Genomic DNA, 112,941 nt, shown 5'->3' on the forward strand with positions numbered 1-112,941 from the left:
GAGCCTTGATCCACCGGATGCGGGGATATCGTCGAAAGGTGACGAGTCTTCCCGGAGGCAGTGACGGCCGCGACTCCGAGCCGGAGTCGCGCTGGCTCGAATGCGCCCGCTGCGGCAGATCGGCCGAGGGCCCGCGGCCCACCTGGACCTGCTCCGTGGAGAACGGCCGGCGGCGGTACTTCTGTGACGCCTGTTCCCGCGACAACCTCAGAGCGATCGAGGGGCGGCTGGACTCGGCCTGGTGGTGACGGAGCGCGTCGCCCCCCGGGCTCAGGCCTCCGCGGCCGACTCCCCGGCCTCCGCCGGATCCGGCAGGAATCCCGGCAGCCACTCCTCCAGTTCCTGGCGCAGACGCACGGTCGAGCCCAGCTGGCACAGGACACCGATGGTGCTGAGGGTCACCCGGTGTATCAGCAGGTAGGACGGAGGAAGGTTGAGCCGCTTGCCGAGCTGGTAGGCGGGGGAGCGGGGGTCGGCGACGCGGGCCGCCTGGCCGCGCATCCAGCCGCGGGTGAAGGTGAACGCCTCGATCCGGGCGGGCTCGATGATGGGCAGGAGATAGTCGAGGACGGCGTCGGGGTCGAGTTCGATGGAGTCCTTGACGAACCCTTCCGCGCACAGGAGTTCGTAGACGGCATCGGCCCGGCCGTCGAGGGTCATCCGGAGCGAGTGGCCGATGGGTGCCGGCAGTCCACCCGGGAGCCGGTCGACCGTGCCGAAGTCCAGGACGCCCAGACGCCAGTCGTCGTCCGAGTCCCCGGGCAGCAGACGGAAGTTGCCCGGGTGCGGGTCGGCGTGCAGCAGCCCGGTGCGGGCCGGCCCGGAGAAGAGGAAGCGGGCCAGCAGCTGCCCGGCGCGGTCGCGCTGGGCCCGGGTGCCGTCGGCGATCACCTCGGACAGCGGGACGCCGTCGATCCACTCGGTGACCAGGACCTGGTCGCTCTGGTGGACCACGGCCGGCACCACCACGTCCGGGTCGTCCGCGAACTCCTGCGCGTGCTGCCGCTGGGCCTGCGCCTCCAGCCCGTAGTCGAGCTCCTCGGAGACCCGGTCCCGCAGCTCGGTGATCAGCGGCTTGATGTCCATACCCGGAACGAGGGGACCCAACAGTCGTGCGAACCGGCTGAGTTGATTCAGGTCGGAGAGAAGCGCCTCGCCCGCTCCGGGGTACTGCACCTTGACCGCGACCACGCGGCCGTCGTGCCACACCGCCCGGTGCACCTGGCCGATCGAGGCCGCCGCGGCCGGCTTGTCCTCGAACTCCCTGAACAGGCCGCGCCAGTCCTCGCCGAGCCGCTCCCGCAGCACGGTGTGCACCGTCCGCGTGGGCATCGGCGGCGCCGCTTCCTGGAGCTTGGTCAACGCGGCCCGGTAGGGGCCGGCGACCTCCTCGGGCAGCGCCGACTCGAAGACGGACAGGGCCTGCCCGAATTTCATCGCCCCGCCCTTCAGCTCGCCGAGGACCTTGAACAGCTGCTCCGCCGTGCGCTGTTGCAGCTCGCGGCCGACGAGCTCGGCGGACTCGCCCACGATCCTTTTCCCGAGCCCCCACGTCGCCCTCCCGGCGAAGCCGAGCGGGAGCGCGGCGAGCTTGGCGGTCCGGGTGACCGCGTTGCGGGGAAGATCAGACATGCGCCCTCCAAGTCCCAGCCGGTCGCGGTGTGCCTGCGGTACGGCATGGCTCCGTCGACGACCGTAGCCCGGTCATTGTCTCGTGCGACTCCCCGTCGTTGGAGGTGTGTTCTCCCTTACCTTTCTCCGCGGCTCCGCACGGACATGCGGAATGCGGCCAGACCGGACGTGCGTGCCACTGGAGCGTGGGCAGCGAAGTCTCCCAGCGGGCCCCCGCGGTGGAGGGGAGCCCGCCGTCCAGGAACGCGAGCGCATGCGCCGCGGCCAGTCCGGCGACGGTCGTGGCCAGCGCCAGGTCGCAGGCGCGTACCTGGCGCGGCCTTCCGGACTGCCACTGGGCCACCAGCCGGGGCCAGACCGGATCCCGTTCCCGGCGCCCCTCGTGCAGACAGCCGGCGCAGCCCGTCTCGCCGGGCAGGACCAAGGGCCCCACGACACCGGTCGCCTCCACGACTCCGGCGTGGAGATGGGGTGTGCCGGAGGCGATGAGGGGTTCGGCGACGGACGGGGCGGGGGCGTGGACGGCCACGTCGTCCCGCGGCGCGAGGACCACCAGGGAGAACCCCGGCTCGCCCGCGCCCCCGGGCGGGACCGCTCTCCCGGACGACTCCGCACCCCGGGATGCGCCGACGGCACGTCGGGGCGGGCGCTCCGGGGCCGCCCGGCGGGCGGCGCGACGGGCCGTCGCGTCCCGGCGCTCCCCGACGGCGTCGGCGGGCAGTCCGCCCGGTGACACATCACCCGGCTCGACGCGGCCGTCGTCGCGCACGTCGACCTCGCCGATTCCCGCGCCCGAGAGCAGTGCCGCCAGCAGGGCGCCGACCCGCCCGGCACCCCTGACCTGGACCCGCAGGCAACGGCGGGCGGCCAGCCGGCCCATCGCGTCGCCCGGACCGGAGGTCGTCAGGGACAGCGAGGCCAGATCGGGGCCGAGCCGGGCCAGTGCCTCCTTCCTGGACCGCAACGCGTCGGCGGGCGGCCCGCCGCCTCTCGCGTCGTCCAGGAGTCCGGCCCGCGCCAGCCGGGTGACCAGCGTGTCGACATGCCCGTCGGGCAGGTCCATACGGCGGCCCTCCTCGCGCAGCAGCGCGAGGCCGCGGGTGCCGTCGAGCAGATCGAGGAAACTGCCGGTCGCCGTGTCCACGGGACCGAGCGTCAGCGCGTGCGCGGGAGTCATCCCGAACTGCACGGTGTTGAGGTCGCGCCAGCCGCGCCGCAGCGCGGGTTTCACCATCGGATGCATGACAGGCCCCCGTAGCCGAGATGAAGTCGCAGGGACGAGAGGGAAGTCACAGAACGTTATGGATCGTCCCTCTTCGCCGATGGAGTCCGGTCCATGCTCCGCCGGCGAATGCCAGGATGCCCGTCCCGGCCGGGCGGTGCCGAAAGTTGTCCACAGGCAGGGGATGTTCGTCGTACGAATCGGACGCGGGGCGGGGGATCGCAAACCGAACCGTCCCGGAGTCGGGACTTCCCCCATGTGCAGCGGGTAACGTCGGGGCGTGCCCGCCGACCCACTGCACAGTGCCGGAACTCCACAGCGCAGCACGACGAGCCAGCCGCCGAGCGGCTCGGTGGCGAGCGCGATCGAGGTGCGCAGGAGCTCCCGTCGCCGCAGGACGGTCTCCGCCTACCGCGAGGGCGATCGCACCGTCGTGCTCATCCCCGCCCGGATGTCCGAGGCGGAGGAGCAGCGCTGGGTGACGGTCATGCTCGACAAGCTCGCGGCCCAGGAGAGCAAGCGGGTGCTCGGTGACGCCGAACTGGCCGAGCGCGCCGAGCGGCTGTCGGACCAGTACTTCGGCGGACGCGCCCGGCCCGCCTCGGTGCGCTGGGTCACCAACCAGAACACGCGCTGGGGCTCGTGCACCCCGGCCGAGGGCAGCATCCGGCTGTCGCACCGGCTCCAGGGCATGCCCGAGTACGTCATCGACTACGTGCTCCTGCACGAGCTGGCGCATCTGCTCGTGCCCGGTCACGGGCCGCGCTTCTGGCGGCTGCTGGAGGCGTACCCGCGTACCGAACGGGCACGGGGCTATCTGGAGGGAGTGGTCGCAGCCGACCGGCTGCCCCATTTGCCCGGTGCGCGCAGTGAGTGACTCCGCGCCGCGCCGGCGCGGACGTCGAGGCTGAGCACTGGTTGTGTACCGGGACGGTACCGACTGCCTGCGTTGTCGGAGTTTGCGGTTAGCCTGGCGCGACGCACTCGTATTCGGGATGGGGGACGGTCGTTACGCATGGCCAGGGAATTCCAACGCGGCCACAAGGCCAAGATCAGTGACCTCACGGCAGGCACGGATCTGTACGTAGGCGTGCAGATCACCGGCCCGGGACTGGGCTTCGACATCAGCTGCTTCGGCCTCGACGCGGACGAACGGCTCTCGGACGACCGGTACTTCGTCTTCTTCAATCAGCCGAAGTCCCCCGAGGAGTCCATTCAGCTCCTGGGCGCGCAGGCGGGCGACACGGAGTCCTTCCGGGTGACGCTCGACCGGATCCCGGCGCAGATCCAGAAGCTGTCCTTCACCGCGACCATCGACGGCGCCGGGCAGATGTCGCAGGTCGGCCCGGGATATCTCCGAATCGTCGCCGGCGGCGAGGAAGTGGCGCGGTACTCCTTCACCGGCGCCGAGTTCTCCACCGAGCGCGCCGTGATGCTGGGCGACTTCTACCTGAAGGACGTGTGGCGCTTCGCGGCCGTGGGACAGGGCTTCGACGGCGGCCTGGAGGCGCTGCTGAAGAACTTCGGCGGTGAGGTCATGGAGGAGGGGGCACCCGCGGCCCCGCAGCAGGCCCAGCAGCCGCAGACCGGTGCCGCTCCGGGCTTCGCCCCGCCCGCGTTCGGCGCGCCTGCGGCTCCCGCGGCCCCCGCGCCGGCTCCGGCCCCGCAGCACCCCGGAACCGTCGCGCAGGGCTTCCCGCCGCCGCCCGGCGCCACCCCGCCGCACCCGGCCCCCGCTCCCTCGGTGCACGGCGCGCCGACCCTCATCGCGCCTCTGGCCCCGCCCGGCGGCGGCACCGTACCGCCGCCGTCGCCCGCGCCGGCCCCCTTCGGCCAGCCGCCGCAGCCCCCGAGCGCGCCCATGCCCCCCGGCTACGCGCAGCCCCAGGGCCCGCCGCCCGGCTACGGGCAGCCGCCCGCGCCTCCCGGGTACGGGCAGCAGCCGCCGTACGGTCAGGTCCCGGGCCAGCAGGCCGCCCCCTACGGGATGCCGCAGGGCGCGCCCCAGGGCGGCGCCGGGGTGACGTCCGCGCTCCAGCAGTTCAAGGAGACGCCCACCGGGCAGCGCTGGACGCAGCAGAACAAGAAGCTCATCCGCGTCGACCTCGGCATCGGCGGCCAGCCCGTGCTGGCGCGCCAGGGCAGCATGGTGCTCTACCAGGGCAAGGTCGACTTCAGCTACAAGGGCGCCGGGTTCGCCGGCCGGATCGTGGGCAACGCGACCGGCCAGGAGATGCAGCTGATGCGCTGCACCGGCCAGGGACAGGTGTTCCTCGCCGAGAACGCCACCCATCTGCACCCGGTGGAACTCCAGGGCGACGCGATCTGCGTCTCCGCCGAGAACGTCCTCGCCTTCGACGAGAGCCTCCAGTACGAGGTCCGCCGCGTCGAGGGGCACGGCATCCCCGGCGGCGCCCTGTTCACGATGCAGTTTCAGGGCACCGGCACGATCGTAGTCAAGACGCACGGCACGCCCGTCGTGCTGCCGGTCACCCCCACCACGTTCGCCGACTGCAACGCGGTGGTCGCCTGGTCGGCCGCCTCCCAGGTGATCGTCTCCAGCCAGGTCCGGATGCGGCGCAACGCCTACCCGGGCGACACCGGCGAGAGCGTCAACCTCCAGTTCCGGGGCGCTCCCGGCAACTTCATCGTCGTCCAGCCGTACGAGGTCTGAGGGAGCCCGTCATGAACCAGCCACTCGCGGGCTATGCCCCCGCACCCGTCACGGCCCGCATGGAGAACCACGGCAACCACATGCTGAAGGTCGCCATGCAGACCGGGAACGACCTCCTCGCGCGCGTGGGGTCGATGGTCGCCTACGAAGGCTTCGTCCAGTACGAGCCCAACCCGCCGGCCGTGCGCCAGATCGCCCGCGACTGGATGACCGGCGAGGGCGCGCCCTTGATGAAGGCCTCCGGCGACGGACTGCTCTACCTCGCCGACTACGGCGCGGACGTCGTCGTGATCAACCTCAACGGCGACGGCATCTCCGTCAACGCCACCAACCTGCTCGCCTTCGACGCCCATCTGACCTGGGGTGTCGAGCGGGTCAAGGGGATGGCGAAGTTCGCCGGACAGGGCCTGTGGAACACCAAGATCTCCGGGCAGGGCTGGGTCGCGCTGACCTCCCGGGGCAAGCCGATCGTCGTGGACTGCGGCGGCGGCGAGGACGAGACGTACGTCGACCCCGACGCGCTCGTCGCCTGGTCCCCGAACCTCAAGGTGAAGGGCAAGCGCAGCTTCAAGGCGCAGTCACTGATCGGCCGCGGCAGCGGCGAGGCGTACCAGATGGCCTTCTCCGGCCAGGGCATCGTCGTCGTCCAGCCCAGCGAGGACAGCACCGACCGCCTGCGGTTCCGGGGCTGAGGGGGAGCCAGAGTCACCATGCAGAGCCCGCTTTTCGCCTTCAACGACCAGCAGACCCAGGAACGCTGGAGCCTGCAGAGCAAGCAGATGCTGCGGGTCGTCCTGGAGGGCCACGACGACATCCTGGCCCGCAAGGGCACGATGGTCGCCTACCAGGGACTCGTCGAGTTCGACGCCGAGTACCAGAGCAACAACCAGTCACGCTCGCGTGCGTACACCGGCGAGGGCCTGGACCTGATGCGCTGCCACGGGCAGGGCACGGTGTTCTTCGCCAACCTCGCCCAGCACGTCCACCTGGTGGACGTGGAGCAGGACGGGCTGACCGTCGACAGCAGCTATGTGCTCGCGATGGACTCGTCGCTGCACCACGAGGTCATCGCCGTGGACAGCCTGTACGGCATCTCCGGCTCGGGGAAGTACCAGCTCAACATCACCGGCCGTGGCAAGGTCGCCCTGATGACCTCGGGCGCGCCGCTGATGATGCAGGTCACCCCCGACAAGTACGTCAACTGTGACGCCGACGCGATCGTCGCCTGGTCCACCGGTCTGCGGGTGCAGATGCAGGCCCAGACGCATTCGTCCGGGGTGTGGCGGCGCCGGGGCAGCACCGGCGAGGGCTGGGAGCTCAGCTTCATGGGCACCGGCTTCGCGCTGGTCCAGCCGAGTGAGCTGCTGCCGCCGCAGAACGCCCAGATCGGGCAGGGCCTGGCCGCCCAGTTCGGCATGGGCCAGCACGGCGCGCGGGCCCAGAACCAGGGCAACGTCTGGAGCTGACCGCACATGTGAACGAGGGGTGACCGCGACGTCGGTCACCCCTCGGTCGTTCACAACCGGGCGCGGGTCGCCTCCAGCAGCCGTACGACGGAGTCGTCCGCCACGCCGGCCACCTCGTCGTAGGCGAACCAGCGCACGTCGAGCGACTCCTCGCTGATCGCGGCCTGCGCGCCGGGGGGCGCCACGACCGCGTACTGCACGTCGAAGTGCCAGTGGCACGGCGCCGGGATCGGGTGCTTGTCCAGCCGCACGGGACCGCCCGCGAGCAGCCTCAGCCCGGCGATGCCCGACTCCTCGGCCGCCTCGCGCAGTGCCGCGTCCGCCAGCGTGGCGTCACCCGGCTCGCAGTGACCGCCCGTCTGGAGCCACATGCGCAGTTTCCTGTGCAGGGTCAGCAGGACCCGGTCGTGCTCGGGGTCGATCACCAGGGCGCTCGCGGTGACATGGCCCGCGTGACAGGCCTTCCACACGCCGTCCGGGTGCGCCGCCAGATGGTCCAGGTAGGCCGCGCGCAGCGCTTCCTGGTCCGCGTCCCGGTCCGCGTGATCCCTCAGGACCAGGACCGCGTCCTCGTACAGGCTCACTCGGTGCCGTCGCCCTTGGTCTCGTCGCCCTCGGTCCCGCCGCCCTCGGCCTTGTCGCCCTCGGTCTCGCCGCCCTTCCTCAGGTCGGGCTTCTCGGCCGAGCGGCCGCTGGCCGCCTCGCCCAGCATCTTGTCCAGCTCGGAGAAGTCCAGGTGCTCGCGGTGCACGAAGCCGTCCGGGTCGTCCAGGTCGGTGGCCGTCGGCAGCATGTCCGGGTGCGCCCACAGCGCGTCACGGCCGTCGACGCCCCGCGCGTCCGTGAGGGACGCCCACAGCCGGGAGGCGTCACGCAGCCGGCGCGGACGCAGTTCGAGGCCGATCAGCGTGGCGAACGTCTGCTCGGCCGGACCGCCGGTGGCGCGACGGCGGCGCAGGGTCTCCCGCAGTGCGTCGGCGGACGTCAGACGGGGCTTCGCGGCCGCGTGGACCACCGCGTCCACCCAGCCCTCCACGAGCGCCAGAGCCGTCTCCAGACGGGCCAGGGCGACCTTCTGCTCGGGCGTGTCCTCGGGCTGGAACATGCCCTGCTGAAGGGCGTCCTGAAGCTGCTCCGGGTTCTGCGGGTCGAACTGGCCGACCACGTCCTCCAGCTTGGCCGTGTCGACCTTGATCCCGCGCGCGTACCCCTCGACCGCGCCGAACAGGTGCGAGCGCAGCCACGGCACGTGGGCGAACAGACGCTGGTGGGCGGCCTCGCGCAGGGCGAGGTACAGCCGCACCTCGTCCTTCGGCACGCCCAGGTCCTTGCCGAACGACTCGATGTTCACCGGCAGCAGCGCGGCCTTGCCGGCCGGGCTGAGCGGCAGGCCGATGTCGGACGAGCCGACGACCTCGCCCGCGAGCACACCGACGGCCTGCCCGATCTGGGTGCCGAACATGGCACCGCCCATCGAGCGCATCATGCCGATCAGCGGGCCGGCCATGGCCTGCATCTCCTCCGGCAGGACATCGCCCATGGCCGTGCCGACGCGCTCGGCCACCGGGTCGACGAGTTCCTGCCACGCGGGCAGGGTCGCCTCGACCCACTCCGCGCGCGACCACGCCACGGCGGAGCCGGCACCGGAGGGCAGGGACGTGGCGTCGTCCAGCCACAGGTCGGCCAGGCGCACGGCCTCCTCGACCGCGGTCCGCTCGGAGGGGCCGACGCTCGCGTCCTTGACCCCGTCGGCGGTGCCCTGGGCGACCGTCTGGCGGGCGATCTGCTTGGCCATGTCCCAGTTCACCGGGCCGCCCTCGTACGAGAGCATCTGGCCGAGCTGCTGGAACGCGGCGCCCAGGTCGTTGGGACTCAGCGAACCGAACATGGCAGCGAGCGGATTGTCCGCACCGGGGCCGCCCGGGCCACCGGGCCCGAAACCGAACGGGTTGGCCGGTCCCTGACCACCACCGCTCTGCTGGTCCTTCTTCTTGCCCTCGTCGCCGTTCTCCGGCTCCTCCGGCGGAAGGCCGAATCCGAATGGGGTGTCACTCACGGGATTCCTCGGCTGGTAAGGCCACCGGTTCTTTCCGGCGGCACGACTGCCCGACAACACCACCCAGCCTAGACACCGCGGACGGATCGGGCCTCGGTGCTTCGCCGACGGAGGGCCTGCGGCAGGATGGATGCCACCTGGTACGTACGCGTCGCTCGCGCCCGTACAGAAGACAACCGCTGGAGACACCTGGTGAGTTCCCCAGATCCGCAGGTTCGCGCAGCGCGAAACCACTCGGGCCCGCCCACCGCCCGCGGGCCCGTCGTCGCCGTCACCGGCGCCGCGTCCGGTGTGGGCGCGCTGCTGACCGCGCGGCTCGCCGCGTCGGAGGAGATCAAGCAGGTCATCGCCATCGACGAGCGCCGGGGGGAGTGTGCCGAGGCGCAGTGGCAGATCCTCGACGTGCGCGACCCGGCGATCGCGGACAAGCTGCGCGGCGCCGACGCCGTGGTGCATCTGGCGCTCGACCTGGACCTGGGCAGCGACGCGGCCGCGCGCACCGCTTACAACGTCCGGGGGACGCAGACCGTGCTGACCGCGGCCGCGGCGGCCGGTGTGCACCGCGTGGTGCTGTGCACGTCCGCGATGGTCTACGGGGCGCTGCCGGACAACGAGCTGCCGCTGTCGGAGGACGCCGAGCTGCGCGCGACCGCCGAGGCCACGGGGGTCGGCGACCTGCTGGAGATCGAGCGGCTCGCCCGGCGCGCGCCGCGCGCGCACCCGGGGCTCAACGTCACGGTGGTGCGGCCCGCGGTGCTCGTCGGAGAGACGGACACCGCGCTGACCAGGTACTTCGAGTCGCCTCGGCTGCTCGTCGTCGCCGGGTCGCGGCCCGCGTGGCAGTTCTGCCACGTCGAGGACCTGTGCAGCGCGCTGGAGTACGCCGTCCTGGAGAAGGTCGACGGTGAGCTCGCCGTCGGCTGCGACGGATGGCTGGAGCAGGAGGAGGTCGAGGAGCTCAGCGGGATCCGTCGGATGGAGCTGCCGTCTGCGGTCGCGCTCGGCGCGGCGGCCCGGCTGCACCGGATCGGGCTCACCCCGTCCCCGGCGGGGGACCTCGCCTACACGATGTACCCCTGGGTGGTCAGCGGGAGCCGTCTGCACGACGCGGGGTGGCGGCCGCGATGGACCAACGAGGAGGTGCTCGCGGAGCTGCTGGAGGAGGTCTCCGGCAGGCACACCGTGGCCGGGCGGCGGCTGGGGCGCAAGGACGCCACGGCCGCGGGCGCGGCGGGCGCGACGGTCGCGCTGCTGGGCGCGGCGGCCGTCGTACGGCGGGCCCGGAAGGCGCGACGGCGGATCTGACGGCCCCGGGGCACCGGGCGCGCGCCGACGGGTGCGCGCCGGGGCGCGAGCTCCGGGGTGCGAGCCCCGAGCCACAGGCCCCGAGGCGCGCGGGCTGACGATGGGCCATCCGTGTTCCCTGGGCCGCGACCCGCCACCCGCGAGCCGCGGCCCGTGACCCATGGGCCCCGGACCCGTGGCGCGGTCGCGCGTCGGCCCGGTGGCCCGAAGCGCTGTTTCCCGTGGTCCCGGGCGTGCGGCACGATGGGGGTATGGCAGCCACGAACGATCATCCGGGTGAGCGGGCGGCGTCGGACCCCGTCAAGCTGATCGCCGTCCGCGACACCGCGCTCAGCCTCGACGAGGTCTTCCGGGCCGTCGGGGACGACGCGGCCGGCGGGACCGCGCTGTTCGTGGGGACGGTGCGCAACCACGACGGCGGCAACGACGTCGACGGGCTCGGGTACTCGTGCCACCCCAGTGCCGAGTCCGAGATGCGGCGGATCGCGGAGAAGGTCGTCGCCGAGTACCCGGTGCGGGCGCTGGCCGCGGTGCACCGGGTCGGGGACCTGGCGATCGGTGACCTCGCGGTCGTCGTCGCCGTCTCCTGCCCGCACCGGGGCGAGGCGTTCGAGGCCTGCCGGAAGCTGATCGACGATCTCAAGCACGAGGTGCCGATCTGGAAGCACCAGAGGTTCTCCGACGGCACCGAGGAATGGGTCGGCGCCTGCTGAGTCTCCCGTCCTCCGTCCGGTTATTTCCGCTACCCCGTCCGGTTGCGTAACCGGCCCCCTGGCGTGAGCGTTGTCAGTGCGGATGGTTAATCTGCTGATCAGTCAGTAGCGATCGCTCGATAGGGGTTGGGAGGTCGGCATGGGGGCACTCGCCTGGTTGCTGATTCCGCTTGTGGCTGCGATCGGAGCCGGCCTGTGGGGCACCTGGGCCAACCGGACGAGAAAGACCCGCGGCGACGGTCCTGAACTGGACGGGTACGCCCGGTTCCGGGCCGCGATGGAGAAGCCGCACGTCGGCGTGATGGAGAAGACGCCCGTCGGCGTGATGGAGGAGACGCACAGCGGTACATGACGGGGTGGCCCTGACGGTGCGCTGACAGACGCGTCCCGTACTGTCGACTCATGCCACGCCGCACTGCGACGATGCTCGCCTCCACCCTGATGCTGATCGCGCTCCTGTGTGCGGGAGTGTTCATCCCCGTGCCGTACTCGGAGCTGTCACCGGGGCCGACGGTGAACACCCTCGGCGATCACGGCGGTGAGCCGGTGTTGCAGATCTCCGGGCGCAAGACGTATCCGACCAGCGGCAACCTGAACATGACCACGGTGCGGGTCACCAGCGCCGACTACCGGATGAACCTCGTCGAGGCCGTCTACGGGTGGCTGGCGCACGACAACAAGATCGTGCCGCACGACACGCTCTACCCGAACGGCAAGACCGAGGAGCAGTCCACCCAGGAGAACGCCGAGGAGTTCAGCCAGTCCCAGGAGAGCGCCAAGGTCGCCGCCCTGACGGAGCTCGGCATTCCGGTCAAGGCGTGGGTGATCGTCTCGACGGTCGGCAAGGACTCCCCGGCCGAGGGCCGGCTGCACGCCGGGGACGTGATCAAGGCGGTCGACGGCACGGCGGTCAAGGAGACCACCGACGTGGCGAAGCTCGTGACCAAGCACAAGCCCGGCGAGGACGTCGTCTTCACGATCGTGCCCGCCAAGGAGCAGGCCGCCGCCGAGAAGGAGAACCGGACGGCCACCACGACCGAGAAGGTCACGATCACCACCACCACGTCCGACGACGACAACCCGAAGCGGGCCATCGTCGGCATCTCCGCCGGTACCGACCACACGTTCCCGTTCAGCATCGACATCAAGCTCGCCGACGTCGGCGGCCCGAGCGCCGGACTGATGTTCGCGCTCGGCATCTACGACAAGCTCACCCCGGGCAGCCTGACCGGCGGCAAGTTCGTGGCCGGCACCGGGACCATCGACGACGAGGGCACGGTCGGGCCCATCGGCGGCATCGAGATGAAGACCGTCGGCGCCCGCGACAAGGGCGCCCAGTACTTCCTGACGCCCGCCGACAACTGCGCGGCCGCCGCCAAGGACACCCCCGAGGGGCTGCGCCTGGTCAAGGTGAAGACCATCGGCGACGCCCTCGACGCCCTCGACGACATCCGTACCGGCGACACGGCCGACCTGCCGAAGTGCACCACCAAGGGCTGAGACTCCACCCCGGTACGACACCGGCTCCCGTACGGCACCGGGGGCGCCCCTCGCTCGGAGGGGCGCCCCCGGTGCCGTACCGCCGGAGGGAGCCCCGGTCCGGGCGGGGCCTCAGTCCTCGAACGTCGCCGTCAGGGCCTCCGCCAGACCCGGGACCAGGTCGGCGCCCGTGAGGACCTCCGTCGGGGAGTCCTTCTCGCGCAGGCGCACAGCCGACTCGCGCGCGCCGTCGCGCAGCACCGCGACCGTCATACGGACCTCCTGGCGCTGCGGGTGCTCGGACACCCACTTCGCCAGCTTCGCGTCGCTCAGGCCCTGCGGGACCTGCGCCTCGGCGGACGGCGGCAGCATCAGACGCTCCACGGTGAGCGCGCACCCGACCACCGCGTCGGGCCAGGCGATCGTGGCAAGGAACTCGTCGAGCGCCTTGTCCGTTGGAATCTCGTCCTGCTCGATCGGGGTGAGACCGGTGGTGGTCTGCTCTTCCTCACCCAGACCGAGCTGGGCCGCGAGTGAGGGTTCCTGAGCCCGCAGCCGTGCGGTGTCGACGAGGGCGAAGAGGCGGGCGGGCTGGTCCCAGCCGAGGCCGGAGGCGTACTCGTCGATCTCGAGTACGGCCCGGGTGAGCGGGCTCGCCGCCATGGGAGTGTTGGACATGGTCACAATCCTGCCTCGTTCCTGGCCGGAATCGGGAACCGAGTAAAGCGTGAGTAAGTTGCATAGGTGTGGGTCTGCGATCGCGAGGCCCCGGGGAGGGCCCGCAAAAATGCGGCCCTGACGTATCGACAGCGAACTTCGAGGTGCACACCTTGGCTTTCCAGATGCCGGACCGCGGCGGAGGCCCGACAGGGCCGCGGATCAGAGTGGGCCGCCCGTCCCGGCGTGTCCGGACCCTGCTCATGACGCTGGGCGTCCTCGCCGTTCTCGGCATGGCGTTCACCATGTTCTCGGGCTTCTGGACGAACTGGCTCTGGTACCGGTCGGTGAAGTACTCGTCCGTGTTCACGACGACGCTGTTCACCAAGACCGGACTCTTCTTCGTCTTCGGCCTGCTGATGGCCGTCGCGGTCGGGTTCAACATCTGGATCGCCCACCGGATGCGCCCGCCGCTGAGCGCGATGTCGATGGAGCAGCAGAACCTCGACCGCTACCGGATGGGCATCGCGCCGTACAAGAAGTGGCTGCTGTTCGGCATCACCGCGCTGGTCGGCCTGGTGGCGGGCGCGTCCGCGTCGAGCCAGTGGCGGACCTGGCTGATGTGGGTCAACGGCGTGCCCTTCCACCAGAAGGACCCGCAGTTCCACCTCGACGTCTCCTTCTACGCCTTCGACCTGCCCTGGTACCGGTTCCTGCTCGGCTTCGGCTTCGCCGCCACGATCCTGTCCCTGATCGCCGCCGCGCTCACCCACTACCTGTACGGCGGGCTGCGCATCACCAGCCCGGGCGCGCGGGCCACGGCGGCGGCCACCGGGCATCTGTCGGTGCTCCTCGGCGTCTTCGTCGCCCTGAAGGCGGTCGCGTACTGGCTCGACCGGTACGGCCTCGCGGTCAAGTCCAGCGACTTCAAGGCGACCGACAACTGGACGGGCCTCAGGTACGTCGACGCGAACGCCTACCTGCCCGCGAAGACGATCCTGTTCTGCATCGCCGTCATCTGCGCCCTGCTGTTCTTCGCCACCCTGTGGCGGCGCACCTGGCAGCTGCCGATGATCGGCTTCGGCCTGATGGTGCTCTCCGCGATCCTCATCGGCGGCCTGTACCCGGCGATCGTCCAGAAGTTCCAGGTCGAACCGAACGAGCAGGCCAAGGAAGCGCCGTACGTCGACAAGAACCTCAAGGCGACGCGTGAGGCGTACGGCATCGACGGCACGCAGGTCACCGAGTACTCCGGCAAGAGCAGCACCACGGACAAGACCAAGCTGCGCGACGACGTCGACGACACGGCGAGCATCCGCATCATGGACCCCAACATCGTCTCGCCCACGTTCCAGCAGCTCCAGCAGATCAGGAACTACTACGCCTTCCCGACCAACCTGGACGTCGACCGCTACACCAAGGACGGCAAGGAACAGGACACCGTCATCGGTCTGCGCGAGCTGAACCTCAACGGCATTCCGAAGAACAACTGGATCAACGACCACTTCCGCTACACCCACGGCTACGGCGTGGTCGCCGCCAAGGGCACGGAGGCGGACTCCGAGGGCCGCCCGGTCTTCACCGAGTCCGACCTGCCGTCCACCGGCGACCTCGGGACGTACCAGCAGCGGGTCTACTACGGCGAGAAGACCACCACCTACTCGATCGTCGGCGGTCCCCAGAAGGAGATCGACTACTCCGACGACAACGGTGAGAAGACCACCAGCTACCGGGGCGACAGCGGGGTGAGCCTCTCCAACCCGGTCAACCGGGCCGCGTACGCGGTCGCGTTCGGGGAGCCGCAGATCCTGTACTCCGGTGCCATCGGCGACGGTTCGCGGATCCTGTACAACCGCACGCCCAAGGAGCGGGTCGAGGCGGTCGCCCCGTGGCTGACCATCGACGGCGACGCCTACCCGGCGGTCGTGGACGGCAAGATCCAGTGGATCGTGGACGCCTACACCACCACCAACGGATATCCGTACGCCTCCCGTACGACCCTCGGCGACACCACGGCGGACTCGCTGACCGCGACGAACAACTCGCGTGCGGTGGTGGCCCAGCAGAACCAGGTCAACTACATCCGCAACTCGGTGAAGGCGACCGTCGACGCGTACACCGGCGACGTCACGCTCTACCAGTGGGACACCAAGGACCCGGTCCTGAAGACCTGGATGAAGGCGTTCCCGGGCACGGTGAAGGCCAGGACGGCCATCCCGGCCGCCCTGATGGACCATCTGCGGTACCCGCAGGACCTGTTCAAGGTCCAGCGCGAGCTGCTCACCCGCTACCACGTGAAGGACGCGCAGACGTTCCTCAGCGGCAGCGAGGTGTGGCAGGTGCCGGACGAGCCGACCAACAAGTCGGGCGACGCGGTGCCGCCGTACTACCTGAGCATGAAGATGCCCGACCAGGCGGACCAGGCGTTCTCGCTGACGACGACGTTCACGCCCAACGGCCGGGACAACCTCAGCGCGTTCATGGCGGTCGACTCGGAACCGGGCACCTCCGACTACGGCAAGATCAGAATCCTGAAACTGCCGACCAACACCACGGTCAACGGGCCCAAACAGGTCCAGAGCCAGTTCAACTCCGAGCAGGAGATCGCCGCGTCGATCAAGCTGCTGAAGGGCGGCGACTCCGATGTCGAGTACGGCAATCTGCTGACCGTGCCGTTGGACGGCGGACTGCTCTACGTGGAGCCGGTCTACGTACGCGGTGGCGGACTCAAGTACCCCCTGCTGCGCAAGGTGTTGGTGACCTACGGAGGTGCCACCGCGTTCGAGGACACCCTCGACCAGGCCCTCAACAAGGTCTTCGGGGCGGAGGCCTCGACCACGCCACCGCCGGACGAGGGCACGACCAACCCGCCGACGTCCGCCAACCCGACCGTGCAGGAGGCCCTGAGCGACGCCCAGAAGGCCTTCGACGCCGGCCAGGAGGCACTGAAGAAGGGTGACTGGCAGGCGTACGGCGAGGCGCAGAAGGATCTCCAGGACGCGCTGAAGCGTGCCGAGGACGCGCAGGCCAAGGCCGGCGGGACCGGTGGGAGCGGCGGCAGTCCCGGCGCGAGCCCGAGCGCCGGTCCGAGCCCGAGTGGCACGCCGAGTGCCACCCCGAGCGCCGGTCCGAGCAGTGGCTGAGTGAGCTGAGCTGCGGCTGAGCCGCAAATGAGTGAAGATCTCCCCTCGCGCCGTGATACGGTTGAGAAACAACGGCGCGGGGTGGAGCAGCTCGGTAGCTCGCTGGGCTCATAACCCAGAGGTCGCAGGTTCAAATCCTGTCCCCGCTACTGATCGCGAAGGCCCGGATCCTCCAAGGATCCGGGCCTTCGCGCTGTGCGAACGCATGTGCCGATCCTCGCGACGGCCGCGCCGCCAGGGGGAGTTGAGCGATCCGTGTTTGACTTGTCTCTCTGTGGGCATGTCGACAAAACGCTGAAGTGACCTTCACTGACTGCGGTATACCGGATGTACCCAGGTTGCGGGTGGTGCGACGATGGACGTTATGGGGGACAAGGCAACTCTGTTGGAGACAGGGCGGTTTGTGCAGTCTGCTGACTTCGCGCAGCCGGCTGACCTTGTGCAGCCTTCCGACCGGGACGAGACCGGCGAGGCTGCGGAAGAGGCGCGCCTGCGCCTCGCCGTGGAGGCCGGTGAGGTCGAGGCGATGAGCGTGCTCGGGGCCATGCTGCTGCGCCGCGGCGACCTCGACGCCGCCGAGCCGTACCTGCGCGGCGCCACCACCGCGGGCGACCGCGCCGCCGCCAACAACCTGGGTGTCCTTCTCTATCAGCGCGGCTACGCCGACGACGCCGCGGGATGGTGGCGGATCGCCGCCGTCGCGGGATCCGCGGCCGCCGCCCACGCCCTCGGCCGGCACCACCGGGAACGCGGGGACGAACCCGCCGCCGAGTACTGGCTGCGCCAGTCCGCCGAGCAGGGACACGCCCTCGGCGCGTACGCCCTCGCCGACCTGCTGGAGCACCGTGGGGACGGCGGGGCCGAGCAGTGGATGCGGGCGGCCGCCGAGCGGGGCCACCGCGAGGCGGCGTACCGGCTGGCCAGGGCACTGGACCGGCGGCACGGACGGGAGGCCGACGGCGACGGAGGTGTCGCGTCGGTCGGGGCGGAGGCCGAGGCCGAGGCCGGGGCGGAGGCCGAGGCCGAGCAGTGGTACCGGCAGGCCGCCGCCCGCGGCCACCGCCGGGCGGCCCTGCAGCTCGGGGCGATCCTGGAGAAGCGCGGTGAGCTCAAGGAGGCGGGCCGCTGGTACCTGACGTCCGCCAAGGACGGGGAGGCGCGGGCCGCCTGCGCTCTCGGTTTCCTGCTGCGGGACGCCGGGGACAGCGAGAGCGCCGCCGTGTGGTGGCTGCGGGCCGCCCAGGACGGCGACGGCAACGCGGCGAACGCGCTGGGCGCGCTGCACGCCGAGCGCGGCGAGACCCAGACCGCCGAGCGCTGGTACCGGGCCGCGATGGACGCCGGCGACGACAACGGCGCCTACAACCTCGGCCTGCTCTGCGCCGAACAGGGGCGGACCGCGCAGGCCGAACAGTGGTACCGGCGCGCCGCCTACGCCGGGCACCGGGAGGCCGCGAACGCGCTGGCGATCCTGCTGCTCCAGGGCGGCGACACGACCGGCGCCGAGCCGTGGTTCTCCAAGGCGGCGGAGGCCGGCAGCGTCGACGCCGCGTTCAACCTGGGCATCCTGTACGCCGGCCGGGGCACGGAGAGCGAGGACGAGGCCGCGCTGCGGTGGTACGAGCGGGCGGCGGCGGCCGGGCACACCGAGGCGGCGCTCCAGGTCGGGATCGCCCGGCTGCGGGACGGGGACGAGCGGGAGGCGGAGCGGCATCTGCGCTGCGCGGCGGGCGGCGGCAGCGCGGAGGCCGCGTACCGGCTGGCCGCCGTGCTGGACGCGCGGCGGCCCGCGCCGTCCACGCACGAACTCGGCGAGCACGTGCACGAGAAAACCGAGTGCGAGGAGTGGTACGAGCGGGCGGCCACCCAGGGGCACCGGCGCGCACAGGTGCGGGTCGGGATGCTCGCGGCCGACCGGGGCGATGTGGTGGAGGCGGACCGCTGGTACCGGGCGGCCGCCGAGGCGGGGTCGCGCAACGGCGCGTTCAATCTCGGGCTGCTGCTGGCCCGGGAGGGCAGCGAGCCCGAGGCGGCCGTGTGGTGGACCCGCGCCGCCGACGCCGGGCACGGACGGGCGGCGCTCCGGCTCGCCCTGGTCTACGCGCGTCGTGGCGAGCTGGCGGAGGGGCAGCGGTGGGCCGACCGGGCCGTCTCCCTGGGGCCGACGGAGGTCTCGGAACGGGCGGCCCGACTGAGGGACGCCCTGCGACAGGAACTCTCGGCCTGACCCGGCCGGCGCGCACACACGAGCCCGCCCGCCCCGGCCGCGTCGGCCCTGCCGGGCCGCGCTTGCCCGGGCCGTCGCTTGTCCCGGCGGCCCGCGCCCGTCCCGGTCGCGCCCGCTCGGCCCGCGCCCACCCCGGATCCATGGGCCTGCGTAGCCCGGATCGCCAAGTGATTTGCTTCTGCCTGCGGCCTTGACGTAGTGTTCCATTCATCGACGCGGGGTGGAGCAGCTCGGTAGCTCGCTGGGCTCATAACCCAGAGGTCGCAGGTTCAAATCCTGTCCCCGCTACTGAAGGCCGAGGGCCGGAATCCGAAAGGGTTCCGGCCCTCGGTTCTTTGCCGTACGGCACAGTGCGTGCCGCCGCCGCGCTCAGGCGGGGACGTGCTGTGCGGGCTGCCGGGCGGGTGCCCAGCACCGGATGACGTCGCGGACGGAGACGATGCCGGCCGGCTCGCCGCCGTCGAGCACGATCAGATGCCGGAAGCCGCCGTGCGCCATGGCGCCGGCGGCCTCCTCCACGGTCCAGGTCGGCGCGGCGAACACGACGTCGTTGGTGGTGTGGGCGTGGGTGCGCTCGGTGTCCGGATTCTGGCCCAGGCCGACGGAGTTGAGGATGTCACGCTCGGTGAGGATGCCGATGCCGCCGGCGTCCGGGTCGAGGACCAGGGCGGCGCCCACTCGGCGCGCGGACATCAGGGCTGCGGCCTGGCGGAGGGTGTGGTCGGGGCCGATGGTGAGGACCACCGTGCTCATGGCGTCGCGGACGAGCATGGGATGGAGCCACCTCCTAGGAAACCCCCGATGGTTCGGGCCCGGCGCCTGAGGCGCCCATGGTGATGCACAAGTTCACAAGTGGGGGGTGCTCACAGACTGACAGGTAAAGCAGAGGTCAACAAGGGGGCGTGCGCGGCCAATTGAGGGCGCGCACGCTCATCTGTGCCGTTCAGTGGCGCTGGTTGAGATACCCCAGCAGTTCGTCGTGCAGCAACCCGTTCGACGCGGCCGCGTTGCCGCTGTGCGGGCCGGGCCGGCCGTCGAGGCCGGTGAAGGTGCCGCCCGCCTCCGTCACCACGATCGCGGTGGCCGCCATGTCCCAGAGGGAGAGCTCGGGTTCCGCGCACAGGTCGACCGATCCCTCGGCGACCATCATGTACGGCCAGAAGTCGCCGTACGCGCGCGTGCGCCACACCTCGCGGGTGAGGTCCAGGAAGCCGTTCAGCCGGCCCTGCTCCTCCCAGCCGCTCAGCGACGAGTACGCGAAGGAGGCGTCGCTCAGCTCCGAGACCCGCGACACGTGCAGCCGAGACGCCGAGGACAGGCTGCGGCCGGTGAAGGCGCCATGGCCCTGCGCGGCCCACCAGCGGCGGCCCAGGGCGGGTGCGGACACCACGCCGACGACGGGCCGGTAGCCGCCCTCCGCCGCCTCCATCAGGGAGATGAGGGTGGCCCAGACGGGAACACCGCGCACGTAGTTCTTGGTGCCGTCGATCGGGTCGATGACCCAGCGGCGCGGGCCGGTGCCCTCGATGCCGTACTCCTCGCCGAGGATGGCGTCGCGGGGGCGGGCGCGCTGGAGCTGACCGCGGATGAGCTCCTCGGCCGCCTTGTCCGCCTCGGACACCGGAGTCATGTCCGGCTTCGTCTCGACCTTGAGATCGAGAGCCTTGAAGCGGTCCATCGTCACGGCGTCGGCCGCGTCGGCGAGGACGTGGGCGAGGCGGAGGTCGTCCAGGTAGTCCGGCATGTAACGAACCGTATCTGCCGAGGTGGGTGCGGGGCCACCGGGGTCGGCGGGCAGGCCGCCGGGAGGTGCGGCGCGGGGCCGCCCGCGCACGGGGACCGGCGGGCGCCCCGCGGTGCCTTCGCGAACCCTTGACAGTGCTCCCGTGCGCGTCAAATCTGGGCGCAGAGCCCCTCGCCCCGGGAGGCGAAGATGCCCGCAGCACGGGAATCCCTGCTGGACGCCGCGTACACGGCGTTGGCACGCCTGCCGTGGTCCGCCGTGCGGATGGTGGACGTCGCCGCGGCGGCCGGGGTGTCCCGGCAGACGCTGTACAACGAGTTCGGCAGCAAGGACGGCCTGGCCCGGGCACTGGTCAGACGGGAGGCGGACGGCTACCTCGCCGGGATCGAGCGCGCGCTCGCCGCGTACGCCGACGCCCGTGAGCGGCTCGCCGCCACCGCGGAGTGGACCGCCTCGGCCGCCCGCGAGAACGCGCTCGTACGGGCCATGCTCACCGGCTGCTGGGGCGAGGGGCTGCCCGCCCCGACACTGCGGGCGGTGCCGTCCTCCTCGGTGGTGCCCGCGCAGCGGCGGGCGGACGGCCCGCTGCCCTCGCCCGGCGACTTCGTGGCGATCGTCCGCGACCGGGCCGTGGCCGCCCTGTCCGCTCCGGGCGCCGACCGGCAGGACACCGTGGAACTGACGCGCTCCTGTGAACTCGCCGTCCGGGTCGGCCTGTCCTGTGTCTCCGCGCCGCCGGGGGAGGGCGGGGTCGGGGAGCTGTTACGGGTCGCGTTCCCCCGCCCGTCGACCGTGTGACGCGCCGCCCGCCGGGCGTCGGCCGGGGCGAGGTGTCAGTGGGCCGAGCCGGACAGCTGGAGGCCGATCACACCGGCGATCACCAGGCTGATCGAGATGATCTTCAGCGTGGAGACCAGGTCGCCCAGGAAGACCATGCCGTAGATCGCCGTGCCCGCCGCGCCGATGCCCGTCCACACGGCGTAGGCCGGGCCCACGTCGAGCTTCTTCAGCGACAGGGTGAGCAGACCGAAGCTGCCCAGCGCGAAGCAGCTGAAGGCGACGGTCGGCCAGAGTCTGGTGAAGCCGTGCGACAGCTTCAGACACACCGCGAAGCCGGTCTCGAGCAGGCCTGCCACGACTACCAGCAGCCACGCCATGTGCTGTCCTCCCGGGTGTCAGCGCCTGCCTGCGCTTCGCGGCCGCTTGGTCGGGCTCGTCGGGCTTGGATCCGACTCGGTGCGATTATGCACTTACCGGCCCCGGGCCCGAACAAACAACGCGAAGGTCAGGGATCCTTCCGTGACGGAGGATCAGGCCCTGCTCGGGGAGCGGGCTTTCGCCGTCCGTCCGGACCGGGATCTCGGCTGTCCGTCCGCGAGGGGCGTCGGCCGCCCCTCGCGCGGCGCTGGATCAGTCGCCCTCCGTGCGCTCCCGTGTCGCCAGCAGCCGGCGCAGCGAGTACAGCCGCGCCGGGTCGGCGTGCCCGTCGGCCACCCACGCGTCCAGCGCGCAGTCCGGCTCGTCGTGGCTGCACGCGCGCGGGCAGCCCTCCGTGCCCGGCTCCAGGTCGGGGAAGGCGTGGATCACGCGGGACGGATCCACATGGTGCAGGCCGAACGACCGTACGCCCGGGGTGTCGACCACCCAGCCGTCGTCGCTGTCCGCCAGCGGCAGCGCCAGCGCCGAGGTCGTGGTGTGCCGGCCGCGGCCCGTCACCGCGTTGACATGTCCGGTCGTACGCCGCTGCTCCAGCGGCACCAGCGCGTTCACCAGCGTCGTCTTGCCGACGCCGGAGTGCCCGACGAACGCGGTCACCTTCCCGTCGAGCTGTTCGCGGACCCGGGCGACGGCGGTGCCGTTCTCCAGTTCCTCGCGGCTGGTGACGACGTACGGGATGTCGAGGTCGCCGTACAGCTCCAGGAGCTTGGCCGGCGGGGCCAGGTCGGACTTGGTGAGCACGAGCAGCGGGGTCAGCCCGCCGTCGAAGGCCGCCACCAGGCAGCGGTCGATCAGCCGCGGGCGGGGCTCGGGGTCGGCCAGGGCCGTGACGATGGCGAGCTGGTCGGCGTTGGCGACGACCACGCGCTCGTACGGGTCGTCGTCGTCCGCGGTGCGGCGCAGCACCGAGGTCCGCCCCTCGATGCGCACGATGCGCGCGAGCGTGTCCTTCTTGCCGGAGAGATCGCCGACCAGGGCCACCCGGTCGCCGACCACGGCGGCCTTGCGACCCAGCTCGCGGGCCTTCATGGCCATCACGACCCGGTCCTCGACCAGGACGGTCAGCCGGCCCCGGTCGACGGTGAGGACCATGCCCTCGGCGGCGTCCTCGTGCTTGGGGCGGATGTGCGTACGGGGCCGGTTGCCCTTGCGGTTCGGCCGGGAGCGGATGTCGTCCTCGTCGGTGTGCTTGCCGTAGCGGCGCATGACCTGATCGCCCCTATGCCCCGAGCATCCCGGTCCACAGCTCCGGGAAGTCCGGGAGGGTCTTCGCCGTCGTCGCCACGTTCTCGATCTGCACGCCCTCCACCGCCAGCCCGAGGATCGCGCCGGCCGTCGCCATCCGATGGTCCTCGTACGTGTGGAAGATCCCGCCGTGCAGGGGGCGGGGCCGGATGCGCAGTCCGTCGGCGGTCTCGGTGACATCGCCGCCGAGCTCGTTGATCTCCTTGGTGAGCGCGGCCAGCCGGTCCGTCTCGTGCAGCCGCAGATGGGCCACGCCCCGCAGGTACGACGGGGAGTCCGCGAGGGCTGCGACGGCCGCGATGCCCGGCGTGAGCTCGCCGACCTCGCCCAGGTCCACGTCGATGCCGTGGACGGCGCCCGATCCGGTGAACACCAGCCCGTACTCGGTCAGCTCGCAGCTGCCGCCCATCTCGGTGAAGATCTCGCGCAGCCGGTCGCCGGGCTGGGTGGTCCGGGACGGCCAGTCCGGGACGACGACCCGCCCGCCGGTGACCAGCGCCGCCGCCAGGAACGGCTGCGCGTTGGACAGGTCGGGCTCGACGGTCAGGTCGCGGCCGAGCAGCGCGCCGGGGGTGACCCGCCAGACGTCCGGCTCGCCGCCCGACTCCGGGGTGTCGACCTGGGCGCCGACCGCGCGCAGCATGTCCACGGTCATCCGGATGTGCGGCATGGACGGCAGCGTGCTGCCGGTGTGACGGACCTCCACGCCCTGGTTGAAGCGCGGACCGGACAGCAGCAGGGCGCTGACGAACTGGGACGAGGAGGAGGCGTCGACGGCGACCGGACCGCCGTCCAGCGCACCGCCGCCGTGCACGGTCAGCGGCAGCGCGCCCCGGCCGTCGTCGTCGATCCGGGCGCCGAGGGCGCGCAGGGCGTCGATCACGCCGTGCAGCGGACGCTCGTACGACCGCGGGTCGCCGTCGAAGCGGACGGGACCGTCGGCGAGCGCGGCGACCGGTGGCAGGAAGCGCATGACCGTGCCCGCGTTGCCGACGTCGACCGTGGCCGGGCCGTGCAGCCCGGCGGGGATCACCCGCCACGCCTCGCCCGTGCCGCCCGCGACGGTGGAGCTGGAGGACACCGTCTCCTCGATGCCGACGCCCATCGCGCGCAGCGCCCCGGCCATCAGCAGGGTGTCGCGGGAGCGCAGCGGGCGGCGCAGCCAGCCCGGCTCGGAGGCGAGGGCGGCGAGCACCAGGGCCCGGTTGGTGACCGACTTGGACCCGGGCACGTGGACCGTCGCGTCGACGGCTCCGGTCGCGTGCGGGGCGGGCCAGAGGGCGGTGTCTGCGGGGTTCACGGTCATGCGCCCACTTTAGTGGCTGTCGGTGACCGGAGATCTTGATCAAATGAGGCGAAAGCGGAGCGAAAGCGTGGCGTGGACAGTGCCGCGCATATATGCGCAGGCGAGGCATGGCCACGGCATGACCGGAGCGCGCCCCGGACCCGGGGCACGGCATGACGGAAGCGCGCGCCGCCCCCGGCGCTCACAGCCCCAGCAGCCACCGGCCCCCGCCGAGCAGCGAGCACAGGGACACCGCGTGGAACAGGAACAGCCACAGCCACGCCGGTACGTGCGTCAGCCGCGACAACTGGTCCGCGTCCGAGTCCCCCGCGCCCCCGTGCGACCGCTTGGCCTGGAGCTCGAAGGCCGGACGCACCCCGCCGAACAGCAGGAACCACACCACCGCGTACGCGAACGCCGCCTGCACCTGCGGCCCGGCCAGCCAGGACACCAGCAGGAAGGTGCCGCCGGTGAGCACCACGGTCAGCACCCCGTAGGCGTTGCGGATCATCACCAGCATGGCGACCAGCAGCGCGGTGGCCAGCCAGAGCAGCAGCGTGATGTGACCGGCGCCGAGCAGCGCCGCGCCGCCCAGGCCGAGCAGCGGGGGAGCGGTGTAGCCGGCGGCCGCGGTGAGGATCATGCCCAGGCCGTACGGCTTGCCCCGGCTGAGGGTCAGACCGCTGGTGTCGGAGTGCAGCCTGATGCCGGTGAGGGTGCGGCCGGTCACCAGCGCCACCAGGCCGTGGCCGCCCTCGTGCGCGATGGTGATCGCGTTGCGCGAGATGCGCCACAGCGGGTGGGGCACGACTATCGCGAGGCCCGCGGCCAGGGTGGCGAGCACCACCCACAGATCAGGGTCCGGCTGGGTGCCGAAGACCTCGTCCCACAGGGAGCTCAGCGAGGCCAGCGAGGTGGATGCGGTGCTGTCCATTGTCGGCGGTGGCTCCCTTTCACGGCGCGGAATCTGGCAGTGTTGCACGTATGTGCGGACGGTTTGCAGCCAGTCGTGGGCCCGAGGATCTCGCAGCAACCTTTGAGGTCGAGCAGTGGGATCCGGAAGAGACGCCGGCGCCCGACTACAACGTGGCCCCGACCAAGGAGGTCTACGTCGTCCTCGACCGCCCTGTGAAGGACGCGGACAGCCCGAGGCCGGTTCGCCAGCTCCGCAAGCTCAAATGGGGACTCGTCCCGTCCTGGGCCAAGACGCCCGAGGGCGCCGCCCGGATGATCAACGCCCGCGCCGAGACCGTGCACGAGAAGCCCTCCTACCGCCGCGCCTTCGCCGCCCGGCGCTGTGTCGTCCCCGCCGACGGCTACTACGAGTGGGTCACCGGCACCCAGGAGCGGGACCTGGAGGTCGAGGGGAAGAAGAAGCGGCCGCGCAAGCAGCCGTACTTCGTGACGCCCGCGGACGGCTCGGTCTTCGCGATGGCGGGCCTCTACGAGTTCTGGCGGGACCGCACGCTGCCGGACGAGCACCCGCTCGCCTGGTGGGTGACCTGCTCGGTCATCACCACCGAGGCGGAGACCGCGCCGCTCGCGGGCGCCCCCGCCGAGGGCCCGCGCGCCCTGGCGGACATCCACCCCCGGATGCCCCTGATGCTCACCCCCGACCGCTGGGACGACTGGCTCGACCCGGCCCGCACGGACGCCGACGAGCTCCGTGGCCTGCTCACGCCGCCGCCGACCGGGCTGCTGCGCGCCTACCCCGTCTCCACCGCGGTCAGCAACGTCCGCAACAACGGAGCGGAGCTGCTGAAGGAACTGGAGGGGCCCGAGGAGGGCACACTCTTCTGACGTGACGAAGATCAGCGACGTGAGCGAGACCAGCGTGAGCGAGACTGTCGAGACCGACGCCGGCACCGCCCGGGTCACCTGGCACCGGGCCGCCGACGCGCGGCTCGTCCTCGCCGTGAGCCACGGCGCGGGCGGCGGGATCGACGCCCCGGACCTGAGGGCGCTCGCCGCGGTGCTGCCCGCGCACGGGGTGAGCGTGGCGCTGGTCGAGCAGCCCTGGCGGGTGGCCGGGAAGAAGGTCGCGCCCGCCCCGAAGGCGCTGGACGTGGGCTGGCGCGGGATCTGGCCCGCGGTGGCGGAGCCGGGGCTGCCGGTGATCTCGGGCGGCCGCAGCGCGGGCGCCCGGGTGGCCTGCCGTACGGCCCTGGAACTGGGCGCCGCCGCCGTGCTCGCGCTCAGTTTCCCGCTGCACCCGCCCGGCCGCCCGGAGAAGTCGCGGGCCGGCGAACTGCTCGGCGCCGGGGTGCCCACCCTCGTCGTCCAGGGCGGGAACGACCCGTTCGGCAGGCCCGGCGAATTCCCCGAAGGGGGGTACCGGCTCGTCGAGGTGCCTTCGGGTGATCACGGCCTCGCCGTGCCCAAGCGCGCGCGGATCACGCAGGAGCAGGCCCTGGAGGTGATCACGGACGCGGTCGTGGAGTGGGCGGTCTCACTCGGGTGACGGACGGGAATGTTGTGCGGCCGGCCACGGTTGAGGCGGACAGAAGTGCTGGTGCACCAGCGCCGACGTCGAAGGAGAGGAAGTCCGCCGCATGGGTTCGACCATCTGCCCGCTCGTCACCCGCGAGCACCCCGTGGACGGGCTGCACCCGGCGGATTCCGATCCGGGCCGTGGCAGCCGCGCCGACCTCGACTGGACGGTGCTGCACGCGGCCAAGATCGCTCCTATTCGAGCGGCGGCGAGCACGTCTCGTCGTCTATCCTCCGATTCGAGTGGGATCGGCATCGATCCCACCCGGGAACTTGAGGAGGTGGGTCCGGTCACTGGGACCGACGCAGGGACCGACAACGGCCAGGCGGAGCAGCCCGAGGGCCAGGGCATGAGTGCGGAGTCCGCCACGGAGCGCACGGCGCGCTTCGAGCGGGACGCGCTCGAATTCCTCGACCAGATGTACTCGGCCGCCCTGCGCATGACGCGCAACCCGGCCGACGCCGAGGACCTGGTGCAGGAGACGTACGCCAAGGCGTACGCGTCCTTCCACCAGTTCCGTGAGGGCACCAACCTCAAGGCGTGGCTGTACCGCATCCTCACCAACACGTTCATCAACTCGTACCGCAAGAAGCAGCGCGAACCCCAGCGCAGCGCGGCCGAGGAGATCGAGGACTGGCAGCTCGCGCGCGCCGAGTCGCACATGTCGACCGGTCTGCGCTCCGCGGAGTCGCAGGCGCTCGACCACCTGCCCGATTCGGACGTGAAGGAAGCGCTGCAGGCGATCCCCGAGGAGTTCCGCATCGCCGTCTATCTCGCGGATGTAGAGGGCTTTGCGTACAAGGAGATCGCGGACATCATGGGGACACCCATCGGTACGGTGATGTCCCGGCTGCACCGGGGCCGCCGTCAACTGCGCGGCATGCTCGAGGACTACGCCCGCGAACGCGGACTGGTCCCGGCCGGCGCCGGAGAGTCGAACGAAGCGAAAGGTTCGGGCTCATGAGCTGCGGAGAGCCGCACGAGACGGACTGCAGTGAGGTACTCGACCATCTGTACGAGTTCCTCGACAGCGAGATGCCGGAACTGGACCGCGACAAGTTCCGGCACCACTTCGAGGAATGCTCGCCGTGCCTGGAGAAGTACGGTCTGGAGCAGGCCGTGAAGAAGCTGGTCAAGCGGTGCTGCGGGCATGACGACGTGCCCAGCGACCTGCGGGCCAAGGTCATGGGGCGACTGGACCTGATCCGGTCCGGGCAGGCCGTGCCCGAGCATGACGTGGCCACCTCCCCGGTCACCCCGCAGGAGTCCTGAACCACCGCGAGCTCTGTCGGTGATCCGACCCGCTTTCACTCGAACGTGCTAATGCGGAGCACTTTTGCCCGCAAACTCCCCCGGCCGCCCTAGGCTCCGGAGCCTGGATAGGCATGGTCATGGCCAAAAACGGTCGTGGCCGGGGGAGGGGTGGGCGTCATGGAGGCGGCGGTACCGGCGCGGGCACGTGCGTACGTCGTCTGCACCGCCCTCGGCGCCGGGCTCTGTCTTCAGCCGCTGCCGCCCGCAGCCTCCGCGCGGTGGGCCGTCGTCCTGCTCGCCGCGCTGTACGCGGGGGGCGAGCGGATCGCCCGTCGACGCCTCGCCGGAACGTTCCACCCCCTGCTGCTCGCCGGGGCCTTCCTGCTGCCCCCGTCGGCCGCGGCACTCGTCGCGCTGCCGGGGGCACTGCTCTCCCCGGCCGACCGGCCCGTGCTGCTGCGGCGCGTCTGGCGTGCCGCCCAGCTGACGCTCGGAGTGTGGGCCGCGGCCCGGGTGCACGGGGCGCTCGGCGGCCGCGAGGCGGTGGCCGCCGCCGACTTCCCCCGGGTACTGGTGCCGGCCGGCGCGGCCGTCCTGGTCTTCTGCCTGGTGCTCGGCGCGCTCGACGGGGGGATCCTGGTGCTGGCCGAGCGGGTCTCGGTCCGCCGGGCCTGGCGCGGACCGTTCCCGCGCTCGCTGGCGCCGGCCGCCGTGCACGGGCTGGCCGGACTGATGATGGCGGTGCTGTGGCGCAGCCCGTACGGTCCGGTCGCCGCGCTGCTCGTGCTGCTGCCGATGTGCGTGTCGGGGTGGGTGTTCGCCCAGTACCACCGGGAACGGGCCGCCCACCAGGCGACCATCCGGGCCCTCGTGCAGGCCGTGGACATCAAGGACGCGTACACCCGCGGCCACAGCGAGCGGGTCGGACAGGCGTCGATGATGATCGCCCGCGAGCTGGGCATGGACGACGAGCGGGCCGAGGTGCTGCGCTTCGCCGGGATCCTGCACGACGTGGGCAAGCTGGGGGTGCCCACCAGGCTGCTGCGCAAGGACGGGCCGCTCACGCCCGAGGAGCGGCGGGTGATCGAACTGCACCCGGAGTACGGGCACGAGATGGTGCGCGGCATCGGCTTCCTGGGGGAGGCCCGGTCGGCGATCCTGCACCACCACGAACGGCTGGACGGGAGCGGGTATCCGTACGGGCTGGTCGGCGGCCAGATCCCGGAGTTCGCCCGGGTCGTGGCGGTCGCCGACGCGTTCGACGCCATGACGTCCACCCGGTCCTACAGCAGGGCACGGCCGGTGCCGGCGGCACTGGAGGAACTGCGGCGCTGCGCGGGGACCCAGTTCGACCCGGCGATGGTCGGGGCGCTGGTGCGCGCGCTGGAACGCCGGGGATGGCATCCGGCGGTGACGGCCGACGAGACACCCACCTCCGGGACCCACGCGCCCGCCCCGGGGATCCACCCACCCGCCACCCTTGCGCCCCGGACGTCTCCCGTGCCTCAGACGCCTCCTGAGCTCCGGACGCCTCAGACGCCCCCCGCGCCCCAGGAGCCTTCCGTGCCTCAGGCGTCCCGTGCACCCCAAAACCCTTCTGTGCCCCAGGCGCCCCCTGTGCCTCTCGTCTCCCCCGCGCCCCAGGTTTCCCCCGCACCCGAGGCTTCTCCCGCGCCCCAGATTTCCCCCGCCCCCCACCACCCCGGAGCGCACCGATGAGCGCGCCCGGGGGTGCCCGTCGCCGTCCTCCGCGCGGTCACCGACCCCGGACCGGCCGCCGCCCGCGATTCCCCCTCCGGCCCCGACTCCGTGACCGTCATCGTGCCGAGCCCCACCCCACGCACCGCCACCAGCCCCCGGCCCGCCTCCGGGCGCTCGGCCTCACGCACGCCGGTGCCGCCGTGCTCGCCGGGCTCTGCCTCGCGGTCACCCTCTGGCGAGGCATCGACGACCGCCGGGCCGCCCTCGCCTTCGGGCTCCTCGTCGCCGTCGGGGAGCTGACCCGGTGGAGCGGGCCGGAGGGCAGGCAGGCCGCGCCGCTGGCCGCCGCCGGAGCACTGTCGTACGCCCTGCTCGGACCGGAGGCGGGGCACTTCGCCCTGCCGCGGGACCTCGGCCCCGTCCCGACCGCGGACACCGCCGTCGACGTCGCGCGGATCGTCGCCGTGGTCTTCGCCGCGTCGCTGCTGGGCAGCGTGCCGCACCTCGCGCGCGGGCCGGGTCCAGCGCTCGACCAGTTGGCGCGACGGGTGCTGACCGTCGGATTCGCCGCCCTGTGCTTCCGGCCCCTCTACGGCAGCGGCGTCCTCGCGGGCCGGCCCGGCTGCTCCTACGTGCTGCTGCTGGTCGCGCTGCTCGCGCTCACCGCGCTGTGCGACGCGGTGCTCGCGGCCGCCGCGGCCCGCTCCCGCACCGGCTGGCCGTTCGGGCCGCTGCTGCGCGACGAACTGCGGGCCCTGCTCGGGATCGGGTCCGCGGTGTGCGCGACCGGGGTGGTGATGGCGCTCGCGGTCGCCGTGGCGGGGCTGTGGGCACTGCCCGTGTTCTGCCTGCCCCTGTTGCTCGCCCAGGTGTCCCTGCGCCGGTACGCGGCCGTGCGCGCCACCTACCGGCAGACCATCGCCTCCCTCGCCCGCGCCACCGAGATAGCCGGCTGCACCCCCGCCGGGCACGCACGGCGCGTCGCCGCGCTCAGCCGCGCCGTCGGGCGGGACCTGGGACTGTCGGAGGCCGAACTGGACGTACTGGAGTACGCGGCCCTCATGCACGACATCGGACAGCTGAGCCTGGTGGACCCGGTGCCGGCGGGAGCCACCGCCGTGCTGCCCGCCGCCGAGCAGCGGCGGATCGCGCTGCTCGGCGGGGCCGTCGTACGGCAGACGGGGGTGGACGGGGCCGTCGCGGTGGTGGTGGAGCGGCAGGCCGACCCCTACCGGGAGCAGCCGCCGGCGGCCCGGATCGTGCGGGCCGTGAACGCGTACGAGGAGAAGGCGCGCGACGCGGGACCCGGCGGCCCGCTCACGGCGCTGGAGGAACTACGGCTCGGGACGGCCGGGGAGTACGCGCCCGAGGTCGTCGAGGCGCTGGCGCGAGTCCTGTCACGGGGCTGTCTGACCTTGCCCTCCATGGGGTAACCCATGGGTAATGAGCGCCTCTCCAGCCCTACGTGGTTGGATGCGAGGGAGAGGGTGTCCGGGGGCACTGGCCAGCCCACCCCACGGAACTGGACCGGCAGGCGGGAATCGTGAGGATCTTCGGAAAGGGACGGCACCGGCCCTCCGCCTCCTGGCGGCAGGCCACCGATCGGGCGTTCACGCTGATCGGTGACGGCCGGTACGAGGACGCGGGCGCCCTGCTGACGCGGGCCGCCGATCTGGAGCCGTGGCTGTCCGAGTCCTGGTTCAACCTCGCCCTGCTGCACAAGTTCCGGCACGACTGGGAGCAGGCCCGCACGGCCGGCCTCAGGGCCGTCGCCCTGCTGGAGCGGGAGACCGGGGCGCCGGACTGGTGGAACGTCGGCATCGCCGCCACCGCCCTCCAGGACTGGCCGCTGGCCCGCCGGGCCTGGCAGGCCTACGGGCTGCAGGTGCCCGGGGGCGCCACCGCGGCCGGGGAGCCCGTCGGCATGGAACTGGGCAGCGCGGCCGTACGGCTGTCGCCCGAGGGCGAGGCCGAGGTGGTGTGGGGGCGCAGGCTGGACCCCGCCCGGATCGAGGTGCTGTCCATTCCGCTGCCGTCCTCCGGGCGGCGCTGGGGCGAGGTCGTGCTGCACGACGGGGTGCCCCACGGGGAGCGGACCACGTCGGCCGGGCACTCCTATCCGGTGTTCGACGAGATCGAGCTGTGGGCGCCGTCGCCGGTGCCGACCTGGGTGGTCCTGCTGGAGGCGGCGACCGAGGCCGACCGGGACGCGCTGGAGCGGCTCGCGGCCGACGCCGGTTTCGCCGCGGAGGACTGGTCGTCGTCGGTCCGGCTGCTGTGCCGGATGTGCTCGGAGTCGCGGATGCCGTCCGACGAGGGCGACGGGGTGCACCTCGACCCGCACGACCACAGCGAACCCGGTCATCCCGGCCCGCTGGGCCACCGCACCGACGGGCAGCTCTGGATGCCCGAGCGCGAGTGCGGGGTGGCCGCGCCGGCCGCCCTGGTGCGCGGTCTGCTGGACGGCTGGGTCGCGGACAGCCCGGACTCGCGGGACTGGCGGGACCTGGAGGAGGTCTGCTGAGCCGTCCCGGGACGGACGCCCCCTTAGGCTGTACCCGCAGAAATCTCAGGCTTGCAGGAAGGCGTACGTCGGTCATGGCGCAGCAGGACACCGATCAGCAGCACGCGGGCGTGCTCCCCGTGGACGACGAGGGTTTCGTCATCGACACCGAGGAGGCGGAGGAGCGCGAGAGCGCCTGGCGCGAGCGCGGCACCTCACGGCCCATCACCGTGGTCGGCAACCCGGTGCTCCACAAGGAGTGCGGGGACGTCACCGACTTCGGCGCCGAACTCCAGCAGCTGGTCGCGGACATGTTCGCCAGTCAGCGCACCGCCGAGGGCGTGGGCCTGGCCGCGAACCAGATCGGCGTCGACCAGAAGGTCTTCGTCTACGACTGCCCCGACGACGAGGGCGTCCGGCACGTCGGCGTGATCTGCAACCCCAGGCTCGTCGAGCTGCCCGCCGACCGGCGCCGTCTGGACGACAGCAACGAGGGCTGCCTGTCGGTGCCGACGGCGTACATGCCGCTGGCGCGCCCCGACTACGCCGAGGTGACCGGACAGGACGAGCAGGGCAACCCGGTCAGGGTGCGGGGCACCGGCTACTTCGCGAGGTGTCTCCAGCACGAGACCGACCACCTGTACGGCTACCTGTACATCGACCGTCTCTCCAAGCGGGACCGCAAGGACGCGCTGCGGCAGATGGCCGAGAGCGAGCCGCGCTATCCGGTGGTGGCCAACGACTGAGCCGGTCGACGGCTTCCCAACGCCTGGCCGGGTTCTTCCCGGCCAGGCGTCGTGCGTCCGCCCTCCGCCCGGGCGGCGCCGTCCACCCAGGGAGTGATCCAGAACCAGTCATGCGGGAGAGGATTCTCGGCAGGTTGGGTAGGGGATTGAAGCAAATCCATTCCCAGAACGGTCAGTCGTGGTGCTGAATAGTAAGTGCGGGGATACGCAACAGCGCACGCCCGGCACGACGGGAGGGGTGCTGCGCCTACCGGCGGCTGAGAGGGGTAGTTCGTGCCCGCTTTCCCATACAGCACCACCCACGGCACCACACCGGCATCCGCGCCGAATGTGACCGTCGTCCCGCCCACGCTCTGTCTTCCGGTGATCGAGGACGAGTTTCCCCGGCAACTCCATGAGTATTGGCCAAAGCTTCAGGAGTGTACGCGCACCTGGCTGCTGGAAAAGCGGCTCATGTCGGCCGACAAGGTGTCTGAATATGCCGATGGTCTTTGCTATACCGACCTCATGGCGGGGTACTACCTGGGCGCACCCGACGACGTCCTCCAGGCCGTCGCCGACTACAGCGCGTGGTTCTTCGTCTGGGACGACCGTCATGACCGCGACATCGTGCACGCCCGGCCGGCCGCCTGGCGGCGGTTGAGATCCCGGTTGCACGCGGCCCTGGACTCCCCCGGGACCCATCTGGACCACGAGGATCCTCTGGTCGCGGGGTTCGCGGACAGCGTGGCCCGGCTGTACGCCTTCCTGTCCACCACCTGGAACACCCGGTTCGCCCGGCATTTCCACGAGGTGATCGAGGCGTACGACCGTGAATTCCGCAACCGCGCCCGCGGGATCGTCCCCACCGTCGACGACTATCTCGCGCTGCGCCGCCTCACCTTCGCACACCGGATATGGACGGATCTGCTGGAGCCGAGTGCCGGGTGCGAACTCCCGGACTTTGTGCGGAAGAATTCCGCGTATCGGCGGGCGGCCCTGCTGAGTCAGGAATTCGCCGCCTGGTACAACGACCTCTGTTCCCTCCCGAAGGAAATCGCGGGAGAAGAGCTGCACAATCTCGGGATCAGTCTCATCACCCATGAGAAGCTGACCCTCGAAGAGGCGGTAGAGGAACTCAGGCGACGCGTCGAGGAATGTGTATCGGAATTCCTGAAGGCCGAACAGGACGCCTTACGGTTCGCCGACGGACTCGCCGACGGCACGGTGCGCGGAAAAGAACTGAGCATCGCGGTGCGGGCCTGTCTCGGAAACATGCGGAACTGGTTCAGTTCCGTCTACTGGTTCCACCACGAGTCCGGCCGTTACATGGTCGACAGCTGGGACGACCGGTCCACGCCCCCGTACGTCAACAACGAAGCGGCAGGTGAGAAATGACCGTCGAGTCCGTGAAACCCGAGGGGATCCAGACGTCCGGGCTGCGCGAGCCACCCCTGGCGGGGGGCGGTGTCCCGTTCCTCGGCCACGGCTGGCGACTGGTGCGCGATCCGCTGGCGTTCATGGCGCGGCTGCGCGACCACGGCGACGTCGTACGCCTGAAACTCGGCCCGAAGACGGTGTACGCCGTCACCACCCCGGCCCTCACCGGCGCGCTGGCGCTCAGCCCCGACTACAAGATCGACGGGCCGCTGTGGGAATCGCTGGAAGGCCTGCTCGGCAAGGAGGGCGTCGCCACCGCCAACGGCCCCCGGCACCGGCGCCAGCGGCGCACCATCCAGCCGGCCTTCCGGCTCGACGCGATCCCCGCCTACGGGCCGGTCATGGAGGAGGAGGCGCACGCGCTGACCGTGCGCTGGCAGCCCGGCGACACCGTCGACTGCACCTCCGAGTCCTTCCGGGTCGCCGTGCGGATCGCCGCCCGGTGCCTGCTGCGCGGCGACTTCATGGACGAGCGCGCCGAGCGGCTGTGCGTCGCGCTCGCGACCGTCTTCCGCGGGATGTACCGCCGGATGGTGGTCCCGCTCGGACCGCTCTACCGGCTGCCGATTCCGGCCAACCGCGATTTCAACCGCGCACTGGCCGATCTGCATCTCCTCGTCGACGAGATCGTGGCCGAGCGCCGGGCGTCCGGTCAAAAGCCGGACGATTTGCTGACGGCATTGCTGGAGGCGAAGGACGAGAATGGCGACCCCATCGGGGAACAGGAGATCCACGACCAGGTCGTCGCGATCCTCACCCCGGGCAGCGAAACCGTCGCCTCCACGATCATGTGGCTGCTCCAGGTCCTCGCCGAACACCCCGAACACGCCGACAAGGTGCGGGCGGAGGTGGAATCCCTGACCGGAGGCCGCCCTGTCGGATTCGATGACGTCCGCAAACTCACGCACACCAACAATGTCGTCGTCGAGGCCATGCGGCTGCGTCCCGCGGTTTGGATTCTGACCCGGCGGGCGGTGACCGACACCGAACTCGGTGGCTATCGCATTCCGGCCGGTGCGGACATCGTCTACAGCCCCTACGCGATCCAGCGCGACGGCCGTTCCTACCGGGACAACCTGGAGTTCGACCCCGACCGCTGGCTGCCCGAGCGGGTCAAGGACGTGCCGAAGCACGCCATGAGCCCGTTCAGCGTGGGCAACCGCAAATGCCCGAGCGACCACTTCTCGATGGCGCAGCTGACCCTGATCACGGCGGCGGTGGCGACGAAGTACCGCCTGGAGCAGGTGTCCGGTTCCGACGACACCACCCGGGTGGGCATCACGCTGCGTCCGCACCGGCTGCTGCTGCGGCCGGTGACGCGGTGACGCGGTGACGCGGTGACGGTGGTGGGGGGACGGCGGCCGGCCGCGGTCAGGCGGCCACCGGGCCCCTGAACGTGCGCCGGTAGGACTGGGGCGTGATTCCCAGCGCACGGACGAACTGGTGGCGCAGTGCCGCCGCGGTGCCGAACCCGGTGCGCCAGGCGATCGCGTCCATCGTCTCGTCCGTCGCCTCCAGCAGCCGCTGGGCCAGCAGCACCCGCTGGCGCAGGATCCAGCGGTAGGGAGTGGTCCCGGTCTCCTGCTGGAAGCGGCGGGCGAAGGTGCGCGGCGACATGTGGGCGCGGGCGGCGAGCTGGTCGACGGTGACCTCCTCGTCGAGGTGCTGCTCCATCCACGCCAGCGTCTCGCCGACGGTGTCGCACGCGCTGCGCGGCAACGGCCGCTCGATGTACTGGGCCTGGCCGCCGTCCCGGTGCGGCGGCACCACCATCCGCCGGGCGATCTTGTTGGCGACCTCGGGCCCCTGCTCCTTGCGCACGATGTGCAGGCAGGCGTCGATCCCGGCGGCGGTGCCCGCCGAGGTGATCACCGGGTCCTCGTCGACGTAGAGCACGTCCGGCTCGACGATCGCCCGCGGGTACCGCCGGGAGAGCTCGGCCGCGTGCCGCCAGTGCGCGGTGCAGCGGCGCCCGTCCAGCAGCCCGGCGGCACCGAGCACGAAGACCCCGGAGCACACGCTGAGCACCCTGGCGCCCCGGTCGACGGCCCGGCGCAGCGCCGCCAGCAGCTCGGGCGGGTGCTCACGCAGGACGGTGGCGTCGGAGGCGGGCACCGCGATCAGGTCGGCCTCCTCCAGCCGCTCCAGGCCGTGCTCGGTCGACAGCGTGAACCCGGCGACATGGGTGCTGAGGGTCGGACCCTCGGCCGAGGCGACGGCGTAGTCGTACACCGGCAGCCCCTCGTCGCTGCGGTCGATGCCGAACACCTCGCAGACCACGCCGAGTTCGAAGGGGTGCGCGCCGTCGAGCAGAACGGTCACCACGTTCTTCAGCATGCCGTCAGTGTGCCGCAGATTCCGCCCGGGCGCTGGCAGGAATTCGCAGTTGTGCGGCAGTCCTGCCACTGTCAGGGGTGTTCGCGGCGTACGACGGTTACCTCATGAACACACTCACCGGATACGCCGCCCTCCTGGTCGCCCTCGTCCTCCTCGCCGGTCCGGCGCTCGCGTGGCTGCTGCGCGAGCGCCGGATCGACCGGGAGCTGAGGCCGCGGCCGCCTCAGAAGTCCTCGTCCAGGTCGACGGTGCCCTCCACCGCCACCTGGTACGCGGACGGGCGCCGCTCGAAGAAGTTGGTCAGCTCCTGAACCCCCTGGAGCTCCATGAAGGAGAAGGGGTTCTCCGAGCCGTACACCGGGGCGAAGCCGAGCCGGCTGAGCCGCTGGTCGGCGACGCACTCCAGGTACTGCCGCATCGACTCGGTGTTCATGCCCGGCAGGCCGTCACCGCACAGGTCGCGCGCGAACTGGAGCTCGGCCTCGACGGCCTCCCGGAGCATGTCGGTGACCTGCTGCCGCAGCTCGTCGTCGAAGAGCTCCGGCTCCTCCTTGCGGACGGTGTCGACCACGTCGAAGGCGAAGCTCATGTGCATCGTCTCGTCGCGGAACACCCAGTTGGTGCCGGTGGCCAGACCGTGCAGCAGACCCCGGCTGCGGAACCAGTAGACGTACGCGAAGGCGCCGTAGAAGAACAGGCCCTCGATGCACGCGGCGAAGCAGATCAGGTTGAGCAGGAAACGGCGGCGGTCGGCCTTGGTCTCCAGCCGGTCCAGCTTCTCGACCTCGTTGATCCACTTGAAGCAGAACTCGGCCTTCTCGCGGATGGAGGGGATGTTCTCCACGGCGTCGAACGCCGCCGCCCGGTCCTCCGGGTCGGGCAGGTAGGTGTCCAGCAGCGTCAGATAGAACTGGACGTGCACGGCCTCCTCGAACAGCTGGCGCGACAGATACAGGCGCGCCTCCGGGGAGTTGATGTGCTTGTAGAGGGTCAGTACCAGGTTGTTCGCCACGATCGAGTCGCCCGTCGCGAAGAACGCGACCAGACGGCCGATCAGGTGCTGCTCGGCCGGGGTCATCTTCGCGAGGTCGGACACGTCCGAGTGGAGGTCGACCTCCTCCACGGTCCAGGTGTTCTTGATGGCGTCCCGGTAGCGCTCGTAGAAGTCCGGGTAGCGCATCGGACGCAGTGTCAGCTCGAAGCCCGGGTCGAGGAGGTTCTGGTTACGGGTGGCACTCATTACTGGCAGGCCTCGCAGGACTCGGGGTTCTCAAGGGAGCAGGCGACGGCGTCGGGGTCGGCCGCCTGCTGGACGGGGACGGTGGCCTGCGCCTGGGCGGCCCGCGCGATCCGGGTCGCCGGGCGCGAGCGCAGGTAGTACGTCGTCTTCAGGCCCGACTTCCAGGCGTACGCGTACATCGAGGAGAGCTTGCCGATGGTCGGCGTCTCCAGGAACAGGTTCAGGGACTGGGCCTGGTCCAGGTACGGGGTGCGGGCCGCGGCCATGTCGATCAGGCCACGCTGCGGGATCTCCCACGCCGTGCGGTACAGCGCCCGTACGTCGGCCGGGATCCACGCGAAGTCCTGCACCGAGCCGCTGGAGTCGCGCAGCGCCTCCCGGGTGCGGGCGTCCCACACGCCGAGCTCCTTGAGGTCCTGCACCAGGTAGGAGTTGACCTGGAGGAACTCGCCGGACAGCGTCTCGCGCTTGAACAGGTTGGAGACCTGCGGCTCGATGCACTCGTACACGCCCGCGATGGACGCGATGGTGGCGGTCGGCGCGATCGCCAGGAGCAGCGAGTTGCGCATCCCGGTGGTGGCGACGCGTTCCCGCAGGGCCGCCCAGCGCTCCGGCCAGGTGAGCTCGACGTCGTAGTGGTCGGGGTGCAGTACGCCCCGGGCGGTACGGGTCTTCTCCCAGGCCGGCAGCGGGCCGTTGCGCTCGGCGAGGTCGGCGGAGGCCTCGTACGCGGCGAGCATGATCCGCTCGGCGAGACGGGTGGACAGCCGCCTGGCCTCCGGGGAGTCGAAGGGCAGGCGCAGCTTGAAGAAGACGTCCTGGAGACCCATCGCGCCGAGGCCGACGGGACGCCACTTCGCGTTGGAGCGGCCCGCCTGCTCGGTGGGGTAGAAGTTGATGTCCACCACGCGGTCGAGGAAGGTCACGGCGGTGCGGACGGTCTCGTCCAGCCGCTCCCAGTCGATGTCACCGTCGACGACGAAGGCGCCGAGGTTGACCGAGCCCAGGTTGCAGACCGCCGTCTCGCCGTCGTTCGTGACCTCCAGGATCTCCGTGCAGAGGTTGGAGGAGTGGACGACGTGCCCCGGCTCGGCCGTCTGGTTGGCGGTGCGGTTGGCGGCGTCCTTGAAGGTCATCCAGCCGTTGCCGGTCTGCGCGAGGGTGCGCATCATGCGGCCGTACAGATCGCGGGCGGGGATCGTCCTCTTCGCCAGGCCCGCCGCCTCCGCCGCGCGGTAGGCCGCGTCGAACTCCTCGCCCCACAGGTCGACCAGCTCGGGCACGTCGGAGGGGGAGAACAGGGACCACTGCGCGTCGGCGTTCACGCGGCGCATGAACTCGTCCGGGATCCAGTGCGCGAGGTTGAGGTTGTGCGTGCGGCGGGCGTCCTCGCCGGTGTTGTCGCGCAGCTCCAGGAACTCCTCGATGTCGGAGTGCCAGGTCTCCAGGTAGACCGCGGCCGCGCCCTTGCGCCGGCCGCCCTGGTTCACCGCGGCGACCGAGGCGTCGAGGGTCTTGAGGAACGGGACGATGCCGTTGGAGTGCCCGTTGGTGCCGCGGATCAGCGAACCGCGCGAACGGATCCGGGAGTACGACAGACCGATGCCGCCGGCGTGCTTGGAGAGCCGGGCGACCTGGTGGTAGCGGTCGTAGAGGGAGTCCAGCTCGTCCAGCGGGGAGTCGAGGAGGTAGCAGGACGACATCTGGGGGTGCCGCGTACCGGAGTTGAAGAGCGTGGGGGAGGAGGGGAGGTAGTCCAGACGGCTCATCAGCCGGTAGAGCGCGGCGACCTCGTCCACCGAGCGGACGGTGTCGTCCTCGGCGAGGCCGGCGGCGACCCGCAGCATGAAGTGCTGGGGCGTCTCGATCACCTGACGGGTGATCGGGTGCCTGAGCAGATAGCGGCTGTGCAGCGTGCGCAGGCCGAAGTAGCCGAACCGGTCGTCGCCCTCGGTGTCGACGAGCGCGTCGAGCCGGGCGGCGTGGATCCGGGTGAACTCCGCCGTGCGGTCGGCGATGAGGCCTTCCCGGTGTCCGACGGCGACGGACTCGGTGAACGTCGTCACGCCCTGCGAGGCGGCTTCCGCGGCGATGCTGATGGTCAACAGCCGGGCGGCCAGCCGCGAGTAGGCGGGATCGTCGGAGATGAGCCCGGCGGCCGCCTCCGTGGCCAGCTCGCGCAGCTCCGTCTCGTCCGCCCGCGCGGACCGGCCGCGCAGCGCGGCGGCGGCGACCCGGCCGGGGTCGGCGTCGGGGAGGTCGGAGGTCAGCTCGGTCAGGGTCCGCAGCAGCGCGGCACCGGGACCGTCGGTCTCCCTCGCCGGGGTGGCTGAAGCCGGATCGGCTGGCGCGATGGTCACTTGGGGCTCTCCCTCGCTCGGCAGGGGGCCTCGCGGAGGGCAGGGGGCGGCACACGAGCGCACGGGGCGTCGCGTCCACCGGTCCATTCCGCGAGACCCGGACGTCAAGGCACCCGGACCGGACGGCCGGGCGCGCGGTCGGCAGGTCCTCGGACTGGACGCGTGGATGCCCGCCGTGGGGCGGACAAGCACAGGTACACCGTTGCGGGACAGTTCCGGATTCGCACCGGATTCCCCTGCGGCGACAGCGAGCATGAGCATACATCTTGTGCCGGGCTGCGGTGCCACCCCCAGATGTTGTGTCACATCGACTTCGGAGCGTGTCAGTCGGACTCTCCGCGGACGGCGGCCGGAGGCCCGGACGCAGGCGCGGGCGGGCTCCTCGCGGGCCGCGGACGGGCCCGTGACGGGGCTTCCCCCGGGCACCGGCCGGGGACGCGAAGGGGCGGCGGGGCCTTGTCGCCCCGCCGCCCCTCGCCCCGCCGGTGAACCCGGCGGAGGGTGGTTCAGCGTCCTGCGCCGGTGCCGGCGCGCAGCTCTCGACGCGCCGGCGTCAGTGCGCCGATCCGGCCGTGGCAGGCGGCAGTTCCGCCTGTACGCCCGGGTCGCCGGCGTCCGCCGTGTAGTCCTGCGGGCTGGTCTCGTCGACGCCCTCGGGAGCCTTGGCGGCCTTCAGGACGAAGGTGAGGACCACCGTGACGGCCACGTTGAGCACGAACGCCGTCAGACCGATGTAGCCGATCTCGCCGATGCCGGGGATCTCCTTCGAGCTGCCGCCGAAGTGCTTCTGGGTCGGTGAGGCCACCCCGTACGCGGCGAGCGTGCCGTACACCATGCCCACGGCCCAGCCCGCCAGCAGCGCCCAGCGGTGGAACCAGCGGGTGAACAGGCCGCCGACCAGGGCCGGGAAGGTCTGCAGGATCCAGATGCCGCCGAGCAGCTGGAAGTTGATCGCGACCGTCTTGTCCATGGTGAGGACGAAGACCAGGGCACCCACCTTCACCAGCAGCGACACCAGCTTGGAGACCTGGGTCTCCTGCTTCGGGGTCGCGTCGGGCCTGATGAAGTCCTTGTAGATGTTGCGGGTGAAGAGGTTCGCGGCCGCGATCGACATGATGGCCGCGGGGACCAGGGCGCCGATGCCGATGGCGGCGAACGCCACGCCCGCGAACCAGTCCGGGAACATGTTCTCGAAGAGCTGGGGGATCGCCAGCTGGCCGTTGGTCACCTTCACCCCGGCCGCGATCGCCATGAAGCCGAGCAGGGCGAGCAGGCCCAGCATCAGCGAGTACAGCGGGAGGATCGTGGTGTTGCGGCGGATCACGTCGCGACTGCGACTGGACAGGGTCGCCGTGATCGAGTGCGGGTACATGAACAGCGCGAGCGCCGAACCGAGCGCCAGGGTGGCGTACGTCCACTGACCCGCCTCGGGGGGTACGAGCCCGCCCGCACCGGCCGCCGTGTACTTGTCTCCGGCCGCCTTGAAGATCTCGTCGAAGCCGCCGAGCTTGATCGGGATGTAGATGACGGCCACCGCGATCACGATGTAGATCAGGGTGTCCTTCACGAACGCGATCAGGGCGGGCGCGCGCAGCCCCGAGGAGTAGGTGTAGGCGGCCAGCACGGCGAACGCGATCAGCAGCGGCAGGTCCTTCACGAACCAGTTGCTGTTCTCGCCGCCGCCGACGCCCATCACGTCCAGCACGGCCTGGATGCCGACCAGCTGGAGCGCGATGTACGGCATGGTGGCCAGGATGCCGGTGACGGCCACGGCCAGGGACAGGCTCTTGGAGCCGAAGCGGCCGCGGACGAAGTCCGACGTGGTGACGTATCCGTGCTTGTGGGACACCGACCACAGCCGGGGCAGGAAGGTGAAGATCAGCGGATAGACCAGGATCGTGTACGGCACCGCGAAGAAGCCCGCGGCACCCGCCGCGTAGACCGCAGCCGGCACGGCGACGAAGGTGTACGCCGTGTACAGGTCGCCGCCGAGCAGGAACCAGGTGATCCAGGTGCCGAAGGAGCGGCCGCCCAGACCCCATTCGTCGAGGGTGTGCTCGTTGTCGGCCCTGCGCCAGCGCGCGGCCAGGAAGCCCAGGGCCGTGACGGCCAGGAAGAAGAAGATGAAGACGCCGAGCGCGACGCCGTTGACCCCGTCCTTCACCGCGACGCACCTTCCTTCCGGGCGGCGCGGGCGCGCTGGTCGCGCTGCCACAGTTGGTACGCGGTCATCGTCAGTGCCGTGGAGAGCAGTACCCACAGCATCTGGTACCAGTAGAAGAACGGGATCCCGATGAACGTCGGATCCGTCTTGGCGTAGGAACCGACCCACAGCATCGCCACGAAGGGCGCGACGAGGCAGAGGCCGATGACGGCGCGCACGGGCGTCATCATCGGCTCTCGGGTCACTTCTGGGGCTTCTGACATGTGGCGTTCCGTCCCCTCGTAGATCGCCTATGACGCGCAGGCAATCTAGATCACGGTGTCACGGGAACGGAACCCCTTGTTCGTACAACACGCTCACCGCGGAGGCGCGGTGGGTGCACGAAAGCCCCGGTGGCGCGATGCCCCGGGGCCTTCCTGGTCCGTCGGCCGGGTCAGTCCTGCGGGCGCTTCAGCCGCGCGACGAACTTGTACCGGTCCCCCCGGTAGACCGAGCGCACCCACTCCACCGGCCGGCCGTTCTTGTCCAGCGAGTGCCGGGACAGCATCAGCATGGGCAGGCCGACGTCGGTGCCGAGCAGGCCCGCCTCGCGCGGGGTGGCCAGCGAGGTCTCGATGGTCTCCTCGGCCTCCGCGAGGTGGACGTCGTAGACCTCGGCCAGGGCGGTGTAGAGGGAGGTGTACTTCACCAGCGACCTGCGCAGCGCGGGGAAGCGCTTGGCGGACAGGTGGGTGGTCTCGATGGCCATCGGCTCGGCGTTGGCCATGCGCAGCCGCTCGATGCGCAGCACGCGGCCGCCCGCGGTGATGTCGAGCAGGCCGGCGAGGCTGTCGTCGGCGGTGATGTACCCGATGTCCAGGAGCTGCGAGGTGGGTTCGAGGCCCTGGGCGCGCATGTCCTCGGTGTACGAGGTGAGTTGGAGCGCCTGCGAGACCTTCGGCTTGGCGACGAAGGTGCCCTTGCCCTGGATGCGTTCGAGGCGGCCCTCGACGACGAGTTCCTGGAGCGCCTGGCGGACGGTGGTGCGCGAGGTGTCGAACTCGGCCGCCAGGGTCCGCTCGGGCGGGACCGGGGTGCCGGGCGACTGGGTCTCCGTCATGTCCAGCAGGTGCTTCTTCAGGCGGTAGTACTTGGGCACGCGCGCGGTACGGACGGTCGCCCCACCCTCGTTCTCCGCACTGCTGACGTCGGTGCTCATGCTCCGCCTTCCCGGCTTCCGCTGCCGAAGCGACCGACATGTCCGTCGGCCACGGCTCACATCGTGGCACGGCTTCGTGTGCGTGGTGTCCCCTGTGGATGACCTCGCACGCTCCGTGATCCCTTCTGTATACCGTCGAGCCCCTGGTTGGTCTAGTCCAACGCCTCGACGAGGTGATCGCGGTCCACTGGAACAGGGGCGTCCGTTCTGGTGCCTTGCGAAATGAAAAGTCCCTGCATATCGCGGTCACGTAACGGACGACTCGACCCCGCTCGAACACCCTTGACAGCCCTATTGGTCTGGGCCAAGCTCCGCTTACTGGTCTACACCATTGGTCCAGTCCCGGCCCCACGGGCGGTACGGCGTTGACGGTCACCGCGGGGAGGCAGGGGGTTTGTGGCATCCCTGAGGAGGGTGGCGTGAAGCGCAAGCTGGTAGCCGCGATCGGTATCGCGGGCATGATCTTCTCCGTCGCGGCGTGCGGTGGCAAGGACGACGACAAGGCCGCAGCTGACGGCAACAAGGGCCAGACCCTCACCGTGTGGGTCATGGACGGCTCCGCGCCGGACCAGTGGCAGAAGGACGTGGCCGCCGCCTTCGAGAAGAAGACGCAGGCGAAGGTCAAGTTCGAGGTCCAGCAGTGGAACGGCATCCAGCAGAAGCTGACCACGGCGCTGTCGGAGGAGAACCCCCCGGACGTCTTCGAGATCGGCAACACCCAGACGCCCGCCTACGCCAAGACCGGCGGCCTGGCCGAGCTCGCCGACCTCAAGAGCTCCATCGGTGCCGACTGGACCGCGGCGCTGAACAACTCCTCGGTCTTCGAGAACAAGCAGTATGCGGCGCCCTGGTACTTCGCCAACCGCGTCGTGATCTACAACAAGAAGGTCTGGGCCGACGCCGGCATCAAGGACCTGCCCAAGACGCGTGACGAGTTCTACGCCGACCTCAAGCAGATCGGCTCCAAGACCAAGGCCGAGCCGATCTACCTGCCGGGCCAGAACTGGTACCACTTCGTCGGCCTGACCATCGGCGAGGGCGCCGAGCTGGTCAAGAAGGACGGCGACAAGTACGTCTCCAACCTGGCCGACCCGAAGGTCGCCGCCGCCATGGAGACCTACAAGAAGTTCCAGGCGCTGTCCAAGGCGCCCAAGGACAAGGACGAGGCCACCCCGCAGCAGGGCGAGGTCTTCGGCAAGGGCAACGTCGGCGCGATCATCGGCATGGGCTGGGAGGCCGGCACCGCGATCAAGGCCAACCCGGCCATCGAGAAGGAGATCGGCTACTTCACCATCCCCGGTGCCACGGCCGGCAAGCCCGAGGGCGTCTTCCTCGGCGGCTCCAACCTCGCCGTCGCGGCCGGCAGCAAGAAGCAGGAGCTCGCCAAGGAGTTCCTGAAGATCGCCCTGTCCGACCAGTACGAGGGCGAGCTGGCCAAGATCAACGGTGTCATCCCGAACAAGGAGTCGCTGCAGAGCAACCTGTCGGGCAACGCCGCCGCCGAGGCCGCCGCGCCGGCCGCCGCGGGCGGTGGCACCACGCCGCTGATCCCGGAGTGGGCCGCGGTCGAGAACGCGCCCAACCCGGTCAAGACCTTCATGACGGCCGTGCTGAACGGCAAGTCCCCGGCCGAGGCCGCCAAGCAGGTCGAGGGCGACTTCAACAAGCGCCTGGCGCAGCAGCAGTAACGCTCCGCAGGAGGCGGGGGCCGTCCTTCCGACGGCCCCCGCCCTGGCGTCGACCCGGTCGAGAGAAGAGATGGCGAGCATGACCGTGCAGACCGAACGGCCGCCCTCCGGTCCGGCGGACGTCCGCAAGTCGGACGACGGAGGACCCGGCAGGCCCCAACCACGAGCGGCCCGGCGCACCGGCGCGCTCGCCCCGTACCTCCTGCTGCTGCCGGCCTGCGCGGCCACCGTGCTGCTGCTCGGCTGGCCGCTGCTGAAGGACCTGCTGCTGTCGTTCCAGAACCTCAACATGGGACAGCTGATCCAGCACGTCACCGAGTGGAACGGCATCGACAACTACAAGCAAGCCCTCACCGGCGAGGACTTCTGGCGCGTCACCCTGCGCACCCTGCTGTTCACGGCCGTCAACATGGTCCTGATCATGCTGCTGGGCACCCTGGTCGGTCTGCTGCTCGCCCGCCTCGGCAAGCGGATGCGGGTGACCCTGATGATCGGCCTGGTGCTGGCCTGGGCGATGCCCGTGGTCGCCGCGACCACCGTCTACCAGTGGCTGTTCGCCCAGCGCTTCGGTGTCGTCAACTGGGTGCTGGACAAGCTCGGCTGGCACTCCATGGCCGACTACAGCTGGACCAGCGGCCAGTTCTCGACCTTCTTCGTGGTCACGCTGCTGATCGTCTGGCAGTCCATACCGTTCGTCGCGATCAACCTGTACGCGGCCACCACCACCATCCCCGGTGAGCTGTACGAGGCGGCGGCCCTCGACGGCGCCGGCGTGTGGAAGAGCTTCACCACGGTCACCCTGCCGTTCCTGCGGCCCTTCCTCTACGCGACCACGTTCCTGGAGATCATCTGGGTCTTCAAGGCGTTCGTGCAGGTCTTCACCATCAACGGCGGCGGCCCCGACCGGCTCACCGAGACCCTTCCCGTCTACGCCTACATCGAGGGCGTCGGCAACCAGCACTACGGCATGGGCGCGGCGATCGCCGTGCTGACCATCCTGATCCTGCTCGGCGTCACCGCCTACTACCTGCGGATCGTGCTCAAGCAAGAGGAGGACGAGCTGTGAAGCGCTCGCTCTTCGGCCGCCTGTGGCCCAACGTCACGGCCGCCGTCCTGTTCGTCGGCTTCGTCTTCCCCGTGTACTGGATGTTCGCCACGGCCTTCAAGCCGACCGGCGACATCATCGCGGAGGACCCGGTCTGGTTCCCGACCGACGTCACGTTCGAGCACTTCCAGAAGGCGACCGGCGTCGACCACTTCTGGACGTATGTCGGCAACTCCCTGGTCGTCACGGTCCTCGCGGTGGTGTTCTCGCTGGTCATCGCCCTCGTCGGTGCCTTCGCGCTGGCACGGATGCGGTTCCGCGGGCGGCGCGGCTTCATCGTCGGCTTCATGCTGGCGCAGATGGCCCCCTGGGAGGTCATGGTCATCGCGATGTACATGATCGTGCGCGACGCGTCGATGCTGAACAGCCTCGTCCCGCTGACGGTCTTCTACATGATGATGATCCTGCCGTTCACCGTCCTGACGCTGCGCGGCTTCGTCGCCGCGGTGCCCAGGGAGCTGGAGGAGGCGGCCATGGTCGACGGCTGCACCCGCGGCCAGGCCTTCCGCCGGGTCATCCTGCCGCTGCTCGCCCCGGGCCTGATGTCCACCTCGCTGTTCGGCTTCATCACCGCCTGGAACGAGTTCCCGCTCGTACTGGTCCTCAACAAGGAGGCCGAGTCCCAGACGCTCCCGCTGTGGCTGTCCAGCTTCCAGACCGCCTTCGGCGACGACTGGGGCGCCACCATGGCCGCGTCCTCGCTCTTCGCCGTCCCGATCCTGATCCTCTTCGTCTTCCTCCAGCGCAGGGCCGTCAGCGGCCTGACCGCCGGAGCCGTGAAGGGATAACCCCATCCGATGACGACATTCGCCAGCGGCACCGACACGCTGACCCGCGACGCGCTGACGGTCCTCCAGCCAGGCTTCACCGGCACCACGGCCCCCGACTGGCTGCTGCGCCGCCTCGGTGAGGGCCTCGCCTCCGTCGGCCTCTTCGGCCGCAACATCGCCTCGCCCGAGCAGCTCGCCGTCCTGACCGCGCAGCTGCGCGCCGAGCGCGACGACGTGCTCGTCGCGATCGACGAGGAGGGCGGCGACGTCACGCGCCTGGAGGTGCGCACCGGTTCCAGCTTCCCCGGCAACCACGCCCTCGGCGCGGTGGACGACGTCGAGCTGACCCGGGAGGTGGCCTTCGAGCTGGGCCGTCGGCTCGCGGACTGCGGCGTCAACCTGAACTGGGCACCCTCCGCGGACGTCAATTCCAACCCCGCGAACCCGGTGATCGGGGTCCGTTCGTTCGGCGCCGACACCGCGCTGACCGCCCGGCACACGGCCGCCTACGTCACCGGGCTCCAGTCGGCGGGCGTCGCCGCCTGCACCAAGCACTTCCCGGGCCACGGCGACACGGCCGTCGACTCCCACCACGCGCTGCCCCGCATCGACGTGGACGCCGAGGTGCTTGCCGAGCGCGAACTGGTCCCGTTCCGCGCGGCGATCGCCGCCGGCACCCGGGCGGTCATGAGCGCCCACATCCTGGTCCCCGCCCTGGACCCGGAGCACCCGGCGACGCTGTCCCGCCGCATCCTCACCGGCCTGCTGCGCGGTGAACTCGGCTACGACGGGCTGATCGTCACCGACGGCATGGAGATGCAGGCGATCGCCGCCACGTACGGCATCGAGCGCGGCAGCGTCCTCGCCGTCGCGGCCGGCGCCGACGCGATCTGCGTGGGCGGCGGCCTGGCCGACGACGAGACGGTACGACGTCTGCGCGACGCCCTCGTCGACGCCGTACGCTCGGGCGAGCTGCCCGAGGAGCGGCTGGCGGACGCGGCGCGCCGGGTGCGCGAGCTGGCCCGCTGGACCGCCACGACCGACGTGCGCACCCACGAGGTCCGCTCCGACGTGGGGCTCGTGGCCGCCCGGCGCGCCCTCACGGTGACCGGCGCCGCCTCCTACGAGCCGCCCGTCGAGGCCCCGTACGTGGCCGCCTTCACCCCGGTCGCGAACATCGCCGTCGGCGACGAGACCCCCTGGGGGGTGGCCGCCGAACTCGCCGGTCTGCTGCCGGGGACGCGGACGGGCAGCTTCACCGGCCCGGACGCGGGTCCCGCGGCGCTGGCTGCGGCGGGGGAGCGGCGGATCGTCGCCGTCGTCCGCGACGAGCACCGGCACCCGTGGATGGCGACGGCGCTCGACAGGCTGCTGGCGGCCCGCCCCGACACGATCGTGGTCGAGATGGGCGTACCCCAGTCCGCGCCCCGCGGCGCCCTGCACATCGCCACCCACGGCGCCGCCCGGGTGTGCGGACGGGCGGCGGCGGAGGTCGTCGCCGGCCGGTAGGCGGTCTTCGACACGACGAAGGCGCCGGGCCCCTTTCGAGGGGCCCGGCGCCTTCGTCGTGTCCGCGGGATCCGGTCAGATCCCCTGCCAGTGCGGCTTGTCGGCGTAGGTGTGCCGGAAGTAGGGCGCGAGCTTGAGCTTCGAGGCCGCGGCCTCGTCGACGACGACCGTGGCGTGCGGGTGGAGCTGGAGCGCCGAGGCCGGGCACACCGCCGCCACCGGTCCCTCCACGGTCGCGGCGACCGCGTCCGCCTTGCCCTCGCCGGTGGCGAGCAGCACCAGGTGCCGTGCCTCCAGGATGGTGCCGATGCCCTGGGTGATGACGTGGTGGGGCACCTGGTCGATGTCGCCGTCGAAGAAGCGCGCGTTGTCCACGCGGGTCTGCTGGGTCAGCGTCTTGATGCGGGTGCGCGAGGCGAGCGAGGAGCAGGGCTCGTTGAACCCGATGTGCCCGTCGGTCCCGATCCCGAGCAGCTGGAGGTCCACACCGCCGGCCTCGGCCAGCGACCGGTCGTACGCCTCGCAGGCCGCCGCCACGTCCTCGGCCGTGCCGTCGGGCCCCAGGAACGCGGGCATCCCGATGCCGAGCGGCTCCAGCACCTCGCGGCGCAGCACCGAGCGGTAGGACTCCGGGTGGTCGGCGGGCAGTCCCACGTACTCGTCGAGCTGGGCGATGCGCGCCCGTGCGACGTCCACGGCGCCGGAGCGCACCTTCGCCGTCAACGCCTGGTAGACGGGCAGCGGGGTGGAGCCGGTGGCCACGCCGAGCAGCGCGTCGGGCTTGCGCCGCAGCAGCCGCGCCATGGCCTCGGCGATGAGCTCGCCGCCCGACTCGGCGTCCGGAACGATGACAACTTCCACGCTGGGCCTGCCGTTCTGGAGAGAGCTGAAGAAGAGGCTGGAAGGACTATGTGGTTTAGACCAATCTAGCAGAGCGGGGTCCTGTCTCCCAGGCGACGAGGAGCGCGGCCATCGTCTCCTCGGCGGCGGGCGGACGCCGTTCGACGAGGCCGTGGCGCGGTTGTGGCGCGCGGTACGGATCCTTCGGCGAGCGCGCCCCGACCGAGGGGTCCACCGCCCGTCCGGGGCGGCTCCCGGCGGGTGCGGGACGGGGCGAGCCGGGAGGAACCGGAGGCGGTCGCGGAAATTGCCGTGAACATCTGGTCCCGCCGGTGACCCCGGCGGGCTAGGCTGCGTGCCGTCGGCTGTGAATCGCCGTCAACAAGCGGCCTCCGACGCATGGACAGGCCAAGTGGTCTAGTCCAGAATGCTAGGGACGGACGACAACACAACGAGCCTCCGTTCTCCCCGCACAGGAGAGCGGACCGAGGATCCGGTGCTCTCTGCCCTGACTGCCCCGGCTCCTCATCCTTCGGCCGAACGGGACCGCACACCCCGCGGCCGAATATTGCTCCGGGCTGCGGTGCCGACGGAGGGCTGAGGGTCCCTCCCAGGCGCCGCGGCCCGCGGGTGTTTTATGACCGGTACAAACCGGCGGGTACGCTCGCACACGTGCCCTCCATGAACGAACTCGTACGCCAGCACACGGCCCTCGACGACTCCGACCTCGAGTGGCTCCACCTGCTGGTCTCGGAGTGGCAGCTGCTCTCCGACCTCTCCTTCGCAGACCTGGTCCTGTGGGTGCCCACCCGCGACGGCGTCCGGTACGTCTCCGTCGCCCAGATGCGGCCCAACACCGGCCCCACCTCCTACCAGGACGACATGGTCGGCCACCTCGTCCCGCGCGGGCGCCGCCCCATGCTGGACGCGGCCCTGGACGAGGGCCGGATCGTGCGCGAGGGCGACCCGGAGTGGCGCGAGGAGGTCCCGGTCCGGGTCGAGTCGATCCCCGTGCGGCGCGAGGGGCGCGTCCTCGGCGTGATCGCCCGCAACACCAACCTGCTCACCGTGCGCACTCCGAGCCGCCTGGAGCTCACCTACCTCCAGAGCGCCTCCGACCTGGCGCAGATGATCGCCGCGGGATCCTTCCCGTTCCCCGGCCAGCAGGTCGACATGGACGCCTCGCCGCGCGTCGGCGACGGTCTGATCCGCCTCGACGCGGACGGCATCGTGCAGTACTCGTCCCCCAACGGGCTCTCCGCCTACCACCGGCTGGGCCTCGCCTCGGACCTCGTCGGCCAGCACCTCGGCCAGCTCACCGCCGAACTCGCCCCGACCCGGGGCCCGGTGGACGAGGCGCTGGCCAAGGTCGCCAGCGGCTGGGCGCCGCGCGAGTTCGAGATCGAGGCCAACGACGGGGTGATCCAGTTCCGTGCGATCCCGCTCAAGCCCAAGGGAACCCGCATCGGTTCGCTGGTGCTGTTGCGGGACGTCACCGAACTGCGCCGCCGCGAGCGGGAATTGATCACCAAGGACGCGACCATCCGGGAGATCCACCACCGGGTGAAGAACAACCTCCAGACGGTGGCCGCGCTGTTGCGGCTCCAGGCCCGGCGCATCGACTCCGAGCGCGGTCGCGAGGCGCTGGAGGAGGCCGTGCGCCGGGTGGGATCGATCGCGATCGTGCACGAGACGCTCTCCCAGAACCTCGACGAACGGGTGGAGTTCGACGAGATCGCCGACCGTGTCCTCGCGATGGTCGCGGAGATCTCCCCGGGCAAGGTCACCGGCCGGCGCACCGGCCGGTTCGGCATCCTGGACGCGGAGGTCGCCACCCCGCTGTCGATGGTGCTGACGGAAATCCTCCAGAACGCCCTCGAACACGGCTTCCGCGAGGGCGACACGGGCACGGTCGAGGTCTCCGCGGTCCGCGGCGGGACGACGAAGGAGGGCCGACTGCTCGTCACCGTCCAGGACGACGGCGTCGGTCTGCCCGAGGGCTTCGACCCGCACCGCTCGGGCAACCTCGGCCTCCAGATCGTACGGACGCTGGTGGAGGGGGAGTTGGGCGGCACCTTCGACATGGTCCGGGCGCCGGAGCGCGGAACCCAGGTGATCCTGGACATTCCGGTCCGCGCGCAGAAGTAGGCGCGGCCGCCCGGCCGCTGTCGGGGACTTCGCCCGGACGACCCCGAACGGCATCGAGCCCCGGACAGCATTGAGCCCCGGACAGCATTGAGCCCCGGACCACTGGGTGATCCGGGGCTGAAGCTCGTTGCTGCTTTTTACTGCTAAGCGCATCGGGGGTACTGCGCGCTGCGGCTCGGGGGCGGGAGTTGCGTACTCGCTGTACGCGCCGCCAAGCTCAGGCTGTTAGCGGGGTGGGTGTGGTCAGGCGGAGGCCTGACGAGCCCGGTTGCGGGCGGCGCGGCGCTTCATCGCGCGGCGCTCGTCCTCGCTGAGGCCACCCCAGACGCCGGAGTCCTGGCCGGACTCGAGCGCCCACTGCAGGCACTGCTCCATGACGGGGCAGCGACGGCAGACGGCCTTGGCTTCCTCGATCTGCAGCAGCGCAGGACCGGTGTTGCCGATGGGGAAGAAGAGCTCGGGGTCTTCCTCGCGGCAAACGGCGTTGTGACGCCAGTCCATGGCTGCTACCTCTCCTTGGTATTACGTGCAAGTTGCTTGTGAATGTGAACGCTTTCACGAATCCCTCAACAAGTGAAGGGCCACCCGCCAGCTTCCTGGCGTGGTCCTTGTGTAGAGGGGTTCCGGTGATCTGTGGAGGCCGGTGTTGCGGGCCGTCCCGATCGCCAGGAAGAGACTCGCAAACCTCGACGGCGGATACAACCCCTTCTGGAAAGTTTTTTTTGATTCCTCGGTGTCGACTAGGTCACAGCCGTACTTCCATGGGGTGGATCCTGGCCTAAACGTTCGAGTGAAAGGACTTTGGCCCGTTCCGCTCACACAATCACACGCAGTGCACGGCGAACGCCTGTGAACGTCACGCTCGTACGCAGTCCGAGGTGGTCGCCGTCCATCTGGAGGGGCAGTGGCACCTTCGAATGCAAGGTGAACTGGTCAAGGTCGTGCAGTGAGGTCGCATGCCTGCCATGGGGTCCCCGCTCCGGGGACGAAGTGAGCAACTGCGTGCCATACCGGGCAACCGCCGCCGTGGACAGTCGGCTGAGACCGAGTACGTCGAGACCTTTATCGAACGAGGCCTTAGGCGACGTGTACATCGGGCGATTGCCGAGATACGTCCAGGGGGACGTGTTCGAGACTATGGCGACCACCAGATCGGCGACCGTGTCCTCACCGGGCCGCTCCACCACGATCGTGCCGTGCCGCCGGTGCTGCTCACCGAGGAACTGCCGGACGACCTGACGCACGTACAGCGCGTGCGTCGACTTCCTGCCCCGCTCACGCTGCTGCTCGACCCGGCCGACCACGCCCGCGTCGAAACCCAGGCCCGCGTTGAAGGTGAACCAGCGGGACGGGACGGACTCGTCGTCCGTGCCGGGCGTACCGGAGGTGAGGCCGAGGCCGACCGTGCGCTCGCGGCCCTCGCGCAGGGCGTCCAGCAGGGCGCCGGTCGCCTCGACGGCGTCGTTCGGCAGCCCCAGGGCGCGGGCGAAGACATTGGTGGAGCCGCCGGGGACCACGGCGAGGCCGGGCAGCCGGTCCGGGTCGGGGCCGGAGTGCAGCAGGCCGTTGACGACCTCGTTGACCGTGCCGTCGCCGCCGAGCGCCACGACCAGCTCGACGTCGTCGCTCTCGGCCGCCTCGCGGCCCAGGTCGCGCGCGTGTCCCCGGTACTCGGTGGTGGCCACCTCGAGCTTCATCTCGCTCGCGAGCGCGTGGATCAGCACATCGCGCGTACGTGCGCTTGTGGTGGTTGCCGCCGGATTGACCACGAGAAGTGCACGCATGGGGTGCAGCGTACCTACTGGGTGGTACCCGGCCCAGACCGAGTTAGGGATCGGGTAAGAGATCGGGACGTGGGGCTCGGCCCGGACGGCCGGGCTGACCGGGGCTACCCTTCTCGGGTGAGCAGCCAGAGCCCCTCCAGTTTTGAGACCGAGATCACGCCGGAGAACGCCGGCCCCCGCCCGCGGCGGCTGACGTACGCCGCCGCGCTCGCCGCCCTCGAAGGGCTCGCCCTGCTCGTCGGAGGCGTGTGGATCCTGGTGCTCGGACTCACCGGCGACCCGGCCGGCCGGACGTCGGGGGTGACCGGCGGGGTGACGCTGATCGCGCTCTCCCTGCTGCCGCTGCTCGCCGCCCGCGGCCTGCTCGGCCGGCGCAGCTGGAGCCGGGGCCCCGCCCTCGTCACGCAGATCATGGCGCTGCCGGTGGCCTACACGCTGCTCCAGGCCGACAGCGCGGCGATCCCGGCCGGTATCGCGCTGGCGATCGCGGCCGTCGCCTCGCTCGTACTGCTCGTCAACGCGGAGACGACCCGGGCCCTCGGGATCCGGGGGCCCGGAAACGCGCGGCAGCAGGACGAGCCGAAGTAACCGCTACTCCTCCACCAGCAGCTTCTCCCGCAGCTGCGCCAGGGTGCGCGCCAGCAGACGGGAGACGTGCATCTGCGAGATGCCGACCTCCTGCGCGATCTGCGACTGGGTCATGTTGCCGAAGAACCGCAGCAGCAGGATCCGCTTCTCGCGCGGCGGGAGGTCCTCCAGCAGCGGCTTGAGGGACTCCCGGTACTCCACGCCCTCCAGCGCCTCGTCCTCCGCGCCGAGGGTGTCGGCGACCGCCGGGGACTCGTCGTCGGTGTCGGGGACGTCCAGGGACAGCGTCGAGTACGCGTTCGCGGACTCCAGGCCCTCCAGGACCTCTTCCTCCGAGATGGCCAGCTTCTCGGCGAGCTCGTGCACCGTGGGCGAGCGGCCGTGCTGCTGCGAGAGCTCCGCGGTCGCCGTGGTGAGGGCGAGGCGCAGCTCCTGGAGCCGGCGGGGCACCCGCACCGCCCAGCCCTTGTCGCGGAAGTGCCGCTTGATCTCACCGACGACCGTCGGCGTCGCGTACGTCGAGAACTCGACGCCGCGCTCCGGGTCGAAACGGTCGACCGACTTGATCAGGCCGATGGTGGCGACCTGGGTGAGGTCGTCGAGCGGCTCGCCGCGGTTGCGGAAGCGCCGCGCCAGATGCTCGACGAGCGGCAGATGCATGCGGACCAGCCGGTTGCGCAGCTCCGCGTACTCGGCGCTGCCCTCCTTGAGCTGGCGCAGTTCGACGAACAGGGCCCGTGCTCCGGTGCGGTCCTGTGGGTCGTGCTGCGTGGCCTGCGGCGCGCTCTGCACGTCCGGCTTCTCGTCTCGCTCGTGCTCGCTCATCGTCCCGCCCGTTGCCCTTCCCCGAGCTCTCGCCTCGGCCCGGCCGGGGAAGGCCCCGGACCGCCGCTCCCGAGGCGCGCTCTGCACGGCACCTTCCCGATCCCGCTGCCCGTCGTCGTCCGGGAGACCGGCCTCCGAGGCGTGCTCCTCCGGATGCGGCCGGGCCGGCTCGGGGATTCCGTCGATGCCGTCCGCCATGCGCCGGGAGTCGTCCAGGTCGGTGTTCTCGGCCGGCAGCCCCCGTGCGCCGCGCTCTTCGTCCCGCACCGGCCCGTCCCCGTTCCTCACGCCGGCCCGGGTCCCGCGCCGCGCTGTTTGTAGAGGCTGATCGACACGGTCTTGTCGTCGTCCACGGCGGAGGAGACCTTGCCCGCGAGCGCGGACAGCACGGTCCAGGCGAAGGTGTCCCGTGACGGAGCGTGACCATCGGTGGTCGGCGCGGAGACGGTCACTTCGAGCGAATCGTCGACGAGTCGGAAGACGCAGCTGAGCACGGAGCCCGGCACGGCCTGCTGGAGCAGGATCGCGCAGGCCTCGTCCACGGCGATGCGCAGGTCCTCGATCTCGTCCAGGGTGAAGTCCAAACGGGCCGCGAGGCCGGCCGTGGCCGTCCGCAGCACCGACAGGTAGGCACCCGCAGCCGGCAGCCGGACTTCCACGAAGTCCTGGGTCGCGGGCTCGCCTGCGATCTGGGACACCCTCACCTCCAAGGTGGTACAAGCTATTCGGGGCCGAGGGTCGCCCCCCGGGGTGACACGAAGTGTGGTTCAGCGGTGACGCTATCGCGCTCCCGACTTTGCTGTCCCCCGGACCCCAACCCCTTGCTGTCACTCATAGTAAACCTACGGACACGCTCCGTGGCTAGGGGTCTGCGGGCCCAAATGGGAAGAGCGGGCGCCGGGTTGACGTACCCAGACGTCAGACGGTCGAACCGTACCCGTCGGACGGTCTCGCGGGCGCCCGTCCAGGGTCACACGAGGACGTGATCCACGAAGCACCAACGCCAGTCCTCACCCGGCTCGAAGGTCCGCATCACGGGGTGGCCGGAGTCCGTGTGATGTCCTGTGGCGTGCCGCCCCGGCGACGAGTCGCAGCAGCCGACATGGCCGCACGTCAGGCACAGGCGCAGCTGCACCGGGTGCGTGCCGGCCGTCAGGCACTCCGGACACGTGGCGGTGAGCGCCTCGGGTTCCGGGTGCGGGAGTGCGTCCGAGTGCGTGCACTGTTTCATGATTGCCAGATTACGACGGCCGCACGGTCGGCGGCGCGGAAAACGAGGGCGGGCGAGGACCATGGACGTGATGCCACTGCTGTTGCTGGTGGCGGGAAGTGCCGCGATCGCCGCGGCGGCCCGGCGCACCCCGGTGCCAGCGCCGCTGCTGCTGGTCGCGGTCGGCCTGATGGTGTCGTATCTGCCGGGGGTGCCGGACTACACCCTCGACCCGGACGTCGTCCTGCCGCTGCTGCTGCCCCCGCTGCTGTACACGTCGGCCGTCGACAGCTCCTACCTCGACCTGCGCGCCCAGCTGCGTCCCGTGGCGCTGCTGTCGGTCGGGTACGTGCTCTTCGCGACCTTCGTGGTCGGCTGGGCGGTGTACCGGATCGTGCCGGAGATGCCGCTGACCGCGGCGCTGGTGCTGGGCGCGGTGGTGGCGCCGCCGGACGCGGTCGCGGCCACGGCGGTGGCCCGCCGGGTCGGGCTGCCCTCCCGGATCACCACGGTCCTCCAGGGCGAGTCGCTCCTGAACGACGCCACCGCCATCACCGCCTACAAGGTGGCCCTCGCGGCCGCCGTGGGCGAGGGCGCCACCTGGGCCGGCGGGGTCGGCGAGTTCCTGGTCGCGGCGGTCGGCGGCGTCGGGGTCGGCCTGGTCCTGATGGCGCCGCTGCACTGGCTGCGCACGCACCTGACGGAACCGCTCCTGCAGAACACGCTGTCCCTGCTGATCCCGTTCGTCGCCTACGCGGTCGCCGAGCAGTTCCACGCCTCCGGGGTCCTCGCCGTGGTCGTCGTCGCCCTCTACCTGGGACACCGCGCGTGGGAGGTCGACTTCGCCACCCGGCTCCAGGAGGAGGCGGTGTGGAAGATGGTCGCCTTCGTCCTGGAGTCGGCGGTCTTCGCGCTGATCGGCCTCCAGCTCCCCGTCGTCCTGCGCGGACTCGGCGCGGACGAGGGCGTCGACGCCGCCTGGTACGCGGTGGTCCTCTTCCTGGTGGTCGTCGCGGCCCGGTTCGTGTGGGTGTACCCGGCGACCTTCCTGCCGCGACTGCTGTCGGCGCGGATCCGGGAACGCGAGGAGAACCCCACCTGGAAGGGGGCGATGATCACCTCCTGGGCCGGGATGCGCGGCGTGGTCTCGCTGGCCATCGCCTTCTCGATCCCGATGACCGTGCACCACGGCGGCGCGCCCTTCCCGCAGCGCAACCTGATCCTCTTCCTGACCTTCACCACCGTCATCGGCACGCTGGTGGTGCAGGGGCTGACCCTGCCCCCGCTGATCCGGCTGCTGAAGCTCCCCGAGCCCGACCCGCAGGCCGCGACCCTCGCCGAGGCCAACGCGCAGGCGCAGGCCTCCCGGGCCGCCGAGCGGCATCTGGAGGAGCTCCTCGCCGACGAGCGCAACGCCCTCCCGCCCCCGCTCGCCGACCGTCTGCGCATGGTCCTGGAGCGCCGCCGCAACGCCGTCTGGGAGCGGCTCGGCCAGGCCAACCCGGTCACCGGCGAGACCGTCGACGACACCTACCGCCGGCTGTCGAGGGAGATGATCGGCACCGAGCGCGAGGTCTTCGTGAAGCTGCGCGACGGCCGCTACATCGACGACGAGATGCTGCGCACCCTGCTGCGCCGGCTGGACCTGGAGGAGGCGGCGGCCTACCGGGAGGCGGCGTGAGCACCCGCGCGCGGCGGGCGGGAGCGGCTGTGCGCGGCCACCCCCGCGGCCGGGGTGGGCGCGGACGGGCGGGGGCCCGTGCGGGGGCTCCGGCCGGCCGTGACGGGCGTCGTGACGGACATCGTGACGGGCGGGCGCCCGCCCGTCACGGGCGGCCGGTGATCACCGCCGCGAGGGTGCTTCCCGGCGCCAGCCGGCCCTCGTCGGCGAGGGCGACAAGTCCGTACAGCAACTTGGCGACATAGAGACGCTCGACGGGCAGGCCGTGGCGCTGTTCGAAGTCCGCGGCGAAGGCGTCGAGTTCGGGGGTGGTACGGGCGTAGCCGCCGAAGTGGAAGCGGTCGTCGAGGGACCAGGCGCCGCGACGGCGGCCGAACGCCCGCTCCTGGAGCGCCTGGGTCTCGGCGGCCAGGAAGCCGCCCTTGAGGACCGGTACGCCCAAGGCGCGCTGGCCGGGAGCGAGCCCGGCGGCCAGGCCGGCCAGGGTGCCGCCGGTGCCGCAGGCGACCGCGACCACGTCGGCGAGGCCGCTCAGCTCACCGCCGAGGGGGACACAGCCCCGGACCGCCTCGGCGTTGCTGCCGCCCTCGGGGACGACATGGGCGTCCTCGGCGTCGGCCGCCCGCAGGATCGCGGCCAGGGTCCGCGGCTCGGCCTTCGCGCGGTACGCCGACCTGTCGACGAAGTGCAGCCGCATCCCGTCGGCCGCACAGCGGGCCAGACAGGGGTTGAGGGGCCGGTCGGCCAGCTCCTGCCCCCGGACCACGCCGGTCGTGCGCAGCCCCAGGAGCCGGCCGGCCGCGGCGGTGGCGCGCAGATGGTTGGAGTACGCGCCCCCGAACGTGACGATCGGCCGCCCCGCCGCCGCTTCGAGGTTCGGCGCCAGCTTGCGCCACTTGTTGCCGATCAGCTCCGGGTGGATCAGGTCGTCCCGCTTGAGCAGCAGCCGGACGCCGTGCCGGGCGAAGCGGACGTCCTCGACCTCCTGGAGCGGCGAGGGCAGCCGGGGCCGCAGGGCGGCGAAGAGGTCGGAGCCGGTCACCCCGCCATTGTCGGACACCTGTCCTGATCGGGTCACCCACCCCCCCGGGCACGGCGGCGGGGACGGCCGCTCGGGATCCCTCTTCCTGCCCCGCCGCCCGGTGATCCATTCCCGCTCTTTCGGGTAATAGCACCGCCACGCTCCGTGATGGAAGGCTGGTCGCGAGATCGGTGCCCGGTGCGAACGGCACCGGTGCATGACCGGGAGGGCAATTCAGAATGTCGGTAGGCGAAGAGGTCCGCACGGATCAGGGCAAGCCGCAGCAGAGCCTCGGCACGGCCGCAGCGCGGAACCTGGCCACCACCACCAAGTCCGCTCCCCAGATGCAGGAGATCAGCTCGCGCTGGCTGCTGCGCATGCTGCCCTGGGTGGACGTGCAGGGCGGCACGTACCGGGTGAACCGGCGCCTGACCTACGCGGTCGGCGACGGCCGCATCACGTTCGTGAAGACGGGGGACCGGGTGGAGGTCATCCCCGCCGAGCTGGGCGAACTGCCCGCCCTGCGGGACTACGAGGACGAGGAGGTGCTCGCCGAGCTGGCCCAGCGCTGCCGGCAGCGGGAGTACGCCCCGGGCGAGCTGATCGCCTCGTTCGGCAGCCGCACGGACGAGGTGTACCTGCTGGCGCACGGCAGGGTGGAGAAGGTCGGCACCGGCCCCTACGGCGACGACGCCGTGCTGGGCGTCCTCGCCGACGGCGCGTACTTCGGCGAGGCGGCGCTGATCGACCCGGACGCCATCTGGGAGTACACCGCCCGCGCGGACACCGCGTGCACGGTCCTGATCCTGTCCCGCCAGGACCTCGACCAGGTCGCGGAGCGCGCGGACACGCTGGGTGAGCACATCGGGCGGCTGCGCGCCATCCCGGAGCAACGCACCAACAAGTACGGAGAGAAGGCCGTCGACCTCGCGGCCGGCCACTCCGGCGAGGCCGAGATCCCCCACACCTTCGTCGACTACGACGCCAGGCCGCGCGAGTACGAACTGAGCATCGCCCAGACCGTCCTGCGCATCCACACGCGTGTGGCGGACCTCTACAACCAGCCGATGAACCAGACCGAGCAGCAGTTGAGGCTCACCGTCGAGGCGCTGAAGGAACGCCAGGAGCACGAGCTGGTCAACAACCGCCAGTTCGGGCTGCTCCACAACTGCGAGTACGACCAGCGGCTCCAGCCGCACGACGGCGTCCCCAGCCCCGACGACATGGACGAACTGCTCAGCAGGCGACGCGGTACGAAGCTGTTCCTCGCCCATCCGCGCGCGATCTCCGCGTTCGGCCGTGAACTCAACAAGCGCGGACTCGTCCCCGAGACGATCGACGTCGGCGGGAACCGCATCCCCACCTGGCGTGGCGTCCCGATCTACCCGTGCAACAAGATTCCGGTCACCGAGGCCCGGACCAGCTCCATCATCGCGATGCGCCTGGGGCAGGAGGACCAGGGCGTCGTCGGTCTGCGGCAGTCCGGCATCCCGGACGAGATCGAGCCGAGCCTGTCGGTGCGGTTCATGGGCATCAACGAACAGTCGATCATCAACTACCTGGTGACGGCCTACTACTCGGCCGCGGTCCTGGTGCCGGACGCGCTCGGCGTCCTGGAGAACGTCGAGATCGGCCGCTGGCGGTGAACTCGACTGCCGGGGCCTCGGGTTCCGGCCCGTCCGGCCGGGTGCGCTCCAGGGGGGCGCGCCCGGCCGGGGCGGAAGCGTCCGACGCGTCACCGTGCGCCGCTGCTTCGAGGGGGGATTCCATGACCGAGTTCACGACCCGGGGGAGAACCGAGACGCTCGTAAAGCGGACGACCGTCGCGACCCCGGGGAACGGGCGGCCCGGTCCCGCCGACGGGCACGAGGCGGCGGCGATCCTGGAGCGGGCGCGGGCCTCGGTCGACCCCGGGCTGCGGGCGGCTCTCGACTCGCTGCCCGGTTCCATGCGCCGGGTCGCGCTCTACCACTTCGGCTGGGAGCACGCCGACGGCACACCGGCGGCGGCCCACGCGGGCAAGGCGATACGCCCCGCGCTCGTGCTCACCGCGGCCGCCGCGCTCGGCGGGCCGGGCGCGCGGGAGAGCGCCGTGCGGGCGGCCGCCGCGGTGGAGCTGATCCACAACTTCACGCTGCTGCACGACGACGTGATGGACCGCGACACCACGCGTCGGCACCGGCCCACCGCCTGGACCGTGTTCGGCGACCCCGACGCCATCCTCGCCGGAGACGCCGTCCAGGCGCTGGCGCTCGGGCTGCTCGCCGAGGACCCGCACCCGGCGTCCGGGGCGGCTGCCGCCCGGCTCGCCGCGTGTGTGGTCGAACTGTGCGCCGGACAGCAGGCGGACACGGCGCTGGAGCGCCGCGACCCGGCCGACGTCACCCTCGACGAGGTGCTCGCCATGGCCGAAGCCAAGACGGGAGCGCTCCTGGGGTGCGCCTGCGCCCTGGGCGCGCTGTACGCGGGGGCCGCCGAGGACGAGGTCGACGCGCTCGACACGTTCGGCCGCCAGGCCGGGCTGGCCTTCCAGCTCATCGACGACGTGATCGGCATCTGGGGCGACCCGAACCGCACGGGCAAGCCGGCCGGCGCGGACCTGGCCGCCCGCAAGAAGTCGCTGCCCGTGGTCGCCGCGCTGACCTCCGGCACACCGGCCGCCGCCGAACTGGCCGAGCTGTACGCGGTGCCGTGCGGGACGGCGGACGGTGCGGGGACGGCGCGTATCGCGCTCGCCGTGGAGCGGGCCGGCGGCCGGGACTGGGCGCAGAGCCAGGCGGCCGACCGGATGTCCCGGGCGATGGGCGAACTGGCCCGGGTGATTCCGGAGCCGGAGTCCGCGGGCGGCCTGCTCGCCCTGGCCGAGTACGTGACCCGGCGCAGCGACTGAGCGTCGGCCGGGTGGCTCCGGAGTCGGCGGGGCCACCCGGCTCCCGACCCCGTCGTCCCACGACGGCGAGGGGGGTCCGGTCCCGCGGGTCCCGCACCTCCCCACGGGGTGCGGGGCCCGCGGTCCGCCGACGGGGCGGTCGCGGCCGGGAGCGCCGAGCGCGCGTCCGCCCTACGCTGATGGCATGGACAGAGACGAACATGTCTGTCCCGTCTGTGGACAGCCCGTCCGGGCGGCCGCCCGGCGGTACAAGACGCTGGGCGTCTGGGTGCCGGTGTGGGGTCCCGGCCCGTGCCGGAACCGCGCCTGCGAGGCGTACGCCGGTGGCGGCGCCGTGCCGACGGAGGACCCCGGCTCCGCGAGCGGTCCCGCACCCGGCCCCCCACCCGCACCCGGCTCCGCACCCGCACCCGCACCCGGCTCCGCACCCGACCGTGCTGCCGGTGCCTCGGCCGGTGTCGCCACCGATCCGGTGACCGGCCCCGCGGCGGACCCCGTGACCGGGCCGGCGACCGGCCGTACGAGCCGCCACGCTGAAGACCCCTGAACCGGTCGACCGGAACGTGCCGGACCCGTCGGGAGGAAATCCGGCCGGGCAGCGCACCGCTCGTGGTCCGACCGTGGTCCGCCCGAAGGGCTAGCGTGCTCCCATGGCCGAACACCCGTACCTCCTGCACATCACCGAACGCGCCCTGTGGGACGCGGCCCGCGAAGCGGGCGCGTACGCGATGTCGACCCGTGGTCGCACCCTCGCCGAGGAGGGCTTCATCCACTGCTCGACCCGGGCCCAACTCCCGCGGGTGGCCGCGTTCCTGTACGGCGCGCCGGACGCCCCCGACGACCTGGTGGTCCTGGTCGTGGACCCCGCCCGGCTCGGCGTACCGGTGAAGTACGAGGCTCCGGAGCCCGGCGGCGAGGAGTTCCCGCACGTGTACGGGCCCATCCCGGTGGACGCCGTGGTCGACGTGGAGACCTGGAAGTGACCGGTCCCTAACCGGCGCGGTGGGGCAGGCCGCCGGTCTCCGGGTCGCGGCCGGTGAGGCAGTACGTGCCGCCGGCCGGGTCCCGCATCACCGTCCAGTGCCGGTGGCGGGACACCGTGACCGCGCCCAGCCGTTCGTGCCGGGTGACGGTCGCCTCGATGTCCGCGCAGGCCAGGTCCAGATGGGCGGAGGCGGGGCGCTCCTCGTCCAGGCGTTGCAGCAGGATGCGCACCGGCAGCCCGGCCGGCGGCGCGACCACATGGAACTCGGGGAGCGAGCCGGGCCGTGCGTCCCAGCCGGGCAACAGGGCGCTCCAGAAGGCGACCTCGGCCTCGTACACCGACGGCGGCAGGTCGAGGCTGACCTGGTCGAGGCGGCTGCCCCGCACCACGGGAGGCCGGACCGCCTCGCCGTGCCACGGCACCACGCAGAACAACGGCCCACCGGGCGAGCGCAGTACGGTCCAGCCCGCGTGCTCGGCGACCGTCCGCGCGCCGAGCCGCAGCGCCTCGGCCGCGGACTCCGCCACGTCCTCGACACAGAGGCAGAAGTGCGCGCCGCCGTCCCCGGCGGCGACCCCCTGCACCTTCACGCAGGCGTCGGCCCCCTCCGGCAGCAGGGTCGCGAACTCGCCGTGCTCGCCCCTCGGTTCCGACAGTTCGGTGCCGGTGACGGCGGTCCAGAAGGCGTGGGTCCGGGCCGACTGCGCGGCGGGCCGGTCCACGAAGGCGTACGTCCAGCGGATGTCCATGCGGTGATCGTAGGCAACTGCCCCACGACGTCGGTCAGTCGTGCCGCTCGATGAACCGCAGCATGTTCCCCGCCGGGTCCCGGAACGCGCAGTCGCGCACTCCGTACGGCTGGTCCGTCGGCTCCTGGAGCAGGTCGTAACCGGCGTCCTGGACGCGCTCGCACAGCGCCTCGCAGTCGGTGGTGGTGAAGATGACCCCGCGCAGCATGCCCTTGGCCAGCAGCCGGGCCATCGCCTCCTTGTCGGCCGGGGAGGCGTCCGGGCTCGCGCCCGGCGGCTCCAGCACGATCTCCACGTCCGGCTGGAGCGGCGAGCCGACGGTCACCCAGCGCATGTTCTCGAAGCCGACGTCGTTGCGCACCTCCATGCCGAGGACGTCCTGGTAGAACGCGAGCGCCTTGTCGTGGTCGTCCACGGCGATGAAGCACTGCTTGAGTTTCAGGTCCATGGTCTCGAACCTAACGATCGTCTCGGGCGGGTGAGGGTGCGCGCCACGCAGGGCGGGATCGCCGCGAGGTCCTCGTCGTGCGGGCCGTGCGAGCGGGCCCGGTAGGCGCTCGGGGTCTCGCCGACCAGCTCGGTGAACCGGGAGCTGAAGGAGCCCAGCGACGTGCAGCCGACCGCCATGCACACCTCGGTCACGCTGAGGTCGCCGCGGCGCAGCAGGGTCTTGGCGCGTTCGACCCGGCGGGTCATGAGGTAGGCGTACGGCGTCTCGCCGTACGCCTCCCGGAAGCTGCGCTGGAAGTGTCCGGGGGACATCAGCGCGGTACGGGCGAGCGCGGCGATGTCGAGCGGCTCGGTGTACTCGCGGTCCATGCGGTCGCGGGCCTGCCGCAACCGGACCAGATCTTCGAGGGCCACCGCACCAGCATGGCACGGTGGCCCCCGCCGGGTGGCCCGGCCGGTCGCTTCGGGCGGACCGGTTACTTGAGGTAGACCAGCCCGTCGGTGGTGACGGTCGGGCGGCCCGCGGTGCCGACGACCACGATCTTCACCGTGTGCTTGGCACTGGCGGACCAGGTCTTCGTCCAGATCGCGTCGCGGTACTTCGTCGTCGTCGACCTCAGGTCCACGGTGGCGGTCTTCACGCCGTCCACGTAGACGTACACCTGGCCGGAGGTCGCGGCGCGCGAGACCACCAGGGCCGCCGAGCGGCCGGTGAAGGTCCAGCTCAGCGAGGCGTTCTTGGTGGAGCTGCCGTACGACTTGCCGCCCAGGTAGCTGGTGGACGACTTGGCCGTCCAGGTGCCCGCCTTGGTGGCCGAGGTCTCCTGGAGGAGCACGGGGGTGCCGCTCACGGAGGCCGAGGCGGTGTTGCCCGCCCGGTCGTACGCGGTCATCTTCCAGGTCGTCGTCACACCGGGCTTGGCGGTGAGGTTCGCGCTCAGGACCGTCGGGCCGTACGTCTTCGCGACCGGCGCGGTGAGGCGGACCTCCTTCAGGCCGCCCGCGTCGGTGGCCTTCCACTTCAGGGCGAGCGGGACGGCCGTGGTGCTCACCGTGCCGAGCCCCAGGGCGAGGTTCGGCTTGGTGGAGAAGGCGGGCGGGGTCCTGTCGGCGGTGGCGGTGGGTGTGGTGGTGGGCTTCGTGGTGGGTGTGGTGACCGGCGCCGGAGTGGTGGGCGTGGCGGTGGGTGTGGCGGCCGGGGTGGTGGCGTCCGTGGTGGCCGGGGCGGGCTGGACGAGCACGGTGACGTCCGAGGTGAGCGCGGCCCAGCCGGACTGGTGGATGCCCTGTACGGCGACCTTGTGGGTGCCCGCCGTCAGGTCCACCCGGGCGGAGCCGGCGGATCCGGCGACGGTGGCCGCGACCTTGCCGTCGACCAGCACGTCGTACTGCCTGACCAGCGCGGCCGGGGTGGTGGCCGACCACTTCAGGGTGACGGCGCCGCTGGTGAGCACGGTGGTGCCGGACGTTCCGTCGCCGGTGACCGAGTCCAGCGTGAGTCCTTCGACCGGTCCGCCCGCCCAGGCGCGGATCGTGGGCAGCAGGTTGTAGTAGGCGTCACCCGGGCACACGGTGTTGTAGCCGTCGCGGTGGCCGTGGATGACGGGGAGGGTCCTCGTGGCGCCCGCGGCCCACGTCTCCCGGAAGTAGTTCGGCCCGGCCGCACCGGCTGTGAGCTTGGCGGTGCCGGTCGGGTCCACGCCGTACTGGCCGAGCTTCCACGCGGCGAGCCGGGCGACCGAGGTCATCGCCTCCTTCGACGGGGCGAGGGTGCTGTAGTCACCGATGATGGCGATACCGGTGGTCTCGGAGTTGAAGCCGTAGGCGTGCGCGCCCATCACCGGCCGGTCGACCCCGCCCTTGCGGCCCTCGTAGATCGTGCCGCACTTGTCGACGAGGAAGTTGTAGCCGATGTCCTTCCAGGTCAGCTCCTGCACGTCGTAGGCGTAGACGGACCGGATGACGGCCGGTGCCTGGGCGCAGGTGTAGTCGTTGGAGGTGGCGGTGTGGTGGAGCACCACCGCCTTGATCTTCCCGCCGGGCAGATAGCCGGGCGCCTCGGGGCTGATGGACTCGTCGGCGCCCCAGTCCTGTCGTGAGGCGATCGGCGGGCGGGGCGCGGTGGACGCCGGGGCCGGGGGCACGGACGCCGCCGACGCGCTCGGCGCGGTCGGGTCCGGCGCGGAGGCGGTGGGGGCGCCGCTCGGGCTCTCGGTCGAGGTCGCCGTCTCCGCGGGCGCGGCGGAGGTCGTCCCGGCCGGCGGGGGATCGGTGGACTCGGACGCGGTCGGGTCGGCGGAGGCCGGCGCCGGCGGGTCCGGGGTGACCGGGTCGGTGGTGTCGGTGGGGTCGACCGGGTCCAGCACGAAGCCGGCGGGCTCCACCTGGGAGGTCGTACCGCTGCCGGGGTCGATCATGGCCACCCGCAGGCCCCCGGGGAGCCGCTGCGACGCCCGGCCGGACATCCGCACCTCCACCCCGTCGGACGGGCCGAACCACATCGGGGCGGTGCCGCCGCGGGACGCGTCCTGCGCGCCGTCCCCGCTGTTGCCGTCGAGTCGCTGCCACTTCGACCACGTGCCGCTCGCCGTGCTCCGGGCCCGGGCCTCGATGGTGCCGGTCACGTGCGCGGCCGGGTCGGTCCAGCTGACCCCGAGCAGGCTGAAGGGCGCGGTGTCGCGCCGGTCCAGCCGGGCGGACGTGCCGTCCCCGGTCACCGTCAGCGAGGCCGTCGTCGCACTGGTCCGGATCGGCCCGGACTTCCCCCCGTCCCCCGAACCGCCGTCTCCGTCGCCGATCCCCTGGACGACCAGCGTCCCGGTCACTGCCGCGACCGCCAGAACGGCCGCACCCCACCCACGACGTCTCATGCCCCGCCCCTGCCCCTGCCTGCTCATGTACATCACATGTATGACGCAAGGAAAGGTATATGAGGATTCAATGAAGGAAGGGGCGGGGTGTCCGAATCGTCATGTGCACGGCCCTCACGGCACCTCGCGCACCCCGTGGAGCACCGCACCCGGCCGCCCCGGACGCCGCGAGGGGCGTCCCGGGCGAACCGGGTGCGGAGGGGAGGCGCCGCGCTCAAGTGGGCCGCGGGCCGAAGGGCTTGATACGGGATCAGGCCTTCTTGGTCTCCCAGAAGATCTTGTCGATCTCGGCGATGAGCTCGAGAGCCTTCTCACCGGTCTTCGGGTCCGTCGAGGCCTTGGCGGCCGACAGGGCCTTCAGCGTGTCGTTGACGAGCTGGTGCAGCTGCGGGTACTTCTCGAAGTGCGGGGGCTTGAAGTAGTCGCTCCACAGCACGGACACGTGGTGCTTCGCGAGCTCGGCGCGCTGCTCCTTGATGACCGTCGCGCGGGCCTGGAAGTGCGGGTCGTCGTTGGCGGCCATCTTCTCCTGGACAGCCTTCACCGACTCCGCCTCGATGCGGGCCTGGGCCGGGTCGTACACGCCGCAGGGCAGGTCGCAGTGCGCGCTGACCTTGACCTTGGGGGCAAACAGGCGGGAAAGCATGGAGCGTTCCTTCCTCGTGATCGTCTTCTCAGGTGGGACATTACTCCCTGGGGGACCGGTTTTCGCGAGTGCCCCCATGGGCTTAGGGCAAAAGTCCGGGGTCACACTGGGACTGGTGGAGGACCGACCGGGGAGGTGCCGGGTGATGCCGGAGCTGTCGCAGGAGACCGAGAGCGGGCGGGCGGGGCAGCCTTTCGGGCTGGCCGAGGTGACCGGGCCGTCGATGGTGCCGACGCTGTACCACGGCGACCAGCTGGTGGTGCGTCACCGGGGCCGGATCAGGCCCGGTGACATCGTCGTCCTGCGTCATCCCCTCCAGCAGGACCTGCTCATCGTCAAGCGCGCCACCCAGCGGCGCGAGGGCGGCTGGTGGGTGCTCGCGGACAACTCGTTCGCCGGCAACGACAGCAACGACTACGGCGTGGTGCCCGACGACCTGATCATGGGCCGGGTCTGTTTCCGCTTCCGGCCGCGCAGGCCCGATCAGCGGGCGCCCTTCGCGCTGCTGCGGTGGGTGCTGTCGGCCGCCAGGCCGGTCCTCTCCGACCGGTCCGCCTCCTGGCGCTTGCGGGCGCGGTAGGCGGCCACGTTGGCGCGGGTCGCGCAGCGGTCGGAGCAGTAGCGCCGCGACCGGTTGGTCGAGGTGTCCAGGTAGGCGTTGCGGCAGGGGGCGGCCTCGCACAGGCCGAGCCGGTCGACGCCGTACTCGGTGAGATGGAAGGCGAGCCCCATCGCGGCGATCGCGGCATAGCCCGCGGTCGCGTTCGACGGGTGGTCCGCCAGGTGCATGTGCCACAGCGGGCGGCCGTCGTCGTCCCGGAAGTCGTGCCCGGAGATCTGCGGGCTCACCGGGAACTCCAGGAGCAGCGAGTTCAGCAGGTCCACCGCGAGGGTCTCGTCGCCGGTGTCCGCCGCCTCGAAGACCGCGCGCAGCCGGGCGCGGACCGAACGGAAGCGCGTGACGTCCGCGTCGGTGGCGCGCCGGGCCGCCGACTGGTTGCCGCCGAAGAGGTCGCGGACGGCCCCGACCGAGGTCAGCGAGTCGTTGCCCCGGGCCGGCTCCTCGCTGTTGACGAGACGGACGGCGTAATCCGAGTAATAGGCCAGTTCCACTTGTAGTCCTTACGGAGGCGCTCTATGGTCTTGGATGCGGTCGGGGTAACAGCCGGTCGTGGATGCAGGGTATTACGTTGGAGCCTGCGACGGAGGATGCGGTGACGAACGCGGACACGACCACGACGGGTACCACCGGAGCGAACGGCGCGGACTGGCCGGCCTGGCAGGAGAGCTGGGACCGGCAGCAGGAGTGGTACATGCCGGACCGCGAGGAGCGCTTCCGGATCATGCTCGACATGGTCGAGGCGCTCGTCGGCACCACCCCGCGCGTACTGGACCTGGCCTGCGGCACGGGCAGCATCACCGCGCGGCTGCTCGCCCGCTTCCCCGGGGCCACCAGCACGGGTGTCGACCTCGACCCGGCCCTGCTCGCCATCGCCGAGGGCACCTTCGCGGGCGACGGGCGGGTCTCCTTCGTCACGGCCGACCTCAAGGACCCCGACTGGCCGGCGCGGCTGCCGTACGACTCGTACGACGCCGTGCTGACCGCCACCGCCCTGCACTGGCTGCACCGGGAACCCCTCGCGGCCCTCTACGGCCGGATCGCGGAACTCGTCCGCGACGGCGGTGTCTTCATGAACGCGGACCACATGATCGACGAGGGCACACCGCGGATCAACGCGGCCGAGCACGCCTGGAGCCGTGCCCGCAGGGAACAGGCCAGGGAGGCCGGTGCCCTCGACTGGGCCGCGTGGTGGCAGGTGGCCGCGCAGGACCCGGTCCTCGCCGTGCCGACCGCCCGCCGCTTCGAGATCTACGGCGAGCACGCCGACGGCGAGATGCCGTCCCCCGCCTGGCACGCGCGCGTGCTGCGCGAGAAGGGCTTCGGCGAGGCCCGCCCGGTGTGGTGCTCGCCCTCGGACACCCTGCTGCTCGCGCTCAAGTAGCCGCGAGCCGCGAGCCGCGAGCCGCGAGCCGCCAGGGGCCGGCCGACGCCGAGGGGCGAGCTGCCGACGCCGGGGAACGAGCGGGTGGCCGGACGCGGAGGGGGGCGGTACGGAACTCCGTACCGCCCCCCTCCGCGTCGCCCCTCGGCGCCGGGTTACAGGACCTTGGACAGGAACGCCTGGGTCCGCTCGTGCTGCGGGTTCGTCAGCACCTCGCGCGGGTTGCCGGACTCGACGACCACACCGCCGTCCATGAAGACCAGGCTGTCGCCGACCTCGCGGGCGAAGCCCATCTCGTGGGTGACGACGACCATCGTCATGCCGGACTCGGCGAGGTCGCGCATGACGTCCAGGACGTCACCGACCAGCTCAGGGTCGAGGGCCGAGGTCGGCTCGTCGAAGAGCATCAGCTTCGGGTCCATGGCCAGGGCCCGGGCGATGGCCACCCGCTGCTGCTGGCCGCCGGAGAGCTGGGAGGGGTAGTTCCCGGCCTTGTCGGCCAGGCCCACCCGCTCCAGGAGCTGCATCGCACGCTCCCTGGCCTGGGCCTTGTTGACGCCCTTGACCTGGACCGGCGCCTCGATGACGTTCTCGACGGCCGTCATGTGCGGGAAGAGGTTGAAGCGCTGGAAGACCATGCCGATGTCCCGGCGCTTCAGCGCGACCTCGCTGTCCTTGAGCTCGTACAGCTTGTCGCCCTTCTGGCGGTAGCCGACCAGCTCGCCGTCGACGTACAGCTTCCCGGCGTTGACCTTCTCCAGGTGGTTGATGCACCGCAGGAAGGTCGACTTGCCGGAGCCGGAGGGGCCGATGAGGCAGAACACCTCGCCGGTCTTCACCTCCAGGTCGATCCCCTTGAGGACCTCGACGTGGCCGAAGGACTTGTGGACGCCCTCGGCCTTGACCATCGGGACGGCGGAGGACCGCACGGGCGTGTCCGCGCCGCTCTTCGTCTCGGTCATGCCAGGCCTCCCTTCGGACGGCTCAGGGACAGCATGTTGCTCTTGATCTTCTGGAACACCGTGGGCGGCAGCGAACGGCTGGAGCCCCGGGCGTAGTACCGCTCCAGGTAGTACTGGCCGACGCTGAAGATCGAGGTCAGCATCAGGTACCAGGCCGCCGCCAGGAACAGCATCTCGGCGGGGGCGCCGGAGGTCTGGCCGATGTCCTGGGCGACGCGGAACAGCTCGGAGTACTGGACGACCGACACCAGCGAGGTCGTCTTCAGCATGTTGATGACCTCGTTGCCCGTCGGCGGCACGATCACGCGCATCGCCTGCGGGATGACGATCCGGCGCAGCGTCCTGGCGTGGCTCATGCCCAGCGCGTGCGCGGCCTCGGTCTGGCCCTCGTCGACCGCGAGCAGACCGGCGCGGCAGATCTCGGCCATGTACGCGGCCTCGTTCAGGCCCAGGCCGAGCAGCGCGGTCAGGAACGGGGTCATGAAGTCCGACCACTGGTCCTTGTAGAGCGGACCGAGGTTGATGTACTCGAAGACCAGGCCCAGGTTGAACCAGACGACGAGCTGCACCAGGACCGGGGTGCCGCGGAAGAACCAGATGTAGAACCACGCGATGGACGAGGTCACCGGGTTCTTCGACAGGCGCATCACGGCGAGCAGGATGCCGCCGCCGATGCCGATCGTCATCGACAGCACCGTTATCAGGAGCGTCTTGCCCACGCCCTGGAGGACGCGGTCGTCGAAGAAGTAGTCCGGGATCGCACCCCAGTTGATCTTGCCCTGGGAGAACGCGTAGACCACACCGGCCATCAGGGCCAGCGCGATGACGGCGGAGACGTACCGCCCGTAGTGACGGACCGGGATGGCCTTGATGGCCTCCGGGCCGGCCGGTGGCGCGTCCACCGGCCCGTCCGTCTTGGTGTTTTCAACAGTCACGGGTGTTGCCTTTCAGCGGCCGCGGCGCGGTCACTTGCCGCCGTTGACGGCGGCCGAGGTGACGGCGCCGGCGTCGACGCCCCACTTCTGGATGATCTTGCCGTACTCGCCGTTCTTGATGACGGCGTCCAGGGCGGCCTGGATCGCGTCGCGGAGCTGCGTGTTGCTCTTGGCCACGGCGATGCCGTACGGCGCGGCCTCGACCTGCTCGCCGACGATCTGGAAGTCGTTGCCGCCGCCGGAGGTCTTCACCGCGTACGCGGCGACCGGGAAGTCGGACGAGCCGGCGTCGGCACCGCCCGCGCGCAGCCGGGTCTGGGCCTGCTGGTCGTTGTCGAAGGACTGGAGGGCGATCGTCTTGCCACCGGTGCACTTCTTCGACTCGGCCTTGGCGAGGTCCTCGGAGACCGTGCCGCGCTGCACCACGAGCTTCTTGCCGCACAGGTCCGCCCAGGTCTTGATGCCCTGGTCCTTGCCCTTGGGGGTGTAGATCGAGACACCGGCGGTGAAGTAGTCGACGAAGTCGACGCCCTCGCCGACCTTCTTGCCGGTGTCGGAGTCGATGCCGTCCTGGCGGTCCTTGGTGTCGGTCATCGCGGACATGGCGATGTCGTAGCGCTTGGAGCGCAGACCGGTGATCAGGGTGTCGAACGTGCCGTTCTGGAAGTCGAACTTCACTCCGAGCTGCTTGCCCATCGCGTCGGCCAGGTCGGGGTCGATGCCGACCGTCTTGCCGGAGCTGTCCTTGAACTCGACCGGCGCGTAGGCGATGTCGGAGCCGACCTTGATGACACCGGCGTCGCGAACGGCCTGCGGCAGCTTGTCGGCCAGCGGGGCCGAGGCGGTGGCGGTGGAGGAGTTGCTTCCGGAGCCGTTGTCCTTCGTCTGGTCACCGCAGCCGGTGAGCAGCAGGGCGCCGGCGACCGCGATCGCGCCGACCGCTGCTAGCCGGGTGTGCGCGGCGGTGGAACGACGGGTGGTGCCTGCGGTCATGGTGGGTTCCTCCGGCGGGTGGATGGAGTTGCCGATGGGTCGACGAGAACACACACCTTCGGGTGTCGCGACCTCGTGTGGTTACGGCATCCTGCCATTCGGATTCAGTCATTCAGGTGAGTCGGCATGTCAAAATCGGATAACGGGACACCCCCGAACTGCACCAGGCCGGACATCACGACCGGACCTTCTACGGGAATCCGTCCTTCCGGCCGGAAAATCTGCGGCGTGTCTCGCCATGTGGCCGGTCTCGGTGCGCCCGTTGCGGACGCTTGATTCCTCTTCGGTCCTTTGTCCAGGATTTGCCCCCATTTCCGAGCATGAGTCATCTCACTGGTACGAGACCACATGTGACCTTCGCGTTATGGACTCGTCCTCGGCCGCGTCCGTCCGGTAAGAAGGATCCTCACACCCCTCATCCGGGGCTCAGGGCGCGTGTGCGGCGCGCCCGGCGCGTATGTGCCCGTACGCCTCACCTCACTGGGCCGTGCGCGATGCCCGCCCACCCCTCACCAGGAGTGGCCACCCTCAACCATGTACACCTAAGGGGTAAGACACAGTGGCAGCGGAGATCGTCAATCCTCGCAGCAAGAACAATACGGACCAGGGGGACAGTGCGGAGCCCCTCGATTCCTTCGACCCCGCGTTCGCTCTGCACCGTGGCGGCAAGATGGCTGTGCAGGCCACCGTGCCGATCCGGGACAAGGACGACCTGTCCCTCGCCTACACCCCCGGCGTCGCTCGCGTGTGCACCGCGATCGCGGAGAACCCGGAACTGGTCGACGACTACACCTGGAAGTCGTCCGTGGTCGCCGTCGTGACGGACGGTACGGCCGTGCTCGGCCTCGGGGACATCGGTCCCGAGGCGTCCCTGCCCGTGATGGAGGGCAAGGCGATCCTGTTCAAGCAGTTCGGCGGCGTGGACGCGGTTCCGATCGCCCTCGCCTGCACGGACGTGGACGAGATCATCGAGACCGTGGTGCGTCTCGCGCCGTCGTTCGGCGGGGTGAACCTGGAGGACATCTCGGCGCCGCGGTGCTTCGAGATCGAGCGCCGGCTCCAGGAGCGCCTGGACATCCCGGTCTTCCACGACGACCAGCACGGCACGGCCGTCGTGACGCTGGCGGCGCTGCGCAACGCGGCGCGGCTGAGCGGACGCGCGGTCGGGGACCTGCGCGCCGTCATCTCGGGCGCGGGCGCGGCCGGTGTCGCCATCGCGAAGATGCTGGTCGAAGCGGGTATCGGGGACGTCGCGGTCGCGGACCGCAAGGGCGTCGTCTCCCGGGACCGTGACGACCTGACGCCGGTCAAGCGGGAGTTGGCCGGGTTCACCAACAAGGCCGGGATCTCCGGGACGCTGGAGACCGCGCTGGACGGCGCCGACGTCTTCATCGGTGTCTCCGGCGGTACGGTCCCGGAGGAGGCCGTGGCCTCGATGGCGAAGGGCGCCTTCGTCTTCGCCATGGCGAACCCGAACCCCGAGGTGCACCCCGAGGTGGCGCACAAGTACGCCGCGGTCGTCGCGACCGGGCGCTCGGACTTCCCGAACCAGATCAACAACGTGCTGGCGTTCCCGGGCATCTTCGCGGGCGCGCTCCAGGTGCGGGCCTCCCGGATCACCGAGGGCATGAAGATCGCCGCGGCCGAGGCGCTGGCGGCCGTCGTCGGCGACGACCTCGCCCCCGACTACGTCATCCCCTCGCCGTTCGACGAGCGGGTCGCCCCCGCGGTGACCGCCGCGGTCGCGGCGGCGGCGCGGGCGGAGGGTGTGGCTCGCCGCTGAGCCTCCCCGAGTTCCACCGAACGGCCCCGCCCGCAAGGGCGGGGCCGTTCGTCCGTCCTCCGCCGTGCTTCCGTCCCTCGCCGTTCCTCCGGCGCCCGCCGCCCGGGTGCCGTACGTACCCGCCGCCGTTACGTCTGACGTGTTCCGCGCAAGAGGGCGTGTGTCACAACGTGTCCTGGTTCCCCCCGCCGCCCCCGGAACCTATCGTCGGCTTCATGTTCGCTGCCTACGCCGCCCGAATCGACCGTGACCAGCCGCTCTCCGGACTGGAGTTGGGGGAGCGTCCGGCCCCCGAGGCCCGCTCCGGCTGGAGCGTCGTCGACGTCAGAGCCGCCTCCCTCAACCACCACGACCTCTGGTCCCTGCGGGGCGTCGGCCTGCCCGAGGACAAGCTGCCCATGATCCTCGGCTGCGACGCCGCCGGTGTCGACGAGGACGGCAACGAGGTCGTCCTGCACTCCGTGATCGGCCAGAGCGGCCACGGGGTGGGCCCCAAGGAGCCCCGCTCCATCCTCACCGAGCGCTATCAGGGCACCTTCGCCGAGCAGGTCGCCGTGCCCACCTGGAACGTGCTGCCCAAGCCCAAGGAGCTCTCCTTCGAGGAGGCCGCCTGTCTGCCCACGGCCTGGCTGACGGCGTACCGCATGCTCTTCACGAACGCGGGCGTGCGGCCCGGCGACTCCGTGCTCGTCCAGGGCGCGGGCGGCGGGGTGGCCACCGCGGCCATCGTGCTGGGGAAGGCGGCCGGGCTGCGGGTCTTCGCGACCAGCCGGGACGAGGCCAAGCGCAAGCGGGCCCTGGAGCTCGGGGCCGTGGAGGCGCTGGAGTCGGGCGCGCGGCTGCCCCAGCGGGTGGACGCCGTGATCGAGACCGTGGGCGCCGCGACCTGGTCGCACTCGGTGAAGTCCCTGCGGCCCGGCGGCACCCTGGTGATCTCCGGCGCGACCAGCGGCGACCGGCCCTCGCACGCCGAGCTGACCCGGATCTTCTTCCTCGAACTCAAGGTCGTCGGCTCGACGATGGGCACCAAGGACGAACTGGAGGACCTGCTCTCCTTCTGTGCCGCGACCGGGGTGCGCCCCGTCATCGACGAGGTGCTTCCGCTCGACCGGGCCCGGGAGGGCTTCGAGCGCCTGGAGGCGGGCGACCAGTTCGGCAAGATCGTGCTGACCGCCTCCTGATCCTTCGACCGCGTGCTCTCGACGGCCGGCCCGGCTCCCGGGCCGGCCGTTCGCATGTCAACGTGGGTTGACATCACTCATGTGTCAACGTAAGTTGACATCATGACCGAAGCAACGGATCTCGCCCAGCGAGCCGGCGACCGCGATCCGCGGGTCGGGCTGCGGGCGGTGGCCGCGCTGCGCCGGCTGCTGGAGCAGCTGGAGGCGGTGCAGGTGCGCAGTGCGCGCCATCAGGGCTGGTCGTGGCAGGAGATCGCCGCGGAACTCGGAGTCAGCAGGCAGGCCGTGCACAAGAAGTACGGGAGGCAGTGATGTTCGAACGCTTCACCCAGGACGCCCGCGCGGTGGTGGTGGGGGCGGTTGCCCACGCGGAACGGGCGGGCGCGGAACGGGTCGAGGAGACCCATGTCCTGCTCGCCCTCCTCGACCGCGAGGGCAGCCGCGGATCCTTCGCGCTGGCGGCGCTCGGCCTTCCGCCGGGGGGCCGGGACGGTGTCGTACGGGAACTGGGCGAGGCCCGCCGCCGTGGCGGGCTCTCCCGGGCCGACGCGGACGCCCTGTCCGGGCTGGGGATCGACCTGGCGGAGATCGTCGCGCGGATCGAGGAGGAGCACGGGGAGGGTGTGCTGGCGGATTCCGGCCGGGTCGGTGCCACCGGCCGGCGGACCGGGCGGCGGTTGTTCGACCGCGGCGCCAGGGATCTGCTCACCGAGTCGCTGCGCATCACCCTCGGCCGGCGCGACCGCCGGATCGGCGACGAGCATCTGCTGCTCGCCCTCACCGCGCGCCCCGGCGTGCCGGCGGAGGTCCTCGCCGACCACGGGGTGACCCATGAGTCCCTCACCCGGGTGCTGTACGGCCCCGGCGCCGGAACGGACGCCGGAACCGGCGAGGCGAAGGCCGGCTGAGGAGCGGGCGGGCGGAGGCGCGGACCGGCTGGGGCGAAGGCCTTCCGGGGGGAGGGGCGGGCGCGGGCGCGGGTCGGCTGAGGCGCGGGCAGGGCAGGGCAGGGGCCGGTCCGGGTGGGGGGGGCGGGTGCGGGCGAGCGCCGGTGCGGCGCTCGCCCGCTGTCATGCCTTCGGTGTGCGCAGCACCGCGCCGATGAGGGCCGCCGCCGCGGACAGATGACCGCGGGCGTCATGGAGCTGGTCCGCGGTGACGCCGTGGTCGCGGGCCGCGTCACGGATGTCGTCCCGGAAGCGGTCGAGCAACCGGTCCAGATCGCGGGCCGGATCGCCGGTGAGGTCCTCGTGGGCCCAGGCCGGTTCGTAGTCGGCGGGGAAGTCCTTCGGTGTGCGGCCGTACTCGGGTCCGGGCGCCGCCTTCCCGGCGCCGGCCCCCCCGCCGCCCGCACCGGCACCGGTACGGCCGAAGCCGAGGTCCCTGCCGAACTCCTTACCGAATTCTTTCCCGAAATCGCCGAACTCCTTGGCGAGTTCGGTCAGGCCCTCCCGCAGGCCCGTGGGCCAGTCGCCCCGCTCGAAGTGGTCCTGCACCTGCTCCTGGACCCGCCGGGAGATGCGCTGCAACTCCTCCTGGGCCTGGGCCCTGGCCTTGTCCTGGGCCTCCTTCGCCTGCCGTCGGGCCCGCTGGGCCTCCTCGCGGGCCCGGCGGCTCTCGTCCTTGGCGCGGCGGGCCTGCTCCTTCCACTCCTGCTTGACGCGCCGCATCTCCTCCTTGGCGGCCCGCCACGACTCCTTGTCGCCGTAGTCCCCGAAGTCGCCGTGGTCGCCGTCGGTCCGGGGCTTCCCGGACGCCGCCGAGCCACCCCGCCGGGCCTCCGAGGCCGCCGCCCGCATCTCCCGGCGCAGATCACCGGCGGCGCCGCGCACATCGGCGCGGATCTCGGCGGCCAGCTCCGCGACCGACTCCCGGATCTCCAGTTCCAGGTCGGCCAGTTCGCCGCTGCGGTCGGCCAGTTCGGCGCGGCCCGCGTCCGTGATGGCGTACACCTTGCGGCCGCCCTCGGTGGTGTGGGTGACCAGCCCCTCCGCCTCCAGCTTCGCCAGTCGGGGGTAGACCGTGCCCGCCGACGGGGCGTACAGACCCTGGAAGCGCTCTTCGAGGAGGCGGATCACCTCGTAGCCGTGGCGCGGGGCCTCGTCCAGCAGCTTCAGCAGGTAGAGGCGCAGACGGCCATGGGCGAAGACGGGAGGCATGTCAGAGCACCTTCTTGTCGGTCGTGCCGTCCGCGGGTGCCGCCTCGGCCGGCGCCTCCCACGGTTCGTCCTCCGCGGGGGGCCGCCGCAGCAGGGCGATGGACCCGGAGACCGTCGTCGCCTTCAGCCGGCCGTTGCCCGCGCCGAGCCGCCCGGTGATCCGCTTGGCGCCCCACTGGCCGCTGACCCGGAGGTCCTCGAAGGCGTTGGAGACGGTGCCGCTCGCGGTGTTCGCCTCCACCTGCGCGTCCGCCGGGTGCGGCAGCCGGATGGCGATCTCACCGGAGACGCTGGTCAGGCTGATCTCCGCGGGGCTGCTCGTCGAGTCGACGTCGACGATCATCGAGCCGCTCACCGAGTCGGCCTTCACACAGGACCCGGCGGCCTCGACCACGGTCAGGTCGCCCGAGACGGAGTGGAAGCGCAGATCCCCGCTGAGGGCCTGGGCCTCCACGTTCCCCGAGACGGTGTCCGCGCGGACCGGGCCCGCCAGTCCCACCAGCGTGGTGTCCCCGCTGACCCCCTTCACCTCGGCGTGCCCGTCGATGCCGGAGACCACGGCCGTGGCCCCGACGACACCCACCTCGACGCGGGTACGGGCCGGCACGGCCAGGGAGACGACGGCGCTGCGCCGCCAGCCCTTGTGGTCGAGCCACTTCAGGAAGCCCTTCCACGGCAGGTCCTCGTACGCCACCGTCAGGGTGCCGTTCTGCTGGGTGACGACCAGGGGCGGCCCCTCGACCCTGGACACCTCCAGGCGGGCGGAACCCTCGTCCGTGCCCACGACGTTCACTGTTCCGTTGACGATGCGCACGTGCAGTTCGCTCACCGGCTCGTCGAAGGTGAGCTTCCTCGGCTCTGCGACGGACCACTCGGACATGGTGCGGACCTCCAGGACGGCAAGAACGCGCCATATCGCGTCTCCTTTCAAACACGATATATCGCGGACGTCGAAAGTCAAGACACTTGTCGAGGCACCCGTCGAGGCACCCGTCGAGGCACCCGTCGAGGCACCCGTTCTGGCGATCACCGATCACACAGAGCCGACGAATCGTCCTAGCGTGTGAACATGCCGACGGAAGACTTCGGGCCGCGTGCCCGACCGGGCCGCCCCGCCCCGGGCGCGCTGCTGCTCTGCCGGGCGGACCCCGGCTCCGTCGCCCCCGCCGCGCGCCTGCTGCGCGACCGTGTCCTGCTCACGGCGGCCGGTGCGGCGTGGAGCGTCCTCGTACCCGAGGGCAGGCCGTGGCGGCGGGAGGGCGAACCGGTCGACCGCGTCGCCACCGGCTGGGCGACCGCTCTGGCGGTCGGCGCGCCCTGGCCCGTCCTGGCGCTGTGGTGGGACGCCGACCGGGCCGGCTACACCCTCGGGTCCGGTTACCGCCGTCCCGTCGGCTACGTCTGGCTCGCGGGCGGCACCCCGGCCGGCGAGGAGGAGGCCATGCGCACCTTCGCGGCCCGCCTGGGCCTCGATCCGGCCGTCGACCTGCCGCTCCTGGAGGCCCTGACCCGTTCCGGCACCGGCCCCGGCTCCAGTCCCGGCTTCGGGGCCGACGCCCGGGCCCGGCTGGGCGGCCTGCTGTCGGTTCTCGCCCGGGCGGGCGTCGCCCTGCCACCGGGTCTCGTACCCGGTGAGTCCGCCGACCGCCTCCGGGAGGCCGCCCGGTCCTGCCCCGGCGCACAGGAGATCCAGGAGCCGGACCGGCAGGAGACACCCCGCCCGGCGCCCACCGGCACGGAATCCGGGCCGAGGGTGCCCGGTACCGCCGGCAGCGGGCACGAGCGCGGTCTTCCGGGTCCCGTGCTTCCCTACGCGGGCAGCCCCGGCGCCCAGGCCCTCGCCCTCGCGCAGGTGGCGGCGGGCCTCCCGCTCACCGCCTGGGGCCTGCGGCGCCGCAACGGCGGCTGGATCGCCTCGGGCACGCTGCTCCTGGCCCACGGGGCGCTGGGGCTGCTGTACGACCTGGGCAGGCCACGCGACTGAAGGGCACGGGGCGGCACGCCCTACTCGTCGTCGTCCTCGTCGTCCAGCCGGGCCAGCCACGTCGCCAGACGCTCCACCGGAACCTCGAAGTCCGGGTTGAGATCGACGAACGTACGGAGCTGCTCGGCGAGCCACTCGAAGGTGACCTCCTCCTCGCCCCGGCGCTTCTCGAGCTCCTCGATGCCGCGGTCGGTGAAGTACACGAATGCTCCGCAAAGAACTGGGCGTCAACGACCCCTCCAGGCTATCCCGCCCGGTGGGGGAACGAACGCGGCCCCGTCCCCGGCCACAAGGGCCGGGGACGGGGCCGCGAGGCGTCGCGGGTGTGCGAGGGCCTACGCCTCGAACACCTCACGCACCAGCTGCTCCTGCTCCGCCTGGTGCCGCTTCGCCGAACCCACCGCCGGGGACGACGAGTGCGGGCGCGAGATACGGCGCAGACGCTCGCCGTGCGGCACGTCCGCGCCGACGGCCAGGTCCAGGTGGTCGATCAGGTTCAGGGCGATGAACGGCCAGGCACCCTGGTTGGCCGGCTCCTCCTGGGCCCAGAGGTACTTCTCCGCGTTCGGGTACTTGGCGATCTCGGCCTGGAGCTCGGCACCCGGCAGCGGGTACAGGCGCTCCAGACGGATGATCGCCGTCTCGGCGGCCGCGGGGTCCGAGGCACCGCGCTTCTGCCGCTCGGCCTCCAGGTCGTAGTAGACCTTGCCGGCGCAGAAGACGACCTTCTTCACGGCGGCCGGGTCGGCCTTCGCGTCGCCGATGACCGGGCGGAACTGGCCGCTCGTGAACTCCTCCGCCTTCGAGGCCGCGGCCTTCAGACGCAGCATCGACTTCGGGGTGAAGACGACCAGCGGCTTGTGGTGCGGGTTGTGCACCTGCCACCGCAGGAGGTGGAAGTAGTTCGACGGGAGCGTGGGCATCGCGACCGTCATGTTGTTCTGCGCGCACAGCTGGAGGAAACGCTCCGGGCGGGCGGACGAGTGGTCCGGGCCCTGGCCCTCGTAGCCGTGCGGGAGGAGCAGGGTGACGCCGGAGGTCTGGCCCCACTTCTGCTCCGACGCGGAGATGTACTCGTCGACGACCGTCTGCGCGCCGTTGACGAAGTCGCCGAACTGCGCCTCCCACATCACGAGCGCGTCGGGGCGGGCCAGCGAGTAGCCGTACTCGAAGCCCATCGCCGCGTACTCGGACAGCAGGGAGTTGTAGACGTTCAGGCGGGCCTGGTCCTCGGACAGGTACAGCAGCGGGGTGAAGTCCTCGCCCGTCTGACGGTCGATGATCACCGCGTGGCGCTGGCCGAACGTACCGCGCTGCGAGTCCTGGCCGGCCAGGCGCACCGGGACGCCCTCCAGCAGGAGGGAGCCGAAGGCGAGGGTCTCGCCCATGCCCCAGTCGATGGTGCCGTCCTCGACCATGGCCGCCCGGCGCTGGAGCTGCGGCAGCAGACGCGGGTGGACGGTGACGTGGTCGGGGATGTTGACCTGGGACTCGGCGATCCGCTTGACGGTCTCCGCGGACACCGCCGTGTTGACCGCGACCGGGAACTCGGCCTGCGGGTCGGACGGGGCGCTGGCGGTCGGCTGCGCGGTGGCCTCGCGGACCTCCGTGAAGACCTTCTCCAGCTGGCCCTGGTAGTCCTGGAGCGCCTGCTCGGCCTCTTCCAGGGTGATGTCGCCGCGACCGATGAGGGACTCGGTGTAGAGCTTGCGCACCGAGCGCTTCTTGTCGATCAGGTCGTACATCAGCGGCTGGGTGAAGGCCGGGTTGTCCGACTCGTTGTGACCGCGGCGGCGGTAGCACAGCAGGTCGATCACCACGTCCTTGTTGAACGCCTGGCGGAACTCGAAGGCCAGCCGCGCGACGCGGACCACGGCCTCCGGGTCGTCGCCGTTCACGTGGAAGATCGGGGCCTCGATCATGCGGGCCACGTCCGTCGCGTACATGGAGGAACGCGAGGACTCGGGGGCCGCGGTGAAGCCGACCTGGTTGTTGATGACGATGTGGACCGTGCCGCCGGTGCGGTAGCCGCGCAGCTGCGACATGTTCAGGGTCTCGGCCACCACGCCCTGGCCCGCGAAGGCCGCGTCGCCGTGGATCGCCACCGGCAGGACCGTGAAGTCGGTGCCGCCCTTGTTGATGATGTCCTGCTTGGCGCGGGCGATGCCCTCGATGACCGGGTCGACCGTCTCCAGGTGGGAGGGGTTCGCGGCCAGCGAGACCTTGATCTGCTCGCCGTCCAGGCCGGTGAAGGTGCCCTCGGCGCCCAGGTGGTACTTCACGTCGCCGGAGCCGTGCATCGACTTCGGGTCGAGGTTGCCCTCGAACTCGCGGAAGATCTGCGCGTACGACTTGCCGACGATGTTGGCGAGGACGTTCAGGCGGCCGCGGTGGGCCATGCCGATGACGACCTCGTCGAGGCGCGACTCGGCCGCGGAGTCGATCACCGCGTCGAGCAGCGGGATGACGGACTCGCCGCCCTCCAGGGAGAAGCGCTTCTGGCCGACGTACTTCGTCTGCAGGAAGGTCTCGAAGGCCTCCGCCGCGTTCAGCCGGCGCAGGATGCGCAGCTGCTCCTCGCGCTCCACGCGCGCGTGGGGGCGCTCGACGCGGTCCTGGATCCACTTGCGCTGCTTGGGGTCCTGGATGTGCATGAACTCGATGCCGGTGGTGCGGCAGTACGAGTCGCGCAGCACGCCGAGGATGTCGCGCAGCTTCATCAGGGACTTGCCCGAGAAACCGCCGACCGCGAACTCGCGCTCCAGGTCCCACAGGGTGAGCCCGTGCTCGGTGATGTCCAGGTCGGGGTGCTTGCGCTGGCGGTACTCCAGCGGGTCGGTGTCGGCCATGACGTGGCCGCGGACCCGGTAGGAGTGGATCAGCTCGAAGACGCGGGCGGCCTTGGTGACGTCGTCGTCGTGGCTGGCGTCGATGTCCTTGAGCCAGCGGACCGGCTCGTAGGGGATGCGCAGCGAGGCGAAGATGCCGTCGTAGAAGCCCTGCTCGCCGAGCAGGAAGTTCGCGACGATCCGCAGGAACTCGCCGGAGGCCGCGCCCTGGATCACCCGGTGGTCGTAGGTCGACGTGAGCGTCATGACCTTCGAGATGCCGAGCTTGTTCAGGGTGTCCTGGGAGGTGCCCTGGAACTCCGCGGGGTAGTCCATGGAGCCGACGCCCATGATGACCGACTGGCCGGGCATCAGACGCGGGACCGAGTGGACGGTGCCGAGGCCGCCGGGGTTGGTCAGGGAGACCGTCACACCGGTGAAGTCGTCCATCGTCAGCTTGCCGTCGCGGGCGCGGCGGACGATGTCCTCGTAGGCCTGCCAGAACTCGAAGAAGTTCAGCGTCTCGGCCTTCTTGATGCCGGCGACGACGAGCTGGCGGTCGCCGTTCGGCTTCACCAGGTCGATGGCGAGACCGAAGTTGACGTGCGCGGGCTTGACGAGGGTGGGCTTCCCGTCCTTCTCCGCGTAGTGCCAGTTCATCGACGGCATGGCCTTGATGGCCTGCACCATCGCGAAGCCGATCAGGTGCGTGAAGGAGATCTTCCCGCCCCGGGCCCGCTTGAGGTGGTTGTTGATGACGATGCGGTTGTCGAACAGCAGCTTCACCGGGACCGCGCGCACGGACGTGGCCGTGGGCAGCTCCAGGGAGGCGTTCATGTTCTTGGCGACCGCGGCGGAGGGACCGCGCAGCGTCACGAACTCGGGACCTCCGGGAGCCTCGGCGGCCGGAGCGGCCTTCGCCTTGGCGGCCGGGGCCGCGGCGACGGGCTTCGCCGGAGCCGCGGCGGGCGCCGGAGCGGCGGCCGCGGGCTTCGCGGGAGCCTGCGCGGGCGCGGGCACGGCCGGGGCGGCCGGAGCGGCGGGCGCGGCCGGAGCCGGGGCGGCGGGTGCCGGGGCGGAGGCGCCTGCGGCCCCCGCGGCCGCAGTGCCCGCCGGAGCCGGGGAGGTAGCCGTCCCCGGCTTGTAGTCGGCGAAGAAGTCCCACCAGGCACGGTCTACCGAGTTCGGGTCCTGGAGGTACTGCTGATAGATCTCGTCGACGAGCCACTCGTTGGGGCCGAACGCGGCAGCGGGGTTCTTGCCCGCTTGGTCTGCGTCGGTCGAGAGGCTCGATGCGTTACTGGGGGACTGTGGCGACACGGCGGCAACCGCCCTCTTCCGCTTCACAAGGTGATGGACAGCGGGAATAAAGGCTACGCCCCCCTGGCCGGGAAGGTCAGGTCGGGCCGGTTCAACGTCGTGTAAGTCACATCAGAAAGTGTGTTTCGGCCCTGGAAATGGCGGGAAACACATGTGGTTCCGCTACGTGGGTGATGCGTCAGGGTTCGTCGAAGGAGGCCTCGCACGCCGTTGACGTGGGCCTGTGCCTGATCACACGTGTCCGTCGGCGCGGACGCCCGTGGATCTTGTGGCTCCGGTTCGCACTTTACGTCAACTTGGCACAGATGACAGTCCCGGGAGAGTGACGATGATCCTGCACCCCCGGTCGGATTCGGCCACGCCGATGCGGCCGCCGTGCAGATCCACCGCCCAGCGGGCGATCGCCAGCCCCAGTCCCGTACCGCCGTCGCTGCCCGGACCGTGCGGCCGGCGGACGGCTCCCCGGTTGAACCGCTCGAAGACGCGGTGCCACTCCGAGCGGGGTATGCCGGGCCCCTCGTCCAGGACCTCCAGCTCCAGCGACTCCGGCAGCGTCCCGCGCCGTGCCCGGACCGTCACCCGGCCGTGCGGCGGGCTGTGCTTGACCGCGTTGTCGATGAGGTTGGCCACGACCTGGTGGATGCGCTCGGGGTCCGCGTGCGCGGTCAGCTCCGGCGGGGACACGTCCAGGTGGAGATGGACGTCCGTACGGGTGTGGCTGCCGGAGCCCGAGGCCATGCTCGCGCGCGCGGAGGCGACCATGTTGGCCTCCTTCAGCACCCCTGACAGATACGGCCAGACCTCGAAACGCCGCTGGCGCAGCGGTACGACGCCGTTGTCGAGCCGGGACAGGTCCAGCAGCGTCTCCACCAGCCGGCCGAGCCGCTCGGTCTGCTTCAGGGCGGTGCGCATCGTCTCGGTGTCCGCCACCGAGATGCCGTCCACGACGTTCTCCAGCACCGCGCGCAGCCCCGCGATGGGCGTCCGCAGCTCGTGCGAGACGTTGGCCACCAGTTCCTTGCGGTGCAGGTCCTGCGCTTCCAGCTCGTCGGCCATGACGTTGATCGTCTGCGCCAGGTCGCCGAGCTCGTCCCGGCGTTTCTCGCTCACCCGGCGGGTGTAGTCGCCGTGCGAGATGGACCGGGCGACCGTGTTCATCTCGTCCAGCGGCGAGGTGAGCGAGTGCGCCACGAACTGCGTGATGAGCAGTGTGGCGATCATCGAGAAGACCGTGATGAAGCGCAGCTCGGTCTTGGTGTGCACCGCGATCATCGACAGCCCGGTCGTGATCAGCACCGATATGACGACCAGCGCGCCCAGCTTGGTCTTGATCGAGAACGGGCGTACGCCACCCCAGGGCTCGCCCCCGGGGCTCCTCCGTGCGGCCGACCGTCCGTCGCTCATGGCGTAGGTGTCTCCAGCGCGTAGCCCACACCGTGCACGGTGCGGATCCGCTCGGCGCCGATCTTCCGGCGCAGCGCCTTGATGTGGCTGTCGACGGTACGGGTGCCGGAGGCGTCCGCCCAGTCCCACACCTCGGCCAGCAGCTGCTCACGGGAGAGCACCGCGCGCGGGGTGTTCGCCAGGCACACCAGCAGGTCGAACTCGGTGGGCGTCAGATGGACGTCCTCGCTGCGCACCCGCACCCGGCGCTGCGCGTGGTCGATCTCCAGCTCGCCGAGGCGCAGTATGCCGCTGCGCGGTGTCGAGGCGGCCACGACGGCCCGCTCGACCCGGCGCAGCAGCACATGGACCCGCGCGGCCAGCTCCCGCATCGAGAACGGCTTGGTCATGTAGTCGTCGGCGCCCACGCCGAGCCCGACCAGCATGTCGGTCTCGTCGTCACGCGCGGTCAGCATCAGCACCGGCACCGGCCGCTGGGCCTGCACGCGACGGCAGACCTCCAGACCGTCGAAACCGGGCAGCATGATGTCGAGGATCAGCAGATCGGGCTGCCATGCCTCGGCGGTGTCGACGGCCGCCGGGCCGTCGCCCGCGGTTTGCACCAGGAATCCCTCGGCGCGAAGTCGGGCCGCGATGGCTTCGACGATCGTCGAGTCGTCCTCGACCACCAGGACCCGCCGCTGGGCGCCCTGAGTCGCCGTGGCCGTCCCGTTGTGGGAGGTATGTGTCTGCTCCATCGCCCGCCCCTGAGTGTGCTCTCCGGAATCAGTGGGGTGATTCCTCGGTCTGCGCATGCTTGCGATTGACGCTTGAATGATCCGCGTCAGGGATGCAGCGTACGGGGAGTCACCGCGGCTTTGCTATCCAGGTCGGACGGCGAGGTGGACGACGTCCGGAACGCCCCGGGCAACCGGCACCTCTTCGGTACGTACCTGCGTGAATCCGGCATTGCGCAAGGTTTCCTCGAATTCGGCAGACGGCCGCGCCGACCACACCGCCAGCACCCCGCCGGATCTCAGCGCCCTCGCGCAACTCGCCAGCCCGGCCGGGCCGTAGAGCCCTTGGTTGCCCTTGGTGACGGTCCAGTCCGGCCCGTTGTCGATGTCGAGACACAGTGCGTCGAATGTGTCGTATGTCTCATTGATGTAGTCGAGCAGGTCCGCCTGGACGATCTCCGTGCGCGGGTCCGCGAGCGCCTCGCGGGTGGTCCCGGACAGGGGGCCCGTGCGGTGCCAGTCGATGACGGCGGGCTCGCGCTCCACGACGGTGATCCGGCCCCAGCGTGGGTCGGCCGCGGCGTGCGCGAGCGAGAAACCGACACCCAGGCCGCCGACCAGCACGGCCGGCCGCCGGTGACCCCCGGTGAGGGGCGGCCGGCGACAGCCGTCCAGGGCGGTGAGCGCCGCGTCGACGAGCAGCCGCTCCGAGCGGCCGTCGGAGGTGTCCATCAGGAAGCAGCCGTTGGCGATGATCTGCAACAGCCCTCCCTGGCGGCGCAGTACGACCTCTCCGTACGGGCCCTCGCGGCGGTCCAGGACTTGGGGGGTGTCGTATGACGTGGGCATCCGCCCATCCTGGCACTCTGCTGACGGACCGTCGGGGGATTTGCTCCGATGCGGGGGCACACCCGCGTGGAGTCACCTCGGTACGCGAGCGCCGCCGCCGGGTACCGCTTCTGTGCCGTACCGCGCCGGGCCGGACGCGAGTGCCCGTATGGGAGGTTGCTGTGAATCGGCGTGTGCGTGGCGCCGGTCATAGACAGTGACCCCGTGGTGCGCGAAGGGTGGGGGCGGACCGGAAGGAGCGCCTCACCGTGGAACGGACTGCGACCGCCGCCTCCCCGGCGGATCCGGACGGCTCCCTCCCGGACGCCTCGGGTCCGCAGGCCGCGGCTTCGGGCCCGGCCCTCGCGGACACCTCCGCTCTGCTGGGCGGCATGCCCAGACAATGGGTCCCGGTCGTGGCGAGCGCATCCGAGACCCCGTACGCGGGGGCGGTGTCCGGGGCCCCGTACGCGGTGGTGCCCGGGATCCCGCACCCGGCGGTGTCCGAGGCGGTGTCCGAAGCGCGCCCGGCGGCGGGTCCGGCCGGGGGGCCGAGCACGGGTCCGGCGGCGGGGGCGCGTCCGCGCCTGCGTCCCTGGCGGCTGCTCCCCACCCCCACCGGAACGCCGTTCGCCTTCGCCTTCACGGCCGTGCTGGCCGTCACCTCACTGATCACGGCCTGCGCCGATCCCGCCCTGGTGCACACCCTCCACCAGGGCTCCAGCACCGACGTGGCGCACCTCGTGCGCACCCCCGTGCTGGTCCTGCTGGCCAGCGCGCTGTGGATCGCGGGCGGGGCCCTGTCCGTCTACGCGATCTGCTGTCTGCTCGTCCTCACCGCCCTGGAGCGGCGGATAGGAGGGCTGCGCACGGCCGGTGTCTTCCTGCTCGGGCACGTCACGGCGACCCTCGCCACCGAGGTTCCGGTGGGACTGGCCGTCCTGGCCGGCCGTCTCCCCGTCACCTCCCTGCACCGCCTCGACTACGGCATCAGCTTCGGCGTCGCCGCCGGAGTCGGCGCCCTGGCGGGCCTGCTCGCCCCGTGGCTGGGCCGGCCGGTGCTCGTGGTGTTCGGCGCGATGCTGGTGCGCGACCTGATCGGCTTCTCGGACCCCATGACGAACTGGGGACACCTGATGTCCCTGGCGATCGGCTGCGCCACCTGGCCGCTGACGCGCCGCCGCCACCGCGACCGCGCCGCCGCGTGACCTTCCCCCGGCCTGGCTACCGCGGCGACCACACGTACGGAGTCGTCGTGGTCACCGCCCGGAAGCCGAGCCGGCGCAGGATGGGCTCGCTGTCGTCGGAGGCGTCCACGTGCAGATGGCGGATCCCGCGGGCGGCGGCGATCTCGGCGCGGGCGGCCAGCAGGGCGCGGTAGATCCCCCGGCCGCGCCACTCGGCGAGCGTCGAGCCGCCCGCCAGCGAGGCGAACTCGCCGCCGGGACGGAAGGTCAGCCAGGCCGCGCAGACCACCTCGCCCGCCGCCTCGGCGACGAGGACGGCGATCTCCTCCGGAGCGCGGGCCACGCGCCCGATCAGGTCGTCGGCGATCGAGCTCAGGTCCAGGCCCCAGACCGCCGTCTCCAGGGCCGCCACCCGGCGCAGGTCGGCGTCCGCGGTGACCCGCCGCACGGTGACCCCCTCCGGCGCGGCGGACGCTCCCGCCGTCGACTGCGCCACGGATCCGACGAGCACCGTCTCCCGCGCCTCGGGCACGAAGCCCGCCGCGGTCAGCCGGTCCGTGAGATCGGCCGGGCTGTCGTGCCCGCGGACCTTCCACTCCACCGCCTGCCCGCGGGCCGCGAAGAAGTCCCGCTGCCGTGCGATCAGCTCGTCGACCTCCCGGCCCCGCAGGCCGCCCAGATCGCGCGGCCCGGTGACGAAGCCGCGGAAGCCGAGGTCGAGGCGGAGCAGCGGGCCGTCGTACTCGTACGCGACTCCGGGCGGCGGGGTGCAGCGCTGGGCGTCGTAGGCGTCGAGCAGGCTCTGGGTGACCGTCATGGGGAGAACGTACGGGCGGCGACCCGGGCTCGGGCAACACCTTTTCGAGGCGGACGCGGAGGTGCGTTCGCGGCGGTGCGGCAGGCGGGGCGAGGAGGCGGAAGGAGACGGGTGCCGTCGGTGTTGTGCCGGGTGTCACCCGTTGCGGCGGAGGCGATCGCTCAGAGCGAACACCTGGTGGGGAACATTCGGGGGCTCAGGTGCATTGAGTCGGCATAGCTCAACTTGACTGCCGAAGGGGAGATCATGGCTTCGACGTCCACCACGCTCACTCTGCCTGTGCTGCCGCTCGACGACGAGGTCGTGCTGCCCGGAATGGTGGTGCCGCTGGATCTGAACGACGCCGACGTGCGGGCCGCGGTGGAGGCCGCCCAGGCCGCCGCGCGCTCGGAGCCCGGCAAGCCCAGGGTGCTGCTCGTGCCACGGATCGACGGGGCGTACGCGGGCACCGGTGTGCTCGGCACCGTCGAGCAGGTGGGCCGGCTGGCCGACGGCGACCCGGGCGCGCTGATCCGCGGCCGCGGCCGCGTGCGCATCGGCGCCGGCACCACCGGACCGGGCGCGGCCCTGTGGGTCGAGGCGACGCGCATCGACGAGAGCGTGCCCGAGCCGCTGCCCGGCCACGTCACCGAACTGGTCAAGGAGTACAAGGCGCTCGCCACCGCCTGGCTGCGCAAGCGCGGCGCCTGGCAGGTCGTGGACCGGGTGCAGGCCATCGACGACGTCTCCGCGCTCGCCGACAACTCCGGCTACTCGCCGTTCCTGACCACCGAGCAGAAGGTGGAGCTGCTGGAGACCACCGATCCGGTGGCCCGCCTGAAGCTCGCCACCCAGCAGCTGCGCGACCACCTCGCCGAGCAGGACGTGGCCGAGACGATCGCGAAGGACGTCCAGGAGGGCGTCGACAAGCAGCAGCGCGAGTTCCTGCTGCGCCGCCAGCTGGAGGCCGTGCGCAAGGAGCTGCGGGAGCTGAACGGCGAGAAGGAGGGCGAGGAGTCCGACGACTACCGCGCCCGGGTCGAGGCCGCCGACCTCCCCGAGAAGGTCCGCGAGGCGGCCCTGAAGGAGGTCGACAAGCTGGAGCGGTCCAGCGACCAGTCGCCCGAGGGCTCCTGGATCCGCACCTGGCTCGACACCGTCCTCGAACTCCCCTGGAACGAGCGGACCGAGGACGCCTACGACATCCAGGGTGCCAAGGCGGTCCTGGACGCCGAGCACGCCGGTCTGGACGACGTGAAGGAGCGGATCACCGAGTACCTGGCGGTACGCAAGCGCCGTACGGACCGAGGTCTGGGTGTCATCGGCGGCCGGCGCGGCGGCGCCGTGCTCGCCCTGGTGGGGCCGCCCGGTGTCGGAAAGACCAGCCTGGGTGAATCGGTCGCCCACGCCATGGGCCGCAAGTTCGTCCGGGTCGCCCTCGGCGGCGTCCGCGACGAGGCCGAGATCCGCGGCCACCGGCGTACGTACGTCGGCGCGCTGCCCGGCCGGATCGTGCGGGCGGTCAAGGAGGCCGGGTCCATGAACCCGGTGGTCCTGCTGGACGAGATCGACAAGGTGGGCTCCGACTTCCGCGGCGACCCGGCCGCGGCCCTGCTCGAAGTCCTCGACCCGGCCCAGAACCACACCTTCCGCGACCACTACCTGGAGGTCGAACTCGACCTGTCCGACGTGGTGTTCCTGGCCACCGCCAACGTGCTCGAAGCCATCCCGGAGGCGCTGCTCGACCGGATGGAGCTGGTCCGCCTGGACGGCTACACCGAGGACGAGAAGGTCGTCATCGCCCGGGACCACCTGCTGCCGCGCCAGCTGGAGCGGGCCGGACTCGGCGCCGACGAGGTGACCCTGGACGAGAGCGCGCTGCGCAAGCTCGCCGGCGAGTACACCCGCGAGGCGGGCGTACGCACCCTGGAGCGCTCCCTGGCCCGGCTGCTGCGCAAGGTCGCGGCCCAGCACGAACTGGGCGAGCGGGAGCTGCCGCTCACCGTCACGGACGGCGACCTGCGCGCGCTGATCGGCAGGCCGCACCATGTGCCCGAGTCCGCCCAGGACCCGGCCGAGCGCCGCACGGCCGTCCCCGGTGTCGCCACCGGGCTCGCGGTCACCGGCGCGGGCGGCGACGTCCTGTTCGTCGAGGCGTCGCTGGCCGACCCGGAGACGGGCGCGGCGGGCCTGACCCTCACCGGTCAGCTGGGCGACGTGATGAAGGAGTCGGCGCAGATCGCGCTGAGCTTCCTGCGCTCGCACGGCGCCGAGCTGGAACTGCCGGTCGCCGACCTGAAGGACCGGGGCGTGCACATCCACTTCCCGGCGGGCGCGGTCCCCAAGGACGGCCCGAGCGCCGGCATCACGATGACGACGGCCCTGGCGTCGCTGCTGTCCGGCCGGCTGGTCCGTACGGACGTGGCGATGACCGGCGAGGTCTCGCTGACCGGGCGGGTGCTGCCGATCGGCGGGGTGAAGCAGAAGCTGCTCGCCGCGCACCGGGCGGGGGTCACCACGGTGATCATCCCCAAGCGCAACGAGCCCGACCTGGACGACGTCCCGGCGGAGGTGCTGGACCGGCTCGACGTCCACGCCGTCACCGACGTCCGCCAGGTCCTGGAACTGGCGCTGGCGCCGGCCGTGAACAGCGTGTCGCCGGAGGTGCCGGTGGCGGCGTGAGACCGGTGCCGGTCGGCGGGCACCGGACGGGGAGGGCCCGGGTCACCGTGAGGGAGACCCGGGCCTTCGCCCTGTGCGGGTGCGGGGGCGGACGTGGGCGCCCGGCGCGGGTCAGCCGTTGGCGAGCGCGACCACCCGGTCCAGGGCCCCGTTGAACTTGTCGTGGTCGCCGACGGTCGGGCCGGACGACGTGTACTGCCACATCGTGTAGTAGGGCCAGCCGGACGGCAGTGTCCCGGCCTCCGAGGCGTACCGGGCGATCCACAGCGGGTTGGCCGAGGCGAAGCCGCCGTAGTCGCCGGTGCACTGGGTCCACCAGCTGGTGGCCGTGTAGATCACGGCGTCCCGGCCGGTGCGGGCCCTGTAGGTGTTCAGGAAGTCCGCGATCCAGCTCACCATCGCGCCGGTCGTCCTGCCGTAGCAGGCGGCGCCGTAGGGGTTCCACTCGATGTCGAGGACGCCCGGCAGCGTCCTGCCGTCCTTGGACCAGCCGCCGCCGTGGTCGACGAAGTAGTTGGCCTGGGTGGCGCCGCTGGTGGTGTCGGGGGTGGCGAAGTGGTACGCGCCGCGGATCATGCCGACGTTGTAGGAGCCGTTGTACTGCTGGGCGAAGTACGGGTTCGTGTAGTACGTGCCTTCCGTGGCCTTGGTGTACGCCCACTTGACCCCGCTGTTCCACAGGGTCGACCAGGCGACGTTGCCCTGGTGGCCGGAGACGTCCACGCCCTCCGTCTGGGTGGCGACGCCGGGCGCGGGGGAGCCGTCCGAGCCGTCGTGGGCGAGGACGCCGACACCCATGCGGGCGGAGCCGCGGGCCGGGACGTCGGCCGCGTGGGCGGGGACGGTGGGGGCGAGGGCGGCGAGCAGGAGCGCGACGGCGGCGGTGGCGGCGCGCGGGGGGATGGAGCCGGGTCTGTGCACGGGCATGACGTGCCTCCGAGGCTTGATGGTGCGGGGGAGGGGTCGGATCACCCACAGTTGTGGCGTGGGCATGCCATGCGTTGCCTGACGAAGACGCTACGCACGTAGAAGAGGTACTGGGAAGGGGGTCCGGATGACGCCGTTGGTCTACGCCTGCGAAATACTGACGGAGCTGCGGCGATGGCGGATTCTGGCGATAACTTTCAGGATCGGGAAACCGGATCAGGGGTGCTGACGTGCACGAGCGCGGAAACGGCAACGCGCGTCGAGATGACGCGCAGACGTCGCAAATTGGTGTGGACCAGGAGTTCCTGTCCCTGGAGCGCGAGTTGACGGTGCTGTTGCGGCGTGCCAGGGCCAGCCAGGGCGAGATGGCCCGCGAGGTCCACCCGGACCTCGAACCCGCCGCCTACGGACTCCTCGTACGGCTGGAGGAGTGCGGACGGCTGCGTGCCACGGAGCTCGCCGGCTACATCGGCGTCGGCAAGGCCACCATGTCCCGGCAGCTGCGCGCCCTGGAGGAGCTCGGACTGGTCGCCCGCCAGCCCGACCCGGCGGACGGCCGTGCCTGGCTGGTGGACCTCACCCCGGAGGGGCGCAGCAGCGTCGGCAAGGTGCGCGAGGCCCGCCGGGCGCGGTACGTGAACCAGCTCGCGCACTGGGACCGCGGCGAGGTCGCCGAACTGGCCCGACTGCTCCAGCAGCTCAACCGGGGCATGGAGCGCTGACGGCCACCTCGCCCCGGGGCCCGGGCGCCCGCCCCGCGCTGCGTCCCACGCCCTAGAACTCCACGTACACGACCGTCGCGTCGTCGTGCGTCTTGCCGCGGCCCAGGAACCGGCGGTCGCTGTCCGCGCTCTCCAGCGTCCGCACCCGGTCCACCAGGGCCCCCGGCCCCTCCTTCCGTACGAGGGTGAGGCAGTCCGTCCAGTCGCCCTCCCGGAACTTCTCCACCCAGCGCGTCGCGCCGTCCGTCAGCGCGGCCAGCGCGCGGACCTCGGCGCGCGGCACGGTGCCGGTCACGGCGCGGTCGGCCACGGACGGATCGGCCGCCGCGGTGAAGAAGCCGCCCTGCTTGTTGCGGACGGTCGCGTCCACCACGGCGTCGGTGGCGAGCGAGGCGCGCGGCAGCCGGGCGATGCGGTCGTCCAGGACCGGGGTGACCGTCCCGTCCGGGGACCGGAGCAGCAGCGCCGAGTCGGAGAGCACCAGGTACGCGACCGTCTCCGGCGACCAGCGGGCGAGGACCACGGTTGCCTGTGGCGTACGCGGGTGAGAAAGGTCACAGGTGCCCGCGTGGGCCGAGGCGGTACGCGCGATGGCGCGGGCGAGAATCCCGGTCAGCGGGACATCGGTGAGGGAAATGATCATTTCGGTCAGGGCGCCCCCGAGACGTGCCGTGTACCAGGGGACCGAATGCAGACAGCCCGTCGCGCTCCGTGGTGGTGTCACGCCGTCCAGGACGACGAGTGCGCCACCTTGCCCGGTTGCGGGTAGTCCGACGCTTGCGAAGTCCTCGTTGGGGCGGTCGTGTTGACCAGGCTCCGAGACAAGTTCCGTACGCATTCAGCCAGTCTGCACCACCTCTTCACAACTTGCGCGAAAGGGTGGCATCGGCCGCCGGATCGGCGTACCGGCGCAGGTCAGCCGCCTGATTTGCGGCGGAATAGAATATTCCGGGAAGGTGCGGCGGCGAATACTGCCAAAGCCCGCCGCCCACGTCCAACCGACCCACCGCGCACGGCTGTCGCGGGTGCCGGGGGAACTTGCCCACCAACTCCCCTCCGATGTTCACTCCTTCGGGTGGCGGGTCAGGTGATGCCGGACCGCTGCCCACCGGCACTGGGAGGGTCGGGAGCCGATTGAGGGGTGCCCCCCTGCTCGGGTGAAGCCGAGAATGCGGGGGAGGTTGTACGAGCCGATTGACGGAACGTCATCCGGACCCATGGGTAAACGAGTCAGGAATGCGAGCACCGGTGCAGAAGACGCGGCCTCGGCGCGCAGACAAGAAGTCGGCCTCCGAAGGGGGCGCGCAGAGCTCCTCCGTCGGCAAGGGCCGTCCCACCCACGTACGTAACCGGCTGATCGTCGCGGTGGCCGTCGTGGCCGCGGCCATAGCCGCGGCCGGAGCCCCCTCGGTGCTGGCCGCCTCGGGCCGGCTCAAGGACTCCCAGGATCTGGTGACACTGGCCGGCCAGACCCAGGACGCGCTGGTGCTGGCCCACTCGCTCGCCGACGAACGGGACGAGATCACCTCCTACGTCGCGGCCGGCCGGCCCAAGTCCAAGGCGCCCGCCGAGGACCGCAGCGCCCGGGTCGACCGCCTGCTGGAGGAACTGCGCGCCGATCCGGACGTGCCCGCCTCGCTGCGCGCCGACCTCGACGATGTCGCGGCCGTACGCAGAGCGGCGCTCACCGGCAAGAGCAGTGCTCTCGAAACGCACGGTGCGTACTCCGCGGCCATCACCGAACTCCACCGTCTCGCCGAGCGCCTCGCCGACCGGATGCCCACCCGCGCGGGCGCCGGCGCCCACGCCCTCGCCGAGCTCGACTCCGCCGTCCAGCAGGCCGCGGCGGCCCGCGGGCTGCTCCTGGCCGCGCTGAACGTGCCGACCGACACCGAGTCGGTCTACAACCCCGCCACCGGCCTGACGGAGACGGTCCCGGTCTCCTCCGGCGCCGACACCAAGCAGCGCGACGCCCTCGCCGCCGCGGCCCAGCAGGCCAGGGTGCGCTCCGACGCGGCCCTCGCCGACTTCCACGAGACCGCGCCGAAGGCCACCGTCGACACCTACGACTCGACGGTCACCGGCCCCGAGGTCGACAGCGCCGACAAGTACCTCGCCCGCCTCACCGACCAGCCGGAGCTGTCCGACGGCGAGCTCGCCACCAGCGTCAAGAAGCTCGACGCGGCGCTCACCGCCCGGGTCGAGCTGATGCGCGGCGCGGAGTCCTCGCTCTACGACCACCGCACCAAGGACCTGGGCCTGCTGCGCGACGACGACGTCACCGCGCTGGAGATCCGCGTCGCCGCGCTCGGCGTGCTGATGCTGGTCGCCGTCGGCATCGCCACCGGCATGGCGCGTTCCCTGACCAGGCCGCTGTCCGCGCTGCGCCGCGGCTCGGCCCGGCTGGCGGAGGCGGCGGACCCCGCCGCCGAGGAACCCGTCAAGTTCATCGGACGCAACGACGAGTTCGCCCAGGTCGTGCGGTCCGTCAACGCCCTGCACGCGCACGCGGTCGCCCTCCAGGAGCGCATCACCACCCTGGAGACCGACCGCAAGCACCTCGTCGGCCAGCGCCAGAAGATGGCCGACGCCCGTGAGGAACTGCGCTCCGAGCTCACCGGCTCCGCCGCCCAGCTGGAGCGGCTGCGCACCAGCATCGGCGGCTCCTTCGTCAACCTCGCGCTGCGCACCCTCGGTCTCGTCGAGCGGCAGCTCGCCGTGATCGAGGGCCTGGAGGAGCGCGAGCAGGACCCGGACCGGCTGGCCACCCTCTTCAAGCTCGACCACTTCGCCACGGTCATGCGCCGGCACAGCGAGAACCTCCTGGTGCTGGCCGGCACCGAACACGTCCAGCAGCACGCCGGGGCCGTCCCGCTCGTCGACGTCGTACGGGCGGCCGTCAGCGAGATCGAACGCTACGAGCGCGTCCGCATCGCCGCGGTGCCGCCGCACGCGCACGTCGCCGGCTTCGCGGCCGACGACCTCTCGCACCTGCTGGCCGAACTCATGGAGAACGCCACCTCGTTCTCCCCGCCGGACGTGCCCGTGGAGGTCTCCGCCTGGCTCCTGGAGAACGGCGAGGTCATGCTCTCCGTCCAGGACGAGGGCATCGGCACCACCGAGGAGCGGCTGACCCGCCTCAACGCCCGGCTCGCCGACTTCGACCCGGCGTCCCCCTACGACCAGGAGGGCGAGGACGGTCTCGGGCTCGGCCTGTACGTCGTGGCCCGGCTGGCCCACCGGCACAACGTGCGCGTGCAGCTGCGGGAGCAGAAGCAGGGCGGCATCGCGGCCGTGGTGGCCCTCCCGCAGAACCTGTTCGCCGCGGCGCCGTCGGCCGCCGTCCCGTCGGCCAGGTCGTCGGCCGGCGGTGCCCAGGGCTACACGCTGCCGGGCGCCGCCGCGGAGGCCAACTCCAACGTCCTGCACGGCCGTTCGGGGGGCCGTGACCCGCTGGTGACCCTGGCGGAGCAGGCGGTACGCGCCTCCACGGACGACGAGACGGACGTACCGCGGACGGACGTACCGCAGGCCGGTGCGCCGCAGGCGGAAGTGCCGCCGATGCACGTACCCGACACGGACGTACCGCAGACGGACGCGCCGACGACGGACGCACCCGGCACGGACGTACCGGAGGCCGCCGCACCGGAGGCCGACGCGCCGCCCGCCCCGGCGGAGGAGTCCGCGCAGGCCTCCGCGCAGGCGCGACCCGGCACGCCCGCCGAGTCCCTCGCCGAGACCACGATGGAGCTGTTCATCCCGGCTCCCGCGGCCGAGCCGGAGCCGGCACCGGTACCCGAGCGGCCCGCGTCCGCCGCGTCCGCCGTCCCGGCCGCATCCGCCGCGGTCCCGGCCGCCGACCCCTACGCCATCGGCCCCGACAGCCACCAGCGCACCCCGGACGAGACCGAGGAGCCCGTCACCAGCAAAGGGCTGCCCAAGCGCACCCCGAAGGTCACCGCGCCCGCCTCGGAACCGAGGCAGCGCAGCGGATCCGTCGACGCCGAGGCGCTGCGTCGCCGCCTCGGCGGCTTCCGCCGGGGGGCGGAGGCCGGTCACCGTGAGGTGGCGGCGGAGATCGCGGAGCAGACGGGCCGCAACGAGGTCCCGGCCACAGCGACCGCACGACCAGCGACACCTGCAACACCAGCGACACCAGCAACACCCGCACGGAACGCAGTGGGCGATGACGCCACGGGGGGCACAGTCGAGGAGGCAAGCAGTTGACCGCGTCCAGTACCTTCGGCCTGAGCAGTGAGGCCCGGAACCTGCACTGGCTGCTGACGAACCTCGTGGAGGAGGTGCCAGGCATCCTGTCGGTCGCGGTGGTCTCCTCCGACGGCCTGCTGCTGCTGTCCTCCGACCCCGGCCGCAACGCCGAGGCCCGCGAGACCTTCGACGACAAGCCCAAGGGGCCACGCGGCTCCTCCGCCGACCTCGCCACCATCGTCTCCGGCATCGGCAGCCTCACCGTCGGCGCCGCCAAGCTGATGGACTTCGGCCCGGTCAAGCACTCCATGGTCGCCATGGAGGAGGGCAGCCTGTTCGTGATGTCGATCAGCGACGGGTCGCTGCTCGGCGTCCACGGAGCCGCGGAGTGCGACATGAGCGTGGTGGCCTACCACATGGCGCTCTTCGTCGGCCGGGCCGGGCACGTCCTGACCCCCGAACTCCGCAGCGAGTTGCGGAAATCCCTGGAAGGCGAGCCGACGGGAAGTGTCCGATGAGCACCGCGCCGCGTAACTCCAGGCCGCATCTCCCGGTCCGCGGCGGCGACCGCAAGGTCGCCCGCGTACGCCCCTACTCGCTGACCGGTGGCCGTACCCGCTTCGGCCATGTCCTCCTCGTCGAGACGTTCGTGGCGAGCACCGCCGCGATCGAGGCTCCGCAGGAGCGCAAGGAACTGACGAGCGGCACCCCGCACGCGCTGAGCCTCGGGGCAGGGCCGCTCAGTGCCCGGGTCATGCCGGAGATGCTGGCCATCGTCGAACTGTGCCGCCGGATGCGCACGGTCGCCGAGATCGCCGCACTGCTGAGCATGCCGCTCGGTGTGGTCCGGGTCCTGCTGAGCGACCTCGCGGACCAGGGAAAGATCCGTGTGTACGGAACCGGAACCGGTCACGGCGTCGGCCGGCCTGACCGCGCTCTGCTGGAAAGGGTGCTGAGTGGACTCCGTCGTCTCTGACGCCGCCGCCTCTGGCGTCACCTCGTTCGTCGAGCCCGACGGACCGTCACAACCCTGGCAGACGGACCGGACCCGCGCCCCGATCGCGACGAAGATCGTGATCGCGGGCGGCTTCGGGGTCGGCAAGACCACGCTGGTCACCGCCGTCTCGGAGATCACGCCCCTCCAGACGGAGGCGCTGATGACCGAGGCGAGCGAGGAGACCGACGACCTCACCGGCACGCCCGGCAAACTCACCACCACCGTGGCGATGGACTTCGGCCGCATCACGCTCGACGACGACCTGGTGCTCTACCTGTTCGGCACGCCGGGCCAGCAGCGGTTCTGGTTCATGTGGGACGACCTGGTGCGGGGCGCGATCGGCGCGGTCGTCCTGGCCGACACCCGGCGCCTGAAGGACTGCTTCCCGGCGCTGGACTACTTCGAGAGCTGCGGGCTGCCGTACGTCGTCGCGGTCAACCACTTCGACGACACGGAGAGCTTTGAACCGGAGGACGTCCGCGAGGCGTTGACGATCGCCGAGCACATCCCCGTGCTGATCATGGACGCGCGCGGGCGGGTGTCGGTGATCGAGACCCTGCTGGCGCTGGTGGGCCACGCACTCACCGAAACCCCCGAGTAGCCCCGAGCACCCCGAGCGGTCCGGACAGTCCCGGGCAGTCTCCGAGCAGCCACCGAGCAGTTCTTCGCGGCCCGACGGCCGGCCCCCGGCGGTCCCGCCGTCCGGCCGCCGTGCGCAGTATCGAACGGCACCGACCGGTTCCGTGCGTCCCGAGTCCTGAGCAGTCGTGATAGAGGAGCCACCACTCGCATGCGGAAGATACTCGTCGTCGGAGCCGGCCAGTCCGGTCTCCAGCTCGCCCTCGGACTCCAGTCGCACGGGTACGAGGTCACCCTGATGTCCAACCGGACCGCGGACGAGATCCGTTCCGGCCGGGTCATGTCCACCCAGTGCATGTTCCACACGGCACTGCAGCACGAACGCGATCTCCAGCTGAACTTCTGGGAGTCGCAGGCGCCGAAGATCGAGGGCCTCGGCGTCTCGGTCGCGGCCCCCGGCTCGTTCGACCCGGGCCCCTCGCAGCGGGCGATCGACTGGGTGGGCAAGCTGGACGGCTACGCCCAGTCGGTCGACCAGCGGGTGAAGATGGCGGGCTGGATGGAGACGTTCGTCCAGCGCGGCGGCCAGCTGGTCATCCACGGCGTGGCGGTCGGCGACCTCGACTACTTCTCCCGCGCCTACGACCTCGTCCTCGTCTCGGCGGGCAAGGGCGAACTGGTGTCGATGTTCGGCCGGGACGCCTCCCGCTCCCCCTACAGCACGCCGCAGCGCGCCCTCGCCGTGTCGTACGTCCACGGTCTGGGCCCGCGTCCGGAGCACCCGGAGTTCGACGCGGTCCGCTGCAACCTGGTCCCCGGCGTCGGCGAGCTGTTCGTCATGCCGACGCTGACCACCTCCGGTCGCGCGGACATCCTGTTCTGGGAGGGCGTCCCCGGCGGCCCGCTCGACGCCTTCGCGGGCGTCAAGGACCCGGCCGAGCACCTCGCCCTGACCCTGGCGCTGATGGAGAAGTTCACGCCCTGGGAGTACGCGCGGGCCACCGAGGTCGAGCTCACCGACGCGGGCGGCACGCTCGCCGGCCGGTACGCCCCGACCGTCCGCAACCCCATCGGCCGTCTCCCCGGCGGCGGCCTGGTCCTGGGCGTCGCCGACGTGGTCGTCGCCAACGACCCGATCACCGGCCAGGGTTCCAACTCGGCGTCCAAGTGCGCGGCCGCGTACCTCGCCGCGATCCTCGAACACGAGGACAAGCCGTTCGACGAGATGTGGATGCAGTCGGCCTTCGACCGCTACTGGAACACCGCCCAGCACGTCACCAAGTGGACCAACGCGATGCTCGCCCCGCCGCCGGAGCACATCCTCAACCTCATCGGCGCCGCCGGCCAGCTCCAGCCGGTCGCCGACCGCTTCGCCAACGCCTTCGACAACCCGGCCGACTTCGAGAACTTCTTCTACGACCCGGAGAAGACGGGCGCCTACCTGGCCTCGGTCGCCGGGGCCTGATGGCCCTCTGACCTGCGGTCCGGCTGTCGGCGCCTGTCGTTGTTTGTCGTCGCCGGTTCCTCTCGGACGGCCCACAGACGGCCCCAGGGATATCCCTGGGGCCGTCTCTGGGGTTGGTGTTCCCAGGGCTTCCCGCTGGACCGGGCACGGGCGTGTTGGCCGACGAAGTGCGAGTGTGCCTCTCTGCGCCCTCACTGGCCTCCACCACGCTGCCAGCTCGTTGATCAGGGCAAGCGATGACGGTCGGTATGTGCTGCCGAGCCGCCACCTGGATTCTTTGGCAGCGGTTACTGGGCTGACCTGCGGCGAAGGAGCATTAGAGCCCTGATCACGCCATGGTCGATCTCGCTGTGCCCCGGGGTTTACCGCAGGATCTGGCACACCAAAGCTCAAACTGGAACATAACTTGATCAAGGGGGTACAGAGATGCTGGTAGCCCGAAGTCTGGCCAAAGCTAGGGTAAGTGGAAAAAATTCACTCCGGCCTCTTACGGGCCTTTCGGGGAGTGCCCTACGGTTATGTCATGATTCAGCGCTTCGGCGAAGTCTTCGGCACAGTCGAATGCCCATCATGTGGGGGAACCCGCCGCGGTGAGATCGACGAGCTCAATGAGCGAATACTTGGTGTGTCAAGGTATGGCAGCAGGCCAGACCCTACGCGTTTGATCAAGGTGGCTTCTGCCCTGGTGAAGCTTGGGCCGCGTTCTGAGGGGCGGACATTTTGCTTCCGGTGCGGCCACTGTCACGGTGTCTTCACCTATCACTCTGTTAACGCCACGCACGGTTCGGAATATCACGTCTGGCTGCTGCACTTCACCCCACATTTTGGGGCGGAGCTGCCCTGCCCGGACTGCGGGCGGACAGTTGTCATCGTCTGAGACGCAAAGCTGGTGAGGAGCCGGAGGGTCAAGATCGACCTGGCACGGGTGCCGGCCGGGCCAGAGTGGAGTTGAGGCAGGAACGCAGGCCCGACCCGGCACCCGTGCTGGGCTCGGGGAGTGGGCCGCCCCCGCGACGTGGGGTGCACCACGAGAAGAGCAAGAAGGAGCGGCCTACGGCCGCGCGACTCTTGGCAGCTCGCTACGCTCGCGCGACGACCCGCCGACGGGGTGAAGGCCGTGGACGCCCCTCTGGGGGGCTCGGGCCCCCTTGTGTGGGGTGGAAGATGCATAGGGGCGCGAACGGCCGCCCCTGGCCCCGCGGTTGCATCGACAGCGGCAGTTTTCGCCCGCCCTACGCGCGCGTAGGGATCCCTCCCCGGAAACCGTGGCAACCTGGAAACCCGCAGGTCAGAGGTGGTTGCAGGGGGTCAACGGCTGTTGTCGACGCAACCGGCGGCATCAACCGCCGTAAATCGGGCGCGTGATGACCCGACATGGCCCCCCGCATAGGCAAGAGGAGCACGTCGGCGCCCCGCGCTGCTCCTCTTGTCCTGTGCGCGCGAGGACGGCAATCCAGGGGGTGGCGATGCCCCCGCTTGGAATGCCATCGTGAGGGCCTTCCAAGGGGCAGACGGTAGGCCTGCGCGAGCGTCGCCCGGCCTCTTCCGCGCTGCGCGGCCGCCAAGGCTCTTCAGGAGGGGGCGGCCGTGCGCACCGCGATCCTTCCCCTCTGAAGAGCCGTCCTTCTTCTCTTACTGGAGAGTTGAGGGAAAAGCGTCCGCAGCGTCCGCCGGGCATCACGCACCCCACCTGAACTGCACTGTTCCTGCGGACGCTAAACATTTTGTTTAGCGTCCGCTAGCGTCCGCAGCGTCCGGGCACCCTCCGCTACTAAGAGCGTCTTTCCGCAGGTCAGGACAGCTCTTAGCGAGAGGAGGTTGCGGACGCTGCGGACACGGACCGCTCCGGAACGACGAAGAGACCACCCATCACAGGGGGTGGTCTCTTCGTCGTTCCGCTACTGGCTCACCGTAAGGGCGCGATGGTGGGGAGCTCCTGGATGCTGCCGCGCGCGAGCGGAGCGAGCTGCCAAGGGTCGTGCGGCCGTGGCCGCCCCTAACAGATCACTGCGGAAGAAAGCCAGGAACCGACTGCCCTAGATCCCTCAGATGTGCAAGGTAGTTCTGCGCGGCAGGCTCCGCCGTGTAACGCTGCCTCATCTCTGCCGCCAGTTCGCGGCTCGTCATGATGAGCGACGGCACCGATCGGCGCTCCCCGTCGAGGGCCCGCTCCCCCATGATGAGCGCTTGTTCGAGGTCGCCTTCCCGCGCGGCCGTCACGCCCAAGGTGACGCGCGCTTCCGCGTTTCGCATGGGCGAGCGCTCCGTGCCGTCGAAGTCCGTGCCTGCGCGCAGGACCTCCTCAGCGAGCGTGCGAGCCAACTTCTCCTCGCCCACCAGGCGGTAGCAGTCCATTGCATAGAAGTCGAACTTTGCCGGGTCCACCACAAAGTGGTTGTCCAGGTTCTCAGGGTGCGGCATACCTTCGAGCAGGTTGCGGCCCCGATCGAGCGCGACTTCAACCCGTCGACGGTCTCCAAGTCGGGCCCACGCCTTGGCTTCCTGTCCGGCAAGCTGAACCGCTACGCCCTGGTGGGCGGCAACCTCGGTTCCGGCCTGCGCTGCTGCGATAACCCCTCGATAGTCGCCAGTCGTGAGGGCGAACCACGCTCGCATTTCGTGAGCCCAACCAGCGACTTCGGCGTGCTCAGACTCGGTGGCTAAAGAGAGCGCGGCCCGACGCGTCGACTCGGCAGCGTGCCGGTCGCCCATGTCGTACTCCACACACCCGACAAGGAGAGCGAGCCATCCGGAGAGCGCCAGCACTTCGCGGTGTTGAGAGAGAGTCAGGCTCTTCGAGTGCAGTTCCACGACCCGAAGGCGTGGTCGCGGCAGGCGTTCAGCTCATGGGCGCTGTGCCTGGACAACGTTTCCACCATCCCGCCGTGGCTGTCGGACACCCTGTGCAAGGCCGTGACCGGTGACGGCGTGGTCGACCGTGCCCTGTACACCGACGACGACGTGGTGGTCCTCACCTTCAAGCGGGTGCTCGCCATGACCACGATCGACGCGGGAGCTCTCGCGGGGGACCTGGCCGAACGCGTGCTCATGCTCGACTTGCAGCTCATCGGCGACACCCGACGCCGGTCCGAGGAGGAGTTGGACGCCACCTTCGACGTGGTCCGCCCAGCCGTGCTCGGGGCCCTGTTCGACGTGCTGGCGTGCGCGCTCGCGGTACTGCCGTCCATCCGGCTGGAGTCCATGCCGCGCATGGCCGACTTCGCCCGCGTGCTCGCGGCCGTCGACCAGACCCAGGGCTGGAACACCCTCGGCGACTACCTGGCCACGTCCGCGAACGTCGCCACGGACGCGATGGAAGGCGACCCGTTCGCCATGGCCATCGCCCACCTGGTCGACCAGGCCGGGACATGGACGGGCACGGCCGCCCAGTTGCTCGAAGCCCTGCCCGTCCCGCTGGTGAGACCGAAGAACTGGCCTGTGGACGCCACCCGTGCAGGCGGGCGCGTCAAGCGGCTCGCTCCGCTGCTGCGGTCCATCGGGATCGCTGTGGATGACACGCAGCGTAGCTCTGACCGGATGCGGAAAAAGCTCCTCACTCTCTCCCGCGCACCCGACGACGAAGAGTCAGCGTCCGCACCCGAGCAGGCCTCTCTCTGGCGAGAGACCGGCCCGCCTCGGGAGCGCGAGGCATGGCCTGAACAGGGATGACGTAGCCGGAAAGCCATCCGGGCCGGGCCGCACGCCAGCGGCCCGGACACGTCGAACCTGCGGACGCTACGGCCGTCCAGCGTCCACAGCGTCCGCACCGCTCACGCTCTATGACCTGCAAAACGCGGCCGTGCGGACGCTAGGACGCTGTGGACGCTGAAATACACCAACTCTCTAGGCCCGCGACCGGCACCACTCCACGCACCGACCCTGCGGACACGAGGAGTCACCAAAGCCATGGCCACCGAAGAGCCGACCGACCCGCGCGCCACCCTGCGCGGCGGCCTCCCGGACCGCTACCTCACTCCCGAAGACCTGGTCACGATGTTCAGCCTCCCGAGCGTCGAAACCGTCTACCAGTGGCGCCGCAAGCGCATCGGACCGCCCGGCTTCCGCGTCGACCGCTACCTTCGCTTCAACCCCGCCGCTGTCCGCGCGTGGGAGACCGAACGGACCGGCCTCGGAGACCCTGCCTGACCCCCCGGACCGGCAGGGAGGCACCACCCGCCGGCCAAGGGAGGCAGGGAGAACTCCCTACCCCCCTCCCTGCCCGCATCCCTCTGCCTGATCAGCGCAAATGGCCTCTCAGGGAGGCAGGGAGGCACGCCCCGAGCACCCCGGAAAACCCCCTCCAGAGGCCACCCGAGACCCCCTGCCACAGCCTCCCTGAACCTCGCCGGAGCCCTGCTAGCGGTAGCACCCGCACCCGCTACCGGTAGCAACCCCGTTAGCAGCCCAAACCTCCAGTGATCAGGCCCCTAGCAAGTAGCGGGCCCGACCCAGCACACCCCGAAACCGGCCGGACGGACCCGACCAGGCTCCGCCGCGCCCTGCTACCGAGAAGGGATCAGCCCACATGGCTCGCCACATTCAAGACCGATGGTTCAAGTCCGAGACTGACGCCGACGGCAAGACCATCCGAGTCAAGACCGACCGCCACGGGACCGGCCTGCGCTACCGGGCCCGCTACATCGGCCCCGACGGCACTGAGAAGTCCAAGAGCTTCCGCGACGGACAGAAGCGCCTGGCGGAGAGATGGCTTACGAACATCGAGGCCGACATGAACAGCGGTGACTACGTGGACCTCCAGAGGGCCAGGATCACGTTTCAGCAGTACACCGAGAAGTGGCTCAAGACGCTCACGAGTGAGCCGAGCACCATCGAGTCCATGAACTCTCAACTCGGGCTGCATGCTTACCCGTACATCGGGACCCGCCCGCTCGGTTCGTTCAGGCCGGAGCACATCCGTGAATGGGTGGCAGCGCTCGAAGAGAACGGCGTGCCCGGCTCGTACGGGAGGGCCATTTACGCGAACGTGCGGGCTGCGCTGAGCGCGGCCGTGGACGACGGCTACCTGAGTCGCCACCCTTGTGCGCCTCGCTCCGTCAAGCCGCCGGCGCTTGCTCCCAAGCGCGTGGAGCCGTGGTCTGCTGGGCGGGTATTTGCCGTGCAGGCTGCCATGCCGGAGAGGTACCGAGCGATGGTCGACCTGGGCGCAGGCTGCGGCTTACGGCAAGGGGAGATCCTGGGCGTTGCCGTGGATGCCATCGACTTCGACTCCGACACCCTCCACGTGGTGCAGCAGCTCAAACTCAGTCGAAGCAAGCCTGTGCTCGCGCCTCCCAAGGGGGGCAAGACGCGAGACGTGCCGCTTCCCGGTCCCGTGGCCGACGCGCTCAGGGCTCACATGACGCAGTTCCCGCCGGTTGAGATCACGCTGCCCTGGCGGACACCGGACGGCCCAAAGGTAACCAGGCAGCTCATCTTCATGGCGCCTGGCGGTAATCACGTCTGGCGCACTGTGCTGAACGAGGAGGCGTGGAAGCCCGCTCTCGTTGCCGCCGCAGTACTTCCTGAACCGAAGACGAAGGAGGGCGGCTATGCAGCCGCGCGCGAGCACGGAATGCACGCGCTGAGACACATCTACGCTTCGGCACTTCTGGACGGTGGAGAGAACATCAAGGCCGTTGCTCAGTACCTCGGGCACAGCAACGCAGCGTTGACGCTAAGGATTTATGCCCACCTCATGCCTAGCAGTCGGGAGCGGACACGCACGGCGATTGCGAACGTTTACGAAAGGACTTGATGAGTGGTGTGGCATGCCGAGATGGAGGCGCGTCCGGGGCGCGCCTCCATCTCGGTGTCCAGCCAGCGTCAGCGAATGATTCCTTGGGTGACATGGCGCGTTCCGCTGCACAAGCCGTTGTCGTTCCAGATGTGAATGGCGTCGACGTCGTTAGCCCAAGTTCCCTTGCCGCTCAGAGCGTAGTCTCCAAGGTTGACCTGGGTGTTTGCTGGGATGCAGAGAAATCGACTCTTGGGGCTGCGCGTGTCAATCAACCAGACCGAGTCGTCGTTGCGAGTGTTGACGACGGAATCTGCCCGGTCTTTCCGGTTGCTCGGAAGGCTTTGGGCATAGGTGTCCTTGTACTGGACCAATTTGGTGCCGTTGTAGTAGGCCCCGTTGTACAGGCAGACGTACGGGTACGCGCAGTCGCGGTAGGGCGATGCCTGCGCGGGTGCCGCGAGCGTTGTCATCGCTGCGGCCGTAGTGGCCAGAAGAGCAAAAACATTCGCCAGTCTTTTCCGCATAGCCGTTGTTCTCCCGTTCCGTCTGGAGTTCTTCAGACTTCCCGGTGAGGTCTGCTGGCGTCCAGGGCTGCCCTGACGGCGCTCGATGCATCTATGAGGAGCCTGCCAGCCGTTCACTCCCTGGCCGTCGCCGGGACCTGACTCGCGCGCCCTGTTACTTGGATCAGGCCCGTGCTACGGGCGCGGCGGTGACTGCTATGACGGCCCAGAGACGGCCCAAGAGTGCCTGCCGAGTGTTCCTTTGAGGCAAAGTCGCTGGTAGGCGGAGCGGAGGGATGCCAAGGTGCTTCTCCGACCCGGAGAAGACGGGCGCCTACCTGGCCTCGGTCGCCGGGGCCTGACCGGCGGACGCGCCGGTCCCGGGTCCCCGACGCGCTGTCGGGGACCCGCCCCTCGGCCCCGCCCGCCTACCGGACGGACGGCTGTGGCGCGGTCGGCTGTGGTGCCGACGGTTGCGGGGCGGTCGGCTCTGGTGCGGTCGGCTGTGATGCCGACGGCTGCGGGGCCGTCGCCGGGGCGTATCCGGTGTCCGTGCCGCCGAGGGCGTGGGCGGGGAACTCCGGCGGCGTGTAGCGCGGCAGCGGCCGGCCCGCGGGATCGGGCCGTACGGCGCCCAGCACCGGGTTGGCGGCCAGCGGGGAGACCTTCACCCGCGCGCCGGGACGGGGCGCCTGGACCACCATGCCGTGGCCCAGATACATCGCCACATGGGTCGCCTCGGGGAAGTAGACCACGAGGTCGCCGGGGCGCAGCTCGGTGAGCGGGATCCGGGGCAGCCGCGCCCACTGCTCCTGGCTGGTCCGCGGAATCACCGTCCCGGCGTCCTGCCAGGCCCGCGAGGTCAGCCCGGAGCAGTCGTACGACCTCGGGCCCTCCGCCCCCCACTCGTACGGCTTCCCGAGCTGTCGCACGGCATAGCGGACCGCCTCCTCGCCCTCCTGCGTCGGCGTCCGCTCGACGCCGGTGCCGAGCGCGCCCGAGGTGACCAGCTCGTCCTGCGCCTTCGCGATCCCGGCCTGCTCGAACTCGGCCAGCGCGGCGAGCTGTTCGGCGCTGAGCGAGGCGATCATCTTCTCGACGGCGGCGAGCCGCCTGTGCACGTCGTCGCGGTCCTTCCTGCGCCGCTCGGTGAGGGCGCGCTGGGTGTCGAAGGCGGAACGGGCCTTGCGGGCCAGCTCACGGCTTCTGCGCTCGTTCCCGGTCAGCCGCCCCACCGTCTCGGTCCGCTCGCGGGCCAGCCGCCCGATCACATGGCCCTCGTCGAGCGCGTGCTGCGGGTCGCGGGCGAGCAGCAGGCGCAGGTACGGGGAGATGTCGGTGCTGCCCTGGTACTGCTGACGGGCCAGCCGTGCCGCCTCGCTCCTGCTCTCGTCCAGCGACAGCCGCGCCCGGTCCAGCTCGGCGTCCAGCCGGCCGGCCCGGGTGCGCTGCTTCGTCAGCTGCTCCTCGGTGGCGTTGTAGGTCTCGGTGGCCTTCTCCGTCGCCTGGTAGAGCCGCTGAAGGTCCGTCAGCAGCTCGGCCACGGAACGCCTCCCGGGATCCGGGGCGGCGACCGCGGCTTGGGGTACGAGGGCGAGCTGGGCGGCGGCCGCCGCCGTACAGGCCAGACGCAGAAACCTTCCTGACACCTCATCACCTCCGACGCGGAGCGGGCGGCCGGTCCGTCCACCTCCGTACCGTGATGATCAGATGACTTGGCGTGGTTTGGCTGCCAGGTGTGCGCGGACCGGCGCAACGAGGTCACCCGTACGGGTCGCCCGGCTTGCCGTCCGGCGTGGCGTGTGGATCGGCCGTCGGCGGGGCGTACGGGTCGGGGTCCTGCTAGGCGTCCGGGTCGGTGTCCGGCCGGGTGTTCGGGTCGGTGTCCGGCTTGGACCAGGGCCACTTCGGCCGGCCGCTCTTCTTCCCCTCCGGGTCGAACGTGTACTTCCACCCCTGGTGCAGCCCGAGCAGCTTGCCCTGCCCCCGGGGCGCGCGCCGGTACACCAGGACGGTGGGCGCGCCGCCGGCCGCGTCCGGCACGGGGATGCGGTACGTCTTCGGCGGGTGCCCGGTGGGTCCGAGCAGCACGGGCAGGACGCGCCCGTCCATGGGGCCGCCCTCGAAGGGGGTGTCTTGGCTCTTCACGGCACCAGTGTCAGTCATCCGCCCCGAGGACGGCGCGCACGAGCGCCTCGGTCTGCGGGTCCCGCCGGGCGGTGACCGCCAGGACGGCGACGAACTGCTCCACGAGCCAGTCCCGCAGCTCGTCGACGGGCGGCTCCTTGTTCTCGTCGAGCCAGATGAGCGAGGCCGCCTCCACCGCGGTGATCCACATCCGGACGGTCATCCGCAGCCGGGGTCCGGGGTCGCCGACGCCGAGGTGGCTGAGGATGTGCTCGGCGGCGGCCCGGCGCACCCCGTCCACGATGGCGGTGGTCCGGGACGTCTCCACCACGCTCCCGCCCTGGAGCAGCGCGCTGAACCCGGCGTCGTGCTGGTCGACGAAGGCGAGGTAGCGGTCCAGGGCGCGGGACAGCCGGGGCAGCAGCGGACCCTGCCGGGGCTCGTCGAAGCAGAGCCGGAGCTCGTCGGCGGCGGACCTGAGGGCGGCCTCGTAGAGCTGCTGCTTGCCGCCCGGGAAGTACCGGTACACCAGCGGGCGCGAGACCCCCGCCGCCTCCGCGACGTCGTCCAGCGACACCTCCTCCGGCGCCCGGTGCGCGAAGAGGGACAGCGCGGAGTCGAGGAGCTGACTGCGACGCTCCTCGACGCTCAGGCGGCGGTAGGCGGGGGTGGGCGCTGAGGGGGTCATGACCGGCAGGGTAATCGCTGCCCGGCGCGGCCACCGGCCCCCGGCCCGGCCGTCCGTTACGCCAGCAGCCCCGAGGACTTCCACAGCCGGCGTCCCACGCCCCGCAGCACCCCGATGTCGTCGAGGAAGTCCGTCAGCCGCTTCGCCCCCGTCTGCATGATCTCCCGCCGGTGCCCGCTGGCCTTCACCTGCGCGATCGCCTCCCGCTTGTCGAGCCCCACATTCGTGTAGACCTCGGGGTTGACGAAGGCGACCGAGAACACCCGGGCGAACTCGCCGGAGGTGACCCGGGTGAACTCCTGGGACCACCTCGGCGCGGTCACCATCTGCCGGCGCAGCTCCTCGCGGGCGTACCGCACGTGCCGTGCCTCCTCCACCACATGGATCCGCGTCACGCCCCGGACGAGCGGCTGCACCCGCTCGTCGGGGAAGGTCAGCCGCTGCATCCAGTCGAGGACCTCCTCGCCGAGCAGTGTCGCCGTGAACGATCCGGGCGTGGTGGAGATCGTCTTGAACACCCGTCCGAGCTGCTGGTGCCCCCGGCTGACCGGGTACCAGGGTGTGTCGCCCCGCTCGATCAGCCGCGCGAACATCTTCGAGTGGCGGCACTCGTCCTCGATCTCGGTCAGCGCGTACCGCACGTGCGCGCTCGTCGCCGCCTTGTCGTAGATGTGCCGGACCAGCAGCTGCATGAGGATGATCTCGAACCAGATGCCGAGGGAGGCGAGCGCGGCCGCCTCGTGCCGGGACAGCAGGATCCGCTGCTCCTCGCTCATCCGCTGCCACATCGGCGTGCCGTACAGGCTCAGCAGCTCCGGCGGCCAGAACCACTTGCCGTCCTCGAAGGGCGCGTCCCAGTCCAGTTCCCGGTCCGGGTCGAAGGAGTGCTTGGCGGACGACGCGAGCAGGCGCTCGGCCACCTGCTCGCGGTCCTTGAGGAGCCCGAGCGCATCACGCAGTCCGTCGAGCGCGTCGGCTTCCGTCAGGGTCGTCATGGCTGTTCCACCTCGTTACCGGGGTCACGTCTACCGAACTTATGAGACTGCTTGTCAGCAAGGCCGTCAATCCCTTGCGCAGCACTTGTTGACCCGGTGTCTACGTGCGGACCCGCGAGGTGCGCCGCCTACCGGGCTATACCGGGCTATACCGGGCAGTCCAGGCCCTCCGGGGCCGCCCGCTCCTCCGGCTCCGGCAGCGGTGCCGCCGTCCGCGGCGGGAACGTCGTCCGCAGGGTGAACGCGTACGGCGTCTCCCCGTGCGTCCGCAGGTGCCGCAGCCGGTCCTCCGCCTCCGCGACGGTCGGCCGGTGGCCCGCCGGGACCCACCACAGGGTCGTCATGGCCTCCTGGACCCGCTCGAACCACTCGCGGCGCCTGGCCAGCAGCTCCCGGTGCCGCCCCTGGTACATGAAGGCGGTCAGCGCGTCGGTGTCGCGCCACACGGACATGTTGACGATCAGCCAGGCGTCCCCGAAGACGGGGATGTCCGTCGCGTCCCCCGACTCGCTCGCCAGTCGCCAGACGAACCCGCCGGCGGCTTCGGCGGTGGCGTTCACCGGATCGAGGGCGTCGACGAAGTCCTTCAACTCGGGTGAGTCCAGCGGGAATTTGAGGCGGGCGATGTTGACCTGGGCGAGTTCGTACACGGTGTGTTCCGTGGCTTCAGTCATGAGCGAAAGGTAGGACGGCCCTGTCCGCGCCGGTACCCCCCGTCTCACCCACCGAACACCGCCCACCCACCGAACACCGCCCCGCGACGGCACGGCCCACCCGGACGGCACCGCTCACCCGGACAGCACCGACCGCATGACCTCCCGCGCGATCGGCGCCGCGTCCCCGCCCCCGCTGATCTCCCCGCGGTTCGCCGAGGCGTCCTCCACCACCACCGCGACCGCGATCCTCGGCCCCGGATCCCGCTCGTCCTGCGCCCACGACACGAACCAGGCGTACGGGACACCGGAGTTGCCGAGCCCGTGCTGCGCGGTGCCGGTCTTGCCGCCGACGATCGCGCCGGGGATCGCCGCGTTCGTACCGGTGCCGTCCTCGACCACGTCGGTCATCAGCTCCCGCATCCGTACCGCCGTCGACGGCTGCATCACCTGCCGTGCGGGGCGCGAACCCGCCGTCGCCACCGTGCCGCCGCCGCGGCTGGTGGTCCGCTCCACCAGATACGGCTGCCGAAGCTGCCCCCCGTTCGCCACCGCCGCCGCGACCATCGCCATCTGGAGCGGCGTGGCCCGCGTGTTGTACTGGCCGATCGACGACAGCGCGAGCTGCGCCCGGTCCACGCTGGTGTCGAAGGTGCTGGTCGCCGCCGAGAACGGGATCCGCAGCCCGGTGTCGTTGAAGCCGAAGGACTGCGCGGTCGCCACCATGTCGCGGGCCCCCACGTCCACCCCGAGTCTCGCGAAGACCGTGTTGCACGACCACTTGAAGGCCTCCCGCAGTGGGGCGTCCCGGCAGCCGTCACCCTCGTTCGTCAGCCACGTCCGCGTCCCGGGCAGGGTGTACGGGTCGGGGGAGTCGGTCGGCGCGTCCAGGTCGGTGACCACGCCCGCGTCCAGCGCCGCCGTCGCGGTGACCACCTTGAAGGTCGAACCCGGCGGATACGTCTGGCGCACCGCCCGGTTGAGCATCGGCTTGTCCGGGTCGCGGTTCAGCCGCGCCCAGGCCGCCTTCGTCGCCGGCCGGTTGCCCGACAGCTCCGCCGGGTCGTACGAGGGCGCGGAGACCAGCGCCAGGATCCGTCCGGTCGACGGCTCGATCGCCGCCACCGCGCCCTTGCGTCCGGCCAGTCCCACGTACGCCGCCCGCTGCGCCGCCGGGTCGATGGTGGTGACGACCTTGCCGCCGGGTGGCAGGCCGCGGGTCAGGTCGCTCCACAGCGGGAACGGCGCGAGCAGCGGGTCGGTGCCCGCCAGCACCCCGTCCTCGGCGTGCTCCAGCAGTGTCGTGCCGTACTCCTGGGAGGCGAAGCCGGTGACGGGCGCGTACAACGGGCCGTCGCGGTACGTGCGTTCGTAGCGCAACTGCTCACCGGTGTCCCGGGAGCCGGTGACCGGCTCGCCGCCGACCAGGATGTCACCGCGCGGCTGCCCGTAACGGGCGATCGTGGCACGGCGGTTGGCCGTGCTGCCGTCGTAGGGACCGGCCTGGAGGACCTGGACGCGCAGGGCGTTGACGAGCAGCGCGGCCAGCAGCAGGACGCAGAACGCGGCCGCGTGCCGGATGTACTTCGTCACGGCGCCACCCGACCGTCGTACTGACTGCGGGCCGAGTCGCTGATCCGGATCAGCAGCGCCACGATCGCCCAGTTGGTCACCACCGACGAGCCGCCCTGCGCCAGGAACGGCATCGCCATGCCGGTCAGCGGGATCAGACCGGTCACCCCGCCCGCGATGACGAACACCTGGAGCGCCACGATCGAGGCGAGGCCGACCGCGAGCAGCCGTCCGAACGGCTCGCGCAGGGCGAGGCCGGCCCGGTAGCCGCGCTCCACCAGGAGCCCGTAGAGCAGGAAGATCGCGGAGAGTCCCACCAGGCCCAGTTCCTCGCCCGCCGTGGCCAGGATGAAGTCCGACTTGGCCGCGAAGCCGATCAGGACGGAGTGGCCGAGGCCCAGGCCCGACCCGAGCACCCCGCCGGCCGCGAAGGCGAACAGGGACTGCGCCAGCTGGTTCGGTCCCTGGCCCGCCTCGATCGTCGCGAACGGATGCAGCCAGTCCTCGATCCTGCCGTGCACGTGCGGCTCCAGCCGGCCGACGGCGACCGCGCCGAGCGACGCGAGCAGCAGGCCGACCGCGATCCAGCCGGTACGGCCGGTGGCGACGTACAGCAGCACGACGAACAGGCCGAAGAACAGCAGCGAGGTGCCGAGGTCGCGCTCCAGGACCAGCACGCCCACGCTCAGCAGCCAGATGGTCAGGATCGGGCCGAGCACCCGCCCGGTGGGCAGCTGGATCCTGCGGAACCGCCACACCGGACGGCCC

Annotated in this window: 103 protein-coding genes, 2 tRNA genes and 1 riboswitch (1 of these 106 cut by a window edge); of the genes, 53 read left to right on the forward strand and 52 right to left on the reverse strand. The window is 71.2% G+C overall.

The window, feature by feature from the left end; genetic code table 11:
* The first annotated feature begins 38 nt into the window (after window positions 1-38).
* Entirely contained in the window at window positions 39-248 is a 210-nt protein-coding gene (locus ACZ60B_RS05225) for a hypothetical protein (protein ID WP_469384306.1), read from the forward strand.
* Window positions 249-270: 22 nt separating this feature from the next.
* Here ACZ60B_RS05225 and ACZ60B_RS05230 read toward each other — a convergent pair whose 3' ends face one another.
* A complete protein-coding gene (locus ACZ60B_RS05230) occupies window positions 271-1,632 on the reverse strand; it encodes an ABC1 kinase family protein (protein ID WP_469384307.1) in 1,362 nt (453 codons plus the stop codon).
* On the reverse strand, window positions 1,625-2,875 hold the full coding sequence (locus tag ACZ60B_RS05235; protein ID WP_469384309.1) for a TOMM precursor leader peptide-binding protein: 1,251 nt from the start codon (window positions 2,873-2,875) through the stop codon (window positions 1,625-1,627). Before ACZ60B_RS05235 ends, ACZ60B_RS05230 begins: the two co-directional genes overlap by 8 nt.
* Before the next feature lie 259 nt (window positions 2,876-3,134).
* Here ACZ60B_RS05235 and ACZ60B_RS05240 point away from each other — a divergent pair, with 259 nt between their 5' ends.
* From ACZ60B_RS05240 to ACZ60B_RS05255, 4 genes are all read left to right on the forward strand, one after another.
* Complete coding sequence (locus ACZ60B_RS05240; RefSeq protein WP_469384311.1) at window positions 3,135-3,731, forward strand: M48 metallopeptidase family protein; 597 nt, start codon at window positions 3,135-3,137, stop codon at window positions 3,729-3,731.
* 138 nt (window positions 3,732-3,869) lie between these two features.
* Entirely contained in the window at window positions 3,870-5,528 is a 1,659-nt protein-coding gene (locus ACZ60B_RS05245) for a TerD family protein (RefSeq protein ID WP_469384312.1), read from the forward strand.
* 11 nt (window positions 5,529-5,539) lie between these two features.
* Entirely contained in the window at window positions 5,540-6,220 is a 681-nt protein-coding gene (locus ACZ60B_RS05250) for an AIM24 family protein (protein WP_152893985.1), read from the forward strand.
* A gap of 18 nt (window positions 6,221-6,238) precedes the next feature.
* On the forward strand, window positions 6,239-6,994 hold the full coding sequence (locus ACZ60B_RS05255; protein ID WP_152893986.1) for an AIM24 family protein: 756 nt from the start codon (window positions 6,239-6,241) through the stop codon (window positions 6,992-6,994).
* A gap of 50 nt (window positions 6,995-7,044) precedes the next feature.
* Here ACZ60B_RS05255 and ACZ60B_RS05260 read toward each other — a convergent pair whose 3' ends face one another.
* Together ACZ60B_RS05260 and ACZ60B_RS05265 are read right to left on the reverse strand one after the other, a co-directional pair.
* A complete protein-coding gene (locus ACZ60B_RS05260) occupies window positions 7,045-7,578 on the reverse strand; it encodes an NUDIX hydrolase (RefSeq protein ID WP_469384315.1) in 534 nt (177 codons plus the stop codon).
* The gene (locus tag ACZ60B_RS05265; RefSeq protein ID WP_469384316.1) at window positions 7,575-9,050 is read right to left on the reverse strand and encodes a zinc-dependent metalloprotease; all 1,476 of its coding nucleotides are present in this window, start codon (window positions 9,048-9,050) and stop codon (window positions 7,575-7,577) included. The genes ACZ60B_RS05260 and ACZ60B_RS05265 overlap by 4 nt, the downstream gene beginning before the upstream one ends.
* Window positions 9,051-9,242: 192 nt before the next feature.
* On the opposite strand from ACZ60B_RS05265, the gene ACZ60B_RS05270 reads away from it, so the two are divergent.
* The 4 genes from ACZ60B_RS05270 to ACZ60B_RS05285 all read left to right on the forward strand — a co-directional run bounded on the left by ACZ60B_RS05270 (window position 9,243) and on the right by ACZ60B_RS05285 (window position 12,568).
* Entirely contained in the window at window positions 9,243-10,355 is a 1,113-nt protein-coding gene (locus ACZ60B_RS05270) for an SDR family oxidoreductase (RefSeq protein WP_450661537.1), read from the forward strand.
* A gap of 251 nt (window positions 10,356-10,606) precedes the next feature.
* The gene (locus tag ACZ60B_RS05275; protein ID WP_469384318.1) at window positions 10,607-11,068 is read left to right on the forward strand and encodes a molybdenum cofactor biosynthesis protein MoaE; all 462 of its coding nucleotides are present in this window, start codon (window positions 10,607-10,609) and stop codon (window positions 11,066-11,068) included.
* A 139-nt stretch (window positions 11,069-11,207) separates the two neighbouring features.
* Complete coding sequence (locus ACZ60B_RS05280; protein ID WP_469384320.1) at window positions 11,208-11,420, forward strand: hypothetical protein; 213 nt, start codon at window positions 11,208-11,210, stop codon at window positions 11,418-11,420.
* Window positions 11,421-11,470: 50 nt separating this feature from the next.
* Window positions 11,471-12,568, forward strand: a complete 1,098-nt coding sequence (locus ACZ60B_RS05285) for a YlbL family protein (protein WP_469384321.1) — start codon at window positions 11,471-11,473, stop codon at window positions 12,566-12,568.
* Window positions 12,569-12,679: 111 nt separating this feature from the next.
* Here ACZ60B_RS05285 and ACZ60B_RS05290 read toward each other — a convergent pair whose 3' ends face one another.
* A complete protein-coding gene (locus ACZ60B_RS05290; RefSeq protein WP_469384323.1) occupies window positions 12,680-13,225 on the reverse strand; it encodes a PPA1309 family protein in 546 nt (181 codons plus the stop codon).
* Window positions 13,226-13,389: 164 nt separating this feature from the next.
* Between ACZ60B_RS05290 and ACZ60B_RS05295 the strand changes: the two genes are divergently transcribed.
* The 4 genes from ACZ60B_RS05295 to ACZ60B_RS05310 all read left to right on the forward strand — a co-directional run bounded on the left by ACZ60B_RS05295 (window position 13,390) and on the right by ACZ60B_RS05310 (window position 18,862).
* Window positions 13,390-16,347 (forward strand): UPF0182 family membrane protein, encoded by a 2,958-nt coding sequence (locus ACZ60B_RS05295; protein WP_469384631.1) that lies wholly within the window; start codon window positions 13,390-13,392, stop codon window positions 16,345-16,347.
* Window positions 16,348-16,422: 75 nt separating this feature from the next.
* Window positions 16,423-16,496 (forward strand) — tRNA-Met (locus ACZ60B_RS05300).
* Between the two features lie 206 nt (window positions 16,497-16,702).
* Entirely contained in the window at window positions 16,703-18,574 is a 1,872-nt protein-coding gene (locus ACZ60B_RS05305) for a sel1 repeat family protein (RefSeq protein ID WP_469384324.1), read from the forward strand.
* Window positions 18,575-18,788: 214 nt separating this feature from the next.
* Window positions 18,789-18,862: transfer RNA gene (locus tag ACZ60B_RS05310), tRNA-Met, on the forward strand.
* A gap of 81 nt (window positions 18,863-18,943) precedes the next feature.
* Here the strand turns inward: ACZ60B_RS05310 and ACZ60B_RS05315 are convergent.
* Both ACZ60B_RS05315 and hisN read right to left on the reverse strand, forming a co-directional pair.
* Window positions 18,944-19,345, reverse strand: a complete 402-nt coding sequence (locus ACZ60B_RS05315; protein ID WP_152893993.1) for a CBS domain-containing protein — start codon at window positions 19,343-19,345, stop codon at window positions 18,944-18,946.
* A gap of 172 nt (window positions 19,346-19,517) precedes the next feature.
* Window positions 19,518-20,318, reverse strand: a complete 801-nt coding sequence (hisN, locus tag ACZ60B_RS05320; RefSeq protein ID WP_469384325.1) for a histidinol-phosphatase — start codon at window positions 20,316-20,318, stop codon at window positions 19,518-19,520.
* A gap of 189 nt (window positions 20,319-20,507) precedes the next feature.
* Here hisN and ACZ60B_RS05325 point away from each other — a divergent pair, with 189 nt between their 5' ends.
* Window positions 20,508-21,116 (forward strand): TetR/AcrR family transcriptional regulator, encoded by a 609-nt coding sequence (locus ACZ60B_RS05325; RefSeq protein WP_469384327.1) that lies wholly within the window; start codon window positions 20,508-20,510, stop codon window positions 21,114-21,116.
* Window positions 21,117-21,151: 35 nt separating this feature from the next.
* Here the strand turns inward: ACZ60B_RS05325 and ACZ60B_RS05330 are convergent, their stop codons facing one another.
* From ACZ60B_RS05330 to ACZ60B_RS05345, 4 genes are all read right to left on the reverse strand, one after another.
* Window positions 21,152-21,475 carry a DMT family transporter gene (locus ACZ60B_RS05330; RefSeq protein ID WP_469384328.1) on the reverse strand — a complete coding sequence of 108 codons (324 nt, stop codon included), beginning with the start codon at window positions 21,473-21,475 and terminating at the stop codon, window positions 21,152-21,154.
* A 253-nt stretch (window positions 21,476-21,728) separates the two neighbouring features.
* Window positions 21,729-22,742, reverse strand: coding sequence for a ribosome small subunit-dependent GTPase A (gene rsgA / locus ACZ60B_RS05335; protein WP_469384329.1), 1,014 nt, complete (start codon window positions 22,740-22,742; stop codon window positions 21,729-21,731).
* A gap of 13 nt (window positions 22,743-22,755) precedes the next feature.
* Window positions 22,756-24,087: a 3-phosphoshikimate 1-carboxyvinyltransferase gene (gene aroA / locus ACZ60B_RS05340; RefSeq protein ID WP_469384330.1), complete on the reverse strand. Its 1,332-nt coding sequence runs from the start codon at window positions 24,085-24,087 to the stop codon at window positions 22,756-22,758.
* Window positions 24,088-24,268: 181 nt separating this feature from the next.
* A complete protein-coding gene (locus tag ACZ60B_RS05345) occupies window positions 24,269-25,000 on the reverse strand; it encodes a M50 family metallopeptidase (protein ID WP_469384331.1) in 732 nt (243 codons plus the stop codon).
* A 50-nt stretch (window positions 25,001-25,050) separates the two neighbouring features.
* On the opposite strand from ACZ60B_RS05345, the gene ACZ60B_RS05350 reads away from it, so the two are divergent.
* From ACZ60B_RS05350 to ACZ60B_RS05395, 10 genes are all read left to right on the forward strand, one after another.
* Window positions 25,051-25,866, forward strand: a complete 816-nt coding sequence (locus tag ACZ60B_RS05350) for an SOS response-associated peptidase (protein ID WP_469384332.1) — start codon at window positions 25,051-25,053, stop codon at window positions 25,864-25,866.
* 1 nt (window position 25,867) lies between these two features.
* On the forward strand, window positions 25,868-26,527 hold the full coding sequence (locus tag ACZ60B_RS05355; RefSeq protein ID WP_469384333.1) for an alpha/beta hydrolase family protein: 660 nt from the start codon (window positions 25,868-25,870) through the stop codon (window positions 26,525-26,527).
* 310 nt (window positions 26,528-26,837) lie between these two features.
* The gene (gene sigR / locus ACZ60B_RS05360) at window positions 26,838-27,521 is read left to right on the forward strand and encodes an RNA polymerase sigma factor SigR (RefSeq protein ID WP_162469929.1); all 684 of its coding nucleotides are present in this window, start codon (window positions 26,838-26,840) and stop codon (window positions 27,519-27,521) included.
* Window positions 27,518-27,829: a mycothiol system anti-sigma-R factor gene (gene rsrA, locus ACZ60B_RS05365; RefSeq protein ID WP_469384334.1), complete on the forward strand. Its 312-nt coding sequence runs from the start codon at window positions 27,518-27,520 to the stop codon at window positions 27,827-27,829. The genes sigR and rsrA overlap by 4 nt, the downstream gene beginning before the upstream one ends.
* A 159-nt stretch (window positions 27,830-27,988) precedes the next feature.
* Entirely contained in the window at window positions 27,989-29,530 is a 1,542-nt protein-coding gene (locus ACZ60B_RS05370; RefSeq protein WP_469384335.1) for an HD-GYP domain-containing protein, read from the forward strand.
* Window positions 29,527-30,945 carry an HD-GYP domain-containing protein gene (locus ACZ60B_RS05375; RefSeq protein WP_469384337.1) on the forward strand — a complete coding sequence of 473 codons (1,419 nt, stop codon included), beginning with the start codon at window positions 29,527-29,529 and terminating at the stop codon, window positions 30,943-30,945. Before ACZ60B_RS05370 ends, ACZ60B_RS05375 begins: the two co-directional genes overlap by 4 nt.
* A 110-nt stretch (window positions 30,946-31,055) precedes the next feature.
* Window positions 31,056-32,036 (forward strand): tetratricopeptide repeat protein, encoded by a 981-nt coding sequence (locus tag ACZ60B_RS05380; protein ID WP_469384338.1) that lies wholly within the window; start codon window positions 31,056-31,058, stop codon window positions 32,034-32,036.
* A gap of 74 nt (window positions 32,037-32,110) precedes the next feature.
* Entirely contained in the window at window positions 32,111-32,761 is a 651-nt protein-coding gene (gene def / locus ACZ60B_RS05385; RefSeq protein ID WP_469384340.1) for a peptide deformylase, read from the forward strand.
* 273 nt (window positions 32,762-33,034) lie between these two features.
* Complete coding sequence (cyc1, locus tag ACZ60B_RS05390; protein ID WP_469384342.1) at window positions 33,035-34,138, forward strand: epi-isozizaene synthase; 1,104 nt, start codon at window positions 33,035-33,037, stop codon at window positions 34,136-34,138.
* Window positions 34,135-35,505, forward strand: coding sequence for a bifunctional albaflavenone monooxygenase/terpene synthase (locus tag ACZ60B_RS05395; protein ID WP_469384344.1), 1,371 nt, complete (start codon window positions 34,135-34,137; stop codon window positions 35,503-35,505). Before cyc1 ends, ACZ60B_RS05395 begins: the two co-directional genes overlap by 4 nt.
* Window positions 35,506-35,551: 46 nt before the next feature.
* On the opposite strand, the gene ACZ60B_RS05400 is transcribed toward ACZ60B_RS05395, so the two are convergent.
* The 6 genes from ACZ60B_RS05400 to ACZ60B_RS05425 form a co-directional block, all read right to left on the reverse strand.
* Window positions 35,552-36,517, reverse strand: a complete 966-nt coding sequence (locus ACZ60B_RS05400; RefSeq protein ID WP_469384346.1) for a GlxA family transcriptional regulator — start codon at window positions 36,515-36,517, stop codon at window positions 35,552-35,554.
* Window positions 36,518-36,740: 223 nt separating this feature from the next.
* On the reverse strand, window positions 36,741-37,757 hold the full coding sequence (locus tag ACZ60B_RS05405; RefSeq protein ID WP_469384347.1) for a ribonucleotide-diphosphate reductase subunit beta: 1,017 nt from the start codon (window positions 37,755-37,757) through the stop codon (window positions 36,741-36,743).
* Window positions 37,757-40,117 (reverse strand): ribonucleoside-diphosphate reductase subunit alpha, encoded by a 2,361-nt coding sequence (locus tag ACZ60B_RS05410; RefSeq protein WP_469384349.1) that lies wholly within the window; start codon window positions 40,115-40,117, stop codon window positions 37,757-37,759. The genes ACZ60B_RS05405 and ACZ60B_RS05410 overlap by 1 nt, the downstream gene beginning before the upstream one ends.
* Before the next feature lie 123 nt (window positions 40,118-40,240).
* Window positions 40,241-40,384: riboswitch (cobalamin riboswitch) on the reverse strand.
* Window positions 40,385-40,670: 286 nt separating this feature from the next.
* Window positions 40,671-42,281, reverse strand: a complete 1,611-nt coding sequence (mctP, locus tag ACZ60B_RS05415) for a monocarboxylate uptake permease MctP (RefSeq protein ID WP_469384350.1) — start codon at window positions 42,279-42,281, stop codon at window positions 40,671-40,673.
* Window positions 42,278-42,544 carry a DUF3311 domain-containing protein gene (locus ACZ60B_RS05420; protein WP_469384352.1) on the reverse strand — a complete coding sequence of 89 codons (267 nt, stop codon included), beginning with the start codon at window positions 42,542-42,544 and terminating at the stop codon, window positions 42,278-42,280. Before ACZ60B_RS05420 ends, mctP begins: the two co-directional genes overlap by 4 nt.
* A 170-nt stretch (window positions 42,545-42,714) precedes the next feature.
* The gene (locus tag ACZ60B_RS05425) at window positions 42,715-43,479 is read right to left on the reverse strand and encodes a GntR family transcriptional regulator (RefSeq protein ID WP_469384354.1); all 765 of its coding nucleotides are present in this window, start codon (window positions 43,477-43,479) and stop codon (window positions 42,715-42,717) included.
* 419 nt (window positions 43,480-43,898) lie between these two features.
* Between ACZ60B_RS05425 and ACZ60B_RS05430 the strand changes: the two genes are divergently transcribed.
* The 4 genes from ACZ60B_RS05430 (at window position 43,899) to ACZ60B_RS05445 (ending at window position 48,551) form a co-directional block, all read left to right on the forward strand.
* Window positions 43,899-45,167, forward strand: coding sequence for an extracellular solute-binding protein (locus ACZ60B_RS05430; protein WP_469384356.1), 1,269 nt, complete (start codon window positions 43,899-43,901; stop codon window positions 45,165-45,167).
* A 79-nt stretch (window positions 45,168-45,246) separates the two neighbouring features.
* On the forward strand, window positions 45,247-46,233 hold the full coding sequence (locus ACZ60B_RS05435) for a carbohydrate ABC transporter permease (protein WP_469384358.1): 987 nt from the start codon (window positions 45,247-45,249) through the stop codon (window positions 46,231-46,233).
* Window positions 46,230-47,060, forward strand: coding sequence for a carbohydrate ABC transporter permease (locus tag ACZ60B_RS05440; protein WP_469384360.1), 831 nt, complete (start codon window positions 46,230-46,232; stop codon window positions 47,058-47,060). The genes ACZ60B_RS05435 and ACZ60B_RS05440 overlap by 4 nt, the downstream gene beginning before the upstream one ends.
* Window positions 47,061-47,069: 9 nt before the next feature.
* Window positions 47,070-48,551, forward strand: a complete 1,482-nt coding sequence (locus ACZ60B_RS05445) for a glycoside hydrolase family 3 protein (protein WP_469384362.1) — start codon at window positions 47,070-47,072, stop codon at window positions 48,549-48,551.
* A 75-nt stretch (window positions 48,552-48,626) separates the two neighbouring features.
* On the opposite strand, the gene nagB is transcribed toward ACZ60B_RS05445, so the two are convergent.
* Complete coding sequence (gene nagB / locus ACZ60B_RS05450) at window positions 48,627-49,412, reverse strand: glucosamine-6-phosphate deaminase (RefSeq protein WP_469384364.1); 786 nt, start codon at window positions 49,410-49,412, stop codon at window positions 48,627-48,629.
* 660 nt (window positions 49,413-50,072) lie between these two features.
* Here nagB and ACZ60B_RS05455 point away from each other — a divergent pair.
* Window positions 50,073-51,539 (forward strand): sensor histidine kinase, encoded by a 1,467-nt coding sequence (locus ACZ60B_RS05455; RefSeq protein WP_469384633.1) that lies wholly within the window; start codon window positions 50,073-50,075, stop codon window positions 51,537-51,539.
* Between the two features lie 243 nt (window positions 51,540-51,782).
* Here ACZ60B_RS05455 and ACZ60B_RS05460 read toward each other — a convergent pair whose 3' ends face one another.
* A complete protein-coding gene (locus tag ACZ60B_RS05460) occupies window positions 51,783-52,040 on the reverse strand; it encodes a WhiB family transcriptional regulator (protein WP_016639615.1) in 258 nt (85 codons plus the stop codon).
* 314 nt (window positions 52,041-52,354) lie between these two features.
* Complete coding sequence (locus ACZ60B_RS05465) at window positions 52,355-53,323, reverse strand: diacylglycerol/lipid kinase family protein (protein ID WP_469384366.1); 969 nt, start codon at window positions 53,321-53,323, stop codon at window positions 52,355-52,357.
* A gap of 117 nt (window positions 53,324-53,440) precedes the next feature.
* Between ACZ60B_RS05465 and ACZ60B_RS05470 the strand changes: the two genes are divergently transcribed.
* The gene (locus ACZ60B_RS05470; protein WP_469384368.1) at window positions 53,441-53,911 is read left to right on the forward strand and encodes a hypothetical protein; all 471 of its coding nucleotides are present in this window, start codon (window positions 53,441-53,443) and stop codon (window positions 53,909-53,911) included.
* 3 nt (window positions 53,912-53,914) lie between these two features.
* Here ACZ60B_RS05470 and ACZ60B_RS05475 read toward each other — a convergent pair whose 3' ends face one another.
* The 3 genes from ACZ60B_RS05475 to ACZ60B_RS05485 form a co-directional block, all read right to left on the reverse strand.
* On the reverse strand, window positions 53,915-55,024 hold the full coding sequence (locus ACZ60B_RS05475; protein WP_469384369.1) for an RNA polymerase sigma factor SigF: 1,110 nt from the start codon (window positions 55,022-55,024) through the stop codon (window positions 53,915-53,917).
* Complete coding sequence (locus tag ACZ60B_RS05480) at window positions 55,021-55,434, reverse strand: ATP-binding protein (RefSeq protein ID WP_015657891.1); 414 nt, start codon at window positions 55,432-55,434, stop codon at window positions 55,021-55,023. Before ACZ60B_RS05480 ends, ACZ60B_RS05475 begins: the two co-directional genes overlap by 4 nt.
* 272 nt (window positions 55,435-55,706) lie before the next feature.
* A complete protein-coding gene (locus ACZ60B_RS05485) occupies window positions 55,707-55,967 on the reverse strand; it encodes a UBP-type zinc finger domain-containing protein (protein WP_469384371.1) in 261 nt (86 codons plus the stop codon).
* 61 nt (window positions 55,968-56,028) lie between these two features.
* On the opposite strand from ACZ60B_RS05485, the gene ACZ60B_RS05490 reads away from it, so the two are divergent.
* On the forward strand, window positions 56,029-57,627 hold the full coding sequence (locus ACZ60B_RS05490; protein ID WP_469384373.1) for a Na+/H+ antiporter: 1,599 nt from the start codon (window positions 56,029-56,031) through the stop codon (window positions 57,625-57,627).
* A 145-nt stretch (window positions 57,628-57,772) separates the two neighbouring features.
* On the opposite strand, the gene ACZ60B_RS05495 is transcribed toward ACZ60B_RS05490, so the two are convergent.
* The gene (locus tag ACZ60B_RS05495) at window positions 57,773-58,669 is read right to left on the reverse strand and encodes a 1-aminocyclopropane-1-carboxylate deaminase/D-cysteine desulfhydrase (protein WP_469384375.1); all 897 of its coding nucleotides are present in this window, start codon (window positions 58,667-58,669) and stop codon (window positions 57,773-57,775) included.
* A 218-nt stretch (window positions 58,670-58,887) separates the two neighbouring features.
* On the opposite strand from ACZ60B_RS05495, the gene ACZ60B_RS05500 reads away from it, so the two are divergent.
* From ACZ60B_RS05500 to ACZ60B_RS05515, 4 genes are all read left to right on the forward strand, one after another.
* A complete protein-coding gene (locus tag ACZ60B_RS05500) occupies window positions 58,888-60,294 on the forward strand; it encodes a family 2B encapsulin nanocompartment shell protein (RefSeq protein ID WP_469384377.1) in 1,407 nt (468 codons plus the stop codon).
* A gap of 122 nt (window positions 60,295-60,416) precedes the next feature.
* The gene (locus ACZ60B_RS05505) at window positions 60,417-61,538 is read left to right on the forward strand and encodes a family 2 encapsulin nanocompartment cargo protein polyprenyl transferase (RefSeq protein WP_469384379.1); all 1,122 of its coding nucleotides are present in this window, start codon (window positions 60,417-60,419) and stop codon (window positions 61,536-61,538) included.
* Between the two features lie 184 nt (window positions 61,539-61,722).
* Window positions 61,723-62,085 (forward strand): hypothetical protein, encoded by a 363-nt coding sequence (locus tag ACZ60B_RS05510; RefSeq protein ID WP_469384381.1) that lies wholly within the window; start codon window positions 61,723-61,725, stop codon window positions 62,083-62,085.
* A gap of 103 nt (window positions 62,086-62,188) precedes the next feature.
* Complete coding sequence (locus tag ACZ60B_RS05515) at window positions 62,189-62,521, forward strand: DUF952 domain-containing protein (RefSeq protein WP_152892762.1); 333 nt, start codon at window positions 62,189-62,191, stop codon at window positions 62,519-62,521.
* A 7-nt stretch (window positions 62,522-62,528) separates the two neighbouring features.
* On the opposite strand, the gene ACZ60B_RS05520 is transcribed toward ACZ60B_RS05515, so the two are convergent.
* From ACZ60B_RS05520 to sodN, 5 genes are all read right to left on the reverse strand, one after another.
* Entirely contained in the window at window positions 62,529-63,272 is a 744-nt protein-coding gene (locus ACZ60B_RS05520) for a VOC family protein (RefSeq protein WP_469384384.1), read from the reverse strand.
* Between the two features lie 34 nt (window positions 63,273-63,306).
* Complete coding sequence (locus ACZ60B_RS05525; RefSeq protein ID WP_469384385.1) at window positions 63,307-63,720, reverse strand: VOC family protein; 414 nt, start codon at window positions 63,718-63,720, stop codon at window positions 63,307-63,309.
* Window positions 63,711-64,136 carry a helix-turn-helix transcriptional regulator gene (locus ACZ60B_RS05530; RefSeq protein WP_469384387.1) on the reverse strand — a complete coding sequence of 142 codons (426 nt, stop codon included), beginning with the start codon at window positions 64,134-64,136 and terminating at the stop codon, window positions 63,711-63,713. Before ACZ60B_RS05530 ends, ACZ60B_RS05525 begins: the two co-directional genes overlap by 10 nt.
* A gap of 62 nt (window positions 64,137-64,198) precedes the next feature.
* Entirely contained in the window at window positions 64,199-66,592 is a 2,394-nt protein-coding gene (locus ACZ60B_RS05535; protein ID WP_469384389.1) for a peptidoglycan recognition protein family protein, read from the reverse strand.
* Between the two features lie 250 nt (window positions 66,593-66,842).
* On the reverse strand, window positions 66,843-67,238 hold the full coding sequence (sodN, locus tag ACZ60B_RS05540) for a superoxide dismutase, Ni (RefSeq protein ID WP_020130742.1): 396 nt from the start codon (window positions 67,236-67,238) through the stop codon (window positions 66,843-66,845).
* A 145-nt stretch (window positions 67,239-67,383) separates the two neighbouring features.
* On the opposite strand from sodN, the gene sodX reads away from it, so the two are divergent.
* Window positions 67,384-67,818 carry a nickel-type superoxide dismutase maturation protease gene (sodX, locus tag ACZ60B_RS05545; protein WP_469384392.1) on the forward strand — a complete coding sequence of 145 codons (435 nt, stop codon included), beginning with the start codon at window positions 67,384-67,386 and terminating at the stop codon, window positions 67,816-67,818.
* On the opposite strand, the gene ACZ60B_RS05550 is transcribed toward sodX, so the two are convergent.
* Complete coding sequence (locus ACZ60B_RS05550; protein WP_469384393.1) at window positions 67,722-68,351, reverse strand: CGNR zinc finger domain-containing protein; 630 nt, start codon at window positions 68,349-68,351, stop codon at window positions 67,722-67,724. The genes sodX and ACZ60B_RS05550 overlap by 97 nt on opposite strands.
* Before the next feature lie 101 nt (window positions 68,352-68,452).
* Here ACZ60B_RS05550 and ACZ60B_RS05555 point away from each other — a divergent pair, with 101 nt between their 5' ends.
* Window positions 68,453-69,241 carry a class I SAM-dependent methyltransferase gene (locus ACZ60B_RS05555; RefSeq protein WP_469384394.1) on the forward strand — a complete coding sequence of 263 codons (789 nt, stop codon included), beginning with the start codon at window positions 68,453-68,455 and terminating at the stop codon, window positions 69,239-69,241.
* A 155-nt stretch (window positions 69,242-69,396) separates the two neighbouring features.
* Here ACZ60B_RS05555 and ACZ60B_RS05560 read toward each other — a convergent pair whose 3' ends face one another.
* The 3 genes from ACZ60B_RS05560 to ACZ60B_RS05570 are packed head-to-tail and all read right to left on the reverse strand — an operon-like array spanning window position 69,397 to window position 72,131.
* A complete protein-coding gene (locus ACZ60B_RS05560) occupies window positions 69,397-70,149 on the reverse strand; it encodes an amino acid ABC transporter ATP-binding protein (protein WP_469384634.1) in 753 nt (250 codons plus the stop codon).
* A gap of 50 nt (window positions 70,150-70,199) precedes the next feature.
* Entirely contained in the window at window positions 70,200-71,138 is a 939-nt protein-coding gene (locus ACZ60B_RS05565; RefSeq protein WP_469384395.1) for an amino acid ABC transporter permease, read from the reverse strand.
* A gap of 30 nt (window positions 71,139-71,168) precedes the next feature.
* Window positions 71,169-72,131, reverse strand: a complete 963-nt coding sequence (locus tag ACZ60B_RS05570) for an ABC transporter substrate-binding protein (protein WP_469384397.1) — start codon at window positions 72,129-72,131, stop codon at window positions 71,169-71,171.
* A gap of 559 nt (window positions 72,132-72,690) precedes the next feature.
* On the opposite strand from ACZ60B_RS05570, the gene ACZ60B_RS05575 reads away from it, so the two are divergent.
* The 4 genes from ACZ60B_RS05575 to ACZ60B_RS05590 all read left to right on the forward strand — a co-directional run bounded on the left by ACZ60B_RS05575 (window position 72,691) and on the right by ACZ60B_RS05590 (window position 76,003).
* On the forward strand, window positions 72,691-73,914 hold the full coding sequence (locus ACZ60B_RS05575; RefSeq protein WP_469384398.1) for an NAD(P)-dependent malic enzyme: 1,224 nt from the start codon (window positions 72,691-72,693) through the stop codon (window positions 73,912-73,914).
* 215 nt (window positions 73,915-74,129) lie between these two features.
* A complete protein-coding gene (locus tag ACZ60B_RS05580; RefSeq protein WP_469384400.1) occupies window positions 74,130-75,095 on the forward strand; it encodes a zinc-binding dehydrogenase in 966 nt (321 codons plus the stop codon).
* Window positions 75,096-75,197: 102 nt separating this feature from the next.
* Window positions 75,198-75,407: a helix-turn-helix domain-containing protein gene (locus tag ACZ60B_RS05585; protein WP_152892126.1), complete on the forward strand. Its 210-nt coding sequence runs from the start codon at window positions 75,198-75,200 to the stop codon at window positions 75,405-75,407.
* Entirely contained in the window at window positions 75,407-76,003 is a 597-nt protein-coding gene (locus tag ACZ60B_RS05590) for a Clp protease N-terminal domain-containing protein (protein ID WP_469384403.1), read from the forward strand. The genes ACZ60B_RS05585 and ACZ60B_RS05590 overlap by 1 nt, the downstream gene beginning before the upstream one ends.
* A 162-nt stretch (window positions 76,004-76,165) precedes the next feature.
* Here the strand turns inward: ACZ60B_RS05590 and ACZ60B_RS05595 are convergent, their stop codons facing one another.
* A complete protein-coding gene (locus ACZ60B_RS05595; protein ID WP_469384404.1) occupies window positions 76,166-77,254 on the reverse strand; it encodes a PadR family transcriptional regulator in 1,089 nt (362 codons plus the stop codon).
* Window position 77,255: 1 nt separating this feature from the next.
* Window positions 77,256-78,134, reverse strand: coding sequence for a DUF4097 family beta strand repeat-containing protein (locus ACZ60B_RS05600; RefSeq protein ID WP_469384405.1), 879 nt, complete (start codon window positions 78,132-78,134; stop codon window positions 77,256-77,258).
* A 189-nt stretch (window positions 78,135-78,323) separates the two neighbouring features.
* Here ACZ60B_RS05600 and ACZ60B_RS05605 point away from each other — a divergent pair, with 189 nt between their 5' ends.
* Window positions 78,324-79,238, forward strand: a complete 915-nt coding sequence (locus ACZ60B_RS05605; protein ID WP_469384407.1) for a hypothetical protein — start codon at window positions 78,324-78,326, stop codon at window positions 79,236-79,238.
* A 20-nt stretch (window positions 79,239-79,258) separates the two neighbouring features.
* Here ACZ60B_RS05605 and ACZ60B_RS05610 read toward each other — a convergent pair whose 3' ends face one another.
* The 5 genes from ACZ60B_RS05610 to ACZ60B_RS05630 all read right to left on the reverse strand — a co-directional run bounded on the left by ACZ60B_RS05610 (window position 79,259) and on the right by ACZ60B_RS05630 (window position 86,355).
* On the reverse strand, window positions 79,259-79,441 hold the full coding sequence (locus ACZ60B_RS05610) for a DUF6104 family protein (protein ID WP_019075209.1): 183 nt from the start codon (window positions 79,439-79,441) through the stop codon (window positions 79,259-79,261).
* A 132-nt stretch (window positions 79,442-79,573) separates the two neighbouring features.
* Window positions 79,574-83,386: a multifunctional oxoglutarate decarboxylase/oxoglutarate dehydrogenase thiamine pyrophosphate-binding subunit/dihydrolipoyllysine-residue succinyltransferase subunit gene (locus ACZ60B_RS05615; protein WP_469384409.1), complete on the reverse strand. Its 3,813-nt coding sequence runs from the start codon at window positions 83,384-83,386 to the stop codon at window positions 79,574-79,576.
* Between the two features lie 291 nt (window positions 83,387-83,677).
* Window positions 83,678-84,790 carry a HAMP domain-containing sensor histidine kinase gene (locus ACZ60B_RS05620; protein WP_469384411.1) on the reverse strand — a complete coding sequence of 371 codons (1,113 nt, stop codon included), beginning with the start codon at window positions 84,788-84,790 and terminating at the stop codon, window positions 83,678-83,680.
* Window positions 84,787-85,527, reverse strand: a complete 741-nt coding sequence (locus ACZ60B_RS05625; protein ID WP_450661480.1) for a response regulator transcription factor — start codon at window positions 85,525-85,527, stop codon at window positions 84,787-84,789. The genes ACZ60B_RS05620 and ACZ60B_RS05625 overlap by 4 nt, the downstream gene beginning before the upstream one ends.
* A 123-nt stretch (window positions 85,528-85,650) precedes the next feature.
* A complete protein-coding gene (locus ACZ60B_RS05630; protein ID WP_469384413.1) occupies window positions 85,651-86,355 on the reverse strand; it encodes a spermidine synthase family protein in 705 nt (234 codons plus the stop codon).
* A 248-nt stretch (window positions 86,356-86,603) separates the two neighbouring features.
* Between ACZ60B_RS05630 and ACZ60B_RS05635 the strand changes: the two genes are divergently transcribed.
* Complete coding sequence (locus ACZ60B_RS05635; protein WP_469384415.1) at window positions 86,604-87,542, forward strand: rhomboid-like protein; 939 nt, start codon at window positions 86,604-86,606, stop codon at window positions 87,540-87,542.
* Window positions 87,543-87,558: 16 nt separating this feature from the next.
* Here the strand turns inward: ACZ60B_RS05635 and ACZ60B_RS05640 are convergent, their stop codons facing one another.
* Window positions 87,559-88,338 carry a GNAT family N-acetyltransferase gene (locus ACZ60B_RS05640; RefSeq protein WP_469384417.1) on the reverse strand — a complete coding sequence of 260 codons (780 nt, stop codon included), beginning with the start codon at window positions 88,336-88,338 and terminating at the stop codon, window positions 87,559-87,561.
* 246 nt (window positions 88,339-88,584) lie between these two features.
* On the opposite strand from ACZ60B_RS05640, the gene lon reads away from it, so the two are divergent.
* Complete coding sequence (gene lon / locus ACZ60B_RS05645; RefSeq protein ID WP_469384418.1) at window positions 88,585-90,999, forward strand: endopeptidase La; 2,415 nt, start codon at window positions 88,585-88,587, stop codon at window positions 90,997-90,999.
* Between the two features lie 111 nt (window positions 91,000-91,110).
* On the opposite strand, the gene ACZ60B_RS05650 is transcribed toward lon, so the two are convergent.
* A complete protein-coding gene (locus tag ACZ60B_RS05650; protein WP_469384420.1) occupies window positions 91,111-91,926 on the reverse strand; it encodes a lysozyme in 816 nt (271 codons plus the stop codon).
* A gap of 230 nt (window positions 91,927-92,156) precedes the next feature.
* Here ACZ60B_RS05650 and ACZ60B_RS05655 point away from each other — a divergent pair, with 230 nt between their 5' ends.
* Window positions 92,157-92,648 (forward strand): MarR family winged helix-turn-helix transcriptional regulator, encoded by a 492-nt coding sequence (locus ACZ60B_RS05655; protein WP_469384422.1) that lies wholly within the window; start codon window positions 92,157-92,159, stop codon window positions 92,646-92,648.
* 52 nt (window positions 92,649-92,700) lie between these two features.
* Here ACZ60B_RS05655 and ACZ60B_RS05660 read toward each other — a convergent pair whose 3' ends face one another.
* Window positions 92,701-93,486, reverse strand: a complete 786-nt coding sequence (locus ACZ60B_RS05660) for a protein phosphatase 2C domain-containing protein (RefSeq protein ID WP_469384424.1) — start codon at window positions 93,484-93,486, stop codon at window positions 92,701-92,703.
* 410 nt (window positions 93,487-93,896) lie between these two features.
* Between ACZ60B_RS05660 and ACZ60B_RS05665 the strand changes: the two genes are divergently transcribed.
* From ACZ60B_RS05665 to ACZ60B_RS05685, 5 genes are all read left to right on the forward strand, one after another.
* Window positions 93,897-96,875, forward strand: coding sequence for a sensor histidine kinase (locus ACZ60B_RS05665; RefSeq protein ID WP_469384425.1), 2,979 nt, complete (start codon window positions 93,897-93,899; stop codon window positions 96,873-96,875).
* Window positions 96,872-97,375: a roadblock/LC7 domain-containing protein gene (locus ACZ60B_RS05670; protein ID WP_469384440.1), complete on the forward strand. Its 504-nt coding sequence runs from the start codon at window positions 96,872-96,874 to the stop codon at window positions 97,373-97,375. The genes ACZ60B_RS05665 and ACZ60B_RS05670 overlap by 4 nt, the downstream gene beginning before the upstream one ends.
* A complete protein-coding gene (locus ACZ60B_RS05675) occupies window positions 97,372-97,833 on the forward strand; it encodes a DUF742 domain-containing protein (RefSeq protein WP_152893806.1) in 462 nt (153 codons plus the stop codon). Before ACZ60B_RS05670 ends, ACZ60B_RS05675 begins: the two co-directional genes overlap by 4 nt.
* Window positions 97,814-98,455, forward strand: coding sequence for a GTP-binding protein (locus ACZ60B_RS05680; protein ID WP_469384450.1), 642 nt, complete (start codon window positions 97,814-97,816; stop codon window positions 98,453-98,455). The genes ACZ60B_RS05675 and ACZ60B_RS05680 overlap by 20 nt, the downstream gene beginning before the upstream one ends.
* A 189-nt stretch (window positions 98,456-98,644) precedes the next feature.
* Window positions 98,645-99,898 carry a styrene monooxygenase/indole monooxygenase family protein gene (locus ACZ60B_RS05685; RefSeq protein ID WP_469384452.1) on the forward strand — a complete coding sequence of 418 codons (1,254 nt, stop codon included), beginning with the start codon at window positions 98,645-98,647 and terminating at the stop codon, window positions 99,896-99,898.
* A gap of 2,004 nt (window positions 99,899-101,902) precedes the next feature.
* On the opposite strand, the gene ACZ60B_RS05690 is transcribed toward ACZ60B_RS05685, so the two are convergent.
* Window positions 101,903-102,709, reverse strand: coding sequence for a hypothetical protein (locus tag ACZ60B_RS05690; RefSeq protein WP_469384454.1), 807 nt, complete (start codon window positions 102,707-102,709; stop codon window positions 101,903-101,905).
* Here ACZ60B_RS05690 and ACZ60B_RS05695 point away from each other — a divergent pair.
* The 3 genes from ACZ60B_RS05695 (at window position 102,698) to ACZ60B_RS05705 (ending at window position 105,653) form a co-directional block, all read left to right on the forward strand.
* Window positions 102,698-103,567: a hypothetical protein gene (locus tag ACZ60B_RS05695; protein ID WP_469384455.1), complete on the forward strand. Its 870-nt coding sequence runs from the start codon at window positions 102,698-102,700 to the stop codon at window positions 103,565-103,567. The genes ACZ60B_RS05690 and ACZ60B_RS05695 overlap by 12 nt on opposite strands.
* Before the next feature lie 237 nt (window positions 103,568-103,804).
* Window positions 103,805-104,044: a helix-turn-helix domain-containing protein gene (locus ACZ60B_RS05700; protein ID WP_469384456.1), complete on the forward strand. Its 240-nt coding sequence runs from the start codon at window positions 103,805-103,807 to the stop codon at window positions 104,042-104,044.
* 379 nt (window positions 104,045-104,423) lie between these two features.
* A complete protein-coding gene (locus ACZ60B_RS05705) occupies window positions 104,424-105,653 on the forward strand; it encodes a tyrosine-type recombinase/integrase (RefSeq protein ID WP_469384458.1) in 1,230 nt (409 codons plus the stop codon).
* A gap of 68 nt (window positions 105,654-105,721) precedes the next feature.
* Here the strand turns inward: ACZ60B_RS05705 and ACZ60B_RS05710 are convergent, their stop codons facing one another.
* The 8 genes from ACZ60B_RS05710 to ACZ60B_RS05745 form a co-directional block, all read right to left on the reverse strand.
* The gene (locus ACZ60B_RS05710) at window positions 105,722-106,159 is read right to left on the reverse strand and encodes a peptidase inhibitor family I36 protein (protein ID WP_469384459.1); all 438 of its coding nucleotides are present in this window, start codon (window positions 106,157-106,159) and stop codon (window positions 105,722-105,724) included.
* Between the two features lie 407 nt (window positions 106,160-106,566).
* Window positions 106,567-107,787: a C40 family peptidase gene (locus ACZ60B_RS05715; protein ID WP_469384461.1), complete on the reverse strand. Its 1,221-nt coding sequence runs from the start codon at window positions 107,785-107,787 to the stop codon at window positions 106,567-106,569.
* A gap of 193 nt (window positions 107,788-107,980) precedes the next feature.
* Complete coding sequence (locus ACZ60B_RS05720; protein ID WP_469384462.1) at window positions 107,981-108,304, reverse strand: hypothetical protein; 324 nt, start codon at window positions 108,302-108,304, stop codon at window positions 107,981-107,983.
* On the reverse strand, window positions 108,297-108,953 hold the full coding sequence (locus ACZ60B_RS05725; RefSeq protein WP_450667967.1) for a TetR/AcrR family transcriptional regulator: 657 nt from the start codon (window positions 108,951-108,953) through the stop codon (window positions 108,297-108,299). Before ACZ60B_RS05725 ends, ACZ60B_RS05720 begins: the two co-directional genes overlap by 8 nt.
* A gap of 56 nt (window positions 108,954-109,009) precedes the next feature.
* The gene (locus ACZ60B_RS05730) at window positions 109,010-109,948 is read right to left on the reverse strand and encodes an AurF N-oxygenase family protein (protein WP_469384463.1); all 939 of its coding nucleotides are present in this window, start codon (window positions 109,946-109,948) and stop codon (window positions 109,010-109,012) included.
* A gap of 146 nt (window positions 109,949-110,094) precedes the next feature.
* Window positions 110,095-110,622: a DUF3291 domain-containing protein gene (locus ACZ60B_RS05735; protein ID WP_469384464.1), complete on the reverse strand. Its 528-nt coding sequence runs from the start codon at window positions 110,620-110,622 to the stop codon at window positions 110,095-110,097.
* A gap of 114 nt (window positions 110,623-110,736) precedes the next feature.
* Entirely contained in the window at window positions 110,737-112,194 is a 1,458-nt protein-coding gene (locus ACZ60B_RS05740; protein ID WP_469384466.1) for a penicillin-binding transpeptidase domain-containing protein, read from the reverse strand.
* Window positions 112,191-112,941: the 3' portion of an FtsW/RodA/SpoVE family cell cycle protein gene (locus tag ACZ60B_RS05745; RefSeq protein ID WP_469384468.1), read on the reverse strand. It continues 623 nt past the right edge of the window; 751 of the gene's 1,374 nt are visible here — the last part of the coding sequence; its start codon lies off the right edge, out of view — the gene reads right to left on this strand; the stop codon is at window positions 112,191-112,193. The genes ACZ60B_RS05740 and ACZ60B_RS05745 overlap by 4 nt, the downstream gene beginning before the upstream one ends.

The organism is Streptomyces sp. NPDC104096 (assembly GCF_055584385.1).

Coding starts and splice junctions, on each gene's coding strand:
- ACZ60B_RS05505 (WP_469384379.1), top strand. CDS start 60,417: ATGACCGAGTTCACGACCCGGGGGAGAACCGAGACGCTCGTAAAGCGG.
- ACZ60B_RS05600 (WP_469384405.1), bottom strand. CDS start 78,134: ATGTCCGAGTGGTCCGTCGCAGAGCCGAGGAAGCTCACCTTCGACGAG.
- ACZ60B_RS05295 (WP_469384631.1), top strand. CDS start 13,390: ATGCCGGACCGCGGCGGAGGCCCGACAGGGCCGCGGATCAGAGTGGGC.
- ACZ60B_RS05500 (WP_469384377.1), top strand. CDS start 58,888: ATGTCGGTAGGCGAAGAGGTCCGCACGGATCAGGGCAAGCCGCAGCAG.
- ACZ60B_RS05315 (WP_152893993.1), bottom strand. CDS start 19,345: ATGCTCGTCCGCGACGCCATGAGCACGGTGGTCCTCACCATCGGCCCC.
- ACZ60B_RS05280 (WP_469384320.1), top strand. CDS start 11,208: ATGGGGGCACTCGCCTGGTTGCTGATTCCGCTTGTGGCTGCGATCGGA.
- ACZ60B_RS05705 (WP_469384458.1), top strand. CDS start 104,424: ATGGCTCGCCACATTCAAGACCGATGGTTCAAGTCCGAGACTGACGCC.
- ACZ60B_RS05580 (WP_469384400.1), top strand. CDS start 74,130: ATGTTCGCTGCCTACGCCGCCCGAATCGACCGTGACCAGCCGCTCTCC.
- hisN (WP_469384325.1), bottom strand. CDS start 20,318: ATGCCGGACTACCTGGACGACCTCCGCCTCGCCCACGTCCTCGCCGAC.
- ACZ60B_RS05560 (WP_469384634.1), bottom strand. CDS start 70,149: ATGGTCAAGGCCGAGGGCGTCCACAAGTCCTTCGGCCACGTCGAGGTC.
- ACZ60B_RS05330 (WP_469384328.1), bottom strand. CDS start 21,475: ATGGCGTGGCTGCTGGTAGTCGTGGCAGGCCTGCTCGAGACCGGCTTC.
- ACZ60B_RS05275 (WP_469384318.1), top strand. CDS start 10,607: ATGGCAGCCACGAACGATCATCCGGGTGAGCGGGCGGCGTCGGACCCC.
- ACZ60B_RS05735 (WP_469384464.1), bottom strand. CDS start 110,622: ATGACTGAAGCCACGGAACACACCGTGTACGAACTCGCCCAGGTCAAC.
- ACZ60B_RS05675 (WP_152893806.1), top strand. CDS start 97,372: ATGAGCACCGCGCCGCGTAACTCCAGGCCGCATCTCCCGGTCCGCGGC.
- def (WP_469384340.1), top strand. CDS start 32,111: ATGGCGCAGCAGGACACCGATCAGCAGCACGCGGGCGTGCTCCCCGTG.
- ACZ60B_RS05465 (WP_469384366.1), bottom strand. CDS start 53,323: ATGCGTGCACTTCTCGTGGTCAATCCGGCGGCAACCACCACAAGCGCA.
- ACZ60B_RS05620 (WP_469384411.1), bottom strand. CDS start 84,790: ATGAGCGACGGACGGTCGGCCGCACGGAGGAGCCCCGGGGGCGAGCCC.
- ACZ60B_RS05650 (WP_469384420.1), bottom strand. CDS start 91,926: ATGCCCGTGCACAGACCCGGCTCCATCCCCCCGCGCGCCGCCACCGCC.
- ACZ60B_RS05710 (WP_469384459.1), bottom strand. CDS start 106,159: ATGCGGAAAAGACTGGCGAATGTTTTTGCTCTTCTGGCCACTACGGCC.
- ACZ60B_RS05570 (WP_469384397.1), bottom strand. CDS start 72,131: ATGACCGCAGGCACCACCCGTCGTTCCACCGCCGCGCACACCCGGCTA.
- ACZ60B_RS05375 (WP_469384337.1), top strand. CDS start 29,527: ATGAGCGCGCCCGGGGGTGCCCGTCGCCGTCCTCCGCGCGGTCACCGA.
- ACZ60B_RS05325 (WP_469384327.1), top strand. CDS start 20,508: ATGCCCGCAGCACGGGAATCCCTGCTGGACGCCGCGTACACGGCGTTG.
- ACZ60B_RS05595 (WP_469384404.1), bottom strand. CDS start 77,254: ATGCCTCCCGTCTTCGCCCATGGCCGTCTGCGCCTCTACCTGCTGAAG.
- ACZ60B_RS05460 (WP_016639615.1), bottom strand. CDS start 52,040: ATGGACTGGCGTCACAACGCCGTTTGCCGCGAGGAAGACCCCGAGCTC.
- ACZ60B_RS05235 (WP_469384309.1), bottom strand. CDS start 2,875: ATGCATCCGATGGTGAAACCCGCGCTGCGGCGCGGCTGGCGCGACCTC.
- ACZ60B_RS05515 (WP_152892762.1), top strand. CDS start 62,189: ATGGCCGAACACCCGTACCTCCTGCACATCACCGAACGCGCCCTGTGG.
- ACZ60B_RS05525 (WP_469384385.1), bottom strand. CDS start 63,720: ATGGACCTGAAACTCAAGCAGTGCTTCATCGCCGTGGACGACCACGAC.
- ACZ60B_RS05395 (WP_469384344.1), top strand. CDS start 34,135: ATGACCGTCGAGTCCGTGAAACCCGAGGGGATCCAGACGTCCGGGCTG.
- ACZ60B_RS05520 (WP_469384384.1), bottom strand. CDS start 63,272: ATGGACATCCGCTGGACGTACGCCTTCGTGGACCGGCCCGCCGCGCAG.
- aroA (WP_469384330.1), bottom strand. CDS start 24,087: ATGACCGTGAACCCCGCAGACACCGCCCTCTGGCCCGCCCCGCACGCG.
- sodN (WP_020130742.1), bottom strand. CDS start 67,238: ATGCTTTCCCGCCTGTTTGCCCCCAAGGTCAAGGTCAGCGCGCACTGC.
- ACZ60B_RS05725 (WP_450667967.1), bottom strand. CDS start 108,953: ATGACCCCCTCAGCGCCCACCCCCGCCTACCGCCGCCTGAGCGTCGAG.
- ACZ60B_RS05685 (WP_469384452.1), top strand. CDS start 98,645: ATGCGGAAGATACTCGTCGTCGGAGCCGGCCAGTCCGGTCTCCAGCTC.
- ACZ60B_RS05730 (WP_469384463.1), bottom strand. CDS start 109,948: ATGACGACCCTGACGGAAGCCGACGCGCTCGACGGACTGCGTGATGCG.
- ACZ60B_RS05230 (WP_469384307.1), bottom strand. CDS start 1,632: ATGTCTGATCTTCCCCGCAACGCGGTCACCCGGACCGCCAAGCTCGCC.
- ACZ60B_RS05245 (WP_469384312.1), top strand. CDS start 3,870: ATGGCCAGGGAATTCCAACGCGGCCACAAGGCCAAGATCAGTGACCTC.
- ACZ60B_RS05250 (WP_152893985.1), top strand. CDS start 5,540: ATGAACCAGCCACTCGCGGGCTATGCCCCCGCACCCGTCACGGCCCGC.
- rsgA (WP_469384329.1), bottom strand. CDS start 22,742: ATGCGCCGCTACGGCAAGCACACCGACGAGGACGACATCCGCTCCCGG.
- ACZ60B_RS05435 (WP_469384358.1), top strand. CDS start 45,247: ATGACCGTGCAGACCGAACGGCCGCCCTCCGGTCCGGCGGACGTCCGC.
- ACZ60B_RS05605 (WP_469384407.1), top strand. CDS start 78,324: ATGCCGACGGAAGACTTCGGGCCGCGTGCCCGACCGGGCCGCCCCGCC.
- ACZ60B_RS05455 (WP_469384633.1), top strand. CDS start 50,073: ATGAACGAACTCGTACGCCAGCACACGGCCCTCGACGACTCCGACCTC.
- ACZ60B_RS05625 (WP_450661480.1), bottom strand. CDS start 85,527: ATGGAGCAGACACATACCTCCCACAACGGGACGGCCACGGCGACTCAG.
- ACZ60B_RS05720 (WP_469384462.1), bottom strand. CDS start 108,304: ATGACTGACACTGGTGCCGTGAAGAGCCAAGACACCCCCTTCGAGGGC.
- ACZ60B_RS05700 (WP_469384456.1), top strand. CDS start 103,805: ATGGCCACCGAAGAGCCGACCGACCCGCGCGCCACCCTGCGCGGCGGC.
- sodX (WP_469384392.1), top strand. CDS start 67,384: ATGCCGGAGCTGTCGCAGGAGACCGAGAGCGGGCGGGCGGGGCAGCCT.
- ACZ60B_RS05490 (WP_469384373.1), top strand. CDS start 56,029: ATGGACGTGATGCCACTGCTGTTGCTGGTGGCGGGAAGTGCCGCGATC.
- ACZ60B_RS05400 (WP_469384346.1), bottom strand. CDS start 36,517: ATGCTGAAGAACGTGGTGACCGTTCTGCTCGACGGCGCGCACCCCTTC.
- lon (WP_469384418.1), top strand. CDS start 88,585: ATGGCTTCGACGTCCACCACGCTCACTCTGCCTGTGCTGCCGCTCGAC.
- ACZ60B_RS05445 (WP_469384362.1), top strand. CDS start 47,070: ATGACGACATTCGCCAGCGGCACCGACACGCTGACCCGCGACGCGCTG.
- ACZ60B_RS05585 (WP_152892126.1), top strand. CDS start 75,198: ATGACCGAAGCAACGGATCTCGCCCAGCGAGCCGGCGACCGCGATCCG.
- ACZ60B_RS05660 (WP_469384424.1), bottom strand. CDS start 93,486: ATGCGTACGGAACTTGTCTCGGAGCCTGGTCAACACGACCGCCCCAAC.
- ACZ60B_RS05350 (WP_469384332.1), top strand. CDS start 25,051: ATGTGCGGACGGTTTGCAGCCAGTCGTGGGCCCGAGGATCTCGCAGCA.
- ACZ60B_RS05285 (WP_469384321.1), top strand. CDS start 11,471: ATGCCACGCCGCACTGCGACGATGCTCGCCTCCACCCTGATGCTGATC.
- ACZ60B_RS05425 (WP_469384354.1), bottom strand. CDS start 43,479: ATGAGCACCGACGTCAGCAGTGCGGAGAACGAGGGTGGGGCGACCGTC.
- ACZ60B_RS05290 (WP_469384323.1), bottom strand. CDS start 13,225: ATGTCCAACACTCCCATGGCGGCGAGCCCGCTCACCCGGGCCGTACTC.
- ACZ60B_RS05255 (WP_152893986.1), top strand. CDS start 6,239: ATGCAGAGCCCGCTTTTCGCCTTCAACGACCAGCAGACCCAGGAACGC.
- ACZ60B_RS05590 (WP_469384403.1), top strand. CDS start 75,407: ATGTTCGAACGCTTCACCCAGGACGCCCGCGCGGTGGTGGTGGGGGCG.
- ACZ60B_RS05535 (WP_469384389.1), bottom strand. CDS start 66,592: ATGAGACGTCGTGGGTGGGGTGCGGCCGTTCTGGCGGTCGCGGCAGTG.
- ACZ60B_RS05370 (WP_469384335.1), top strand. CDS start 27,989: ATGGAGGCGGCGGTACCGGCGCGGGCACGTGCGTACGTCGTCTGCACC.
- ACZ60B_RS05510 (WP_469384381.1), top strand. CDS start 61,723: ATGGACAGAGACGAACATGTCTGTCCCGTCTGTGGACAGCCCGTCCGG.
- ACZ60B_RS05420 (WP_469384352.1), bottom strand. CDS start 42,544: ATGTCAGAAGCCCCAGAAGTGACCCGAGAGCCGATGATGACGCCCGTG.
- ACZ60B_RS05640 (WP_469384417.1), bottom strand. CDS start 88,338: ATGACGGTCACCCAGAGCCTGCTCGACGCCTACGACGCCCAGCGCTGC.
- rsrA (WP_469384334.1), top strand. CDS start 27,518: ATGAGCTGCGGAGAGCCGCACGAGACGGACTGCAGTGAGGTACTCGAC.
- ACZ60B_RS05405 (WP_469384347.1), bottom strand. CDS start 37,757: ATGAGTGCCACCCGTAACCAGAACCTCCTCGACCCGGGCTTCGAGCTG.
- ACZ60B_RS05485 (WP_469384371.1), bottom strand. CDS start 55,967: ATGAAACAGTGCACGCACTCGGACGCACTCCCGCACCCGGAACCCGAG.
- ACZ60B_RS05345 (WP_469384331.1), bottom strand. CDS start 25,000: ATGGACAGCACCGCATCCACCTCGCTGGCCTCGCTGAGCTCCCTGTGG.
- ACZ60B_RS05305 (WP_469384324.1), top strand. CDS start 16,703: ATGGACGTTATGGGGGACAAGGCAACTCTGTTGGAGACAGGGCGGTTT.
- ACZ60B_RS05630 (WP_469384413.1), bottom strand. CDS start 86,355: ATGCCCACGTCATACGACACCCCCCAAGTCCTGGACCGCCGCGAGGGC.